Source organism: Streptomyces sp. NBC_00576 (genome assembly GCF_036345175.1).
GTDB lineage: Bacteria > Actinomycetota > Actinomycetes > Streptomycetales > Streptomycetaceae > Streptomyces.
In genome coordinates this window covers 10,621,611-10,736,953 of the sequence record NZ_CP107780.1, presented here as the reverse complement: position 1 = coordinate 10,736,953, position 115,343 = coordinate 10,621,611, and the positions used below count along the sequence as shown (strand labels likewise).

97 protein-coding genes and 17 pseudogenes (1 of these 114 only partly in view) are annotated in these 115,343 nt (G+C 68.3%); 53 read left to right on the top strand and 61 right to left on the bottom strand.

Annotation, left to right across the window (positions count from 1 at the left end; genetic code table 11):
* The first annotated feature begins 322 nt into the window (after positions 1-322).
* The 9 genes and pseudogenes from OG734_RS46850 to OG734_RS46810 all read left to right on the top strand — a co-directional run bounded on the left by OG734_RS46850 (position 323) and on the right by OG734_RS46810 (position 7,512).
* Positions 323-1,324: a polyprenyl synthetase family protein gene (locus OG734_RS46850; protein WP_330293476.1), complete on the top strand. Its 1,002-nt coding sequence runs from the start codon at positions 323-325 to the stop codon at positions 1,322-1,324.
* Between the two features lie 59 nt (positions 1,325-1,383).
* Positions 1,384-2,115, top strand: a complete 732-nt coding sequence (gene uppS, locus OG734_RS46845; RefSeq protein ID WP_330293475.1) for a polyprenyl diphosphate synthase — start codon at positions 1,384-1,386, stop codon at positions 2,113-2,115.
* The gene (locus tag OG734_RS46840; protein ID WP_330293474.1) at positions 2,108-2,848 is read left to right on the top strand and encodes an HAD family hydrolase; all 741 of its coding nucleotides are present in this window, start codon (positions 2,108-2,110) and stop codon (positions 2,846-2,848) included. The genes uppS and OG734_RS46840 overlap by 8 nt, the downstream gene beginning before the upstream one ends.
* Positions 2,849-3,124: 276 nt before the next feature.
* Entirely contained in the window at positions 3,125-3,766 is a 642-nt protein-coding gene (locus OG734_RS46835; RefSeq protein WP_330293473.1) for an ABC transporter ATP-binding protein, read from the top strand.
* Positions 3,763-4,581, top strand: coding sequence for an ABC transporter permease (locus tag OG734_RS46830; protein WP_330293472.1), 819 nt, complete (start codon positions 3,763-3,765; stop codon positions 4,579-4,581). The genes OG734_RS46835 and OG734_RS46830 overlap by 4 nt, the downstream gene beginning before the upstream one ends.
* Before the next feature lie 105 nt (positions 4,582-4,686).
* Positions 4,687-6,039, top strand: coding sequence for a hypothetical protein (locus OG734_RS46825; RefSeq protein WP_330293471.1), 1,353 nt, complete (start codon positions 4,687-4,689; stop codon positions 6,037-6,039).
* 12 nt (positions 6,040-6,051) lie between these two features.
* Positions 6,052-6,413: pseudogene (locus OG734_RS46820) on the top strand (MFS transporter); the annotation flags it as partial.
* Positions 6,414-6,511: 98 nt separating this feature from the next.
* Positions 6,512-7,168, top strand: a complete 657-nt coding sequence (locus OG734_RS46815) for a CehA/McbA family metallohydrolase (protein ID WP_330293470.1) — start codon at positions 6,512-6,514, stop codon at positions 7,166-7,168.
* Positions 7,169-7,176: 8 nt separating this feature from the next.
* Positions 7,177-7,512 (top strand): ankyrin repeat domain-containing protein, encoded by a 336-nt coding sequence (locus OG734_RS46810; protein ID WP_330285397.1) that lies wholly within the window; start codon positions 7,177-7,179, stop codon positions 7,510-7,512.
* Here the strand turns inward: OG734_RS46810 and OG734_RS46805 are convergent.
* A protein-coding gene (locus OG734_RS46805; RefSeq protein ID WP_199820873.1) for an IS5 family transposase occupies positions 7,484-8,283 on the bottom strand; the annotation gives its coding sequence in 2 pieces (ribosomal slippage) (positions 7,484-7,944 and positions 7,944-8,283; 801 coding nt in all). The two genes, OG734_RS46810 and OG734_RS46805, sit on opposite strands and share 29 nt — an antisense overlap.
* Before the next feature lie 40 nt (positions 8,284-8,323).
* Here OG734_RS46805 and OG734_RS46800 point away from each other — a divergent pair.
* On the top strand, positions 8,324-8,734 hold the full coding sequence (locus OG734_RS46800; RefSeq protein WP_330293469.1) for a hypothetical protein: 411 nt from the start codon (positions 8,324-8,326) through the stop codon (positions 8,732-8,734).
* A 537-nt stretch (positions 8,735-9,271) separates the two neighbouring features.
* On the opposite strand, the gene OG734_RS46795 is transcribed toward OG734_RS46800, so the two are convergent.
* Positions 9,272-12,049, bottom strand: coding sequence for a M48 family metallopeptidase (locus OG734_RS46795; RefSeq protein WP_330293468.1), 2,778 nt, complete (start codon positions 12,047-12,049; stop codon positions 9,272-9,274).
* A 131-nt stretch (positions 12,050-12,180) separates the two neighbouring features.
* Between OG734_RS46795 and OG734_RS46790 the strand changes: the two genes are divergently transcribed.
* Complete coding sequence (locus tag OG734_RS46790) at positions 12,181-12,384, top strand: hypothetical protein (protein WP_330293467.1); 204 nt, start codon at positions 12,181-12,183, stop codon at positions 12,382-12,384.
* Positions 12,385-12,555: 171 nt separating this feature from the next.
* Here the strand turns inward: OG734_RS46790 and OG734_RS46785 are convergent, their stop codons facing one another.
* The 5 genes from OG734_RS46785 to OG734_RS46765 all read right to left on the bottom strand — a co-directional run bounded on the left by OG734_RS46785 (position 12,556) and on the right by OG734_RS46765 (position 18,502).
* Positions 12,556-13,410 carry an alpha/beta hydrolase gene (locus OG734_RS46785; RefSeq protein ID WP_330293466.1) on the bottom strand — a complete coding sequence of 285 codons (855 nt, stop codon included), beginning with the start codon at positions 13,408-13,410 and terminating at the stop codon, positions 12,556-12,558.
* 134 nt (positions 13,411-13,544) lie between these two features.
* Positions 13,545-14,258 (bottom strand): ABC transporter ATP-binding protein, encoded by a 714-nt coding sequence (locus tag OG734_RS46780; protein WP_330293465.1) that lies wholly within the window; start codon positions 14,256-14,258, stop codon positions 13,545-13,547.
* Positions 14,255-15,070 carry an ABC transporter ATP-binding protein gene (locus tag OG734_RS46775; protein ID WP_330293464.1) on the bottom strand — a complete coding sequence of 272 codons (816 nt, stop codon included), beginning with the start codon at positions 15,068-15,070 and terminating at the stop codon, positions 14,255-14,257. The genes OG734_RS46780 and OG734_RS46775 overlap by 4 nt, the downstream gene beginning before the upstream one ends.
* The gene (locus tag OG734_RS46770; RefSeq protein WP_330293463.1) at positions 15,067-17,094 is read right to left on the bottom strand and encodes a branched-chain amino acid ABC transporter permease; all 2,028 of its coding nucleotides are present in this window, start codon (positions 17,092-17,094) and stop codon (positions 15,067-15,069) included. The genes OG734_RS46775 and OG734_RS46770 overlap by 4 nt, the downstream gene beginning before the upstream one ends.
* Positions 17,095-17,188: 94 nt before the next feature.
* Complete coding sequence (locus tag OG734_RS46765; RefSeq protein ID WP_330293462.1) at positions 17,189-18,502, bottom strand: ABC transporter substrate-binding protein; 1,314 nt, start codon at positions 18,500-18,502, stop codon at positions 17,189-17,191.
* Between the two features lie 289 nt (positions 18,503-18,791).
* On the opposite strand from OG734_RS46765, the gene OG734_RS46760 reads away from it, so the two are divergent.
* Positions 18,792-19,526: a hypothetical protein gene (locus OG734_RS46760; protein ID WP_330293461.1), complete on the top strand. Its 735-nt coding sequence runs from the start codon at positions 18,792-18,794 to the stop codon at positions 19,524-19,526.
* A 35-nt stretch (positions 19,527-19,561) separates the two neighbouring features.
* Here OG734_RS46760 and OG734_RS48265 read toward each other — a convergent pair.
* The 7 genes and pseudogenes from OG734_RS48265 to OG734_RS46725 all read right to left on the bottom strand — a co-directional run.
* Positions 19,562-19,804: pseudogene (locus OG734_RS48265) on the bottom strand (helix-turn-helix domain-containing protein); the annotation flags it as partial.
* 151 nt (positions 19,805-19,955) lie between these two features.
* The gene (locus OG734_RS46750; protein ID WP_330293459.1) at positions 19,956-20,165 is read right to left on the bottom strand and encodes a DUF6207 family protein; all 210 of its coding nucleotides are present in this window, start codon (positions 20,163-20,165) and stop codon (positions 19,956-19,958) included.
* A gap of 193 nt (positions 20,166-20,358) precedes the next feature.
* Positions 20,359-20,802: a hypothetical protein gene (locus tag OG734_RS46745; RefSeq protein ID WP_330293458.1), complete on the bottom strand. Its 444-nt coding sequence runs from the start codon at positions 20,800-20,802 to the stop codon at positions 20,359-20,361.
* A gap of 806 nt (positions 20,803-21,608) precedes the next feature.
* Positions 21,609-22,847, bottom strand: a complete 1,239-nt coding sequence (locus OG734_RS46740; RefSeq protein ID WP_443065048.1) for a PP2C family protein-serine/threonine phosphatase — start codon at positions 22,845-22,847, stop codon at positions 21,609-21,611.
* Between the two features lie 925 nt (positions 22,848-23,772).
* Entirely contained in the window at positions 23,773-26,886 is a 3,114-nt protein-coding gene (locus OG734_RS46735) for an RICIN domain-containing protein (RefSeq protein ID WP_330293456.1), read from the bottom strand.
* A gap of 228 nt (positions 26,887-27,114) precedes the next feature.
* On the bottom strand, positions 27,115-27,273 hold the full coding sequence (locus tag OG734_RS46730) for a hypothetical protein (RefSeq protein ID WP_330294051.1): 159 nt from the start codon (positions 27,271-27,273) through the stop codon (positions 27,115-27,117).
* A gap of 49 nt (positions 27,274-27,322) precedes the next feature.
* Positions 27,323-28,308 (bottom strand): annotated as a pseudogene (locus tag OG734_RS46725) (aldo/keto reductase); the annotation flags it as partial.
* Between the two features lie 546 nt (positions 28,309-28,854).
* Between OG734_RS46725 and OG734_RS46720 the strand changes: the two are divergent.
* From OG734_RS46720 to OG734_RS46690, 7 genes are all read left to right on the top strand, one after another.
* On the top strand, positions 28,855-29,652 hold the full coding sequence (locus OG734_RS46720; RefSeq protein WP_330293455.1) for a FadR/GntR family transcriptional regulator: 798 nt from the start codon (positions 28,855-28,857) through the stop codon (positions 29,650-29,652).
* Between the two features lie 237 nt (positions 29,653-29,889).
* Complete coding sequence (locus OG734_RS46715) at positions 29,890-31,992, top strand: ricin-type beta-trefoil lectin domain protein (RefSeq protein ID WP_330293454.1); 2,103 nt, start codon at positions 29,890-29,892, stop codon at positions 31,990-31,992.
* Between the two features lie 399 nt (positions 31,993-32,391).
* Positions 32,392-33,774, top strand: a complete 1,383-nt coding sequence (locus OG734_RS46710; protein WP_330293453.1) for a glycoside hydrolase family 43 protein — start codon at positions 32,392-32,394, stop codon at positions 33,772-33,774.
* Between the two features lie 191 nt (positions 33,775-33,965).
* Positions 33,966-35,468: an RICIN domain-containing protein gene (locus OG734_RS46705; RefSeq protein ID WP_330293452.1), complete on the top strand. Its 1,503-nt coding sequence runs from the start codon at positions 33,966-33,968 to the stop codon at positions 35,466-35,468.
* Between the two features lie 346 nt (positions 35,469-35,814).
* Positions 35,815-36,276, top strand: a complete 462-nt coding sequence (locus OG734_RS46700; RefSeq protein ID WP_330293451.1) for a LutC/YkgG family protein — start codon at positions 35,815-35,817, stop codon at positions 36,274-36,276.
* A 317-nt stretch (positions 36,277-36,593) separates the two neighbouring features.
* The gene (locus OG734_RS46695) at positions 36,594-38,654 is read left to right on the top strand and encodes an alpha-L-fucosidase (RefSeq protein WP_330293450.1); all 2,061 of its coding nucleotides are present in this window, start codon (positions 36,594-36,596) and stop codon (positions 38,652-38,654) included.
* Between the two features lie 175 nt (positions 38,655-38,829).
* Positions 38,830-40,467 (top strand): GDSL-type esterase/lipase family protein, encoded by a 1,638-nt coding sequence (locus tag OG734_RS46690; protein ID WP_330293449.1) that lies wholly within the window; start codon positions 38,830-38,832, stop codon positions 40,465-40,467.
* A gap of 1,341 nt (positions 40,468-41,808) precedes the next feature.
* Here the strand turns inward: OG734_RS46690 and OG734_RS46685 are convergent.
* Positions 41,809-42,807 carry an ArsR/SmtB family transcription factor gene (locus OG734_RS46685; protein ID WP_330293448.1) on the bottom strand — a complete coding sequence of 333 codons (999 nt, stop codon included), beginning with the start codon at positions 42,805-42,807 and terminating at the stop codon, positions 41,809-41,811.
* A 239-nt stretch (positions 42,808-43,046) separates the two neighbouring features.
* Between OG734_RS46685 and OG734_RS46680 the strand changes: the two genes are divergently transcribed.
* Positions 43,047-43,367: a transposase gene (locus OG734_RS46680; RefSeq protein ID WP_330293447.1), complete on the top strand. Its 321-nt coding sequence runs from the start codon at positions 43,047-43,049 to the stop codon at positions 43,365-43,367.
* Positions 43,368-43,378: 11 nt separating this feature from the next.
* On the opposite strand, the pseudogene OG734_RS46670 reads toward OG734_RS46680, so the two are convergent.
* Positions 43,379-45,072, bottom strand: a pseudogene (locus tag OG734_RS46670) (ISAzo13 family transposase).
* 63 nt (positions 45,073-45,135) lie between these two features.
* On the opposite strand from OG734_RS46670, the pseudogene OG734_RS46665 reads away from it, so the two are divergent.
* Both OG734_RS46665 and OG734_RS46660 read left to right on the top strand, forming a co-directional pair.
* Positions 45,136-46,063: pseudogene (locus OG734_RS46665) on the top strand (IS3 family transposase); the annotation flags it as partial.
* 33 nt (positions 46,064-46,096) lie between these two features.
* Positions 46,097-46,660 (top strand): dihydrofolate reductase family protein, encoded by a 564-nt coding sequence (locus tag OG734_RS46660; RefSeq protein ID WP_069757968.1) that lies wholly within the window; start codon positions 46,097-46,099, stop codon positions 46,658-46,660.
* Positions 46,661-46,690: 30 nt separating this feature from the next.
* On the opposite strand, the gene OG734_RS46655 is transcribed toward OG734_RS46660, so the two are convergent.
* From OG734_RS46655 to OG734_RS46650, 3 genes and pseudogenes are all read right to left on the bottom strand, one after another.
* A complete protein-coding gene (locus tag OG734_RS46655; protein WP_330293445.1) occupies positions 46,691-47,149 on the bottom strand; it encodes a transposase family protein in 459 nt (152 codons plus the stop codon).
* A gap of 192 nt (positions 47,150-47,341) precedes the next feature.
* Positions 47,342-47,551, bottom strand: coding sequence for an SsgA family sporulation/cell division regulator (locus OG734_RS48260; RefSeq protein WP_443065138.1), 210 nt, complete (start codon positions 47,549-47,551; stop codon positions 47,342-47,344).
* 53 nt (positions 47,552-47,604) lie between these two features.
* A pseudogene (locus OG734_RS46650) lies at positions 47,605-47,763 on the bottom strand (telomere-protecting terminal protein Tpg); the annotation flags it as partial.
* A 323-nt stretch (positions 47,764-48,086) separates the two neighbouring features.
* Between OG734_RS46650 and OG734_RS46645 the strand changes: the two are divergent.
* Positions 48,087-49,568 carry a DUF1996 domain-containing protein gene (locus tag OG734_RS46645; protein ID WP_330293444.1) on the top strand — a complete coding sequence of 494 codons (1,482 nt, stop codon included), beginning with the start codon at positions 48,087-48,089 and terminating at the stop codon, positions 49,566-49,568.
* A 57-nt stretch (positions 49,569-49,625) separates the two neighbouring features.
* Here the strand turns inward: OG734_RS46645 and OG734_RS46640 are convergent, their stop codons facing one another.
* From OG734_RS46640 to OG734_RS46625, 4 genes are all read right to left on the bottom strand, one after another.
* On the bottom strand, positions 49,626-49,931 hold the full coding sequence (locus OG734_RS46640; RefSeq protein ID WP_330293443.1) for a hypothetical protein: 306 nt from the start codon (positions 49,929-49,931) through the stop codon (positions 49,626-49,628).
* Between the two features lie 181 nt (positions 49,932-50,112).
* The gene (locus OG734_RS46635; RefSeq protein WP_330293442.1) at positions 50,113-50,370 is read right to left on the bottom strand and encodes a hypothetical protein; all 258 of its coding nucleotides are present in this window, start codon (positions 50,368-50,370) and stop codon (positions 50,113-50,115) included.
* A gap of 759 nt (positions 50,371-51,129) precedes the next feature.
* Entirely contained in the window at positions 51,130-52,029 is a 900-nt protein-coding gene (locus OG734_RS46630; RefSeq protein ID WP_330293441.1) for an alpha/beta hydrolase, read from the bottom strand.
* Between the two features lie 273 nt (positions 52,030-52,302).
* A complete protein-coding gene (locus OG734_RS46625; protein WP_330293440.1) occupies positions 52,303-53,286 on the bottom strand; it encodes an aldo/keto reductase in 984 nt (327 codons plus the stop codon).
* A gap of 238 nt (positions 53,287-53,524) precedes the next feature.
* Here OG734_RS46625 and OG734_RS46620 point away from each other — a divergent pair, with 238 nt between their 5' ends.
* The gene (locus OG734_RS46620; RefSeq protein ID WP_330293439.1) at positions 53,525-54,394 is read left to right on the top strand and encodes a helix-turn-helix transcriptional regulator; all 870 of its coding nucleotides are present in this window, start codon (positions 53,525-53,527) and stop codon (positions 54,392-54,394) included.
* A 399-nt stretch (positions 54,395-54,793) separates the two neighbouring features.
* On the opposite strand, the gene OG734_RS46615 is transcribed toward OG734_RS46620, so the two are convergent.
* Complete coding sequence (locus OG734_RS46615; RefSeq protein ID WP_443065137.1) at positions 54,794-55,060, bottom strand: isoprenylcysteine carboxylmethyltransferase family protein; 267 nt, start codon at positions 55,058-55,060, stop codon at positions 54,794-54,796.
* A 78-nt stretch (positions 55,061-55,138) separates the two neighbouring features.
* Between OG734_RS46615 and OG734_RS46610 the strand changes: the two are divergent.
* The 4 genes and pseudogenes from OG734_RS46610 to OG734_RS46595 form a co-directional block, all read left to right on the top strand.
* A pseudogene (locus OG734_RS46610) lies at positions 55,139-55,237 on the top strand (IS5/IS1182 family transposase); the annotation flags it as partial.
* A pseudogene (locus tag OG734_RS46605) lies at positions 55,223-55,528 on the top strand (NF041680 family putative transposase); the annotation flags it as partial. The pseudogenes OG734_RS46610 and OG734_RS46605, both read left to right, overlap by 15 nt.
* 76 nt (positions 55,529-55,604) lie before the next feature.
* Positions 55,605-56,036 carry an SRPBCC family protein gene (locus OG734_RS46600; RefSeq protein WP_330293438.1) on the top strand — a complete coding sequence of 144 codons (432 nt, stop codon included), beginning with the start codon at positions 55,605-55,607 and terminating at the stop codon, positions 56,034-56,036.
* Positions 56,037-56,236: 200 nt separating this feature from the next.
* Complete coding sequence (locus tag OG734_RS46595) at positions 56,237-56,359, top strand: hypothetical protein (RefSeq protein ID WP_330293437.1); 123 nt, start codon at positions 56,237-56,239, stop codon at positions 56,357-56,359.
* Positions 56,360-56,551: 192 nt separating this feature from the next.
* Here the strand turns inward: OG734_RS46595 and OG734_RS46590 are convergent, their stop codons facing one another.
* Entirely contained in the window at positions 56,552-57,034 is a 483-nt protein-coding gene (locus OG734_RS46590; RefSeq protein ID WP_330293436.1) for a hypothetical protein, read from the bottom strand.
* Between the two features lie 309 nt (positions 57,035-57,343).
* On the opposite strand from OG734_RS46590, the gene OG734_RS48255 reads away from it, so the two are divergent.
* A complete protein-coding gene (locus OG734_RS48255; protein ID WP_443065136.1) occupies positions 57,344-57,577 on the top strand; it encodes a DUF4158 domain-containing protein in 234 nt (77 codons plus the stop codon).
* A 23-nt stretch (positions 57,578-57,600) separates the two neighbouring features.
* Here OG734_RS48255 and OG734_RS46585 read toward each other — a convergent pair whose 3' ends face one another.
* The 7 genes from OG734_RS46585 to OG734_RS46555 form a co-directional block, all read right to left on the bottom strand.
* Complete coding sequence (locus OG734_RS46585; protein WP_330293435.1) at positions 57,601-57,861, bottom strand: hypothetical protein; 261 nt, start codon at positions 57,859-57,861, stop codon at positions 57,601-57,603.
* A gap of 155 nt (positions 57,862-58,016) precedes the next feature.
* Positions 58,017-62,159, bottom strand: coding sequence for an nSTAND1 domain-containing NTPase (locus tag OG734_RS46580; protein ID WP_330293434.1), 4,143 nt, complete (start codon positions 62,157-62,159; stop codon positions 58,017-58,019).
* On the bottom strand, positions 62,156-62,515 hold the full coding sequence (locus tag OG734_RS46575; protein ID WP_330293433.1) for a CU044_2847 family protein: 360 nt from the start codon (positions 62,513-62,515) through the stop codon (positions 62,156-62,158). Before OG734_RS46575 ends, OG734_RS46580 begins: the two co-directional genes overlap by 4 nt.
* A 386-nt stretch (positions 62,516-62,901) precedes the next feature.
* Complete coding sequence (locus OG734_RS46570; RefSeq protein WP_330293432.1) at positions 62,902-63,438, bottom strand: hypothetical protein; 537 nt, start codon at positions 63,436-63,438, stop codon at positions 62,902-62,904.
* 1,350 nt (positions 63,439-64,788) lie between these two features.
* Positions 64,789-64,983 (bottom strand): hypothetical protein, encoded by a 195-nt coding sequence (locus OG734_RS46565; RefSeq protein ID WP_330293431.1) that lies wholly within the window; start codon positions 64,981-64,983, stop codon positions 64,789-64,791.
* Positions 64,953-65,663: a replication-relaxation family protein gene (locus tag OG734_RS46560; RefSeq protein WP_330293430.1), complete on the bottom strand. Its 711-nt coding sequence runs from the start codon at positions 65,661-65,663 to the stop codon at positions 64,953-64,955. Before OG734_RS46560 ends, OG734_RS46565 begins: the two co-directional genes overlap by 31 nt.
* A gap of 715 nt (positions 65,664-66,378) precedes the next feature.
* Entirely contained in the window at positions 66,379-66,582 is a 204-nt protein-coding gene (locus OG734_RS46555) for a hypothetical protein (protein WP_330293429.1), read from the bottom strand.
* 461 nt (positions 66,583-67,043) lie between these two features.
* Here OG734_RS46555 and OG734_RS46550 point away from each other — a divergent pair.
* A pseudogene (locus OG734_RS46550) lies at positions 67,044-67,529 on the top strand (helix-turn-helix domain-containing protein); the annotation flags it as partial.
* A gap of 175 nt (positions 67,530-67,704) precedes the next feature.
* Here the strand turns inward: OG734_RS46550 and OG734_RS46545 are convergent.
* The 3 genes from OG734_RS46545 to OG734_RS46535 form a co-directional block, all read right to left on the bottom strand.
* The gene (locus OG734_RS46545; RefSeq protein WP_330293428.1) at positions 67,705-68,064 is read right to left on the bottom strand and encodes a hypothetical protein; all 360 of its coding nucleotides are present in this window, start codon (positions 68,062-68,064) and stop codon (positions 67,705-67,707) included.
* A 327-nt stretch (positions 68,065-68,391) separates the two neighbouring features.
* Positions 68,392-68,868 carry a hypothetical protein gene (locus tag OG734_RS46540; protein ID WP_330293427.1) on the bottom strand — a complete coding sequence of 159 codons (477 nt, stop codon included), beginning with the start codon at positions 68,866-68,868 and terminating at the stop codon, positions 68,392-68,394.
* A 48-nt stretch (positions 68,869-68,916) separates the two neighbouring features.
* Positions 68,917-69,456: a hypothetical protein gene (locus OG734_RS46535; RefSeq protein ID WP_330293426.1), complete on the bottom strand. Its 540-nt coding sequence runs from the start codon at positions 69,454-69,456 to the stop codon at positions 68,917-68,919.
* 132 nt (positions 69,457-69,588) lie between these two features.
* Between OG734_RS46535 and OG734_RS46530 the strand changes: the two genes are divergently transcribed.
* Positions 69,589-69,771, top strand: a complete 183-nt coding sequence (locus OG734_RS46530) for a hypothetical protein (RefSeq protein ID WP_330294050.1) — start codon at positions 69,589-69,591, stop codon at positions 69,769-69,771.
* A gap of 21 nt (positions 69,772-69,792) precedes the next feature.
* Positions 69,793-69,912, top strand: a pseudogene (locus OG734_RS48250) (MoxR family ATPase); the annotation flags it as partial.
* 296 nt (positions 69,913-70,208) lie between these two features.
* On the opposite strand, the gene OG734_RS46525 reads toward OG734_RS48250, so the two are convergent.
* The 4 genes from OG734_RS46525 to OG734_RS46510 all read right to left on the bottom strand — a co-directional run bounded on the left by OG734_RS46525 (position 70,209) and on the right by OG734_RS46510 (position 74,286).
* Positions 70,209-70,649: a hypothetical protein gene (locus OG734_RS46525; protein ID WP_330293425.1), complete on the bottom strand. Its 441-nt coding sequence runs from the start codon at positions 70,647-70,649 to the stop codon at positions 70,209-70,211.
* A 306-nt stretch (positions 70,650-70,955) separates the two neighbouring features.
* Positions 70,956-71,420, bottom strand: a complete 465-nt coding sequence (locus OG734_RS46520; protein ID WP_330293424.1) for a transposase — start codon at positions 71,418-71,420, stop codon at positions 70,956-70,958.
* A gap of 115 nt (positions 71,421-71,535) precedes the next feature.
* A complete protein-coding gene (locus OG734_RS46515) occupies positions 71,536-72,789 on the bottom strand; it encodes an IS110 family transposase (protein ID WP_330293423.1) in 1,254 nt (417 codons plus the stop codon).
* 414 nt (positions 72,790-73,203) lie between these two features.
* Positions 73,204-74,286 (bottom strand): ISL3 family transposase, encoded by a 1,083-nt coding sequence (locus tag OG734_RS46510; RefSeq protein ID WP_330293422.1) that lies wholly within the window; start codon positions 74,284-74,286, stop codon positions 73,204-73,206.
* Between the two features lie 226 nt (positions 74,287-74,512).
* On the opposite strand from OG734_RS46510, the pseudogene OG734_RS46505 reads away from it, so the two are divergent.
* The 4 genes and pseudogenes from OG734_RS46505 to OG734_RS46490 form a co-directional block, all read left to right on the top strand.
* Positions 74,513-74,764 (top strand): annotated as a pseudogene (locus OG734_RS46505) (transposase); the annotation flags it as partial.
* Positions 74,765-75,220: 456 nt separating this feature from the next.
* Positions 75,221-76,420, top strand: a complete 1,200-nt coding sequence (locus OG734_RS46500) for a polyprenyl synthetase family protein (protein WP_330293421.1) — start codon at positions 75,221-75,223, stop codon at positions 76,418-76,420.
* A gap of 248 nt (positions 76,421-76,668) precedes the next feature.
* Entirely contained in the window at positions 76,669-77,718 is a 1,050-nt protein-coding gene (locus OG734_RS46495; RefSeq protein ID WP_330293420.1) for a terpene synthase family protein, read from the top strand.
* Positions 77,719-77,816: 98 nt separating this feature from the next.
* On the top strand, positions 77,817-79,355 hold the full coding sequence (locus tag OG734_RS46490; RefSeq protein WP_330293419.1) for an MFS transporter: 1,539 nt from the start codon (positions 77,817-77,819) through the stop codon (positions 79,353-79,355).
* Between the two features lie 438 nt (positions 79,356-79,793).
* On the opposite strand, the pseudogene OG734_RS46485 reads toward OG734_RS46490, so the two are convergent.
* From OG734_RS46485 to OG734_RS46455, 7 genes and pseudogenes are all read right to left on the bottom strand, one after another.
* Positions 79,794-81,326: pseudogene (locus OG734_RS46485) on the bottom strand (ISL3 family transposase).
* Between the two features lie 34 nt (positions 81,327-81,360).
* The gene (locus OG734_RS46480; RefSeq protein WP_443065135.1) at positions 81,361-81,636 is read right to left on the bottom strand and encodes a zinc-binding dehydrogenase; all 276 of its coding nucleotides are present in this window, start codon (positions 81,634-81,636) and stop codon (positions 81,361-81,363) included.
* 565 nt (positions 81,637-82,201) lie between these two features.
* On the bottom strand, positions 82,202-83,953 hold the full coding sequence (locus tag OG734_RS46475; protein ID WP_330293418.1) for an aldehyde dehydrogenase family protein: 1,752 nt from the start codon (positions 83,951-83,953) through the stop codon (positions 82,202-82,204).
* A gap of 243 nt (positions 83,954-84,196) precedes the next feature.
* Positions 84,197-84,505 (bottom strand): annotated as a pseudogene (locus OG734_RS46470) (IS630 family transposase); the annotation flags it as partial.
* A gap of 156 nt (positions 84,506-84,661) precedes the next feature.
* Positions 84,662-85,834: an FAD-dependent oxidoreductase gene (locus tag OG734_RS46465; protein WP_330293417.1), complete on the bottom strand. Its 1,173-nt coding sequence runs from the start codon at positions 85,832-85,834 to the stop codon at positions 84,662-84,664.
* 196 nt (positions 85,835-86,030) lie between these two features.
* Positions 86,031-86,528 (bottom strand): hypothetical protein, encoded by a 498-nt coding sequence (locus OG734_RS46460; RefSeq protein WP_330293416.1) that lies wholly within the window; start codon positions 86,526-86,528, stop codon positions 86,031-86,033.
* An 87-nt stretch (positions 86,529-86,615) separates the two neighbouring features.
* A complete protein-coding gene (locus OG734_RS46455) occupies positions 86,616-86,906 on the bottom strand; it encodes a hypothetical protein (protein WP_330293415.1) in 291 nt (96 codons plus the stop codon).
* A gap of 337 nt (positions 86,907-87,243) precedes the next feature.
* On the opposite strand from OG734_RS46455, the gene OG734_RS46450 reads away from it, so the two are divergent.
* Positions 87,244-87,465, top strand: coding sequence for a hypothetical protein (locus tag OG734_RS46450; protein ID WP_330293414.1), 222 nt, complete (start codon positions 87,244-87,246; stop codon positions 87,463-87,465).
* On the opposite strand, the gene OG734_RS46445 is transcribed toward OG734_RS46450, so the two are convergent.
* Positions 87,462-89,222, bottom strand: coding sequence for a S8 family peptidase (locus tag OG734_RS46445; protein WP_330293413.1), 1,761 nt, complete (start codon positions 89,220-89,222; stop codon positions 87,462-87,464). The genes OG734_RS46450 and OG734_RS46445 overlap by 4 nt on opposite strands.
* A gap of 387 nt (positions 89,223-89,609) precedes the next feature.
* Between OG734_RS46445 and OG734_RS46440 the strand changes: the two are divergent.
* A pseudogene (locus OG734_RS46440) lies at positions 89,610-89,786 on the top strand (lipase); the annotation flags it as partial.
* 172 nt (positions 89,787-89,958) lie between these two features.
* On the opposite strand, the pseudogene OG734_RS46435 reads toward OG734_RS46440, so the two are convergent.
* The 5 genes and pseudogenes from OG734_RS46435 to OG734_RS46415 form a co-directional block, all read right to left on the bottom strand.
* Positions 89,959-90,221: pseudogene (locus tag OG734_RS46435) on the bottom strand (transposase); the annotation flags it as partial.
* Between the two features lie 14 nt (positions 90,222-90,235).
* Positions 90,236-90,847: an orotate phosphoribosyltransferase gene (locus tag OG734_RS46430; protein ID WP_330293412.1), complete on the bottom strand. Its 612-nt coding sequence runs from the start codon at positions 90,845-90,847 to the stop codon at positions 90,236-90,238.
* A 25-nt stretch (positions 90,848-90,872) separates the two neighbouring features.
* Entirely contained in the window at positions 90,873-91,169 is a 297-nt protein-coding gene (locus OG734_RS46425; protein ID WP_330293411.1) for a hypothetical protein, read from the bottom strand.
* A 148-nt stretch (positions 91,170-91,317) separates the two neighbouring features.
* Positions 91,318-91,524 carry a hypothetical protein gene (locus OG734_RS46420; RefSeq protein ID WP_330293410.1) on the bottom strand — a complete coding sequence of 69 codons (207 nt, stop codon included), beginning with the start codon at positions 91,522-91,524 and terminating at the stop codon, positions 91,318-91,320.
* A 61-nt stretch (positions 91,525-91,585) separates the two neighbouring features.
* Complete coding sequence (locus OG734_RS46415; protein WP_330293409.1) at positions 91,586-91,822, bottom strand: hypothetical protein; 237 nt, start codon at positions 91,820-91,822, stop codon at positions 91,586-91,588.
* 81 nt (positions 91,823-91,903) lie between these two features.
* Between OG734_RS46415 and OG734_RS46410 the strand changes: the two genes are divergently transcribed.
* From OG734_RS46410 to OG734_RS46375, 8 genes and pseudogenes are all read left to right on the top strand, one after another.
* Positions 91,904-93,067: a hypothetical protein gene (locus tag OG734_RS46410; RefSeq protein WP_330293408.1), complete on the top strand. Its 1,164-nt coding sequence runs from the start codon at positions 91,904-91,906 to the stop codon at positions 93,065-93,067.
* Between the two features lie 247 nt (positions 93,068-93,314).
* Positions 93,315-93,515 (top strand): hypothetical protein, encoded by a 201-nt coding sequence (locus OG734_RS46405; RefSeq protein WP_330293407.1) that lies wholly within the window; start codon positions 93,315-93,317, stop codon positions 93,513-93,515.
* 203 nt (positions 93,516-93,718) lie between these two features.
* The gene (locus OG734_RS46400) at positions 93,719-95,164 is read left to right on the top strand and encodes an NF041680 family putative transposase (protein ID WP_330293406.1); all 1,446 of its coding nucleotides are present in this window, start codon (positions 93,719-93,721) and stop codon (positions 95,162-95,164) included.
* Between the two features lie 198 nt (positions 95,165-95,362).
* Entirely contained in the window at positions 95,363-95,740 is a 378-nt protein-coding gene (locus tag OG734_RS46395) for a DUF4259 domain-containing protein (RefSeq protein WP_330293405.1), read from the top strand.
* Between the two features lie 779 nt (positions 95,741-96,519).
* Entirely contained in the window at positions 96,520-97,401 is an 882-nt protein-coding gene (locus OG734_RS46390; RefSeq protein WP_330293404.1) for a DUF6192 family protein, read from the top strand.
* 96 nt (positions 97,402-97,497) lie between these two features.
* Positions 97,498-97,815 carry a hypothetical protein gene (locus tag OG734_RS46385; protein WP_330293403.1) on the top strand — a complete coding sequence of 106 codons (318 nt, stop codon included), beginning with the start codon at positions 97,498-97,500 and terminating at the stop codon, positions 97,813-97,815.
* A gap of 74 nt (positions 97,816-97,889) precedes the next feature.
* The gene (locus tag OG734_RS46380) at positions 97,890-98,099 is read left to right on the top strand and encodes a transposase (RefSeq protein ID WP_330293402.1); all 210 of its coding nucleotides are present in this window, start codon (positions 97,890-97,892) and stop codon (positions 98,097-98,099) included.
* Between the two features lie 12 nt (positions 98,100-98,111).
* Positions 98,112-98,747 (top strand): annotated as a pseudogene (locus tag OG734_RS46375) (IS5 family transposase); the annotation flags it as partial.
* 67 nt (positions 98,748-98,814) lie between these two features.
* Here OG734_RS46375 and OG734_RS46370 read toward each other — a convergent pair.
* Both OG734_RS46370 and OG734_RS46365 read right to left on the bottom strand, forming a co-directional pair.
* Complete coding sequence (locus tag OG734_RS46370; RefSeq protein WP_330293401.1) at positions 98,815-99,039, bottom strand: hypothetical protein; 225 nt, start codon at positions 99,037-99,039, stop codon at positions 98,815-98,817.
* Between the two features lie 84 nt (positions 99,040-99,123).
* The gene (locus OG734_RS46365) at positions 99,124-99,723 is read right to left on the bottom strand and encodes a cadmium resistance transporter (protein ID WP_330293400.1); all 600 of its coding nucleotides are present in this window, start codon (positions 99,721-99,723) and stop codon (positions 99,124-99,126) included.
* A 284-nt stretch (positions 99,724-100,007) separates the two neighbouring features.
* On the opposite strand from OG734_RS46365, the gene OG734_RS46360 reads away from it, so the two are divergent.
* On the top strand, positions 100,008-100,232 hold the full coding sequence (locus OG734_RS46360) for a hypothetical protein (protein WP_330293399.1): 225 nt from the start codon (positions 100,008-100,010) through the stop codon (positions 100,230-100,232).
* A gap of 72 nt (positions 100,233-100,304) precedes the next feature.
* Here OG734_RS46360 and OG734_RS46355 read toward each other — a convergent pair whose 3' ends face one another.
* Complete coding sequence (locus OG734_RS46355) at positions 100,305-102,854, bottom strand: WD40/YVTN/BNR-like repeat-containing protein (protein ID WP_330293398.1); 2,550 nt, start codon at positions 102,852-102,854, stop codon at positions 100,305-100,307.
* A 525-nt stretch (positions 102,855-103,379) separates the two neighbouring features.
* Between OG734_RS46355 and OG734_RS46350 the strand changes: the two genes are divergently transcribed.
* The gene (locus OG734_RS46350) at positions 103,380-103,973 is read left to right on the top strand and encodes a hypothetical protein (protein WP_330293397.1); all 594 of its coding nucleotides are present in this window, start codon (positions 103,380-103,382) and stop codon (positions 103,971-103,973) included.
* A gap of 928 nt (positions 103,974-104,901) precedes the next feature.
* Here the strand turns inward: OG734_RS46350 and OG734_RS46345 are convergent.
* Positions 104,902-105,582, bottom strand: coding sequence for a hypothetical protein (locus OG734_RS46345; protein WP_330293396.1), 681 nt, complete (start codon positions 105,580-105,582; stop codon positions 104,902-104,904).
* A gap of 431 nt (positions 105,583-106,013) precedes the next feature.
* Positions 106,014-106,499: a hypothetical protein gene (locus OG734_RS46340; RefSeq protein ID WP_330293395.1), complete on the bottom strand. Its 486-nt coding sequence runs from the start codon at positions 106,497-106,499 to the stop codon at positions 106,014-106,016.
* Between OG734_RS46340 and OG734_RS46335 the strand changes: the two genes are divergently transcribed.
* A complete protein-coding gene (locus OG734_RS46335) occupies positions 106,498-106,938 on the top strand; it encodes a hypothetical protein (protein ID WP_330293394.1) in 441 nt (146 codons plus the stop codon). The two genes, OG734_RS46340 and OG734_RS46335, sit on opposite strands and share 2 nt — an antisense overlap.
* Here the strand turns inward: OG734_RS46335 and OG734_RS46330 are convergent.
* Entirely contained in the window at positions 106,913-108,913 is a 2,001-nt protein-coding gene (locus tag OG734_RS46330) for an SGNH/GDSL hydrolase family protein (RefSeq protein WP_330293393.1), read from the bottom strand. The two genes, OG734_RS46335 and OG734_RS46330, sit on opposite strands and share 26 nt — an antisense overlap.
* Positions 108,914-109,253: 340 nt before the next feature.
* Complete coding sequence (locus OG734_RS46325; RefSeq protein ID WP_443065134.1) at positions 109,254-109,628, bottom strand: hypothetical protein; 375 nt, start codon at positions 109,626-109,628, stop codon at positions 109,254-109,256.
* 82 nt (positions 109,629-109,710) lie between these two features.
* Between OG734_RS46325 and OG734_RS46320 the strand changes: the two are divergent.
* Together OG734_RS46320 and OG734_RS46315 are read left to right on the top strand one after the other, a co-directional pair.
* Positions 109,711-109,971: pseudogene (locus OG734_RS46320) on the top strand (helix-turn-helix domain-containing protein); the annotation flags it as partial.
* 128 nt (positions 109,972-110,099) lie between these two features.
* Positions 110,100-110,921, top strand: coding sequence for an SDR family oxidoreductase (locus tag OG734_RS46315; protein WP_330293391.1), 822 nt, complete (start codon positions 110,100-110,102; stop codon positions 110,919-110,921).
* A gap of 387 nt (positions 110,922-111,308) precedes the next feature.
* On the opposite strand, the gene OG734_RS46310 is transcribed toward OG734_RS46315, so the two are convergent.
* Both OG734_RS46310 and OG734_RS46305 read right to left on the bottom strand, forming a co-directional pair.
* Positions 111,309-111,647 carry a thioredoxin family protein gene (locus tag OG734_RS46310; RefSeq protein ID WP_330293390.1) on the bottom strand — a complete coding sequence of 113 codons (339 nt, stop codon included), beginning with the start codon at positions 111,645-111,647 and terminating at the stop codon, positions 111,309-111,311.
* Between the two features lie 562 nt (positions 111,648-112,209).
* Complete coding sequence (locus OG734_RS46305) at positions 112,210-113,349, bottom strand: PucR family transcriptional regulator (protein ID WP_330293389.1); 1,140 nt, start codon at positions 113,347-113,349, stop codon at positions 112,210-112,212.
* 87 nt (positions 113,350-113,436) lie between these two features.
* Here OG734_RS46305 and OG734_RS46300 point away from each other — a divergent pair, with 87 nt between their 5' ends.
* Both OG734_RS46300 and OG734_RS46295 read left to right on the top strand, forming a co-directional pair.
* Entirely contained in the window at positions 113,437-114,492 is a 1,056-nt protein-coding gene (locus OG734_RS46300) for a ferredoxin reductase (protein ID WP_330293388.1), read from the top strand.
* Positions 114,493-114,499: 7 nt separating this feature from the next.
* On the top strand, positions 114,500-115,343 hold the 5' portion of the coding sequence (locus OG734_RS46295; protein ID WP_330293387.1) for a fatty acid desaturase family protein. 275 nt of this gene lie beyond the right edge of the window; 844 of the gene's 1,119 nt are visible here — the first part of the coding sequence; its start codon is at positions 114,500-114,502; its stop codon lies beyond the right edge, outside the window.

Here is a 115,343-nt window from a genome sequence, read left to right as displayed (position 1 = left end):
GGTACTGGGATGGAACCCGTACGCGGATCGCTGCGCAGACAAGCATTCCGTGTCAGTTCATCGGTTGTCGGCACCGTTGGGCTGCATCCACGGCTGGAGACGTGACGTCGGGGTTGGGGCTGAGACTTCTGCCGAGGGCGCGAAACGTCGGTGTCCAGTGGTCGTTACAGGAGCGTGTACCGAAATGGCCGCAGGCTTGGAGCGATCCGCGCCGCCTACATTGCCGAGGATCTTCTTGCTTCGCCACGTTGTTCCCCGCCCCACGACGGCTGCCCCCGATGCTCGCGACCTGATGGGTGTTCGGCAAGCGGTCAATGACGCCTTGGACCGCTTCCTCGATGCGAAGGAACACGGTCCTCACGGTGCGTACCTAGCCGACCCGCTTCGTGTGCTGCGCGACTTCCTTGGCGCGGGAGGCAAGCGCGTACGTCCGCTCTATCTGTGCACCGGCTGGTACGCCGTGAGCGGCGCGCCGCTCACGGCCGCGGTGCTGCAGGCCGCTGCCGGTGTGGAGCTGTTCCACACCTTCGCGCTGCTCCACGATGACGTCATCGACCGCTCCGAAATCCGGCACGATCGTCCTACCGCACACCGGCAGTTCGCCGTAGGAGGCGCCCGGCCACACGAGCCGCAGTTCGGGGAGAGCGCCGCGATCCTGCTGGGTGACCTGTGCGAGGCGTGGTCGGCGGAGCTGCTGGGTGACGCTGCGGCGGTCAGGCCGGCCCGCACTGTGCTCGATGCGATGCGCGGCGAGTTGATCGTGGGACAGTACCTGGACCTTTGCGCGAGCGGCGAGGGTTTGGGCACGGTGACCGACGCGATGCGGGTGATCCACTTCAAGACGACCAAGTACACCGTGGAACGGCCGATGCAGCTCGGAGCCGCCCTGGCCGGTGGCGACGCGACGGTACTGGAGGCGTGCGCGGCATACGCGAAGCCGCTGGGTGAAGCGTTCCAGTTGCTCGACGACCTGGAGGACGTGCTGGCATGCGTGGACGGGGGCACCGAGAGCGGCACGGATCTGCGTGAGGGCAAGCACACCGCTGTGCTCGCGCTGGCCTTTGAGGGCTGCGCCCCGGCTCGCGCGGCACGCTTGCGGCAACTCGTAGGGACCCGGGACATGACCGCCGGTCAGTTGGCCGAGGCCCGCGCCATCATCCATGAGAGCGGGGCGCCTCAGATCGTCAAGGAGATGATCCTCGACAGGCGTAGAAGTGCCATGAGCGTCCTTGAGCGCGCACCCTTCCACCTTTCCGCGAAAGACATGCTGATCCGCCTGACCGATCTCGCCATTCCACAGGTCGCCAGCTGGGCCGGAGCCTGACCACTCCGCATTCGCGCCCTTTGACAGCACACCGCGCCAGCTTTTCGACAAGGACCCCGATGACTTCTCCCACCGCTCACGCCCCACTCACTGCACCACCGCAACAGCAGCCGGTGCTACGGCACCTCGCCCTCATCCCGGATGGCAACCGCCGCTGGGCCCGCGCCAAGAATCTGCCGACGACTGAAGGGCACCGACGTGGCGGCGAACGCTGCCTCGACGTCCTCCAGTGGTGCAGCGAGTACCCCGAGATCGAGACCGTCAGCCTCGCCGTGTGCAGTATCGAGAACCTCGCCCGCCGCCCCGAAGTGGAAACGCGAGCCTTCGCCCGCGTCATCACCGAGTTGATCCGTCAAACCGCAGCCACTCGGCGCTGGCGGATCAACCTGATGGGCAACCCAGACATGTTCGGTCCAGCTGTGAGCGAAGTCCTCCACGAGGCCGTCACCGCGACCGCCGATGTGTCGGGGCCAGTGGCCAACTTCGCTGTCGCATACAGCGGACGCGATGAACTCCTACAAGCTGTCAACCAGCTGATGCGCGCCTCGACCACAAAGCAGAGTGCCGTCAGTGCCCACGACATCGAGCGCCACCTGGATACGGCGGGGCAGCCCGACTGCGACCTGATGATCCGCACGGCCGGTGTAGCCGGCCTGTGCGGCTTCATGCCCTGGCAGGGCACCTACAGCCAGCAGTACGTCTCGGCCACCGACTGGCCTGAATTCGCCGAATCCGACCTCGCTCGCGCAGTGGCCTCATACCACAGCCAAGAGCGCCGCATGGGTGGCTGAGACCATGCCCCTCCCCCACCCCACCACTGTGGCACCGGCGCCGCATCCCGTGCGGGCCGTGGTCTGCGATCTCGACCACACCCTCACCCCCCGTAGCTCCATGGTGGAGCTGTGCCGAGCCCTGCACGCGCCTCCCGCCGAGGTAGCCACACTGTTTCGCCAGCACCAGGCCGGTGAACTCAGCCATGATCAAGGACGAAGAGACCTGCTGGAACTACTGTGCCGGGCAGGACGTGCCGACCGCCAGACCATCGAGGCGGCCTTCACCGCCATGACGGTCAAGGACGATGCGTCTCGCCTGATCGCCGCCTTGCACGCCCGTGCCCTGCCCCTGTGTCTGATCTCCAGCTCCGCCCAGCTTTACGTCGACATCATGTCCGAACGCCTGGGCGCCGCCGACGGATACGGCAACGGGCAGCTGGTCTTCGACGACGCCGGTCAGCTCACAGACCTCGACTTCACCGACGAGACCGACCAGCTCAAGGTCGACCAGCTCCGCAAGTTCACCACCCGCCACGCCCTCGACCCGCGTGACGTCATCGCCATCGGCAACGGCCGCAACGACCTGCTCATGTTCGACGCCACGCGCAGGGGCATCCTCGTCACCACCAGCACATCCGCCCAACACGTCCACCGAGCCTGGGCCACCGTCCACAGCCTCGACGAGGCCATCGATCTCATCGATACCCAGCCCGCCACCATCCCGCCCCAACTGCCTCAGCAAGGGGCATGACCCCGGCATTCGGCTGGCGGACAAGCAAGTTCCACCTGATCGGTCAACCGCAGGCGGGAGTGTCCCGGGCCTCGCTCGCGATCCGCCACCCAGGTCGAACAGCTAGTGCCATCCGGCCTCCTGGCCCGTCACTCGTGCCGCGCACGGTCGTTGGTGATCACGTTGGCTGTCATTCGGGTATGGGAGGCGATCATGACTCCGATTGAGCGGACTGCACCTTCGGCGGGCAAAAGGCTGACTGTCGGCCGTGAGTCCCGCCGCCCGGGCGGTGCAGTCGTGACAGCAGGCCGACCGGTTCTTCGTATCCGGGATGTACACAAGAGCTATCGGAGACGTCAGGTTCTGCGCGGCGTATCGCTGGACCTGTTCGCGGGACAGTTGGTGGGCGTTGTGGGGGAGAACGGCGCCGGTAAAAGCACGTTGCTGCGCATCCTGGTGGGCGACCTCGCACCGGACAGCGGTGCGCTGGAGCGGCACGGCGTGGTGGGCAGTTGCCCGCAGGACGCAGTGCTGCACGGCGCGTTCTCCGTCGAACAGCACCTGCGGTACTTCCAGGCGGCCTACGGCCTGAACAGTCTGGACCGGGCCTTTGAGCTGCTTGAGCAGTTGAACTGCACGAGCTATCGGAGCGAGCGTCTGGCGACACTCAGCGGCGGCACCCGCCAGAAACTCAACCTGGTCATCGCCCTGATGCACGATCCGCAGGTGCTGCTCCTGGACGAGCCCTATCAGGGCTTCGACTGGGAGACCTACCTGCGGTTCTGGGACCTGGCGGCAGCCCTGCGGGACCGGGGCTGCGCGGTGCTGGTGGTGTCCCATCTCGCCTATGACGCCTCCCGCCTTGACACCCTGTACCGGCTGGATGCAGGGGTTCTGCGTGAGGTGGAGCGGGACGGCGCGGCAGGGGTGGCCTCGTGAAACGCTGGTGGTCCCGCTTCCGTACCGCGATGCGGTTTGCGCTCATCGAGCAGGCGCGCAACCGGCTTGCGCTGCTCATCGTGGTCCTCTTCGTTCCGCTGTGGACCACCCTGGCCTTCGAGGTGGTGGCAGGAGCCCCGCTGCGGTTCTACGTCCGTCCGGTCGGCCGCTTCGTCGTCATGGACGGCAACATCCTGACCCAGGTCACCGGGGCGCTGCAGGCACTCACGCTGGTCGTCGGGTTCATGATGTTCGTCGCCACCGCCCGCTCCGAGCACTTCGACCGGCGCCTCGTGCAGGCCGGCTACCCGCGTTCATGCCTCGCGCTGGCGAAGTGCTCCTCGCTCGTCCTGGTGGCGGCCGCGGTCGCCGTCTACGCCACCGCGTGGATGCACCTGTTCTGGCGGCCGGTTCAGCCCGCCGTGTTCGCCGCTGGGATGTTCACCGGCGCCCTGATCTACGGCGGCATCGGCATCGCGCTCGCAGCCGTGGTGCGCAGCGAGCTGGCCGGAATGTTCCTGACCATCCTGATCAGCTCCATCGACCTGCTGCTGCAGAACCCGCTGATCAACGCGAACGCGGACAGCGACATCGTGCGCTACCTGCCGGCGCACGGGGCAGTGCAGACCGCGATGGCGGCCGCCGGGCTGCACGTCATGCCCTGGAGCTGTCTGCTGCTGGGCACAGGCTGGGCTCTGGCCACCACAGGGCTGGGCATGACCGCCTCCGCCGCACGCACCCGCACCTACCGCACCGTCTCGCGGACAGTCCAGGGACCGAGGCCCGGTGAGACGGAAACCGCCCTGGTGTCCTGAAAGCCCGGCTGCCCCGGCATCCGCGTGACCAGCCCTGTTCGGGCTCGTTGGGGGAAGGGGCGCTCGTCCACACACGCCGCAATTCGTCATGGCAGGAGCTTCGGGATGTCCAAGCGGGCTGCGGAAGCGGCAGAGCACGCAACGACACCATCGGCGACCACGGGGACAGGGAGCCGCGCCTTCCTCGCCCCCACCCCCGCCGATCTCATCCTGCGGGACGTCGAACGGCACGCAGAGCACCCGGACGCCCTGTCGAACACCGGAGTGATGCTGCACCTGACCGGTGCCGTGCCCGACCTGGCCGAGCTGCGCCGGCACGTCGCCGCGCGCCTGCCCGACTTTCCCTGTCTGACGCACGTCCTGGACAGGGACGGGCCGACGGCACGGTGGATGCCCGCCGTCCCGGACATGGACCACCACATCCAGGCACAGCACATCGACGCAGGACCGCAAGCTCTCGATGCTGCAGTCCGGGGCCTTCTTGGGGAGCCTTGGCCCGAGGAAGTCCCCGCCTGGCGCCTGATCCTGCTGCACGGCCATGTCCCCAACGGGTTCGTGCTGTTGTACCTCACCCATCACGCACTGCAGGACGCCGGCAGCATTCTCGCGGTGCTGGAGGCCCTCTTCGGGCCACCGATGGACGCCGAGCAGTCCACAGCGGTGGCCCGAGGAGTCCCCCACACACCCCGGCTACGGCCAGGCCAGGTCCTGCGAAGCACCATGGTGCTGCTGCGGCGGGCCGGCAAACACCACCGATGGACTTCACCGGCACACCCACTCTCCAGCCGCCGCCACCTCATGTTGACCCACGCGCCCGCGACGTGGCTGCGGACAACGGCACGCGCCGGCGACGCCAGCACCAACGACGTCAATCTCACGGCCCTCGCCGACGCGATCGCGGGATGGGCGAAAACCGCATGGCCCCGCGCTGCCGACCTCCCCATCCCCGTCATGATCCCCATCAACCTCCGCACAGCCGAAGAAGTGACAGCCCCCGGCAATCGCCTGTTCATGGCCCGCATCGACCTGCCAGGCGGCACCATGCCACCGCTCCAACGACTGGCACGCACACGCACGCTCACCCACCAGCTGAAGTCGACGGAGCACAAGGCAGTACTCCGCGCGGCTCTCACTCGGCTCCCGATGTGGCCGTTTCAGCGTCTCGTGGCATTGATGACCGCCCCTGGCCGACTCACGCTCGGCGCTTCCTATGTCGTCGTGCGTCACCGTCTTCGCTACGGCGACGCGGAGGTGGACCGCATCGATCCCCTCATGTTCTGCCCGCCAGGTGCGCCCATGGCGGTTGCCGTATTCGTCTACGGACACGAGGCGAGTGCGTGTTTCCGCATCGACGAAGCACTCCCAGGTGCAGGAAGCCTTCCCGCACGCTGGCGACAAGCCCTCGACGATATGGCGGCCCAGGCTGTTCCGACATCGTCTGCCGGTGATCTTCGCTGATACGGTCCGATCATGCCGCGCCTGGTGGAAGTCCCTGGGTACGTACGTTTCTTGACCGCCTCGGCTGTGTCTGCTTTCGGTTCACAGGTCACGGGGCTGGCGTTGCAGATCCTTACCGCCGTGGTGCTGAGCGCATCCGCCACGGAGGTCGGCATCGTCAACGCCGCGCGCTGGGTCCCGTATCTACTCTTCGGACTCATAGCCGGTGTCCTGGTGGACCGCTGGCGGCGCAAGCCGATGATGGTCGCCACGGACCTCGGAAGGGCAGTCCTGCTCGGTGCGATACCGGTGCTGTACGCGCTGGATCTGCTCAGCATTCCCGCGCTGTGCTGTTCGTCTTCGCGTTCGGGGTGCTGTCTTTGCTGTTCGAGGCGCGGCCGGGGCAGGTCCAAAGGGGCCCATGGGATGATCTCGAAACCAGGTGGTGGGCTCGCGAACTTCGAGATTCCCAATGAGGCAGCAGGGGGAACGGGTGTCCGAGTTGGAATTTTCACCGCCGCTGTCCAGCCGAGGGCGCGGTTGGTACCGGGGTGACTGTCATGTGCACTCGGTAGTTTCGAGCGGCGGCGAGTTGACGCCGGAGCAGCTTGTGGCTGATGCCCGTGCAGCGGGGCTTGATTTCCTCGCGGCCACCGAGCACAACACGTCCGAGACGCATGGCGTCTGGAGTCGGCAGGTCGGCGACGATCTGCTGGTGATCCTGGGCCAGGAGGTTGTCACCCGGACCGGGCACTGGCTCGCTCTGGGGATTCCTTCAGGGCAAGTGGTCGACTGGCGCTATGGCGTGCGGGACAACATGATCGACCGGCATCTAGAAAATGTCCACCGTGCGGGTGGGCTCTGCGTCGCCGCCCACCCGCACGCGCCATACCCTTCAGGCACTTTCATGTACCCGTACCAGGGGTTCGACGTGGTTGAGGTATGGAACGGGCAGTGGAGTTCGGACGTGCCATGGCAGGCAGACAACGAGGCGGCCCTGGCCGAATGGGGGCGGAGCCTGGCTGCGGACATCCACCAGGGACGGTGGCGTCCGGCGATAGGTAACAGCGACACCCACCTTAAGACGTCATCTCAATTGGTGGATGACTGTGTAGATAGTCGCTGGCAGACGTGCTGTGGTGGCGGTTGAATGCCTTGGTGAGCGACTACTGGACACCCGCGCATCACGCGGTCGAGCACGAGGATGCCGAGACCCTGGCCCGGTTGCTGGCCCACGGTACCGATCCTGATGAGGCCTTCAGCAACATGACGCTGCTGACGCACGCGATCGACGCCGAGGGCGACGGCTCCCTGCAGAGCGGCCAACCGTTGACCGTGCACACCACTGCCGTGCTGCTGGCCTTCGGGGCTGACCCGGAGCTCGCCGATCCAGACGGTCGCACCCCCATGGACATCGCCAAGCACTACGGCCACGACCTGGCGGTGAAACTGCTGCGGACCCACATCAGCGGCCGAGCCGCCGGTAACAGATGAGGGTGCAGGCGATGCTCGTGAAAGCGAGGAAATGCTCGGCCTTGCGCTCATAACGACGGTGGAGACGGCGGCAGCCGGCGAGCCAGGACATGGTGCGTTCGATCGTCCAACGGTGACGTCCCAACCGCTGGGAGCTCTCAACTCCCTTGCGGGCGATACGGTGCCGGATGCCTCGGCTGCTTAACCATCGCCGCAGGTGGGCATAGTCGTAGCCCTTGTCGGCATGAAGCTTGTCGGGCTTGCGACGTCGGGGTCCCCGGCGGGAGCGGACCGGCGGTATGCCCTTCACGAGCGGGATCAGGGCCTGGCTGTCATGGACGTTGGCACCCGATATTCCCACGGACAGGGGCAGACCGGTCCGCTCCGTGATCAAGTGGATCTTTGAGCCGTACTTGCCCCGGTCGACAGGATTCGGACCTGTCAGGTCCCCCTTTTCAGGGCGCGCATGTTCACTGAGTCGATCGCACACCGAGACCAGTCCAGGTCACCGCGGGAGCCGAGTTCGTCAAGGACAAGGCGGTGGAGCTTCGCCCAGACCCTGGCCTTCGTCCACTCGGTGAAGCGGCGGTGAGCCGTCGCGCCGGACGGCCCGAAGGACGCGGCCGGCAACTGCTGCCAGGTGCAACCGGACGTTGCCACGAACACGATGGCAGCCAGCACTTCACGGTCACCGTGCCGCCGCCGACCACCGCCCTGAGGCCGTGAGGGCGCCTCCGGAACCACCCGCTGAAACAGCGCCCACAACTCGTCCGGCACCAGCCGCTCAACGATCCCCACCACAGCCAAGAGCCTAACAAGCCAGCCAAATGAGATGGCTTCTAAGGACCAGATCGCCGTCCCGCACACCGTCGTACTGGCCGAGGAACTGCGTGCCGACGAGATCCTCGCCGGGATCCGTGCGGGTCGGAGCTGGATCACTGAATCGGTAGCAGTCGAGCTGTTCTTCACGGTCTCTGCGGGTAATCAGAGCGCCGGGATCGGTGAACGGTTGGAAGCCAGCGATGAGCCAGCCGTCGCAAGAGTGGACGTACGCGGTGTGTCGGCGGGCACTGTCAGCTTTCACACTGAGCAAGGGGTGGCGCACCGCGCGTCGCTTACCTGCTCGGGATCGGATGCCGTGGAGTGGCCCATCAGTGCGGCGGATTCGGCGTTCATCCGTATCGAGGTACGCCATCCCGAAGGGCACATGGCGGCGCTCAGCAATCCGATCCTCCTGACCTGAACTAACCGAGATCAGGAGGATTACAGTAAACGCAACTGCCGACCATCGCAGCCCCGTCCCCAGCTGGCTCCTGGCCGCGGCAAGGAACATCATCGACGCCGCCTGGCGGCGAACGATCCGCGCCTGGCCAGGCGAGCCCGTCGGCAATGCCTTCGAACGCTTGGCTCTGCTCGGTGGTTTCTGTTCACGAGTTTCTCGTGAACAGACGGGTTCCCAGACCCCATCAACGTGGCATAGGCGAACTGACCGCCTCCAACGCAGCGGTGCACACCGAGGAACGAGCCGACCTGGTTCAGAGAAGTTACCAGCCCAAATGACACGGCACCGGCCCCACAGGGTTCGCGGCATCCGTAGCTCCAGGCCCGTGACGGGTGCGGGCCGGATCTACCGGTGTGCACGGTGAACAGCCGAACGGCGCCGACCGGGCCCGCCGCCCGCACCTCGATCACGCCGACCCGGCGTGATCGCATGCCGAGCGGGCGCGGAGGTCCAGAGAGGCGGTCATGCGGGTGGCGGGCGTCCGGACGCGTCGTCCGATCAGGGCTGACCCGCAGGGGGGTGGTCGCAGACGGCCGTGCGGCCCGTAGCGGCCCGGCGGGAGGTGCCCGGATAGCCGCCCGCTCGCAGGGCCCTGTCGATCCCGGTATTGACGGTCTCCGCGCAGCGGGCGGCGGCTCGCAGATTTCGCAGGGCGTCCAACAGGGCGGTGTTGTCGTGCGCCTCCAGGGCTCGGTTACAGCCGCGGTTGCCGGTGTCCGCCCAGGTGACCATCCGGTGCCAGTCGGCTCGAAGGAGCGGGTCGGCGGGTACCCGGAACCAGACCATCTCGAACCAGGCGGCCCGCCCCCAGCTGGTGCAGACCGGCAGCACCGTCCGGTTCAGCGCGCCCCAGGGGTCCTTGGTGGCCTGCGCCGCCCGGAGGACGGCGGTCAGCTGGCTGTCGTACGACACCGCGAGGTTGATGAGATCGTCGCCGCTGAGCCGGTACCAGGCCCGGATCTGGCGCAGGCGGGCGGCGTCCGACAGGTGTGGTTCCGGCAGACCCCAGTACTGCACCAGGTTGCGCTGGGAAGTGATCTGGTTGGTCGTGAACCCGAGCCGGTACCTCCCCACGGCGCCCTGCGTCGCGGTGCCCGCGAGCGCCACCGCGCACAGCAGTGCCACCGCGGTCCGGACGCGGCGTCCCGGGGCTGGGGTGGGAGTGGGGGCCTCCGGCTGCCGTCGACGGCGCAGAAGCGTGGCGGCGAGCGCGATGACGAGGGCGGCGAGCGCGGACAGGACCAGGGCATTGTTCAGCACGAAGTCGAACGGGAACAGCGGCCTTCGCCAGGCCGGCCGCCAGGCGCAGCTGTCCGAGAGGACGTCGAGGGGGGCGATGCAGCCGTCCACCGACACGAGAAGGGTCATGGCGGCGAGACCCAGCAGGGCCGTCGTCTGAGCGGCGATCAGTGCGCCCAGCAGCCGGTAGCGGCGGTCCGCGGTGCTCGCCGCCGCCGCGGACGCGGCTGCGGGCAGGCAGAGCGCCGACAGTAGGAGGGCCACGTAGCGGAACGCGTAGAGCCCGCCCCGGGCGGCCGGCACCGGCTGCCCGGTGTGTACGTAGGTCTGGACGCCCGCCACGGCCAGGCAGGCCAGCGCACCGCCCAGCAGTCCGGGCCGCAAGACCTTGCGCAGCGGGGCCGCGGGAGCTTCCGGGTAAGCCGCCCGGTCCGGCACCCAGCGGGGGGTGCCGGACGCCGGACCGCTCGCCCAGGCGAACAGCGGAACGGCCCACAGGACGGTGATCGCGAGGGCGCCCATCGGTGTCTCGGCGATGCTGTCCAGCTGCGGCTGGAGCACGGCGAGGCCGGGAATCGCGCTCAGGTCCCCGGTCGGCGCCTGGGAGGGCAGCCACTGCAGGATCCCCCGGGCGATCATCTCGGCGCTCGGTCCGGCCCCGTTCAGGTTCGTGGCGCCGGCGAGCATCCACCACGTGAGCCACGACATCATGGCGAGGGAGGCGGCGGCCACGCAGGACGCGAGCGCGGGCCGCAGGGTCCGGCCCCTCGCGGCGCCGGCCCACAGACGCGCGCACTGGGTCACCCACCAGCCGAAGGCGGCCCCTGCCGCCACCGGAATGAGCAAGACCGGCGGCCGCTGCGGCAGCCAGGCCCAGCCCGCGCCGAAGCCGCTCAGGACCAGGCCCGCCGACATCCCGGCACCCAGCCACGCCCCGGCCCAGGCCCCGGAGGGCACGCGGGTGCCGGTCAGCACGGCGTACACCACCGCCCGCCACAGGGCGACTACGACCGCGCCGGTCACCAGCGCACCGGGAACGGTCACCAGGACCGTCATCAGGTTGTTGGTGAAATTGACGCGGTACTGGGCGATCTGCTGAAGCACCTGCGGCACGGCCAGGGCGGGCACGGTACCGATGAGGAAGATCGGCAGGACCGCGATACGGAACAGCGGTGCGGGATCGGCCAGCGCGCCCCGGCGCAGACCCCATTGCGGATGTGTACGCCACAGTTCGGCGAACGAGTCCAGGGCGCGGCGCACCGCGCTCCCGGGCGGCGGGGCGGTGACGGACCAGCCGTGCGGGTCCGCGCCCCAGCGCACCGCGGTCAGGTCGGCGTAGATCTCCCGGCTCCGCAGCGCGTCGGAGCGGGCCAGGTACAGCAGCACGACCATGACGACGGCCAGCACCGCTGGCCGGCCCAGCCGCGGCACGCCGCCGCCCGCCATGACGCCGTAGACCACGTAGCCCAGGCAGAGCAGGTACGGCAGCAGCACCAGCCCGAGGAAGACCCGCCACAGGGCGACCGTGAGGTACGTCAGGGTGACGTCACGGTTGGCGATGTGGGCGAGCTCGTGCAGCAGCACCGCCCGGAACCGTTCCGGATCGCTGCGCCGGATGACGAGCAGGCCGCCGTGCAGGCAGACGACCGGACGGCGAGTACGCCCGAAGACCACCGCGCCAACCGAGGTGGCCGCGGGATCGACCACGAACCGGGGCATCGGCGACACATCCGCAACGGTGCACAACTCACCTATCAGAGAGCGGAGTTCACCGTCCTTGTCGACCGTCTCCAGCGGGACGACACGGTTTTGCCGGGCCTTCCACATGGGCAGTACGGCGAAGAGCAGCCCGGCCGCGACCATCAGCACCAGGGGCCAGCCGGCGATCTGCCACCAGGGCGGCGCGGGCGCCCAGAGGGACAGGCAGAAGTGGGTGGCGGCCCCCTGGCCGGAGATGCTGAGTGACGTGTTCCAGTAGCTGCTGTCGGTGGGGTCCACACCCGCGGCGAGGCTGCACCCGGCCTGGTCCCTACCCACGGGGTACGCCGTCTTCCTACCGCTGGGCCTGCTGCTGAGCCGTGCGCTGGTTCAGAGAAGCCTGCGTCCGCTGCTCCCTCCTCCGCCCCGACCCAGCCCAACGGGCACGGCTTGCCGAGATCCGCGACAACTTGATCGCCCGAATCGCCGAAGCCGAGACGGAAGGCCGGCTCGGCGAGATCGAAGGTCTCCAGGTCAGCCTGGCTGGCGCCGAGGAGAAGCTCCGCCAGGTCGATGCCGAGCAGGTCAGCCGCCACACCGCCACGGACCTCGGTATCCCGGCGTTCCGCGGCATCGCCGGCAGGGGCGGCACGTCACCCCTGCTGCCCCGGTGAAGCATTCTCCTTGCCGGTCTTTGCGTCCACGGCCGTCAGGAGCGAGCCGAAGACGGGCCGCTCCAGGGCTTCGGCACGCTTCTGGTCGACGGGCTTGCCGGTGTAGTCGGGGCGCCGGTTGGCCCAACTAAGCCGTTTGCGGTCCTGGGGACGCTGTCTCCAGAGCCGGGGTCAGCGGGCGAGGACGCGGTTCAGCCAGGCCAGCAGGTCGCTGACGATCTCCTGTTTGTTGGTCTCGTGGAACAGCTCGTGGCGGGCTGCGGGATAAATGAGATAGGCCAGGTCGATGAGGCCGGCCTCGCTGTAGCGTTCGACAAGCAGGTTGCTGAGTGAGAGCTCGGCGTTCAGCGGGTCGTGATCCCCGACCAGGACGCAGATGGGCAGATCCTCCGGGATGCCCTTGGGCTGGGCAAGTGACGCCGAGGCGATGGTTATGTCGGCCATGCCCTGGGCGTCGAGGCTGAAGCCGCACATGGGGTCGGCGAGGTAGGTGTCGACGGCCGGTTCGTCCCGGCTGAGCCAGTCGAACGGTGTGCGGCTGGGCTGGAACGCCTGGTTGAGCGCGAGCATCGGGTCTCCTCCTTTCGCGGCCTCTTGGGCCTGTGCCGCGAGCATGACGTCTACCGCGGTGGTACCGGCGAGGGCGAGGGCGTCGATCAGGTGGGCGTGGTCCAGGGCGTACTGCTGTGAGGCGAAGGAGCCGAGGCTGTGTCCGAGCAGCACCAGGGGCAGGCCGGGGTGCCGCTCGCGGATGGTTTCCGACAGGGCGACCATGTCACCGACGAGTCGGTTCCAGCCGTCGTCCCCGAGATGACCGGGCTCGGCGTGCCTGCTCAGCCCGTGTCCGCGGTGATCGTTGGCATAGACGGCGTAGCCCTGACCGGTCAGTGCTGCCGCGAGTGGGGCGTAACGGCCGGCGTGCTCTCCCATGCCGTGGGCGATCTGGACGACGGCTCGCGGTGGAGTGTCCGTCTTCCATTCGTGCACGTGTATCTGGACGCCGTCTTCGCTGTCGAAGGTGAACATCGGACTCCTTGTCTTGTTGTCCTGGGTACGCGGGCAGGCCTGAGCGTCCGGCCGAGTTGGTAGGGGGTGGGCCGGCCCGAGCGGTTCAGGCTCACGGTGGTTGTGGTGTACGGCGGTTGGGGCCGCCGACCGGGTCAGGCGGGCTGCTCTCCGAGGTAGCCGGCGATGATCCGGGACTGGTCGGCCCGGAGTTCCCGGGCCGTGGCGTGCGTGGTGATCTCGCCGTGGGAGAGGACGTAGCCGCGGTCGGCGATGTCGAGGGCGAGACCGACGTGCTGTTCGACGAGCAGCACTCCGCAGCCGGTGTCGTCGGCATAGCGCCTGACGATGGGCAGCAACTCCTCGACGATGATGGGTGCCAGGCCGAGGCTGAGCTCGTCGAGCAGGAGCAGCTTGGGGCCGCGGGCCAGGGCTCGTCCCATGGCGAGCATCTGCTGCTCGCCGCCGGAGAGCAGTCCTGCCCTGCGGTCCTGGAGGCGGGACAGGGCGGGGAAGTAACGCTCGGCGGCCGTCTGGTCGAGGCGCTCGCCCCGGTGACAGAGGCGCAGGTGTTCCGCCACCGTGAGGCCGGAGAAGATGCCGCGTCCTTCCGGGACGTGGGCGATGCCGAGGCGGGCGCGCGTCGCTGCCGGAATCCTGCCGAGGTCCGTTCCGTTGAAGGTGATCGTGCCGGCGAGAGGGCGCAGCAGCGCGGAGACGGCCTTGAGTGTGGTGGTCTTCCCCGCTCCGTTGGCCCCGAGGAGGGCGACGACTTCTCCCGCGCCCACTTCGAGGTCGATCCCGCGGATGACAGCGGCTCCGTCGTATCCGGCGGTGAGGCCGGCCACCTCCAGGACTGGGGTACTCATGGTGTCTCCGGTGTGCTGGTGAGGGCCTTGGCGGAGCCATCGCTCGACGTGTTGGACGCGGTGGCGGGCTGGGCGGTGGAAGCCCCGAGGTAGGCGGCGATGACGGCGGGGTCGGTTCGGACCTGGGCCGGTGTCCCGGAGGCGATCACCTTGCCGAACTCCAGGACGACGATGTGGTCGCAGATGCCCATCACGAGGCTCATGTCGTGGTCGATGAGGAGCAGTGCGGTGCCGGCGTCAGCGAGCGCGCGCAGTCTGTGTCCGAGTTCGGCGCTCTCCGTCGTGTCCAGGCCGGCGGCGGGTTCGTCGAGACAGATGATGCGGGGCCGGGCTGCCAAGGCCCGTGCCACACCGACGAGTTTGCGTCTGCCCTGTGACAGCTCGCTGGCCGAGGCGTCGGCCAGGTCCTCCAGTCCCAGAGCCGCGAGGGCCTCCGGGACAGCGGGGTTCGGGGCCGGGCGGCGGCCGAAGGTCTCGCCGAGCGCGGTCCACCACGTCGAAGGGTCCGCCGTGACCTGGAGGTTCTCCGCGACCGTGAGGTCTTCGAAGAGTTCGCTGCTCTGGAAGGTGCGGGCGAGTCCTCGGCGGGCCCGTACATGGGGCGGCCGTCCGGTCAGGTCCTTGCCGTCCAGTTCCACCCTTCCTCGGGCGGCGACGAGGCCGGTGACCGCGTCCACGAAGGTGGTCTTGCCGGCCCCGTTGGGGCCGATGAGCCCCACGAGTTGGCCCTCGCCGACCTCCAGGGAGACATCACTGAGCGCGTGGACGCCGCCGTAGCTGACGCCCAACTGCTGGACAGAGAGCACGTTCACGATGCGACCTCCTTGGCGTCGGCAGTGGTACGGCCGAGGTGGATCTGTGGGGAGCCGACGGCGGCTGCGCTGTCGGCCGGTGGTCCTGTCGTGGCCGCCGTGCGTCTCGTCCTCTTCGCCGTTCTCCGGCGGTGGACGGCGCCCGCGATGCCGTCGGGGTTGGCGATCAGTGTCACGATCAGGGAGACGCCGCCGAAGAGCAGGGCCCATGTGCCCTTGATCCCGAACCACTTGTCCAGCGCGTGGGGCAGCAGCGCCTCGGTGGACATCAGCCCCGCGATCACGGCTCCGGACACCATGGTGATGCCGCCGATGTAGGCGAAACCGATCAGGCCGAGGGCGGCCAGCGCGGTGAAGCGGGCGGCGCTGACCGAGCCGAAGTTGTAGCCGTAGAGGGTGCCGGCGGCGCTGGCGATGAAGGAACTGATCGCGAACGCGGCGATCTTCACGGCCCGCACGTCGACACCGGCTGCCGCGGCGGCGCGCTCGTTGGAGCGGACGGCGAGCATCCGCCGGCCGAGTCCGGTGCGCCTGAGATGGGCGACGTACAGTCCGAGGGCGACGGTGACGGCCAGGACGAGGAAGCCGAACATGGGGCTGGGTTCGTTGCCGTCCAGGCCGCGGAAGTCCGCTTTCGGCCCGAGGTCGATCCCGAAAAGGCGCGGCGGGGGTACGGACACTCCGGCCGTTCCGCCGAACGAGGTGTTGTTGAACAGTGCCTGTTCCATGGCCAGGGCCGCGGCCAGGGTGACGACGGCCAGGCTCACACCCCGCACCCGCAGGGCGGCGACGCCCGCGGCCACTCCGAGCAGTGTGGCCGGCACCATCGCGCCGAGGGCGGAGATCGGGAACGGGATCCCCAACCGGACAGAGAGGTGGGAGAGGACGAATCCCGCGGTTCCGGAGAGCGCGAGCTGCATCACGGAGATCTGTCCCACGTAGCCGGTGATGACGACGTAGGACAGGACGATGACCATGCCGATCAACGAGTTCGTGAGTGCCTGGCGGAAGTCGAACGGGAGCACTATCAGCGCGGCGGCGGCGACCGCGGCGGATATCAGGGCGGGACGCAGCAGACGCTCGGGCAGGGGCACCGCGGGCAGCCGCTGTTCGACGAGTTCACCGCGGCGCGGCAGACCGGCGCCGCGTACGTACAGGGCGACGACCATCAGGGTGAAGACGAGGAGCTGCTGGAGGCCGGGCATGGCGTTGCCGTTGTCGGTCGGGAACCAGCTCTGCGTGGACAGGTAGTACACGATCGACTGGAGCACGCCGATGAGGATGCCCGTGGTGCAGGCGATCCACAGCGAGGTGAACCCGGCGAAGAGGGCGGCGGCCAGGGCCGGGACCACCTGCAGGGGGAGGGTCATGGAGTCGACCTGGACGATGGGCGCGGCCAGGACACCGAGCAGCCCGGCGACCAGGGCGGCCAGGAGCGTGTTGGCCATCGAGACGCTGTTGGGTGACAGGCCTGCCAGAAGAGCGGCCTGTTCGTTCTCCGAGGCCGCGCGGGTGGCCAGGCCGAAGCGGCTCCACCGGTACAGGGCCCCGAGGACCAGGGCGATCACGACGACCAGTCCGGCCAGGACGAAGCGGTCGGAGGGTGTGGTGACGCCCAGCATGGTGACGGTGTCGGCGGGAAGGATGCTCGGTGCCTGCTGCGGCTGAACCCCGAAAACCAGGAGCACGGTGGCCTGCAGGGTGAGCAGGATGCCGAGGGAGGCCGCGAGTTTGGCCAGGGGCGAGACGGTTCGCAGCGGCTTGAAGACCGCCACCTCGGTGAGTACTCCGACGGCGAGTGCGACCGCGAGGGCCCCGACGAGAGCGGGCCCGACGGGCAGCGTGAATCCGAAGAAGCCGGTGGTCAGGGCCCAGAAGGCATAGGCCGAGGCCATGGCGACCGCGCCGGTGGACAGGTTGATGATGCCCGAGCCCCGGTAGGTGATCACGACGCCGAGCGCGATGCCGGCGATCAGTGCTCCCTGGCCGAGGCCGAGCACGGCGAAGAGCAGTATCTGTTCCAATGCATGACTCCTGTCATGAGTCCGCGAGTCAGCGCTGCTGAGGCTGCTTCCTGCGAGGGCGTGCGGCCTCAGCAGCGGCGGGGGCGGGCGGGGCTCACTGGGGCGGGCGGATCCAGTCGGTCAGGGGCTTGAACTGGCCCTTGCCTTCGTACTGGTAGAACCTCGCCTGGTCGTTGCAGACAGCGGGGGCGTCCGGGTACTTGCCGCACTTGACCTCGGCGGCGCCCATGATGACCGGCCCGGGGAACTTCTTGAGCTGCTCGGTCACCGACGCGGGAGTGATCTTGTCCGGGCCGATGGCGTTGAGCACCTTCGCGTACGTCAGGACCGTGCTCCAGCCCAGCGGCGCGAACACCTTGGACTGGTCGTCCTTGCCCAGCCCCGCCTGCGCCGAGGCCTTCAGGAACGCCTTGGAGTCGGCGGCCGAGGAGTCCATCGGCAGCGTCTGGGCGACGCCGTACGTCCAGGTGGGCAGGTCCCCTCCGAGCCCCTGGGCGACATCGGGGGACATGCACAGCGGCGTGGAGACCACCGGCTTGGTGACATTGAGCTGCTTCAGTGCCTTGGCGATCCCGACGCATCCGCCACCGATGGAGATGGGCACCACGACATCCGAGGTGTTCGCCCCGGCTGCGGTGACCGGGCCGATCAGGTCGGTGGACTGCGCGTCGAATCCGACGGACTTCACCTTCAGGCCGGCCGCTTCCAGGCCCTTCACCGCTGCCCCGGAGGCGATCTTGTCGCCGGGCGTGTTCGTGTGGATCACCGCTGCGGTCTTCGCCTTCAGTACGTCACGGGCGTACGTGCCCCAGGTACCGAAGATGTGCGGCAGGTCGCCGAACGTGCTGAAGGTGTTCTTCGCGGTGGGCATGGTCGGGCCCGTCGCCACTCCGACCAGCACGGGCTTCTTCCCCGCGATCACGGAGTTGAAGGAGGCATCGCCGAGGTAGAGGTTGCCCGCACCGATGGCGGAGACTTCCTTGTCGCCGAGCAGTTGCTGGCCGCACTTTTGTCCCTCCTCCTCGGCGGACACCACCGTGCAGACGTTCAGCTTCAGCGGGTGCCCGCCGATACCGCCCAGCCTGTCGTTGACGTACTTCACGGCGGCACGGGCACCCTGGGTGGCTTCGGGGTTGCCACCGGGGCCGCCCTCGACGTTCACCCAGCCCAGGGTGACCGGTTCGAGGCCGGCGTCGGCCTTGCCCGCCTTTCCGCCGACGTAGGCGAGGTAGTCGGTCACGACGTCACTCGCCTGGCGGGACTCCGCCTTTGCGGAGGAGCCACCCCCGGAGGCGCCGGTCGATGCGGGGGCGTTGGTGCCCGATCCGCCGCATGCGGCGACGCCCAGCAGGGGCGCCATGGCAGCGGAGACGAGGCCGAGTCTCAGGGGGCGTGAGGTTACGGGCATGCGGGATCCTCCAGGATCGGAAACGGCAGGGCGGCGGTGCCCGGCACGGCATGCGGGGAGAGCACGGAAGGCAGAGGAAGGCAGCAGAAGGCAGGCGGGCGCACCGGGGTGACCGGTGCCTCGGACCAGCCCGAGGAACTTCGAAAGGCCAGGTGATTGGCGACTTCCGAGTTTCGTAACTTTCTTACGGATCGGGAATCTAGGTGTACGCTGGCGCCCTGTCAACGCCCCGGTTCACACCGAATTAACGATCACGCAATGGGAGGGGAAGGACATGACGGAGCACGCCGTGAGACGCAGGCTCCCTCGGCGCTCACCCGAAGAGACCCGTTCCCTCATGCTGGAAGCGGCCACCAAGCTCGTCTGCGCCGGCACCTCCGACACGAGCGAGGCGGCCGTCTCCGCAGCCCTTGCCCATATCCGCGTCAAGCTGGTCACCGAGGAAGCCACCCGCATCATGCGGGAGCGACTGGGCGACGACACGGCACCGGCGATCACGACCGGATCCATCTACCAGATCTGGCCCGCGCAGGCCGACTTCCAGGCAGATCTCCTCTTCCACCTCACCGGCCGACAGGCCGAACTGGTCCCGGGGCTGCCGGAGAGCATCCGCCGTTTCAAGGAGGCGGTCGACAGCGGTACGACCTGGCAGGAGGCTCTCAACGACGTCCTGACGGACAACCACGAGAACCACCGCGTGGATCCGATCTACCGCGTGCTGCTCGGCTTCTACGCCAGCGCCGCCAACCCACGCGTCCGCGACGCCCTGGGGCACTACGCCGAGTCGTTCACCGAGGTCGCCTGCGAGGCGTACCAGACGCTGCTGGATGCTTACGGGCTACGCATGCGCGCGCCCTACAAGGTCGAACACCTCGCCACCACCATCGCCGCCCTGCTCGACGGCTTCCACATGCGCTGGATCGCCGGACACCCCAACCTGGAGGACCCGGAAGGACAGGACGACTGGTCCCTCGCCACCCGGTCCGCCGTGATGGTGTTCGACCAGTTCACCGAGCCGGCGTAGGTGAGTGCGCACGGCCATGCGTCGATGAGCGCGGAGCCTCTGCGCATGGGAGGTGAAGCCTGCCTCGCCCTCGAAACAGATACAGCCCCCGCAGGCCGCCCGGGCTCTTCTACCTCGGTCCAGGTCGCCTCCATCCACACGGTGACGGCCTACTCGTCGCGCTCAGCGACTCGCCGCGCAGCGACCTGCGGGCTGAAGCCGAGCCGGTGCATCAGCCTCATCGCCCCTGAAACGCTGCAGGAGACGTGGAACTTCCTGCCGATCAGCATCGATGGTCTCTAGTTCAGAGAAGTGACCAGGCCGAAGGAGATGGCACCTGACCACACAGTTCGGGGCACAACACACCTCCGCGACAGCCCCGAGAACACCACCAGCGTACGAGCGGCAGCACCGTCCGGCACGAGGAAGGCACATTTGTAGGGGTGCGCTTTACGCGTCGGGGTGCTGGCGCAGGTCCAGGTAGCAGCGCAGCCGTACGCCGGGCTGCCCCGCGTCCCGGGTCGTGTGCTGTGCCATCGACGGCGCCCACAGTCCGGCGAGCACTTCCTGGAACTTGAGGACGGTCGCGTCGTCGGCTGCGGCTACGTCGACGACCAACTGGCCCGGTTCCACCACGTGTACACCCTGGATCGGCTCCATGCATGGCATGACGATCCGGAAGACGGCGGGGTTCGGGCAGCCGGGCGGATTCATCCCAACGAGTACGCCCCGGACCGTGGTTCCGGCTTGCGCGTGTATGACCGGCCGGGTCAGGGGCGGGCAGTGAGTGCAGTCGGCAGCAACTCGGCGGCCCCACAGACGGTGGCCTCTGAGCGGGTCGTGAGGAACGCGCTTATGTCGCGCTGGTGAGCGGGGCCGGCGCGGGCAGCCACCACGGGGGCGGAACAGGGCCGGAGGCGCGGGTGTTAGGCCAGTACTCCAGCAGGCGGTCGTCCTGGTGCTCATCCTCGTGACCGCGCGTGCTGTCGCAGTACCAGCGGCCGCGGCCAGAGGCGTGCATCACCGGGCAGATCAGCTTCCCGCCGAACCGCACCCGGATTTCGTCTGCGATCCCGGGTGTCGGCTCCACGTCGAAGGAGGCCGCCTCCAGAGCGGACACGATGGCTCGTACCGCCTTCAGCGTCGCCTCCGCGTCGACTTCGGGGCGTACGCGCAGGAAGCCCCCGCGGTACACGTCCCGGGAGAATGCCGAGCCGGTGACGACGAACGGGTGCCGATCCCTGAACAGGGCGTGCTCGATCACCTCGTTCACGAACTCGTGCGGATCAACGAGCACGTAGCCGCTCCGCCACACCGCACCGCCGCGGCCGCCCTCGTACGGGTGCAGGCGACGGTCTCGGTGTCCGCGGGCGGTGATACCCAGACCTGACGCTGGTCGTCCTGAACGGAATCGATCCTCACCAGCTGGTGGTCCTGGAGATCAAGGAGGTTGTCCCGGGTCAGCTTGTCGTGCTGGTTGTCCGGGCGGGTCAGCTTCCACAGTTGATCGGCAGTCGCCCTCTGGAAGATCCCCAGTGCTTGAAGGAGTTCCCTCCGCCTGGGCTCTGTCGAGTTCTTCCTGTGAGTGGGACACCTTTGGATAAGAGGGATGTCGGAGCGGCGGCGCCCCCTTGTCTGGCGGGGGTGGCCTGCGACAACGCTCGAATCTTGCGTCGGGGCGCGGAGAGGGTGATGGAGGGGGCTACGGAGGGGGTGTTCCGGCCCTGGCCGGAGGTCTGTTCGGGCTCGTCGGCGGTGCTCGCCACGGGCTGCTCCTGGGCGGTGGGGCGGGCCTCTCCCGCCGTTCACCTCCTACGGGTACGGCGGGAAGCGACGGTGTGACGTCGCGTTCCGAGGCTTTGCCGAGCCGTGATCACATCGTGCGGGTGCAGATGGGGGATGCGACTGTTCACGGTAAGTGGCGAGCGACCGAGTGCATCGTGGCTGGCCACCGGCGGTTCTGTTCAGCGCAGTGGCGAGGTCTGTTCGCGATAGATGGCGAATCCGTGGTCGCCACGTCCAGCACGGTAGACAAAGCCCAGGTGGGACTGGCCGTTTCAGTGGAGGGGTTCGCCACCTGGCGCGTTCAGCTGGCGGCGCGGGTCATAGGCGGAGGACGATCAGGGCGATGTCGTCGCGGGCTCCGCTGCTGACACCGAAGCGCGCGAGCAAGGCGTCGGCGAGACGTTCGGGGCTGTGGCGGGCATGGCGGGCGAGCGTGTCGGTGAGGCGTTGCAGGCCAGCATCGATGTCCTCGCCGCGGCGTTCGATGAGACCGTCGGTGTAGAGCACGAAGGTGTCGCCAGGGGTGTAGGGCAGGTCGGCCTGGACGCGGGGGACGGGTTCGGGGCGGGCCCCCAGCGGAGGGTCAGTGGCCTTGTCAAGAAGATCGCAGGTGCCGTCTGGGTGGAGCAGGACGGGGGGCGGATGGCCGGCGCTGCTGTACATGATGCGGCGAGCGCGGGTGTCGACGACGGCTTGGACGACGGTGGTGGCCAGCGCACCCTCCACGTAGCGTGCATACAGGCCCAGGACGTCCAGAGCCCTCGCGGGCCCTTCGACAGCCCGGACGACGGCGGACAATGCGCTGCGGAGCATGCCCATGACGGCGGCGGCCTCCAGGCCGTGGCCGACGACGTCGCCGACTGCGACGGCGAATCGGTTCTTGGGTAGGTCGACCACCTCGTACCAGTCGCCGCACACGTTCAGTGACCCGGCGGCGGGCAGGTAGCGCACCGCGGTGTCCCGGTGCCGGGCCAGGTGGGGCGAGTGGAGCATGGCCTCCTGCAGGGTGACGGCGACCTGGCGTTCCCGGGCGTGGGCTTGGCGCAGTTCCTCGTTCAGCCGATGGAGCTCGCGCGCCCGCGCATACAGTTCGACCTCCATAGCCTCCACGTCGCTGAGCGCCCCGCCTCCTCGCGGGCGAGGGTGGGAGAGGATGAACGAGGTCACGTCCTCCCCCCGGTGGATGATCCACTCCACCTGCCCATCCGGCCCGAGCACCGGTGTGTTGATCGCGGACCACCACCGCTCCTCGAACACCCCGAGCCGGTCGGCCACGGGAATGTCGTACTTCATCGGCGCCATCAGGTCCGGCTCCTTCGAGCGCAGGACCCAATGCAGGGAGGCATGCAGATTCCGCACCCCGTCAGCCTCCGGGTCCGCCGGATTCTCAGGGAAGGCATCGAAGAGGTACCGCCCGAGCAGATCCTCCCGAGCACGGCCGGTCACCCGGCAGGCCGCCTCATTGACGTCCGCGAGCACCAGGTCCGGGCCCAGCACCATGCAGGGGCTGGGGGTGACCGCGAACAGCGCCTGGTAGTCGATCCCCGGCCTCGCCACACGGTGTGGCCGGGCACCTTCAGCAGGGCTGCTCTCATCCCTCACCATTACGTTCTACCGTTCGTGGGCGTCCTCGGCACCTGGGCACATCGCCTGCCCTCGCCTCGTAGACATCTGCCACGTGCCCTCATGACGACAGCCTCCAGGAACCGCAAAGGCACTGGCGTAACCGGCCGGACGGTTGCCCGCCAGCTCTGCCGATCAGCTCGCCAACGCAGGCGCCACAGCAGGTCGTGTGATCACTCGGACCGGACTTGCCAACTTCGTGAATATCCGCCAACTAGCGCGAACAGTCACAGGAGGTTTCTCCTCTCCCATCTGCCGTTCGGCGCCCAGACTCTATCCACAGGATATCCACATGAGGCTGCACTCATGACGCCGTGACCGGCACGGCGATCGTCCCTGTGAGGAGCTGTCCATGTCCCAGACCGCCGCTACCGCGTTGTGAGGTAGCCGGTAGGCCCTTCCAGCCAGGCCCGAGCCCCGCCGGCGGACGCGACCAGAGCCCGGGACGGGCACCTCAGCGACGTCCTCGGTGGAAGCCGGAGCCAAGTCGGCCGGTGATCCGGCTAGACCGACTGTTTGTTGCAGTAGCGTCCGGAGAGCGTGACGGTGAGGACACCCTGCGAGCACGCTTTGTCGCCGAGGAGCTTGTCGCGCAATGCGGCGCAGATACAGCTCACGATGCTCGGGCCGCAGGCGGACGGTGTCGGCCCGCGTCTCGTCGACACCGTCCCTCAGGTCTTTCGCCTCCCTCGGTCCGCCCCCGCAGCAGCGCAAGCCGCCGCCCGCCCGCCGCCGCCCCGCTGCGGCCGCCGCCGCACGTCGCTGCCCGCCCTGCCAATGCCGCCGGCGCGCCTGCCGCCACCGCCGGCCCTCGGCCGAGGTGGCTGAGCAGGGTGTGCGGCCCGTGTGGCGGAGGGAATCAGTCCACGTTCACCGCCTGCCACAGCTGGCTGTCGGCGTTCGTGTCCGTCGTCTGCACGAGCTGAGCGCCTGCTGTCGTCGACGAGCCGGACACGGTGAGCAGCTTGCCGCTTTTCACGTTCTTGATCTTGTTGTAGCCGTTTCCGGCGGCGACTAGTGTCCAGTGCTGGTTCGCACCGTTTTTGTCGTTCCACTGGACGACGTTCGCGCCATCCGCGGTAGACGCTTGGTAGACGTCCAGCAGTTTACCGCTGCTCTGGTTGATGATCTTGAAGCTGCCGTCACCGACCGCAACGAACCGCCAGCGCTGATTCTGGGCGCCGCTGTCGTTCCACTGGATGGCGCTCGCTCCGTCGGAGCTGGATCCACCTTGGATGTCGATCGCCATGCCGCTGTTCTTGTCCAGGAGCTTGTAGAACGCGTTGGTGGCGGGGAAGGAGATGCCTGCGAAGGCGTCCAGTGCACAGATGGCGTTGGAAGAGGCCGCGTTCTTCGTTCCGGTGCACACGACCTTGATCGTGTGCGGGCCGGCGACGAGATCCGTCTTCTCGAACAGCACCACCTGCTTCGTCACCGTCGGGGCATAGGCGTCGATGCCCGACTGCGCGAGGCTGCCGTCGATGTAGACGTCCACCTTCCCCATGTTCGGTTGCTTCATGCTGACATACCGAATGCCTGATCCGGTGAACGAGTACTGGACGTAGCCGCCCGCCGTGCTCGTGAAACTCTCCGACCCGTTGAAGTCCTGCGAGTCGTTCCAGTTCGACCAAGGGGAGCTGTAGGTAATGCCGGAGCTCTTGTCGTCGACGTACGCCCATCGCTGCCGTACGAGCGACTTCGACGCGGCGGATGCACTCCCCTGGGCGTCCACGACGTAGAGGCGGTAGTCGCCGACCGTCGGCGGGACACTGATGGCCGCCGCGGTTCCGGCCGCCTTCGTCATGGTGGGGCCGACGGCAAACGTCGTCGTACCGGAGGGAGCCAGCCAGAGCGTCCTGGTCGCGTCACCGATGCTGCGGAGGGGGATGGACGACACGCCCTTGCCGGTGAACGTGCTCGCGGGCAGGGCGTAGTCCTGCAGGCCCAGGCTGCTCTGCAGGACGAGGTCCTTGTACGCGTCCTCCAGACCGGAGTTCACGGCGATGGCGTACGCCGGGGACGGCCACACTCTGTCCGCATACGCGCGCACGTCCTCGATGGTGCTGTTCGGGACGTTCTTGTCGTTGATCTTGTTGACGGTGCCGTAGGTGTTGGTGATGCTCAGGTCGTGCTGCTTGCCCCACGTGCCGGAGCAGATGGCGAAGGCGACATTCGGGTCAAGGTCGAGCACGTTGTCGTGCTCGTTGAGGTAGGCGGAGCCTTCATCGGGGTGCATTCCGTACTTGTGGCCGGCCGGAACGCCCTGGATGTAGTTGTTGCTGATCTCGGTTCCCGGCTGGCTGCCCAGCGTGTAGATGGGAGCGGAGTCGCCGAGCACCTGCATCGTGTCGACGATCTGGTTGTAGCTGATGGTGTTGTTCTTCGCCGTGGTGGTCGGCACATTCGGTCGGATCGAGTTCGACGAACCGTCGAAGTTCCACCATCCCCAGCCGAGGGTGATGCCCGCCCACGGGGACTTCTCGATCCGGTTGTGCTGCACGGACAGGGAATCGACGAAGTACGCCGACACGGCGCTGGACCCCTGGAACAGCACCGCGCTGTCGTAGAGGTAGTTGTTCTTGATCGAGATGTTCTTGCAGAGTCCCTCGACGTTCACCGGGTACTTCTCGTTGTTGGTCGAGGTGTAGTCCCCGATGTACACGTGCTGGGGGTGCCCCACGGTGATGGCGGATCCGGCTATGTCATTCGTGACGTTGCCGGTCAACAGCGAGTCCTTCACGTCGTTGACCATGTTGATTCCGTCGGCGCCGGTGTGCTGCACCGTGTTGCGCAGCAGGCTGATCCCGTCGGCGCTCTCGATCTGGATGATCCCCGGCGGCAGGTCGACGTTGCGGTAGGTGTACGCGTGGAAGTTCTTCTGCGCGTACACGGTCGAGCTGGCGTTGCCTTGCTGGCCCTGCCGGAAGACGGAGCCCGCGACATTGACCAGGTTCCAGTCGGAGTGCTCGACCGTGAGCCCGGAGAAGGTGATGTTCCGCGCGTGGTCGGTCGTGGACGTGCCGGCGATCTTGATGAGGGTGGACACGTTGTTCGGCGCGAAGACCTCCGCCGATGTCATGTCCTCGGAGCTGGACTTGTAGTAGTACAGCGTGTGGTTCGTCTTGTCGAAGTAGAACTCGCCGGGCTGGTCCAGGAACTCGTACGCGTTCATGAAAGTTGGGGTGCCGCCGGCGGCGGCGAAGTTGCCGTTCGGCGGTCCCTGGGCAATGGCCGCACCCGGCTGCTGGAACAGGGCCACGCGATTGGCGCCGTCCGAGCTCGTGGTGATCTGGCGGACTCCCACGATGGATGTGGTCCAGGTCGTCGGATACTTGATTTCGACGTCGTCCTGGTTGGCGGCGACGGCGGGCAGATCGGAGAGAGCGTACTTGGCTCCGTCGCACTCCGAACCCGACTCCCAGGCCCAGGGAGCCTGGCCGGCCGTGATGGTGTAGGTCCCGTAGCATCCGGCCGAGGGGATCGTCTTGGAGGCCATCTGGGCGCGCTTGTTGTTGACGTAGAGCGCGCGGAGCTTGTTGTCGCGGTTCAGCGGGGCCTTCCAGATGTTCCCGCTGTGCTGTGTCCAGCCGGTCACCTGAACGCCTCCGTTCAGCACCGGCTTCTCGTTCTGGTAGGCGGCGTACACGACATGGTGGCCGTTCGTTCCGGAGTCGGCCGACGTGAAGTTGATGGTGCTGCTCACCGGGTAGTTGCCGCCGCGGAGAAAGACGTTGATGTCTCCGGTCATGTTGCTGTTGACCGTGCGCACGACGTCCCGTGCGTGCTGCAGGGTCTTGAACGGCGCGGTGATCGTCCCGGCGTTGGCGTCGTTGCCACCGGGGGCGACGTAGTAGGTCGCCTGGGTCGCGGCCGAGGCCGGGGCCGACGTCGTGAGGGATGTCAGCAGCACCGCGGGGAGAGCCATCGCAAGCACTGCTGACAACTTGCGGATGGTGGAGGTGACGGGCTTCATCGTCTGCCCCTCCTGCTGGTTCGGACGGTCGGGAAAGCGTTCATGCGGCGGCTCCGGGGTGTTGTCAGTGCGGTTGAAGCGGATCTTCACCGGCCCCGGCCCTTGAGCGTCCCGAGGGTTCAGGAGCGTCGGTGAGCGGCACAATCTCGCGGATCGGGGGCGACTTCGCAGCCGCAGAAGCCGTGCTGGCTTCCCTCGCGACGGACACGGTGTGGTCTGGGTAATCGGTCAGGCCGGGCGACAGAAGGCGGTCGTGGCGCCGACGGGGAGCGCGTCGATCGTGTCCTCTATGAGGTCGTGGAGCGGTTCGTCCACGGTGGCTGCCCCGTGGTGGTGGCCCTTGCCGGTCAGCGTCATCGGGAACTCCCCCGCGGGTGCCGTCATCATGTGCCGCGGACCGTCCATCGGGCGCGGGGCGGTCGGCCGTGCCCTGGATACCGCTGGTGGTGAGAACGTCGGGCCTGATCAGCCCCTGGCACCGGAGGTCGTCCCAGAGCGCCCGGGGTACAGCGCTTCGCTGGAGTTCCACGTTCTGCGTCACTTGTGCGCGGTCGCGCATGCCGAGCGTGACATTGACGGTGCTGGGGTGGGTGGTCGGGAAGGCGATGGCGGCGGCGGGAAGGCTGGTGCCGTGCCCCTCGCAGACCTCCGCGATCGCCCGTGCGCGCGACCAGTTCCGGTGGGGCGTCCTGGTAGTCGTACTTCATGCCTTCGGCGGGCCACTCACGCAAGAGCAACCCAGAGTTGAAGACTCCGACCTCGACGACGCTCTTGCCCGATTCCCGCGCGGCGGGCAGGACGTCGTCCAGCGCGGACTGGTCGAGGAGCGTGTAGCGCCCGGCGAGCATCACGACGTCGGCGGCGGTCTCGCGCAGGAAGCGGGAGAGCACGGCCGACTGGTTCATTCCGGCGCCGATGGCCCCGACAACCCCTTGGTCACGCAGGTCCGCCAGGGCGGGCATGGCCTCATCGGCGGCCTGCCTCCAATTGTCGTCGGGGTCGTGCAGGTAGAGGATGTCGAGCCGGTCCAGGCCGGTGCGGGCGCAGGGAGTCCTCGATGGACCGGAGCACGCCGTCGCGGCTGAAGTCCCACTGTCGGCGCAGGTCGTCCCGTACGACGAAGCCCTCATTGTCGACGCCCTGTGGACGTTCGTTGGGGACAAGGAGTCGGCCGACCTTGGAGGAGACGACGTACTCGTCCCGAGGGCGCTGCCGCAGGGCCGCCCCTAGGCGCCGTTCGGAGAACCCGAGACCATAGTGCGGGGCGGTGTCGAAGTACCGTATGCCCGCGTCCCAGGCCGCGTCGACGGCGGCCGACGCGTCTGCCGCCGAGGTGGTCCGGTAGAGGTTGCCGATCACCGACGCGCCGAATCCGAGTTCGGTGAGTTCCACGGAGGTGTTGTGGATGTTCCGGCGTTGCATGACGTCCTCCTCGTGGATGTCGATCGGCGTGCGTCAGCGCCCCACGTGGGCTGATCCGCCCGCGATGAGCGCCTCGACGCAGCAACACCGTGGCCGCGCACCCGGCCAGCAACGCCGCACGCTTCTTGCCGCGCGATCTCTTCGGGCTGGACGAAGACTTGTTGACGGTCATGAGTGACTCCACTGGGTTGGCAGGCGCCCCGAGAAGGTCGGGGGGTGGCGCGAGGACGGGGTGACGCCGGACCGTCCCGGGCGGGCGTCGGACACTGAAGGCGGCTGTGCGGCTACCGACGTGGAAGAAATTAGCCGCCTTATCAAGGGGTTCGTCAAGAGGTCGTACGGCGTTCCTTTGGTGGACTTGAGGGCGATGACGTAGTGCTCGCGCACGGTTATGACCGATAAAAGGCATTTACCTGCCGGGGAAGCCAGAGTTCACGTCGTAGATCTTGATCAAAATGAGTACGACTTATCTTTCATTTGAGGTACGCTGCTGGCGGCCCCAAGCGATCAGTCGCCTTCGCCGCAGTCACCCGGGAGGCAGCACAGATGAACGACACGCCAGCGACCGAAGCGGCCCTGCCGGTGCAGGTCCTTCCCGCTGCGCCCACGGCGGTGAACGGCTCGGACGAGCGGCGTGACTACCGCCCGGGGTACGAAATCGTGGCGGAGCGGATCCTGGAGTACATCGCCGAGGAGCGTCTGGTGGCGGGGGACCGGCTGCCCACGGAGATCGATCTGGCCGAGACGCTGAACACCAGCCGGGCGGTGGTGCGGGAAGCCGTGAAGATCCTCTCGGCGCTCGGCCGCGTACGGGCCCACAAGGGGCGAGGCCTGTTCGTTGCGGACGACGAGGGCATGCTCATCACCAGCCGGTGGGGAGGTTTCTTCCGGCCCGTCGATCTCGACCACGTTCTGATGCTGTTCGAGTTCCGCCGGGTCCAGGAGATGGCCGCCAGCAGCCTGGCGGCGACCCGTGCCACTCCCTCCGAACTGCGCACCATCGAGCTCGCCATGCAGCAGTGCCGGCACGGGTTCGTCCACGGTCAGGTCGACGTCTTCAACCAGGCGGACGACGACTTCCACGCGGCCGTGACCGCGGCCTCGCACAACACCTTCCTCGCCAGCGCCGTGCGCGACGCACGACGTCTGCAGCGCCAGTCCAGCGCCATCGGTATCCATGACACGTTCAGTGAGCACACCGGGGCGGCGGTCGAGGAACACGAGGCGATCTACCGGGCCATCCGTGACGGCCACGCCGAGGAAGCGGCGCAGGCCACCGCGGTACACCTCGACAGAACCCTGGAGGACTACCGGCGCGAGATCCAGCGGCGCCTGTTCGGGTAACGCTGCGTCAGCGCGCGCGCCCGGGGCGCGTCTTGCTGGCGCATCGACGCGGACGCACCCTTCGGTGCGTTGCGGATGTCCCGTACCACCAAGACGCCTCAGAAAAGCCAGAACGATCCGTTGACTTCCGCGCAACCGGAACTCTAGCTTCAGCGAGACCTGTTCGGAAATCCGTGCATTGTTCGATATATCGAGCAATCGTCGGTGTTCGATTGGTATGCCCCCGGAAGGACCCGTATGCCTCTTCAACGTTTCGCCCCTCGAACAAGACGCCTGTGCAGAGCCGTCCTCGTCCGTGCCGCGGTGCTCGCGATGGCCGCCGGCGCCCTGGTCGGCCTCCAGCACCAGCAGGCCACCGAACTGGACCGGGCGGAACCGGTCGCGGTGACGTCCAACCAGATCCCGGTGGCCACCGCGCCGATGGGCTGGGCATCATGGAACACCTTCGCCGCGAAGATCGACTACAACGTGATCAAGGCGCAGGTCGACGCTTTCGTCGCGGCCGGACTGCCGCAGGCCGGGTACAAGTACATCAACCTCGACGAGGGCTGGTGGCAGGGCACCCGCGACAGCGCGGGCAACATCACCATCGACGAGTCCGAGTGGCCCGGCGGCATGAAGGCCATCGCCGACTACATCCACAGCAAGGGCCTCAAGGCGGGCATCTACACCGACGCGGGCAAGGACGGCTGCGGCTACTACTTCCCCACGGGCCGCCCGGCCGCGCCCGGCAGCGGCAGCGAGGGCCACTACGAGCAGGACATGCTCCAGTTCTCCAAGTGGGGCTTCGACTACGTCAAGGTCGACTGGTGCGGCGGCGACGTCGAGGGCCTCGACGCGAAGACGACGTACCAGGCCATCAGCGACGCCGCCACCAAGGCGACCGCCACCACCGGCCGCGAGCTGAAACTGTCCATCTGCAACTGGGGCAAGCAGAACCCCTGGAACTGGGGCGCCGGCATGGCCGCCCTGTGGCGTACCAACACCGACATCATCTTCCACGGCCAGACGCCGTCGTGGGACCACATGCTCGCCAACTTCGACACCAACGTGCACCCCTCGGGCCAGCACACCGGCTACTACAACGACCCGGACATGCTCATGGTCGGCCTGGATGGCTTCACCGCCGCACAGAACCGCAGCCACATGAACCTGTGGGCCGTCTCCGGCGCCCCGCTCCTCGCCGGCAACAACATAGCCACGATGAGCACGCAGACGCGTGACATCCTCACCAACCCCGAGGTCATCGCGGTCGACCAGGACCCGCGCGGCCTCCAGGGCGTCAAGGTCGCCGAGGACACCACCGGACTGCAGGTCTACAGCAAGGTCCTGTCCGGCACCGGCAAGCGGGCCGTCGTCCTGCTCAACCGCACGGGCAGCGCGCAGAACATGACCGTCCGCTGGTCCGACCTCGGCCTGACCGGCGCCTCCGCCACGGTCCGCAACCTCTGGACGCGCTCCAACGTGGGCAGCATCAGCACCAGCTACACCGTCTCCGTCCCCGCCAGGGACTCCGTGATACTCACCGTCACCGGCGGCACCGAGGCGGCGAGCTCCACGTACGAGGCCGAGGCCACCGCCAACACCAAGGGCGGCTCCGCGGCCAACGCCACCTGCGCCAACTGCTCCGGCGGCACCAAGGTGGGCAACGTCGGCAACGGCGCCGCCAACACCCTCCGCTTCAACAACGTCACGGCCGACGCCACGGGCACCAAGGTCGTCGACATCGCCTACACCAACGGCGCCAACGCCGCCCGTACGGCCGTCCTCCAGGTCAACGGGCAGCAGGCCACTACGGTGTCCTTCCCGCCGACCGGCTCCTGGACCACGCCCGGCACCGTCTCGGTCGAGGTTTCCCTGGCCAAGGGCTCGTCGAACACGCTGACGTTCTCCAACTCCTCCGCCTGGACACCGGACTTCGACGCCATCGAAATCCGCCCGCTGCCCGGCGCGAACGGCGCCCAGGTGGTCGGAGCGCAGTCGAACCGCTGCCTCGACATCAACAACAACACCATCATCAACGGCACCGACGCGCAGCTGTGGAACTGCAACGGCGGCGAGAACCAGTCGTGGAACAACACCTCCCGCAAGCAGCTCGTGGTCTACGGCAACAAGTGCCTGGACGCCTACAACCGTGGCACGACCAACGGCACCAGGGTCGTCATCTGGGACTGCAACGGCCAGACCAACCAGCAGTGGAACGTCAACGCGGACGGCACCATCACCAACGTGTACGCCGGCCTCTGCCTGGACGCCACCGGCGGGGGAACCGCCAACGGCACCAAGCTGGTCCTGTGGACCTGCAACGGCAGCAACACCCAGAAGTGGACCCTGTCGTAGCCCGCACCACAGTGCGAGGAACTGTACGACGATCGGTGTAACTCCCGATCATGGAAGATGCATCGACGACCAGCGAGAACGTGTCCGAGTCCGAGGCTGTCGAGCCCACGAAGGCCGTGGACGACCAGCTGATGTGACGAGTTGACGGGCCGGGCCCGGGCCGACATGGCGATCATGTCGGCCCAGGCCCCACCGGCAAGGTCAGCCCCCTGGACCATGCGCTGGAAGAACGCGCCGAACGCCTTCGACATCACCTTCGACGGCCGCCTGTCGGCGGTCCGTCACCAACCCCAACCACCCCAGTCCAGCGGCTAGAGACCCTTGAGGGGCCCTTGCAGGAAGAAGACTGGACTTTCGACGCGCCACTTCCCCACCCCTGTACACCCCCTGGAGACACAGATGAGCGCAAGCGCAACCCCTCTCCCGTCGCGCCGACTGTTCCTCGGCATGGCCGCGACCGTCCCGCTGTCCATGACCGGCGCGCTGACCATCGGTAGCCAGTCCGCGGCCGCCGCGACCGGCTCCCCGTTCGTCATGGGCTACTTCACTGCATCGCCGAACGGCCTTGGCGCGGACTACGGCCTGCACCTTGCGGTCAGCACCGACGCGCTGCAGTGGATGCCGCTGAACCAGAACAACCCCGTCGTGACCCCGACCCGGGGCACGGGTGGCCTGCGCGACCCCTTCATCCTGCCCAAGCAGGACGGCACCTTCGTCGTCATGGCGACTGACCTGAAGGGGACCAACTGGAATCTGCAGAGCCAGTACATCCACGTCTGGGACTCCGCCGACCTGCGCTCCTTCGACAACTACCGCCTGCTGAAGCTGCACTCGATGGCCACCCACACTTGGGCGCCCGAAGCCTTCTGGGACGCCTCCCGCGGCCAGTACGCCATCATCTACTCGTCCGTCAACAGCAGCGGACACAACGTGATCATGGTGAACTACACCACGGATTTCACGACGGTGACGTCGCCGCAGGTCTTCTTCGACCCGGGCTACGACATCATCGACGGCTCCCTGGCCATGAACGTGAACGGCGTCAACTACCTGTATTTCAAGGCGCGCAACAGCCTCGTGGGCGCGAGGTCCACCTCGCTCGATCCCGGCAGCTTCAGGGTCTTCACCTCGGGCTTGGCGCCGCAAGGAGGCATCGAGGCCCCGATCCTCGCCCAGGCTTCCGGCACCTGGTACCTGTGGGGCGACGCCAACGGGTTGTTCTACGCCTGGCAGACCATTGACCTGTCCACCGGCACCTGGACCGCCACCGACCGGCGCATCTACACCCAGCCGCTGAACTCCAAACACGCCACCATCCAGCCGATCCCCCAGACGGTGCACGACAACATGGTCGCCAAGTGGGGCAAGCCCGCCTGGAACCGGCTGAAGTCCTACAACTTCCCGGACAGATACTGGCGGCACGCCGACTACATCGGCCGCATCGACCCGTACCCGTTCGACCCGTACACCGACTCGCAATGGAAGCTGGTGCCGGGGCTGGCCGACTCCTCCGGCGTCTCCTTCCAGTCCGTCAACAACCCGACCCGCTACCTGCGGCACTCCTACTACCAGCTGCGACTGGACGTCAACGACGGCACCACGACGTTCGCCAAGGACGCCACCTTCTACAAGACCGCCGGGCTCGCCGACCCGTCCTGGTCGTCGTTCCGCTCGTACAACTACCCCGACCGCTACATCCGGCACTACGACTACGTGCTGCGCATCGACCCGATCTCCACCGCCGGCGGCCGGGCCGACGCCACATTCCCCGTCTGGTACTGAGCCACACCACCGAGGCCCGCACAGAGAAGGGCGCCGTTGGGCGGCTGAGCGCCCTGCTGCCGCCGATGTCCTGGAACACCATCACCATCCCGCTCGCCCCCTGAGCGGCCCCAGGATCCCACCGCTCGACCCGTACACCCGTACACCCGTACGCCCGCACCATCCCCGGACCTCAACGGAGAGGCGAGACCATGCCCGACACCACATCGCACCGCACACCGCCACCGCGTGCCCGATGGCGGACCACGCTCGTCACGCTCCTGACCCTGCTCGGCGGTCTCGCCGCCCTGCTCGTCCCCGCCACGCAGGCACAAGCGGCCTCGGTGACGTTCACGACGGGTGCCGACCGGACCGACCAGAACGGCAACACCCTGCAGTTGCACGGCCTGGGCATCATCAAGGTGGGCAGCACCTGGTACGGCTTCGGCGAGGACAAGACCGGCAAGGCGTCGGGGGACACGTCCTTCCAGGACATCCCGTGCTACACCTCGACCGACCTCGCCAACTGGACCTACCGGGGTCAGGCCCTGGGGCTGCAGGCCAGTGGTGACCTGGGCCCCAGCCGCATCGTGGAGCGGCCGAAGGTCATCTACAACGCGTCGACCAGCACGTACGTGATGTACATGCACATCGACAGCACCAACTACGCCGAGGCCAAGGTCGGTGTGGCCACCAGCAGCACCCCGTGCGGCCCGTACACCTACCGGGGCAGCTTCCGGCCGCAGGGCAACCTCAGCCGGGACCTCGGCCTGTTCCAGGACACCGACGGCACCGGCTACCTGCTCAGCGAGGACCGCAACAACGGCCTGCGCATCTACAAGCTGTCCGCCGACTACCTCTCCGTGGACAGCTCGGTGGCGGTGCTGGGCAGCAGCGGCAGTGCCAGCGTCGAGTCGCCCGCCATGGTGAAGATCGGCGGCATGTACTACGTCTTCGGCTCCCACCTGACGGGCTGGAGCCTGAACGACAACGTCTACGCCACCGCCACCTCACTGAGCGGCCCGTGGTCGGCGCTCCGGAACTTCGCCGCCCCCGGCACTAAGACCTACGGCAGCCAGACGGCGAACGTCATCACCGTCCAGGGCACCTCCGGCACCACGTACATCTACGCCGGTGACCGCTGGGACACCGCCAACCTGGGCGCGTCGAAGCTGATCTGGCTGCCGCTGACCATCCGGGGCACGACGGTGAACCTCGGCCAGTACCCGACCTGGTCCCTCGACGTGGACGCGGGCACGTGGACGGCCGGCAGCGGGATCCCCTCGGAAGGGGTCCACACGCTGAAGAACCTCGGCAGCTCGATGCTGATGGACGTCTCCAGCGGGTCCACGGCGACCGGCGCCAAGATCATCCAGTGGCCGTCCACCGGCGGTACCAACCAGCAGTGGACCCTCACCCGGGTCGCGGACAACATCTACACGCTCAAGAGCGTCAAGAGCGGCCTGTGCCTGGACGTCCCCGACAAGTCGGCCACCACCGGCGTCCAGTTGCACCAGTGGACCTGCAACGGCCAGACCAACCAGCAGTGGGCCCTCGACCTGACCGGCAGCTACACCGGCAGCAACTACATGCTGGTGGGCATCGGCAGCGGCCTGCACATCGGCGTCGCGGGCTCCACCACCCAGGGAGCGGCGGTGGACCAGGAACTCGGCGGCAGCGCCAGCACCAACAGCGAGACCTGGACCGTCTCCTGACTGCGTGCCCCGGCGGCCCCGCCACCGAGCGGGCTGTATGAGGGCTCGACGTTGGTGACGCTCTCGCGGAAGCGTGCTGCTGGCGGGCTGCCCGTCGCTGCCCTGGTGGCACCGTACGAGACCACGTGTGAGAGAAGACAGCCGTACGACGGCGGGAGGCAAGGAATGACGATGAACGGCCGCGAGACCGTCCTGAGCGCGGTTCGGGCAGTCCTGTCCGGTGTTCCCGGCTCCGAGCGCCCCGACGATCTGCCACGTCCGCGTGGTCGCCGCGCCGACCACGCGGGAGAGGACGTCGTGGGGCTGTTCGCCGAGCGTGCCGCCGAGTACCGCGCCACAGTGGTCCGTGTTCCGGCAGCCGGCTGCCGCGGCAGCCGTGGGCCGTGCTCTGAGCCGTATCGGAGCACGTTCCCTCGTGGTGCCGTCCGGGCTCCCCGAAGGCCTGGTCCCGGACGGACCCTGGTCGCTGCCGACGGACGTCCCACCGCTGACCGTCGGACAGCTCGACACGGCGGACGCCGTGGTCACCACGGTCGCCGTGGCCATCGCCGTCACCGGCACCGTGGTCCTCGACCACGGTCCGGGCCAGGGACGGCGCACCCTAACGCTGCTCCCGGACCAGCACATCTGCCTGGTCCGGGCCGATCAGATCACACCCGACGTGCCCGATGCGCTCCGCCGCCTCGACCCGTCGCGGCCGCTGACACTCATCTCAGGTCCCTCGGCGACCGGCGACATCGAGCTGGAGCGGGTGGAGGGCGTACACGGGCCCAGGACCCTCGACATCATCGTGCTGGGGGACGCGTAGCCGCCGGAGCGGACATCACGGTTTCGCAGTGCGGTCAGGTGGCCGCGCTGCGAAGCCGTGTGCATTTTCCACGCATCGACCGTGATAGATCCGATCTATTCCTGCGCGTTGACCTGATCGTGGGGCAGCGACGAGGAGATTTCTTATTTCTGTCCTTAGCTCTAGACAAGACGTGAGGGCGCACCGCTTAATACATCCGATGTCCGAGAAGATGTGGCCTGAGCGGACACGAGCCGCCGTTCCCCGCCGTCCGGGCTGCGTCACGGACAAACGACTGTCGACACGCCCCGTGCCCTTCACCCCTTCTGGAGCCGCAAATGACCTCCGCTCCCCTCAGCAGGCGCTCCCTCATCAAGGCCGCCGCCCTCGCCGGCGGCACCGTGGCCTTCGGACTGCCGCAGGCCCTGTGGCCCACCGCCGCCGAGGCGTACTCGGTCCCCTCGAAGATGGACTGGTGGTACCAGGCCCGGTTCGGGATGTTCATCCACTTCGGGTCCTACTCCTACCTCGGCCACGGTGAATGGGCCTTCAGCTCCGAGAGCTGGTCCAAGGCCAACTACCAGACCCAGGTGTCCGCGAACTTCAACCCCACCGCGTTCAACGCCGCGGCCATCGCCCAACTGGCGGCGGACGCCGGCATGAAGTACCTGGTCATCACTGCCAAACACCATGAAGGCTTCGCCATGTGGGACTCCAACGTCCCCAGCTTCACCGACACCACCGGCACCAAGCTGTACAACCTGCACGACTACGCCGGTGTCCAGGGTGATCTGCTGGCGGCGCTCAAGACCGAGTGCGAGGCACGAGGCGTCAAGTTCGGGCTCTACTACTCGATCCTGGACTGGAACCACCCCTCCCAGACCATCCGAAGCGGTCTCACCACGATGGCCTCGCAGGCCGCCCGCACGGGTTATATCGCGGACATGAAAGCCCAACTGCAGGAGCTGCTGGACCGCTACGACCCGGCGCTCCTGTGGTTCGACGGCGACTGGTTCGGCGAACCCTCCAGCCCCACCCTCGATGACTGGTGGCTCCGGTCGGACGGTGTCGACCTCTACAACTGGCTGATCGCCCGCAAGCCCGGACTCGTCGTCAACGAACGGGTCAAGCGGGACCTCGGTCTGGGCGACTACACGGTCACGGAGTTCGGTGTCCCCAACGCGCCGCTGGAGCGCCAGTGGGAGAGATGCGACACCATGAACGGTGCCTGGGGCTACCAGGCGGGCCGAGAGAACTCCTACCGCCCCGTCAAGGACTTCGTTCAGGAACTCGTCACCTGCGTCTCGCGGGACGGCAACTTCCTGCTGAACATCGGCCCCAAGGGCGACGGCTCGGTCACCGCCGGATCCGTGACCATCCTGCGCGGCCTGGCCTCCTGGATGGCGACGTACGGCGACAGCGTGCACGCAGCCACGGCAAGCCCCTACACCACCGACCCCACCTGGGGGCGGGCCACCAAGAAGGACGGCAAGCTGTTCGCCCACGTCTTCACCTGGCCCACGGGCGGCGTGCTGCAGATCCCCGCGATCACCAACACCATCAGCCGCGTCTACCTGATGAACAACCCCTCGGCCTCGCTCACCTACACCGTCAGCGGCGGCCAGATCAGCGTCACCGTGCCGGCTACCGCCCCGGACGCCAATGACTCCGTGGTCTGCTTCGAGGTCAGCGGCGTCCCCACGGCCGCCGGCGCAGCCCGGGTGACCGTGTTCCAGGACGTGAGTTACTCCTCAGCCAGCGCCGCCCTGACGCTGGGCAGCTACACCTCCTCCCAGCTGTCGGCCGCGGGAGTTGGCTCCGCGACCATCTCCTCGCTCAGGGTGCCCCAGGGCTACCGGGTGACGGGCTACTCCGGCGACAACTTCACCGGCACGGCCTGGACGTTCACCGCGGACAATCCCGACCTGCGGGTGACCGGCAACAACGACGCCATCGTCTCACTGAAGGTCACCTTCAATCCGGCCACGTACTTCCGTCTGATCAACGTCACGGACGGTCTGGCCCTGGACAGCGGCGGCAACGTCGCCAGCGGCTCGAACCTCAAGCAGTGGACGCCGGTCGACAACCCCAACCTCCAGTGGCAGGCCGTCGACCTCGGCGACGGCTACTACAGGCTGGTCAACCGCGCCAACGGCATGGTCGCCGACGGCTGGGGCTCGACCAGCAACGGCGCTCCAGCCCAGCAAGCGGCCTGGAACGGCGGCCCCCACCAGCAGTGGAAGATAACCGACCGCGGCAACGGCCAGTACTCGATCGCCAACCGCACCACCGGACTCGTCCTCGACGGCGGCGGACAGGTCCCCTCCGGGTCCGTGACCAAGCAGTGGACCTGGCTGACCAACAACAACCTGCTGTGGACGTTCCAGCCCACCTCCTGACCACCCGTCACGGCCGCGCCGTCCGAACCTCTTCTTCGGCCACAGCGCCACGACGTGCCTCCTGCGTGGCCGCTGTGGGCCGGGGTCCCTCCGACCCGCACGTCTCCACGAAGAAGACGCTCACGTCCCCACGCGGAAGAGCCGCACGTCCCCACCCAGCAAAGAAGGGCCGCACATGCACACCTCCCGAAGACTCTCCGCCAGACTAACGGCCACGGCATCCGCCACCTGTCTGGCCGCTGCCGGACTCGCCCTCGTCCCGGCGGCAGACGCCTCGGCCGCGGGCGCGCCGCAGGGCGGCCACGTCTACGCGCTGACAGCGGCGCACAGCGGCAAGAACGCCGCGGTGCTGTCGGACTCCCTGGCCAATGCAGCGGCGGTCGTGCAGAAGACCGCCTCCGGCGGCCCCGGCCAGCTGTGGGAGGCGGTCGACCACGGCGACGGCACCTTCTCGCTGGTCAACATCAACAGCGGCAAGTGCATGGACGTCCAGAACGGCTCCACGACTGCGGGGGCCGCGATCATCCAGTGGCCCTGCACCGGCTCCAGCAACCAGAACTGGACCTTCAGCGGTTCGGCGATCGTCTCCGCCCGCAGCGGCCTGTGCCTGGACGTCTCCGACGGCTCCACCGCGGAGGACCACGCGATCATCCAGTGGACCTGCAAGAACACGACCAACCAGCAGTGGAGCCTGACCGAGCGCCTGCGCTCGGCGACCTGGGGCCCGAGCATGGTCAGCGGCGGCCAGACCTTCACCTCGCAGACCATCCGGATGGTCGTCCACAACAACACCTCCGGCGCGGGGCTGCGCATCCGACTGTCCAACCTGCGCAGCACGACCGCCCTCTCGGTCGGTGCCGTCACGGTGGCGGTCCGGTCCAGCGGCGCCACCGCGGTCGCGGGCACCACGCGTACCGTCACCTTCGGCCGGTCAGCCACGCCGACCATCCCCGCCGGGCAGGAACTGACCAGCGACGTCATCCCGATGCCGGTCGTCGCGGAGCAGAACCTGCTGGTGAGCGTCTACCTCCCGGGCACCACCGGTGCCTCGACCTACCACTACGACGCCCACCAGACCTCGTACCTGTCCGCCGCGGGCACCGGCAACCACGCCGCCGAGGAGGCCGCGACGAACTTCGCCACCACCACGGCCCGCTGGTTCTACGTCGCCGGACTCGACGTCGTGTCACCCACGGCCAAGGGAACCGTCGTTGCCATCGGCGACTCCATCACCGACGGCTCCAGCGCCACCGACAACGCCAACCAGCGCTGGCCCGACTACCTCGCCCGGCGGCTCCAGGCCCAGTCCGGCGGCCAGCGCCTCGGCGTGGTCAACGCGGGCATCGGCGGCAACCGCGTGGTCCACGACAGCCCGTCCACGCAGCAGGGCATCGCGGCCGTCACCCGGTTCTCCCACGACGTCCTGACCCAGCCGGGCCTGAAGGACGTCATCCTGCTGGAGGGCATCAACGACATCAACTCCACCGCCATCCCCACCACCGCCGACGAGATCATCGCCGGCTACCAGACCATGATCGACCAGGCACACACGGCCGGTGTCCGAATCATCGGCGGGACGATCCTGCCGGCCTCGCAGACCGCCGCCAAGGCCGCCACCCGCGCCCAGGTCAACGACTGGATCCGCACCAGCGGCGCCTTCGACGCGGTGATCGACTTCGACGCGGCGCTCCGGGACCCGGCCAACCCGGCGCAGCTGCTCCCCGCCTACGACGGCGGCGACCATGTGCACCCCAACAGCGCGGGCATGCAGGCCATGGCCAACACGGTGAACCTCGCGCTGCTCACCTCCTGAGCGGTGCCCACCTCCCGGACGGCGTAGTTCTGTTCGGCGCCCCCTCTCCGCGTACGGGGCACCGGACGGAACGGCCCGTCATCCGTGCGCCTGCGGGCAGCTGCCGCCGACGATGACGGCCAAGGCATACCGGCTCTGCAAGGCCAACATGGAGACCGCCGTGGACGACGAGCCGATCACACGGAGGGGCGTTCCGAGCAGCAAGCGACGGCGCAGGGCCGTGGGGCCGCGTAGGCGGCATGCCAGGCTGCTGCAGCTGGACCAGGTCGTCGGGAAAGTCGGTGGACTCCATACCGGCATTAGATTACATGTTCGAATTGCGCGTCACGCGGGACGCGCTCCGGGCGGGGTGACCAGCTGTGGTCGGGGGTGTGCGCGGCACGGCCGGGCCAATGGTCGGGGTTGTGGTCACCCTCGCTCGCCGGCGCGTACGCGGCGCTCGTCGGAGTGTTCGTCGCCGCCACCGGCGTCGGCTGCACCGTCTACCACTTCATCCGGCGCAAGAACAACCAGGACACCTGACACACCAGTCTTCCTGGCCATAGAGCTTCGTGGGAAACCCGTGAAGGCCCGGTTCAAGACCGGGCCTTCAGTAGGTACCTGCCGAGGCTGGCGTGACACGAGCAAGAGAAGCAGCGAACGCCGTGGCAGTGGTGCCCGCAACTACCCGGAGCTCGCCAAGGAGCCCCGCAGTTTGATCGTTCTCAAGGTCACTGCGGTCAACAACGACACCCCGGCTCCTTCATCGGGACCAAGAGACCGCGGACGAAACCTTGGACGAGGCTGCTGCCCACGGCAGAAAGAGCCTCTGTCTCACCCCACCTGCGTCCGGTCTCCGATGATCTCGTCGCCGAGGTTGCACCATGCGGTGCTCTCCGCAGATGCCCATACCCAGGGACCGTAGTGCACGTACTGGTAGCCCCCCAGGGTCTCACACGTGATCACCTCGCGGTACCGCCCCGAGTCGCACCAGGTTTTGTTCCCATGGTGGCCCGCGCTGCCGAACACCCGTTGTCCCCAACATGACAGCAGTGCGGAGTTGCTGGACGCAGGAACAGCGGTCAGCGACGAGCCGCTATCCGCTACAGCGCTCGGCGCGAGGGACAGCGCTCCTCCCAAGACGAGCACCGTCGAAGCTACTGCCTTTGCGATATGACCTTTGATCATGCAGATCCCCAGTTGTTGACGAGATGTATATCCGTCGCCGGCTCACGCCGTGGCGGCGGTTAATCGCCTGTTGCCTCAACGTAGGCGTCACCGGAGGACAAACACCAACGTTTCGAAGACGATCGAAACGTGCGCAGCCGCGGGCTCCCTCCCGGTATCGGCCCGGTCCTCCCGTCAGACGAGGGGGTTCTGCCCCAGCAGGGCGATGCCCAGTGGCGTGACCGTATGAAGGGCCACCTTGCCCTCGCGTCGTGTGGTGACCAGGTGGGCCTTGCGCAGCGCCGTCGCGTGGTGGCTCGCGGTCGCCGGCGAGATGTTCAGGCGACGGGCCAACTCCGTGGTGCCACATCCGCCGACGGTCGTCCTCAGTACTGCGGCCCTGGTACGTCCCAGCAGGCCGTCGAGTGACGGGGCGGTGGACTCGCCGACGCCGTCCCACAGCGCGATGTCGAACGAGGTCCCGCTGAGGGTGGGGACGGCCAGAATGGGTGCCCGGGCCAGGTCCAGCGGCGGGAACAGAAGTTCCACCTGCTGTTTGGAGAACATCGTTGGCGCGATGACGAGACCTCGCCCGTTCAAGTGGATGTCTGCATTCCGCGTGTGCACAACTTCGAGCACGGGCGGCCGCCAGCGGACCAAGGGACCGCAGAGTGTGGTGAAGAGTCGCTCGACCCCGCCGTCGGCCATCGTGCCCACGTACCCGGCCCGGACCTCGCTCAAATGGGAGCGCACCCTGCTCCAGTAGGGGGCGACGGTGACGCTATGGCAGGCCCTGAGTGCCGTGGCCACCTGGAGGCGAGCCTCCCGGTCACCGTCCATCAGGGTTTGGGCCCAGGTTCGGTGTGCGGGGTGGAAGTCAATGTTCTGCAGTTCGAGGCGCATCAGGGCGCGGGGAGCCGCCATCAGGTTGTCCACCGCCTCGTCGACGGATGCGGTATCTCCCATGAGACTCATCGCGTCGATCAGCGGACCGCGTTTGGGTATCAACGCGGCGAGCGGGCCGACCTGTTCGCCCAGCCGTCCACGTACCGATACGTGCCAGCGGCGGAAGGCAAGACTGGCGTCGCGGTCCTTCAGTAGCTTCACACTGTCGAACGTCTCCGCCGCCACGCCGATCGTCGTGGCCACGCGCGTCCGCGCCACGTCCTCCGGAGTGAAGTGAATGCGTTTCACCGAGCGCCCCGTCCTACACGTCACTGTTTGGCCCACAACAGTGTCAGTTCCGGACGAAAGTCACGCAATGATCAATCAGGCCACGGCCGGTCGACCCGGGATATCAAACAGGTACTCACTCACGGGTTTCCGACGAACTGGTGACAACTAACGACGTGCACTGGGAGGGGCCCTCCCCCTTGATCGTGGACATCTCGGAGACTGGATCATGAGTGGTCCAGGGAGAAGAGAGATCCCGAGTGGGGACGTACAGATATCCGGCGGAGTTCCGGGCTGACGCGGTGGCGCTGGTGCGCTCGTCGGACCGGCCGGTCTCTCGCATCGCCGCAGAGCTCGGCGTGAACGGGGAGACGCTGCGCCAGTGGGTGAAAAGGGCTGACATCGCGGAGGCTGCTGGCCTGGCGGCCGGGCAGGCGTCGCCGGTTCGGACCGCGACGCCGGTGGAACCGGCGAAGGACGCGGAGATCAGCCGGCTGCGTCGGCAGGTCCGCGAGCTGGAGATGGAACGGGACATACTCCGGCGGGCTGCGAAGTATTTCGCGAAGGAGACGAACTGGTGAGGACCCGTAATTTAACTACTGCCGGAGTTGATCTCGCTGTCGTGGTGCTCGGTTAGGCGCTTCAGGGCTTCGAGTGTGCGGGGAGGGTGGGTCCGGCGGAAGACGAGGACTCTGGCGAGTTCGGGCCCGGCGAAGGCCAGCATTGGCTTGGACTTCCCGGCGTGGTAGCTCAGCATGTTGCGCGTGCGTCCCATCAGCTCGGCCGCGAGGGTCAAGGTGACGGTGTTGCGGCTGCGGAGCACGGCGGCCAGGACGCGGTGGCGGTGATCGAGAACGCCGAAGCCGGGGTTGCGACCACGACCGTCCCTGCCTTCACGCTGTCGTTCGGCTTCGGTGAGAATCTGTTGGCAGGGTTCGAGCTGGGCACGAGTTGTTCGAACTGTTCACGGGACATGCCGGTGAGTGCGGGGTGGGTGAGGAGGAAGGTGGCCTCGGCCGGGACCGGAGGTCCCGACTCGTCGAGTGGGTCTTCCGGAACCTGCTGGTCGGGGTCCTGCGGGGCGATGGTGTAGTTCCACTCGCCGTGGAACTCGTCGCGTTTGACCCGCCGGTCGACGTTCTTGCGCTCGGCCCGGGTGAGCACGTGGCCGGTGGGGTACGCGTTCTCGTCCAGTGCGGCATGGACCGTCAGTCCGGTGCTGGTGCGGGTGGCAGAGATGGTCTCCAGCAGCACTTCGTAGCTGGTCAGAGGCTGCCCACGCAGGCTGTGGGTGATTCGGGAGAACAGCCGGTGTTCCACTTTGTTCCATTTTGAAGTACCTGGCGGGAAATGCATGATGGTGATGCTCAGCCCACACTCGTCGGCGAAATCGGCCAGGCCCATCTTGAACAGACGGGAGTCGGCCGAGTTGGCTCCTCCGGAGTCTGCGGTGACCAGCAAGCGGTCCACACCGGGGTAGTCGAGGTGCCCTTGGATCTTCCACCAACGGCGCAGGGACTCCACCGCGAAGGCGGCGGTGTTCCGGTCGGTTCCCACGTTGACCCAGCCGCTGTCGCGTCCCAGATCGTAGATGCCATATGGGATGGCGAACGGGGTATCCGGGTCGATGAAGTCGTGGTCCGGGGCAGTGATCGGCTTGCCTTTGGGCCGGTAGGTACGGCCGGGCCGGGCGAAGTCACCGATCGGCTCCTTCGCCTTCGTGTCCACGCTCACCACGGGCAGGCCCCGCGCCAGGAAGTGTTCGGCGGCGGTGTTGATGTGCCGGAACTGGGCGTCCCGGTCGGGCACCTGGCTGCCGGCCCGGGTCTTGGCCATGCCCTGCAGACTGAAGCCCATGGCACGCAAGAGGCTGCCGACCACCGGGGCGCTGACCGGATGCCCGGCATCGGTCAGCTCCCGGGACAAGTCCCGCAGTGAGGCAGTGGTCCAGCGCAGCGGGGACACCGGATCACCCACTGCACGCGGCTCGATCAACAACTCGAGAGCCGCCACCAGACCAGGGTCGCGTTCGGCAGCGCACTTGCGCCCGCCGCCTGGTCTGCGCACCCGCCCCAACGCCTCTGCTCCGCCCGCGAGTTCCTCGCGCCCTCGTGCGACAGTCGACTCCGAAACCTCCGCCAGCCTGGCCACGGCCGTGATCCCGCCGTACCCCAGAGCCTCGGCCTCGGAAGCCAGATACAGACGGCGCTGCCGCTCGTCCAGATGCGGGAGCACCACCGCGAACTTCGCGTCCAGTACCGCCAGGACTTCATCCGGAATCGCCACAACAGCCCAACTGCATGGCAGCAGCGAGGTATCGGCCCGAATCCGGCAGTAGTTAAATTACGGGTCCTGAGTCCCTTCCAGTTCGTCGAGGACCACCGCGGCGCGTTCGGCGTCAAGCGACTGTGCCGGGTGCTGGAATGCTCCCGGTCCGGGTTCTATCGCTGGCTGGCCGGGACCACGGCCCGCGTCGCGCGCAGGCGAGCCTATGTGCGGCTGGCCGAGCGGATCAGGGCCATTCACGCCGCCTCGGGCGGCACCTACGGCTCCCCGCGGATCACGGCCGAGCTGGCCGACGACGGGCTGGCGGTCAATCACAAGCGGGTGGAGCGGGTGATGCGTGCCGCCGGGATCGTCGGGGTGCATCTGCGCAGGAAGGTCCGCACCACGATCCCGGAGCCGTCCGCGACGCCGGTGCCCGATCCTTTGCAGCGTGATTTCACCGCGGCCACGCCGAATACCCGCTACGTCGGCGACATCACCTACCTGCCCGTCGGTGATGGCCAATTCCTATACCTAGCGACGGTGTTGGACCTGTGCTCGAAGCGGCTGGTGGGCTGGTGGGCTGGTCCATCGCCACCCACATGCGCACGGAGCTGGTCACCGACGCGCTCAAGGCCGCCGCCGCGATTCGGGGCGGATGCCTGGACGGGGCGGTCTTTCATAGTGACAACGGAGCGCAATACGTCGCGAGGGACTTCGCGCAAGTCTGCAAGGAGCTGGGCGTGGTCCGCTCCCGCGGCGCGGTGGGGACCAGCGCGGACAATGCCGCCGCGGAATCGTTCAACGCGAGCCTGAAGAGAGAGACCCTTCAGGGCGAAAAAGCTGGTCAGGAGCGCGAGAGGCCCGCCATGCGGTCTTCCGGTGGGTCACCCGCTACAACACCAGAAGGAGACACTCCAGAATCGGTCAGATCAGCCCGATCGCCTACGAGCAAAGATCCAATACGTTGTGCCCGATGAGTAAGGCAGCCATGCCAGGTCTACAGCATTGAAACCAGTCTGGATCGATACAACAGGAGATTGAAGTGTCTACATCAGTGCTCGATATGTCGGTGTCTCTCGACGGGTACATCGCCGACCCTGACGACTTCCTCGGCGGTGAGGACGGCGAGCGGCTGCACAAGTGGGCCGACGCCAAAGGCGAGTCCGCTCGGACCGCCGCGCGGTTCCAGGAGGAATGGAACGCGGCCGGTGCGGTACTCGCGGGACGGCGGACCGCCGAACTCATGGATCACTGGGGCGGTGATCATGGAGGTCTCCCGATCTTCGTGCCCAGTCACCGCCCACCCGGCCCGGCCGCCCGCTGGGGCTATCCGTTGGTGACCTACGTGAACGACGGGATCGAAAGCGCGATGGCCCAGGCCAAGGCCGCCGCCGGCGACAAGGACGTGCAGGTGCGCGGTGCGTACACGGGGCAACGAGCGCTGGAAGCCGGAGTCCTGGACGAGGTGCAGATCCACCAGATCCCGGTGCTGCTCGGCCGCGGACGACGACTGTTCGACGTCCTGCCCTCGGAGATCGAGCTGGAGATCGCCCAGGTGATCGACACGCCGGAGGCCACCCACATCCGCTACCGCGTCCGTCGCTGATCCGGTCGCCCAGCAGAGCAGCCCGATCGCCTACGACCAGAGATCCATTACGCTGACCATGGCTGCATGACAATCGGTGTCCACGATCAAGGGGGAAGCCCCGAACTCGTCGACCCCCAGACACGGGACAGATTCCGGCGCCGGGACGGGCAGCGCGCGCAGCAGGCGGATCAGGGTGTCTTTGCCGGTGGTCACAGCCAGGCGCCCGCACAGATTGACTCCCGCACGTCCGCCCAGAAACAAGGCGATGTCCGTGAGGTGAGCAGTGAGGGCATTCGTGCGGCGGGAATGTCGACGCGTCAGGTCCGGTATCTGCTCGGCGAACGTCCGACGCTCGAAGCTGCCGTTACCGCACACGAAACGACGTGCCCGCAGATCGAGTCGCACCTGACGGCCAGCGACGGGACGATCCGCCAGACACCGCTGGTAGTAGCAGTGCACACGAGAGGATCTCCATCCACAGCCCGGACAGGCGACCGACCCCACCATGGACCGCACAGTAAGCCGGACCTCAGTGTCCCCAAGAACCACTGCTTCCACCGCCGCCCCAACCCCCGGAAGGAGAAGGTCGGCGAGGCGAGCCACATCCCCCACGCCTAGGTGATGCGCACCTGCTTTTGATCCTCACGCACCCCCAAATCAGCGATAGAGCCCAGAAGTTGGACCAGAGCCCGCTCTCGGTTACGAAGCCACAGTGACGTCGCCGAGCCCGTTTGCGCGTTCCAGGCCGTCTCTCAGGAGGTCCCTGGCAAAGATCCACACCGTTTCGCCCTGGTCCTCTGCCCGAAAGCGCGCTTCCACCGCGTAGGGATCAGATACGCGATATGTCAGCCGGGTGTGCAAGCTTGAGGTCAGCGCCAGTGACTCGCGTTCCTTGAGGTGGAACAACATAGGGAGTTCTGCAGACAGTTCACGCACCCCGTCAACCAGCGTGTCTGCCGCAGCTTGATCTGGTCCTTCACATACCGCTCCACGGTGCGCTGGAGACCCGCAGCATCTGCGACCGCCCTGGTGCCCTCGAGCTGCTTGACCAGGTACCGCATCTGCGCGCCGGCCGACTTCGGGACCGGGCGGATGAACGCCCGCTGCACCGCCTGGTCCAGGCCGTCCCCCGAACATGCTCATCGCCTGTTACTCCCCGCTGTCCTTGTCCGTGACCTGACCGTCCTTGATGTACCGCGACAACCGACGACAGGTGGCGACAGACCCGGAGTTGCCCGTGGGCGACAAGAGCTGAGTGATTCCGGTGCCACGTCATTCTCCCGTATGTCCCCCGTTCGATCAGGCCACCGAGTCCTTACGGAGGCATGACATGAGGTCAGAAACCCGCCTTCACACCGATCACATCCGTAACCCTGGTCACCGAGTCGCGATCGACCGAGACATCACCAAGCCCTACCTGACTCAAGAGCGCCAGAGGAGTCCCATGCGACGCAACACCCGCAAGCGGTCCAAGACAACACATCGGGCCATCGCCGCCGCGGCAGGTCTCGCTCTGGGAGCGGGAGGGCTGATAGCGGTGAATGTGTACGCCTCCGCCCACGAGAGCGGAAACAGCAACACCACGAAGCGCGCTTCCCAGGACCGGGCGAACGAGGTCCTCGCGGCCGGTAACGTCACGATCAGCTGCCCGGATATCGGGGCGAAGTTGACCTCGGTCCCCGACCAGGCCAGAGCACAGGTCGACAGGGAACTCGCGCTCCTGGACAAACAGGTGGCCGAGGCCTACCAGCGACTGCAGACTTCGGCCAGAGCCATCCAGCAGGACAGCAACTTCGCCAACAACGCGATCATGGGGCCGCTGAAGGACAAGCGGGTCGCGACCATCGACCGGATCGGGATCGCCATCGGCAGGTCCGCTCCCAGGCCCCAGGGTCTTGAATCCCTGGCCTCCTGCTCGCTGCGCTCGGCCGGCGGCCAGGAACAAGGCCAAGGCCAGGGACAGGGACAAGGCAACGGCGCCAGCCAGAACGGCAACGGCGGCCAAGGCGCAAACGGCCCGGTGGCGGCCGACTTCGTGGACATCACCAAGGTCCGGCCGAATGTGCAGAACCCCCCTGGGCAGCGCGGCGCTTCGCAGGGCGTGTTCACGACCCGGTGCGGCGTCAACGCGAACAAGGTGCACAACTCCGACAACATCATCGTCGCGCCCGGTGTCGACAACGGCGCCCACCACACGCACGACTACGTCGGCAACCAGGACAACGACGCGTTCACCTCCAACGAGGAGTTCGCCGCCGCCGCGACCAGCTGCCGCAATCAGCGCGACAAATCCACGTACTACTGGCCTGTGCTCCGACTGCAGGACGGCACCCAGGAATTCGACGCCAAGCAGCTCGGCGGCGGCGGCGAGGGCAACACCGGCCGGATCCTGACCGCGTCCAAAGTCACCTTGAACCTCGTTGGCAACCCGCGCGGCAAGGTCGTGGCGATGCCCAAGTTCCTGCGGATCATCACCGGTGACGCCAAGGCATTCACCAACGGCACCGCCAACGCCAACGCGGCATGGAGCTGCACCGGCTTCGAGAACCGGCAGCTGACGGACAGGTACCCGATCTGTCCCCAGGGCAGCCAGCTGGTCCGCACGTCGAAGTTCCAGAGCTGCTGGGACGGCCGCAGCATCGACAGTGCCAACCACCGCTCGCACGTCGCCTTCGCCGACCCGAAGACCGGTGCCTGCCCGAACGGCTTCAAGGCCATCCCGCAGCTGGTCCAGCGCCTGATCTACGACGTGAAGGCGCCGAGCCTGAACGACAACGGCAAGTCCAGCCCCTTCTACGCAGTGGACGGTTTCCCGGAGCAGATGCACAAGCCGATCACCGACCACGGCGACTTCATCAACGTTTTCGATGAAAACCTGATGAACCGGATGGTCCAGTGCATCAACACCGGCCGGAAGTGCCAGTGATCTTCCCTCCCGGAATCTGAGACTCGCCGAGCCAACCCGAGCCGGCCTGCGTGGCACTCACTTCGCAGGCCGGCCCACCGTGCCTTGTGCGGGCGGACGCCACGGCACCGTTGTGCCGGTGACCTTGACCGAGGCCTCCGGCGCCAGCGGTGGCGACACGATGCGCGCGCCGCCGGCCACGCGGTTCTGGCTATCCGACCTGCCATACCGGCGGCGCAGGGCCGCGCTGGAGTCCGTGTTCGCCGCCCGTCGGCTGTCGGTCCCGTGGGCGCTGTGTCCGTCGACCACCGAGGCCGACGTCGTGCGCGAGTGGCTGGCGTGGGCGTCGGTCGGGATGGAGGGGGTGTTATGGACAGGGTTCACTGCTGTCCGTTGTCCGCAGACAACCGGTCAGCTCAGTCCGTGCCCGGTTTCATAGGCCCGCATTGGGCTTGCGGCCCAAGGACTTCTTCAACGTCATACGCCATATACGTGTGTTCTGCCCGCGCAGCAGGAGCGCCTGATGTTCCCATGGCCGACGCGGCGTGGTGGGGTGCGCCGGTGCTCAGAAGTAGGTGGGCTGGCGCGGGGTGTAGGGGTCTTCGAGCCAGGCGGTCTCCTCGTCGGTGAGCCGGACGCCGAGGGCGGCGACGACGACCGGCTCCCCGCGTTCGGGGACAGCGCAGGTGACCGCCCGGGCCAGATGCCGGGAACTGGGCGCGATGGCACCGATACGCGAGGGGGAACGCAGCCACTGCCCCAGGAACAAACTCACGTCGCAGTGGCCTGCGAGGTCCGTGGTGCTTTGAGTGGTGTCAGTCATACGGTTCCTCTGCATACGGACGGATGCCGGCGTACGGGCTGTTCCTGGCGCTGTCAGTGGGCGAGCCAGGGCAGCGCAGCCGCGGCCTCGTCTTGGGTCTCGTTCTTCGCTCCGGAGCCCGGGCGCCCCGGCGTTCACAAAGACCAGAGCGATGACCGTGGCGGCGAGCAGCATGTCGGCGGCGGCCCGGGCACCGGTGGCACAGCTGGTGACCATGCCCTGTGCCTGGACCAGTTGGCTTTGGTGACGTGCAACGTCGCCTCGTCGAGCACCTTCGCCTCGTAGACGTCTCGGAGCCGGTGAAGCCACGGATCGTGAGGTTCTCGCCGATCACGGCTTCCTGAGCGAACCGGCCCGTTTGACTGGCGAAGATGCCAATCTGCGAGGAGCCCCGCATCCGCTTCCCGATGGCCTCGTTCCACGCGCCGGTAGTGCGTCTGCGGCGCCCACACCCGCATGGACCTGGCTGTGGCGGCCACCATCCGCTCGCGGTGGCAGCTGCCCGGCACCACCGGGCACCGGCCGCACTCGTCGCGTCGGCCTTGGCGAGCGCGGCGAGGCCGTGGCAGCGGTGGCATGGGCGACGGATCCGACCGGACCGCACCCCTGCCTGGCTTCCTCACGCACGTCGGCTGAGGGGTACCGTGCCGCGTTGGCGGAGGGCGGCTTCCTGAGCCACTGGGGCGAGCAACGAGATGGAATCGATCAGCCCGTTCTCGTAGTCCGGCCGGAGGTCTTGTGACCTCTTCGTTGGCCGGGTCAGTTCTTGAGGTGGGTGCTGTAGAAGTCGGCGAGTTTGTCCACGGCCTGGGAGACGTATTCGTCGCGGTGGTAGAGGTCGAAGTGGGTCGCCCCGGTGATGTCGAACAGTTCCGCGGTCCCGCCGGCTCGCGCCACGCCGTCTTCGCTGAAGACGCGGGTGCCGGCCTCGCTCCCGACGATCATCAGCAGCGGACGCGGCGCGAGCCAGCTGTTGTTGCGGTACGGCTCGAACTGGGCGATCAGGTCGAACCGGGCCACGCCCCAGCCGGAGGAACGGGGGTGCTGTCCGAGCGGCGTGCGGTAGTACCCGTAGCTCTCCCCGAACATGCTCCCGGCCGGGAGGGCGTCCGCTTCGGCCTGCGTGCCGGGGAGCAGGTTGGTGGCGTAGGCGCTGCCTTCGCGGGCTTCGAGCGTGCGGAACACCGCTGCCTGGTCGAGCAGGTGGTCGCGAACCGCGGGCTCGGCAAGGAGCTCGGCGCCCGGGTCGACGGCGCTGACGGTAGCGACGGCCTTCATCCGCCGGTCCGTCTGAGCGGCGTAGGGGACGTAGGCGCCGGAGGCGCAGATGCCCAGGCCGCCGATGCGCTGCGGGTCGACCTCACTGCGGGTGCTGACGAAGGACACCGCGGCGCGGACGCCCTCGGCGTGCTGAAAGGGATCTTCCAGACCGCGCGGCTCGCCTTCGCTCTCGCCCTGGAACGGTGCGTCGTAGGCAAGGGCCACGAATCCCTTGCGGGACAGCTCCTCGGCGTAGCGGCCGGCGGTCTGCTCCTTCACACCGCCGGCCGGATGCCCCACCACGACAGCGGAGCGCGGGCGCCCGTCATAGTCGTCGGGCAGGTACAACGTGCCGGCAAGGGTCAGATGGTTGCTCATGAACGTGACAGATGTGCGCATGGTCTCCTCCGGGGAGTTTCTACGAGTTGGTCAGGCGGAACGCGTGTTCCCGATCGGCATGGTCGAGTCGTGAGGCACGCGCTGGATCGTCTTGTAGGGGAATTGGCTTTGGCGGCCCTGGCTGCCGTGATCGGAGTGAGCGACGCAGGTCGCTCCAGGTAGTCGCCATGGCGAGCCGCGCAGGTCCCGGCGTACGCCACAAGGCTGGGCCTCCGACAGTCGGCAGGATCAAGGTGCGCGGGGCGCTTGGCGTGGTCCGGGGCGGCTGGGTGCTCAGCGTTCGATCATCTGGCTCTCCGCCTCGTTGTGGCCGTGGCCGGCGGCCGAGGGCAGGCTGTCGAGCTTGGCCAGCTGTTCGGCGGTCAGCTCGACGGTGTCGGCGGCGGTGTTCTCCTCCACACGGGTGACCCGCTTGGTGCCGGGGATCGGGACGATGTGCTCGCCCCTGGACAGCAGCCAGGCCAGCGCGACCTGGGCCGGTGTGGCGCCGGCCTCGTCGGCGATGGCCCGCACCTCGTCGGCGAGGGCCAGGTTGCGCTGGAAGTTCTCGCCCTGGAAGCGCGGGCTGGTCCGGCGCCAGTCACCCTCGTCGAACTGCTCGGGAGAGCGGACCGTGCCGGTGAGGAAACCGTGCCCGAGCGGCGAGTACGGCACGAAGCCGATACCGAGCTCGCGCAGCGCGGGCAGCACCCGCTCCTCGACCTCGCGGCTCCACAGCGAGTACGACGACTGCACGGCGGTCACCGGGTGCACGGCGTGGGCGCGGCGGATCGTGTCAGGGCCGGCTTCCGACAGTCCGAGATAGCGGACCTTGCCCTCCATCACGAGCTCCCCGACCGTGCCCGCCACGTCCTCGATGGGCGTGTTCGGATCGACGCGGTGCTGGTAGTACAGGTCAATGTGGTCGGTGCCGAGCCGCTTGAGGGAGCCTTCGACGGCGGCGCGGATGTTGGCCGGGCGGCTGTCGAGACCGCCTTTGCCGCCGTTCGGGTCCGCGTACGAGACCATGCCGAACTTGGTCGCCAGCACCACCTCGTCACGGCGGCCCTTCAGCGCGTCGCGGATGAGTTCCTCATTGGTGAAGGGCCCGTAGACCTCGGCGGTGTCGATGAGCGTGACACCCAGGTCGACCGCCCGCTGAATGGTGCGGATGGCCTCGGCATCGTCGCTGCCGGCGCCGGTGTAGAAGGCGGACATGCCCATGGCGCCCAGGCCGATGCGGGAGACGTCTAGATCTCCCAGGGTGGTGTGTTTCATGATCGCTTCCTCTGGTTCGGGCTTGGTCGTCGGGGCTAGCGGCTCGGAGTCCGGCAACGTCGCCGGTGGTCTCGGCGCCAGAACGTTGCCGGTAGATGTCGGCGTCGCCCAGCAAGTGCCCGGCCGTTCAGCGGCCGATCTCCAGGAAACGGTGCTTCGCCGGGCGATGGCAGTGCCTGGTCTTCCGGGTAACGCCAGTACCTGCTTCTTCCCGGCCACCTCGCCTACCGTTGAGGACATGGACGACCGCGCCGAGATCAGCCAGTTCCTCTCTTCCCGCCGCGCCGGCATCACCCCCGAGCAGGCCGGACTGCCCACCTACGGCGGCTACCGGCGAGTCAAAGGACTACGCCGCGAAGAGGTCGCGCTGCTGGCCGGCGTCTCGATCGACTACTACGTGCGAATGGAACGCGGCAACCTCTCAGGGGCCTCCGACCACGTCCTGGACGGCGTCGCCCGCGCCCTGCAGCTCGACGACGCCGAACGCGACCACCTGTACGACCTCGCCCGGCGCGCCCCCGCACCCGCCACGCCCCGCGCCCGCGGCCTGCGGCCCGCCCTGCAGCACATGCTCGACGCTGTCAGCGACGCCCCCGCCTGGATCCACAACGACCGCCAGGACCTGCTGGCCACCAACCACCTGGCCCGCGCCCTGTACGCGCCCCTCCTGGCCGACCCACGCCGCCCCGCCAACGCCGCCCGGTTCATCTACCTCGACCCCGCCGCCCACGACTTCTTCCCCGACTGGGACAGCACCGCCGACGGCATCACCGCCATGCTCCGCGCCGAAGCCGGCCGCAACCCCTACGACAAAGACCTCAGCGACCTCATCGGGGAACTGTCCACCCGCAGCGAGATCTTCCGCAGACGCTGGGCCGACCACAAAGTCCGCCACCACCGCACCGGCGCCAAGAAGCTCCACCACCCGGTCGTCGGAGACCTCGAACTTCACTTCGAAACCATGCCCCTAAGCGCCGACCCCGGCCTCACCCTCGTGATCTACACCGCCACCCCCAACACCCCCAGCGCCGACGCCCTCCGCCTACTCGCCACCTGGGCCGCCACCCAAGACCAGCCCACCCCCGACCTCCACGACCACCGCCCCTGACCAGCCGGCCCCCACCACCCGGCCTGGACCTGCCGAGCATGACGAGGCCGCCTCCCGTCCCGAGCCATGCCGCAACTTAGAGCGGTACCCGGGGATCGATCAGAGGTTCTTCCCGGACCTTCAGCCGACGGACAAGCGGATGCGGCTACGTCGAGAACTTCGTCGCCGTCGACTCCCCATCCGCTGAAACACTGTGGTGCCCGGTGGTGAGACGCGCTTCTGCGGCGTTCTCCGCCGTGCACGCCGGCACTCCGTTCGCTGACCCGTTTCACGCGGCAGCGCTGCGCGACCTGGTCGTGCTCCCCTACTCGCGGCAGAGGCGCCCGCGGTTGATGACGCCCCCTTCGTGTTCCGGTGAGGGCCCTGCAGAGCAGGCGGCTCTCACGGTCTGCCGAGACGTCAGGCCGCGAGGCGCAGGGCGGCGTTTTCGGTCCGGAGGCGCACGGTGAGAACAGCCGCGTTGGCGGCAGTAAAGCGCACTGCCGTCATCCATGCAGTGAAGACCAGTGGAAGGACGATGCCTTCGACGGCGACGAGAAGACAGTTGGGGTGACGGAGCCAGCGGTATGGTCCGCGGCGGATCAAGGGCATGCCGGGGATGACGATCACGCGGGTGTTCCAATGAGGCCCGAGGGAGCGCACGCACCACCGGCGGCCGACGTGCACCAGTACTTGCGCGCACAGGGCGGGACCGCCCACGCACGGCAGGAAATGCCGGTGCCCGGCCCCCGCTTCGGTCAGGATCTGATCCCCGTCCCGGCCGACCAGCAGGGTCACCGGCTTCGCCGGGGAAGCCGAGGCGGCAGGCCACCAGCCTTCGACCGTGAGGCCTACAAGCAGCGCATGCGGCTCGCCCGGCCGCCGGCGGCCGACCGGCGTCGCCCCTGGGAAAGACCAACTCCGCCGGACAGGCTCACCCCCGCCCGAGTCCGCCGCGACTTCCGGCACATCCGCCCCAAGGCCAGCTGCCCGGCCCAAGCACCGAAACCCACCCGCCCTGGCCCAGGACAACCACCAGGCCGAAAGAACACCCGACCCACCCCACGCCACGACGTGCACACACCCCACAAAACACCAGCGGCGAACCAGCGAACCAAGAAGTCGACCACCCCACGACCACGCCGCACAGGTTAAAGATCAAGCCAGGGCTTGCAGGCGCACACTGGAAAGAGCAAGGCCATACGCCGTGAACCGAACATGGAGGTGGGCCATGAGCACCCTCGAGAAACATGTCGACGTCGGAGTCCCGATCGACAAGGCCTGGGACAGCCTGCACCACGTGGAGAACTACTCACGCTTTGTGGACGGAGTACGCAACGCGCGTGCGGACGCGAAGGGCCACGCGCATCTTTCCATCGAGGCCAGCGACCACACTCGCGAACTCGATGCCGACTACCACGACCACGCGGAGAATCGCGTGCTGGAGTGGCACACCAGAGGCACCCCCGAGCTGACAGGCTCCTTCTCCCTGCTCCCGATCGACAAGAACCGCACCCGCGTCCAGGCACGGCTCGAGTACGACCCGGACGCCGTCAGGGACACCTTCGGCGGTCCGAGAGGCTTCGCCCAGGCGAACGCGGTCGAACGCGTGGTCGGCAACGATCTGGAGCACTTCAAGAAATATGTGGAACAAGGACGGTGAGTAACAAAACGTAACAGCCCCACCTGATCCCGTTGCCCGCCCCTGGCCGATCTCGAATCCGTCAACCTCCCAGCCGACATGGGCATATACACGCTTGGCTGGTGCCAGCGGTGCGGGAGCGAGCAGGGGGTGGGGATGACGGGGGGTACGACGCGGACTGCGGATCCTGGGCAGCGCGGGGCTATTGGTGCGCGGGCGGCGTGGCGACGAACCAGGTCCTGAACGACGGCAAACTCAGCTGGAGCTGGCTGTACGCCTCGCTCTGCGTAGCGGTCCTGAGCTTCCTGTGGTCGCTGCGTATGCGATGCAGGATGCAGATGTGACCGATCGGCTCAGGCCTCACCGTGGACGTGAGGTGGCCGAACTCGAGATCATGCTCGCCGGCGCCAAGCTTCCGGCGAAGCTCTACGACCTGCCCGGCTATGTCCCCGAATCCGGTCCACGACATGATCGTCCGGGCAGCGATGGCCGACGTGGACTGCTTCATGTACGTGTCGCACGCCAGCCGCATCCTCTCAGAACGTGACCTTGATCTGATCCGCTTCTTGTACGACCACTACCTGTTGTCGGGGAAACGGGTGGTGTGGGTGGTCACCGCCATCGACGCGGCAGCCAATCTCGACCTCCGGAACCTCCCGGAGTGGAAGGCAACGATCGCCCGCAACAACGCTTACTTGCGACACAATTTCACGCTGCCGACCGGCCAGCCGGATCCTGGCTTCATCGGCGAAGGCTTCCTGCCCGTCTCCCCCGCGTTGGAAGCACGTGCGGACAAACTCAGCGCAGAGGGAGCCGAGACCGCAGCGCAGCGGCAGCGTGCCGAAAGCCGTATGGAGACACTGCGCCAGGCGATCGAGGACCTGATCAGCACCGGGACCGGCGCCCGGCACATCGCCGCGGTGGCGACGGAGGCCCGGATCCTCGTGACCCCGCGATACCAAGCGCTTGCCGTGTGGCTGCGCGACGAACGCCTTGAGATCGACGAGCTCAAGGAGCACCGTTCGCCCCTTCACCCGCCTGTCCGCCCATCTCCACGCCCAGCTGGACCATGTCATCAGGGCCACAGACCTCAACAGGCCCACCAAGGCGAACCAGATTCAGGTGTCCAAGGCCCAGGCGCTCCGTACATGGATCGAAGGGCCTGCCGGTCCGGCGACCCTGTGGACCGAGGAGTTCGAGGGCTTCAAGAAGGACCTGGTCCAGGCGGTGGACCAGGTCTTCGGCGACAAGGATCTCGCGGGACGGCTTCCGGACTTCACTCTTGACGTGAACAGCCTCTCGGTTCCGCAGCAAAGCCAGCGTTCGCGCTGCGGCGTGCTGACGCGCACCGGCTGGGCGTGGCGGTGCAGATCTGCACCGTCCGCTACATCGGTCGGTTCCTGCAGACCGCGTCACAACCCCTCATGCAATCGGAAAGCGGTCCGGCCCAAAGCCGCCACCTACGGCTCCGGGGCGGACCGCTCGGCCAGGACTCCGGCGCACATCACCAGAGCCCTCCGCACGCCGTCTGCGGGCCAGGTCAGGCCAGCCGGTGGCCCTGACTCCGAGTGGATGCTGCGGACGACTAGGAAGTTTTCAGGGTGAGCGTGTGCCACCCTCCGTCGCCGCCGTTGAAGGTCCAGAAATTCTCCTCCACGTTCTGCAGCCAGATCAGGTAGTCGCGGGTGAAGCCGAGGGACCGCTCGTGCACCAGGTCGTCCGGGTTCCTGAAGAGACTGAGGAGGGCGCTGAGCAGGCCGGCGCCGGCGGCCAGCAGGGCGGCCCAGGCAGCGGCCTTCCTCGTCTCGCTGTCGTAGAACTTGGAGATCTCGCTGGACGCGTCCACGGCGTAGTCCGAGAAGTCGGCCAGGCCCTGGACCAGCTTGTCGTAGAAGCCGCCTTCGCTGTGATCGGCTTCCCAGCTCGGGAGCCTGCGCTTCGTCCCTAGCGTTCAGTCTCACTGACTGTTGCTGACGGCGGCTCGGGAGACCCGTCGTCGGTTCACCTCTTTGGGCACACGGGCTCGTCGGATTTGTCGGGGAGGTAGGCGGCGCGTTCCGCCGGGGTGAGGTCGCGGTCGACGGTGCGGCAGATCCGTTTGACCGCTTCTGCCGGTTTCAGGGAGGCGCCGATGTCCCACAGGCGCACGGTTTCACCGGTGGTCGCGAGGGTGTGGCCGTCAGGGCTGAGCGCCAGTGAGCTCACATATTCGCCGATGGCCAGGGTGTTGCGGGGCTTGCCGCTGGCCGCGTCCCACAGACGTACGTCCCCGTCGTCGCCACCGGTGGCGAGGGTGTGGCCGTCGCGGCTGTAGGCCACCGCGTTCACATTGCCGGTGTGCTTGGTCAGGGTCGTGCGGATCTCACCGGTGGCCACGTCCCACAGGCACACGGTGTCGTCGTCGCTGGCGGTGGCAAGGGTGTGGCCATCGGGACTGAACGCCACTCCCCGCACCGTCGCGGTATGTCCGTTGAGGCGGGCGCGGGTCTTGCCGGTGGCGACGTTCCAGAGCCGTACGGAGAAGTCCTCCCCACCCGAGGCGAGGGTGCGGCTGTCGGGGCTGAAGGCGAGCGACCACACCGCGGCGGTGTGGTCCTTGAGAGCCATTCGGGGTTTGCCGGTGGTCGGGTCCCACAGCCGCACGGTGGTGTCGTCGCCCGCGGTCGCCAGGGTGCGGCCGTCGGGACTGAAGGCTGCCGCGTTTACGCCTTGGGTATGGCGGGTGAGCTTGGCGCGGGTTTTTCTGGTGGCCACGTCCCACAGGCGGACCGTCTTGTCGTCGCTGGCGGTGGCGAGGGTGCGGCCGTCGGGGCTGAAGACCACCGAGTACACGGGCTTGGTGTGTCCGGTGAGTTTGGCGCGGTTTTTTCTGGTGGCCACGTCCCACAGGCGGACCGTCTTGTCGTCGCTGGCGGTGGCGAGGGTGCGGCCGTCGGGGCTGTAGGCCACCGAGTACACGGGCTTGGTGTGCCCACTGAAAGTAGTGCGGGTCTTGCCGGTGTTGGCGTCCCACAGGCGGACCGTCTTGTCGCGGCTGGCGGTGGCCAGGGTGCGGCCGTCGCGGCTGAACGCCGCGCCGAAGACCGTGTTGGAGTGTCCGGCAAGAGTGGCCCGCAGCGAACCGGTGGCCGCGTCCCGCAGTTCTACGCCGACGTCGCCGTCGCCGGTGGCGCAGGTGGTGCCGTCGGGACTGAAGACCAGCCAAGCGGCCCACCAGTAGTCGAAGGTCGTGCGGATCTTGCCCGTGACCGCATCCCTGAACTGAACCTTGACCTCGTAGTCCTCCTCGGTGGTGGTGGCGAGGGTTCGGCCGTCGGGGCTGAATGCCAGTGATGCCACGTGGCCCGACACTCCGGGGAGAGTGGTGCGGGGCTCGCCCGTGACGGGGTCCCAGAGGCGCGCTGTCCTGCCCTTGCCGCCGGTGGCGAGGGTGCGGCCGTCGGAGCTGAAGGCCACCGGGTGCATCGCACCGGTGAGGCTCCTCCTGGTCGCACCGGTGGCCGGATCCCACAGAAGTACGGTTCCGTCGTGGCCGGTGGCGAGGGTGCGGCCGTCCCGGCTGAAGGCGAGTGACTCTACTGCGCCGGCGTGCCCGGTGAGCTTGGCGCGGAGTTTGCCGGTGCGGGCGTCCCACAGGCGTACGGTCCCGTCGGCTCCTCCGGTCGCCAGGGCACGGCCGTCAGGGCTGAAGGCCACCGCGGTCACCGCGTCGGTGTGACCCTTGAGGGTCCTCCGTGTCCTGCCGGTGTCCGGATCCCACAGCCGTACCGTCCGGTCCGCGCCGACGGAGGCGAGGGTGCGGCCGTCAGGGCTGAAGGCCACCGCGTTCACCTCGCTCGTGTGCCCGCGCAAGCGGCGATGCTGCGGGAGGGCGGCAGCGGACCGCAGGATTTCGACGGCCTCGGAGGTGTGGTCGGTGCGGTACGCCTTGACCGCCAGCAGCGAGGCGAGGTCGGGGTTCTCGTAGAAGCGGTCGGTGGACTGAGCGGCGACCTGCCGGGACACTGCCGCCTGTCGCTCGGCGGTGACTGCCCGCCACTGCCAGATCGCACCCGCCCCGGCAAGCAATGCGAGCACCAGCAGCCCGGCCAGCACCGCGACAACCCTCCTGGCACGCCGTATCGAGGTGCGCTGCCGTTGTCTGCTCGCCTGCAGGTACGCCGCGATCTCTGTCGGCAGCCGGCGCCGCTGTGACCACTCCAGCCCCTCCGCCAGCGCCGTCCCGCCCAGCAGATCTCCAGCGTCCCTCTTGTCCGCCCAGTGAGCCTGCCGGTCTCGCGTACGGTCCAGCCACTCCTGGAAGCGGTGGTCCTGCTCGACCCACTCGCGCAGCGCGCCCCAGTCGCGGATCAGGGCCTCGTGGACTAGCTCGGCCACCGGCTCTCCGGGAGGAGCGCCGGGATTCTGCGGGGCCCGAAGTGTCTGGGTGGTGATGATGCGATGGCGTGCGAGGGTGGCGATGACGTCGTCGACGGCCGCTTTCTCACCGTTGGGGGTGTCGCTCGGGTCGGCTGCCAGGTCGCGGAGTTCGTCGAGGGAGACCTGCGTGCGGACAGCCGTGATGTTGTGGCTGGGGTCGGACGGGTGCACCAGGGAGGTCAGCGTCCGGCGGGCGATGAGCCGTTGCTCGGCGGACAGCTCCTCGAGCGCGCTGTCGCACCACGTGGTCACGCTTCCGCTGACCGCCCCGATACGCCGGTACGCCTCATGGGTGAGGTACCCGTCCTGCCGCCGGAGCCACAGCTGGCTGAGCATCATCTCCAGCAGGGGCAGCACGGTCACGGGTGCCTGGCGGGTTGCCGCCGCCCCGGGCGTGATGTCCAGGACGTCGCCGATGATCCGCTCGGGCAGCCCCGGCTGGAACCGGAGTCCCACGTCCCACGCCGGCAGCGTGATGATGTCCTGCAGGTCCTGCTGGCTCAGGGTGCCCGGCACGTTGAGGAGCCCCGGCATGGCGGCCTCCAGCAACTTGGGGGCCAGCGAGGCCAGTTGCGGATAGAAATCGTCACGCATGATCAGGATCACGGTGACCTTGGTGTACGCGTCGGCGGCCGCCGTGACCTCGTCAATGACGCCCAGCAGCTCCCGTAGCCGACCGTTGACGGTCTGCACCAGGAGCTCTTCGAACTGGTCGATGACCAGCAGGACGCGCTGGTAGGAGGGCTCGGTCGCCAGCCTGCGGTTGACCGCCGCCACGATCCCGTCCTCGCTCGCCCCGGGCAGCCCGGCACGCTCGATCTCGGCGAGCATGTCCTGCCTCGGCCGGGTGAGAACAGGCAGCCAACGGTCACTACGCGGCACCTCCCCCTCCGCCAGCGCCCGCAACACCCCCGCCTGGATCAACGACGACTTCCCCGACCCCGAAGGCCCGAGCAGCAGCGTCAGCCGCCGCTGTTGGGCCAGGTTCGTCACGACCTGCCGTACCGCGTCCGCCCGGCCCTCGAACCACCGTGCGTGCTCCGCGGTGAACGGCTCCAGCCCCCGGTACGGGCACACCTCCCGCTCCGCCAGCTCCGGCAGGATCTCCCGCAGTACCTGGGTCGGAGTGACATACGCGATGCCCTGCCCCCGCTCGTACTCGTCGGGGGCGGCGATCTCCGTGAGCATGCCGATGACCAGGCCGGTCATCTCGTCCAGTACGGGCCCGCCGCTGAACCCCGTGGTGAGGTCGTTGGCGGCGGTCAGCTGCAGATGCGTGCATCTGCCGTCCGCGCCCGGGAGCAGATCGCCGGCCACGCCGAAGCCGAAGTGTCCTTCCGGCGGCGCCTGGGCAGGGAAACCGAAGGAACGCACCTGGTGGCCCCGACACCCCTCGGCAGAGCCCAACGCCAGCGTCCGCGCGTCGGCCGACGTGGCACCCAGCCGGATGAAGGCCACATCCTCGCCCTCGACGGAACGCCACAGCTCGGCCGGGACACACCCCTCCACCCGGTCCGCTCCCTCCACATGGGGGAAAGCCAGAAGGACCTGCTCCCCAGGCCCGCTCCCGGCCGCTGCGACGACGTGTGCACACGTGACCACGACCCCCTCGGCCACCAGGAATCCCGTCCCGGCGACAGCCCCGTCCGGTCCGAGAACCTGGGCCACGGCGCCGAGCAGATCCGATGCGCTCCCTTCGCCCGACTCCCTGTCCGCGCTGATCATCGGGGAACAGCCGTTCCCTCGCCCGCCTGCGGGTGACCGGCGGGTGCGTCGCTCTTCCACGACACGGTCACCTGAAGGTGGCAGCTGGCCTGACTCTTGGTGATCACGGCACCTGCCTCGATCGCAAGGTCGACCCCGAATCCGACCGTGATCTCGTCGGGGTTCGCCTTGCGGAGCTGGTCGAGTGCCGCCCGAGCCGCCGCCGTGACCGGTTCCAGAGCCTCTTGAAGGGTCACCGGTACGTCACGGATGACCTCGCCCAAGCGACCGGCCTTCACCGGCCCGTCCCCCAAGACCGGCTGCTCGACCAGAACGCTGCCCCCGCCCTCCAACGGAATCCGCGTCAGAGGTGACACAGCGCCTCCTCAGCCGCTCGCATGCTTTCCAGGGTCTCTGCCAGCATTCCTGAACTCCGGCATATGCCGCACGCTGGAGTGAGCCGTACGCATGAGACGGCAAGAAGCCCCAGTGTTCGTGTTGTGCGATATCCCGCGAGTTCTCCTGAGCCCCGCTGAGGTGTTGGCTTCGTGGCCAGGGGCTTCTCGTCCTACGGAGTGTTCTGCACGTCCGTGACGCTACTTCGGGATTTTCGAAGCGTCCTCATCGTGTCCGACCGGTCTGCGGTGCGGGTGAAGACGAAGCGACGCAGGTTGTGTCGACGCCTGCAGTGGCGGGACAGGAAGGGTGCCCACGGATCAAGGACTCGCGGCCTGTCTCACCGACATGGCACCCGACCGCATGCCTACTTGATCAGGGCATTCGCGATAATGATCACCAGGCCGATCAGCATGTCCAGACCCCCTGCCCGGCATGAGGACGGCCATCCGTGCCCGGCAGTGTGGGCGGCCCAGGCGCCCCAGCCGAACAAGGCGACGGTGTTGAACAGCAGGGCCGCGTCCACAGCCGTGGCCTCTGCCCACCACCCGGCTACCGCGCCAAGCAGCATCCCCACCGTGGGCAGCACGGCGGCGACCAGTGGCCACTCGGCGAACACCAACCGCAGTCTGCCCGTAGTGGCCGCCCCGTCGACGGACGCACGCTGGGCGATGACGTGCGCGTACCCATGGGCAGCACCCGACGCCAGCGCGGTGAGCAGGACCCACAGCGCGTCCGGACCAGGATCGGCCCTCTCGCCCGTCGCGTCCAGCGCAGCCACCAGGGCGCTGGCCAGCACCAGTCCGTAGATGCCGCTGAACAGCGACTGCTCCGGCGGCCGGTGCCGCAAGATCCACCTTGGTGCGACGCTCTCGGGTTCGACATGGTCGGCGCGGTCGGGCATCGCATCGCCTCGGTGCGGGAAGAGGGCTGGATCCGCACATGCTCACAGGCGTGACGTCAGGGAACACGACGCCACGCGCTGCTCGCATGATTGTTGTGCCCCAAGAGGGGGTCAGGACGCAAGTGTCGGATGCCGTGCCGGTAACGGGCGGCACGGCAGCAGGTCAGCAGCCACGGCTGCCCCGATGGGCCTCCTGGTGCCGGGTGCACCGTTGTTCGTACCCCCCGGCAGGTCGGCAGGGGCGTGCGGGTGGTGACGACGGTGGCGTGCGCAGGAGCGGTCGTAGTCCGCCTCGCCGGTGAGCTTCTCCAGACCGGCCTCGACGCTGACCCAGCGTGTTCGCCGCGAACCCGCGGGCCCATCCCCGAACATGGTGGCACCGGACCCTCCAGTTCCCGCTGAAATACCTTCAGTTATCGCGAACCCGCGGGCTTCGAGGCTCCGGACTCCCAGCTCGGACACCAGGGGACAACTAACCAGCCAGTAGCTGGGGTCGAACCGAACGGACATGCGACCATCGTGCGCGCACCGTGCGGAAATGCGCCCAGGGCCGGGAGTACCCCGGACCCAGGCGAGCGTTCCCGTTCCGCCGAACGACGGCCACAGCGCTGCGTCAGAGCCAGAGCCAGAGCATGATCAAGCCGTGATAGCTATGCCGCGACGGGGACACAAGGACTCGGCCTCACGGGGCCGACACGCTCCCCGCTTGTGGCCCGTCTGGGTAGTGGGCCTGCTCGCCCTCCTGCTGGCCCTGGCCGTGGGCTACGGGATCTACGAATTCCTTCACTCTCTCGCGTCAAAGGAGGCCCCCCCGGAGAGCCCCGTGGCTGCCCACGAGGTGATCCGCACCGCGCTGGCGACCCTCACCTTTGCCGGCGCTGTTCTCGCAGGGGTCTATACCTACCGCAAACAGCGCCTTGCGGAGAGCGACGCTCATCGGGCCGACGACAAACAGCTCGCTGAGCGCTTCACCACCCGCTGCCGACCAACTCGGCCACGACCAGGCAGCGGTGCGCCTGGCTGGCGTATACGCCATGGCCCGGCTCGCCGACGACTGGATCGAGCAGCGACAGGTGTGCGTCGACGTTCTGTGCGCCTATCTGCGCATGCCGTACGAGCCCAATCCGGAGGCCGCCTCGACGACATCGGAGGGCGAATCACTGTGGTCGACGCCCACCGCATACAAGGAGGGCGAACGCGAGGTCCGCCTCACCATCATCCGGACCATCCGCAGCCACCTACAACCCCAAGCACCGACCTCCTGGTCGGCGTGCAACACGGGTACCTACAGGGAAGCCTTTTTCAAGGCACGGTCTCCTTCGGCGGCGCGGAATTCAACGGCCACAGCTTCTACTTCGGCGGCGCGGATTTCAGCGCCGGCAGCGTCGACTTCCGCGGCGCGAAGTTCAGCGCCGGCAGCGTCGACTTCACCAGCGCGAAGCTCAGCGCCAGCACGGTTACCTTCATCGACGCGGAGTTCAGCGGCGGCACGAATACCTTCACTGACGCGAAGTTCAGCCGGGTGCGGACCAGCGGGTGCGCCACATCGGCTTCTCGATGCCGTCGGTGTCCTTCTCCCTCCTCTTGAAGAACCGTATGTACTTGTCGAACTTCCTGGCGATGAGGACGGCTTCCTCGGTGCAGTTGTCGACCTCGATGAACAGCAGCGGCACCCCGGCTTCCGGCGCGGTCAGGACGACGTCGGCGCGGGCACTGCCGATCGCGGGGTTCCTCCAGGTGCCCTTCACCGGGAGCGCGACCTCGGTGGCGTAGGAGGTGAGGGTGCCGATCCCGTCGGGTGCGTCGACGGCGGCCCACGCGGCTGCCTGCGCTTCGGCCGGCTGCTCGGTGAGCCGGTCGAGGTCGGGCTTCGCTCGGATCAGCGCGATCACCGTCTCGTTCACCGTCATCGGGTGCGAGGCGCCGGAGCGGCCCGCGCTCTTGGGTATACCGCCCATCTCTTCCGGCTCGCGGTCCAGGTCGATCGCGGCGGCGGCCAGCCCGGCCGCCGTGAGCAGCCGGACCTCTTCACCGCCCCGGGTACGGCCGCCGTCGACGGCCAGGCCGTGACGGCGCAGGTCGTTCGCCGCGCCGCGATGGGAGGCGGTGCGTGCTTCCTTCCGGGCGGCCGGCGTCTTCTTCGTGTGTGCTGGTGGGTCAGGTGCGGCGAGGCCAGCCGCTGGATCTGGTCGGCGGTCGCGACCTTGAGCACCCCGAGCACGCACAGCACATCCGCGCGCAGCCCGTTCGACGATCCCGCCTCGTTCGCCTTGCGCTTGCCCGCCATCAGGCACGCCCTCCCGCCGTCCGCGTCCGGCCACCGGCCGGGCGCCGGCCCCCGGCCGCAGAGGGCACCGGGCCCCCGAACCCGATGATCTCCTCCCCCACCGACAATTCCTTCAATTCCTTCAATTCCTTCAGGGTCAGGAGTAGAGACGAGGGTTGTGACGATCCGGGGCAGTCCCGGGAAGCCGTGGTGACCTGCAAAAACGCAAGGTGCGCGGGAGGTTGGCACGGAAGTGGCATCGGCAGTGGGAGCGGAAGCGATGGCGGCAGGAGCACACCCGGGCTGTCCCAGCACCCGGGACGGCGTGCGAGGCCTGGCCGGACGGCGGGGTCATGGCGGCGGGTGAGGCCCCAGGATCCCGAACGGACGCGGCGGCGGGAAGGGGCGGCGTGGCCGGGCACGGGGGGCGTGGGCACGGTGTCCTCGCGTTTCTCCGGCACCAAGGCCGGGGTGGGCGGCTGTTCGTCCGTCCCGCGCGCATCCAGCGCGTGCGGGACAGATGCCACCCTGCGGGATCACCCCTAGTCCGTGACCTGGTCACCCCCGCTTGCGGTGTCCGTTATGACCCTTGACCACCCCTTGACCGGACAGTTCGTCCGTGGCCAATGCCACACCACCGCAGCCTCGGGGTAGCTGGTTGGGAAGGGCACCACTCAGGGACTGCCCGACTGGGTCACGCCCTGCGCGAGTTGACCGACGACGTCGAAGACGGTCTGGCCGAACGCGGTAGGGGCGATCAGGACGCCGAAGACCAACACGATGACGACGGTCAGCTTCTCGTCGTTCCGGCTCCGGGCCTGCGTACGCCGCCGCAGCCGCAAGACGATGATGACCGCCAGCAGTACCCCAACGTTCATCGTCAGAACCACCGACCAGCCTCCCGGCACACGAACGTCCCAGCACACCTGTATCCGGAACCACTCCACGCGGTGGGTTGATTACTGATCGTTGGCGGCAAAACGCTTCTGCCCGGCTGGATTTCCGGCCTTGACCGGCCCGCACAGCCGCGCACCGCCCACACGCTGCACGGTGCGCATCGGGCGCGCGGCGCAATATGTCGTGCACGATGCAGCGCACCCCCCGTCGGCGGTACGCACCCCGTGCGGTGAACTCCCGGGCCGGTGTCGTCTGACGGAGCGGCTGCCCGCAACGCAAGTGGCCCCCGGACGGAGAACTGGCGTTCGCGGCCCGAGCGGTCGGGGTGAACCGTGCGACGGCGTTCGGGTGGGCGCGGAAGGCCGGTGTCGGTGGTCGTGGGAAGCCGGGAACGGGCGGGCATCCGGGGCGGGCGGAGTATGACCGGCTTCGCGCGGCCGGGGTGCGGCGGCGGGACGCCGCGGCACAGGTCGGGGTCCACGAACGCACGGCCCGGGACTGGGACCGCGGGATCCGGAAGATCGGCGACGCGATCCTGCACCCCGATGGGCGCAGGATCGACTACACAACGGGCATGACCAGCACCGTTGCCGCCGCGTCAGCGCCCTCCGTCGCGGCGGTCGAGGCCGGGCTGCACCCACGGTTTTTGACGGTGACCGAGCGGGAGCTGATCGCCGACATGCGTCGTGAGGGCCGGTCGCTGCGGGCAATCGGACGGGCGCTGAACCGGCCGGCGTCCACCGTCAAGCGTGAGTTCGACACCCGTGCGGTCGGCGGCGCCTATCGGCCGCACCGGGCCCAGCGGGTGTGGGCGGGGAGCCGGTCGCGCCCCAAGGAGTCCAAGCTCGCCCGTGCGGGTTCGCTGCGTGAGTTCGTCGCGGGCGGCCTCCGCCTCGGGTTTGGTCTCCGGGGGCTGCTCCGTGTCATCGCCCTGGCTTGGCGTGCCAATTGACCCGCCGCCGTTCGATTCCTTTTCGAACATCGGCGTGCCAATTGGCTCGCTTTGCCAGTGTGCTCGCCGGGTGGACCGCTCGATCTCAGCGCGCTTCTGCTCAGGCACCACTGACAATGTCTCTGAGCTGCGGTTTTTTCGGGAGGCTCGGCTATCGAATGGTCACCGTGCGGAAGTTGTCTGCGTCCGGGGCGCTCCAGCTGACGCTCTTGGAGTTCTGTCCCCGCTTCGGACAATGGACGGTGGAGTACGTCAGCAGGAACGGTGCCCCCGTCGAGGCCACGGTCAGGTCGGCGAATTCCTGGTTGGACGGAATCAGGTGCCCCCCAATGTCCTTGCACGGGCCGACGTTGATGCTCTGGACGTCGCTCGCATAGTTGATGACCTTGACGCAGGAGCTGCCCGCCGAAGCGTTGCAGGTCGCCGCCTGGGCCGGGCCGGCCGTGAAGGCCAGTGCCGCCGTGGCGGCCAGCGTGCCGGCGGTGGTCATGCCGATGACGCGCTTGTTCATGCTGGTGTTCCGTTCTGTCAGGAGCTAGCTCGCCGACGGCGTCGGCGAGGATGTGGTGGGCGTCGGGACGACGTGGACCGGGATGTACTGGTCGTACTCCCACCAGGAGAAGAGATCATTGGGCGAGCCGGGCCTGACTGACCCGCGATCTCAACCTAGGAGCGGCACCGGGCGACCATCCCGTACCCCGGAACCGAATCCGGCGGCCCCCCTTAGTACCGCGGTACTACGCCCCGTCCTCCTCGCAGCCCGCCGGCCGGCGATGCCCCCATAGATCCGGGCCACCCGATCAGGACTCTTCCGTCAGGACCTGCGTCGCGCCGGTGGTCAGTCCGTTCGTGGACTGCTGGATCGTCTGGAGGCGGTAGAGGTGGCTTCGGCACTGGGTACCGGTGCCGGTTCCCCCTGCTGCGGTCTCCAGCCTCCCGCTTTCGCCAGCAGGAATCCGGCGATGATGCCCGCGAGTCGCAGCGGGTTCTCGGGGTCCGCCAGGAGAGTGCGCGTCTGCGGTTTGTCGATGAGGTACCACAGCAGGTATGTCCCGGTGAAGGCAGCCAGGGGGCGGAACACCGCTTCCAGGGAGATGTGCCACCTGCCGAGGGGAAACTCGGTGCCCGAATCGCGGACGAGGCGCAAGAACCCCCACATGAGAGCCAGGACCGCGACGTAGCCCAGGGTTTTGGCCCATGCCTCCGGCTGGGTGCGCTGCAGATGCTGGGCTTGGTGGCGGAGCCGTTCGTCCCAAAGCAGTGTGGCGGCGGATACCCAGGCCAGGAGCAGACCGAGAGTCCTGCTGCCGCTCATCCACAGTTTTCCCAGCATGCGAGGCAGCCAGGCCGCGTGCCGCGCCTGTCACCAGGCGATCCCGGCGATGGTGACGGTCACGCTCGCAAGGACTGCGTGGCCCTGCCAGATCTCAATCGCATCGTCGCGGATCGAGTCGGCCTGCGTGCGCGTGAAGTCAGCCACGGAGGTGGCGTACTGCGCGTACAGCGAGCGCACCGACGCAGACAGACCCAGCACCAGGAGGGCGGCGCAGGCACCGCGAAGGAACTCCACCGTCCCAGCCGTTTGGCCAAGGTCCTCACTTTCCGCAGTAGCTTGCGCGCCAGGGACAGCCGCGTCGGTCTCCTCCACCAGGGCCGCCCGCAGCTTCTTCTGAGGCTTCGTCTGCTGTCCGGCGCGATAGCGCTGCACGGTGCGAGGCGAGACGCCCAGCTGTTCGGCCAGGGCCTTCGTGGACTGCTTGGCGCGCGTGTAGAGGAATTCCATCTGAGCCTTCGCGGATTTCAGCGCCGGCCGGGTGAACACCTTCCGCTCCGCCCGCTTGAGAGCGTCCAGGACCCTGTTGCGGCGCAGGGCCGGCGGCTGCGTGTGGTCGCTGTCGATCATTCACCCGGCGCCGGGATCGGCACCCTGGAGCTACTCGCCCTGGTCGCGCCGGACCTGCAGTTCGTTGACGCGCGTGTGCCCTCCTCCCGACACCGGGGAGGAGGGCACACGCATTCCACCGGGCTCCTGCGCATGAGCGGCGGGCACGGCCTGAAGGCGCAGTGGGTTGGCGTCGTCCGCGCGGCCGCGACGTCGACGACGAGGGCTGGATGGGTACGGCACGACGCCGGCTCCGGCTCCGGCCGGGGCGTGCGGGCCGGGCCGCCGCTCGGCTGGGCGTTCCGGGTCTGGCGGCAGGCCGGTCGCTCGCCCTGAACCGGTCCGTCCGGGTCGCGGCTGCGCCGTCCCGTGCTGATCACCGGCCGCCCGGCGTCGGCACGTCCACCCTCGTCGCCTACCTGATAGCCCGCGAACTGGGCCTGGGGCAGGTCCTGGAGTGGAACATCGTCAGCCGGGCAGACACGGGGCGGGACAGTTGTGAACGTCTGGTCATTCCTGTGTTCCGCCGGCGTCGACGAGGAGCTGGGCGGCGATCTGGGGAAGCGACTCTCCGATGCGAAAGGTGCGGGCGTGGATGCGGGCGAGTGCTTCGCCAGCGCCGATGTGCAGGCGTGCTGAGAGGGATCCGATCGCGTGGCGTGCGGAGGTCTCAAGGTCGCCGCAAGTGACAAGGCGTTCCAGACCACCGACTGCAAGCCCTGGAAGAAGATCGGCTAGCCATCAGCCAGCGGAGCTGGGTCCCGCCGCCGCGGTCAGCGACGGCCGGTGGCCAGGATGACGAGGAACTGGCCGCCGCCCGCCTCGATGTCGGCGGTCACCGGCAGCCCCGGTACCAGTCGGGAGAACCGGTCCACCAGCCAATCCGCCGCCTCTTGAGCGTCCCGCCTGGTCGGACAACGGCCCACCATCTCGCGGCCCCCCTTGCGCTCCAGCCTCCCCGCAACGGTGATCAGCGGCGCGGGTTCGACCACGTACAGGCGGTCCGGCCAGGCGATGACCACCTTGACCGCACCCTTACGGGTGTTGCACCCACGGTGCGCAAGCCGCTCGGCGACCTTGGCCTTGCGGTCGGCGGTCCGGCTATCAACGCTGGGCCCCCGCGGGTCGTTCACCGACTCGTCGGGGTCGACCGGTTCGTCACACACCCAGCAGCGCCAACCGTCACGCTCGGCCACATCATCAAGGAGACTCACCCGAGCAAACTAGCCTGCCCGGCCACCACCCCGCACACCAGGTACTCGAGGAACGGGGCAGCCTGTCGGGGACTGGATCAAAGCGGCCCAGGACCGCGGTCACCTCTCCCCCGCTGTCCCTGGCCGCCGCGCGGCCGGACCCGGCCCCCTCCTCAGTCCCTTCGAGGACAACCCGCGTCCGTCGACCTGAGCTCGGTGAGTCCTACGGGCTGCCGGCGCCGCGCATTGATCCGCCGTCAGAGGGTCACGATTCAGGTTCTGGATCACTTTTGGTGCCAGGGCCACGGAGGGTCACCGAAACCGCGATCATGAACGGCCTCGCGCGCTGAGGAGGACTCGCTTGCGGAGCAGGTCGAAGTTGGCGCGGCCGAACATCTGCCGCTTCAGCATCTTGATCTTGTTGTTGTGGCCTTCGACCGCGCCGGAGCTGTAGCGGAGGCTGAGGCCGGCGACGACGGCGTCGAGGTCTTGACCCAGCCCGGTGACGAAGGTGTGCAGGACGGGGAGATCGTCGGCCGTCACGCTCGTGATCCACTGGTCCAGGTGCTTGCCCTGGCGGTTGTTCATGAGCTCGGCGAACGCGCGGACGTGGTGGGCGGTGCGGTCGAGTGCGGGGCAACGGGTCAAGATCGCTTTGAGCTGCTGGGCCTGGTCGTCGGTGAGGCGGTCGGGGTGGCGGGTGAGCCAGCTGGTCACGTTCCGCACGGATGGCGCCTTGCGGGGCGGGTCGTGCGGGAAGTTCTCGCGGAGGTTGGCCACGTACTTCTTCACGACGTTCTCGCCGCCGGGATAGCCGCGCTCGCGTACTTCCTCGAACAGACGGCGGGCGACGGTGCAGCCCTCGGCCCACCGCTGATAGAGGTAGACATCTCACGATGCCAAGTCGTCAAGCTGCCGTAGCCAGTTGAGAGGGGAACGCGACGTTCTCGTCGAACAGGTGGCTGGTCTGGAGGCAGTGGTAGAGCTGGCCGATCATGCGGTTGAACAGATGCCGCTGGGCGGCGGCGTGCCAGTCTCCCTGTTCGCGCCGACGGCGGTAGTGGGCTTCGGCGCCGGGCGAGGACCGTAGGGCGGAGAAGGCCCACAGGTAGCTAGCGTGGTTGAGTCGGTCATTCTTGATCACCCGGCGTCCGACGTGGTGTTTCTTGCCAGACGCGCGAGTGACGGGGGCGGCTCCGGCGTAGGCCTTGAGGCCGCGGGCGTCGGTGAACCGTTCACGGTCGTCGCCGATCTCGGCCAGCATCCGGGCGCCGAGTTGGACGCCGAGTCCGGGGAAGCTCAGGATCACCTCGGCGTCCGAGTGCTGGAGGAAGGACTCCTCGACCGCCTCGGCGAGCTCGTCGGCGGCGAGGCAAGCTGCCTCGAGTTGCCGCAGGAGGGCGAGGGCCTGCTTGCCCAGCGCGTCCTCGACGAGCCGGGACTGGGTCGCGTAGTCGCCGCGGAAGACCTTTTTAAGTCTGTCGGCTTCGGCCTCGATGCCGCGGCTGCGGCCGGCGCGCTTGAGGGCGGAACGCAGCTGTGTGCGTGTGAGGCGCGCGGCTTGAGCGGGGGTGGGAGCTACTTTGAGCAGTTCACGGGCTTCGGGACGGCACAGGCCGTTGGCCCAGCGAGTGAAGGCATCCAAGGCAGCGGGGTAGTACTCACGCAGCAGGGAGCGGAGCTGGTTGGCGATCTGCTGGCGGTTCCAGGTGGCGTCCTGCTGGGCGCGGGCCAGGACGGCGATGGCGCGGGCGAGGTCAGTGTCGGTCGGTAGCGGGCGGTGCATGGGCATGTCGGTCCGCAGGATGTTGGCCAACACGAACGCGTCGCCGGGGTCGGACTTCTTGCGGGAGACGCCGTGCCGGTCGCGATAGCGGGCGGCGGCCATCGGGTTGACCGCGAAGACGTGCCGCTTGCCCGACCGCAGCACGGCGACCAGGAGACCGCGGCTGGTCTCGATGGCGACAGGGATGGGGCTCCCCTCGGTGTCGCCGTACTCGGCGAGGAGCTCCAGCAGCAGCTGGTAGCCGGACACGTCGTCGCTGATGCGGCGTTTTGCGAGCAGCTGCCCTGTGTTGTCGACCAGGGCGACGTCGTGGTGCTTCTCGGCCCAGTCGATCCCGCAGTAGATCACGGTGTTCCCTCCCCTTGGCGTTGACATCTGCACTGGTCACGAGCGCATGCGGGCCGCGCGGCTCCCTAATTCCAGGACTCTTCGGTCCGACATCTCACAAGCCGTTCGCGGCACCAGCGCGCCTCACGGGCCTCGGTCTTGCCCAGAACTCGGTGGTTCAGGGCTGGCAAGAGGTCACCGTGAAACGGGCTCGCACCACCAACCCCAAAGAGTGGACGTTCAGTCCGGTGGTGGCGACCGTGACGACGCCGGGCGTCACCGCTCTACCTAGAAGGCCTCGCAGGCCGGGGCTTGTATAGGTTGTCCGCCCGACGCCCCCACGGCTGCCGCCACCCGAGTCATGGGACTGGCGCCCCTCTCAGTGGAGGCCTCGCAGGCCGGGGTCCAGGAAGGCGTCACAGTCCCGCGCTCGAACCGTCCGGCGGAGCTGTTACAGAGGAATCAGGGCTTGTAGGGGTCGAGGATGCTGGTGCGGCCGGTCCACCGGCCGACCAGGAGCTCGTCTGCGCTCGCCGCATTCGCGTAGCGGCGGACGGTGTTGCGGGCGAGCCCGAGCTGGCGGGCGATCGTCCGCAGGCCGATGCCTTGGTCGAAGAGGACGTGGACAGCCGTGTGCTTTTCCCGGACGCGGTCGGAGTGCCAGCCGGTTGTCCTCGGCCCGGTGGGAGAGGAGTGATCGAGGTTCGCCGCGTTCTCCAGGGCCGCGTTCTCCAGGGCCGCGGTGGCCTGGGACGTGGCGGAGTCGTGCGGTTCACGCAGCAGAGCGCGGTGCTGGACGACGGTCTTCTCGACGGCCTCGGCGAGGTTGGACCAGATGTGCCACCGGTCCGCGACGTGGATGGCGTTCGGGGCGCCGAGGCGTCCTGCCTCGGCATAGGCGGTGGAGCGGTCGCGGCAGATCACCTCGACGCCGGGATGGTCGGCGAGCCATCGGGCGACCGTCGACGTCGTCCGGTCCGGCAGCAGGTCGACGGGCTGGCGGGTCTCGATATCGATCAGGACCGTGCCGTAATTGTGCCCTTTGCACAGCGCGAAGTCATCCACTCCGAGCACCCGCGGTGTCGACGTCTCGGGCTCAGCCAGGCGACGGATCAACCGCAACAGCGTCGACCTGCTTACCCCGGCCGCCAGAGCATGGGACAGGCGAGCGCCGGCCCGGCCGGCCAGCATCACCGCCAGGCGTTCCAGCACCTTCTGCAGCCCGGTGCTGCGTCGGCCGTGCCGGACGGTCAGGCCGTCGACCTGCTCAGCGAACGTCGCCTGCCTGCAGGGATGTTGACCGCAGCGGAAGCGCCGCACCTTTAACTCGATCAGTACCGGGCGCCCGCCGACCGCGCCGTCGGCGAGCCGACGTACGTACCGGCTGTGCACCCAAGACGACCATGCCCCGCATGCCGGACAGACGGCTCGCTCAACAGCTGTCCGGGCCCGTACGGCCACCAACTCGCCGTCGGACACGACGTTTTCGATCACGACACCTTCGACCTGGTGGAACCACAGGTCCTGGAGGAGGACATCAGCCACGGCCGTTCATGATCGCGGTTTCGGTGACCCTCCGTGGCCCTGGCACCAAAAGTGATCCAGAACCACGATTCACCCGTCGCCGACGACCGACCGAATTCGAAGCGGCAGAGCCGCGCATACGTCCCTCTTGTCGAAGCGCTCCCAGGCGCCGCATACAGACCAGACCAGACGTCTCACCCGGCCCCTGCCAGGACTGGCCTAACGGCCAACCCACGGCGCCTATTAGGCCTACGACATCCCCCACCTGCGCAAGTGGTTACGCGGCAGGCGCATCGGCGTGCGCATCGCCCGCAAAGGCATCGAGTCCAGCGAACGGTTGGGCCGCCGCCGTTGGGTGATCGAACGAACCATCTCGTGGCTGTCCGGCTACCGCAGACTCAGCCCCCGCTACGAACGCAATCCCCGTAACTACCTGGCCTATCTCGGTCTCGCCGCAGCCATCTGCTGCTACAAGCGGTTCGTCCGCCTCACCACATAGGACACCGTCTAAGTGACCGAATCGGTGCAACGGGCGACGGCCACCGATGGACGTCCGGCGCTGGCCGCCCGCTCCACGGTGGCGGCGCCCATCTCGGAGTCGAGGAACACCCCTCTAAAGGGTGCGCCAAGCCGGCCACCTCTGGGCCGGGGCTCGGGGCGGAGGGAAATGACTACGAGCGCACTTCGTAGACGCGTGTTCGCGCTAAGTGCCGGTCGGGTGCGCCTCCCGCGGGTGTGACGGTCCGGGGATCGTTCGCAGTACGCGCTGCCCGGATCCATCAAAGGGAGGTTACTGACCTGGTCAAGGCTGGTGTCCCATGGCCGCTTTCGCCTCAGCTCCCGATACCGCACCGCTGTCAGTCCTGTTACAGGGCCCGGATGCGGTGCCTGCCGACCGGTCACCTGCCGTCGTTGGCTGTCGAAATCCGCGCCGCCTTCAGGAACGAGGCTGCCGATGACCCTGCTGAGCGCGCTCGCGCCGCTTCGCCTGGCTCACCGACCTACGGAGAAGCCCAAGCCAACAGCACGGCACAATGCTCGCCCCGTTCCAGGACAGCATCCGTCACAGCCCCAGTCGCATACTGCCCCGGAGGGAGGCGCCATGGCCGTGGCCGCTTCGACCCGATCAATACGGACCGCTCAGCAGATGCTGGCAGAGGCAGCCGGAGTGACGTTTCCCGCTCTGCGACAGGCAGTTGATCAACTACCGCAGGCAGTCGGGCTTCTGGTGGGCGTGCATTTCGGATGGCGAGACATATCCGGAGCACTCTTACCCGGCGGCAATGCGAGTGTGGGCAAGGCGGTGCGCCCTGCCCTGACCCTGCTCTCATGTGAGACGGCAGGCGGTACCCCGCAGGCGGGGGTGCCCGCGGCGGTGGCTGTGGAACTGGTTCACAATGCCTCGCTGCTGCACGACGACATCATCGATGGCGACCGGCTACGCCGAGGACGGCCGGCCCTCTGGGCCAAACTGGGATTACCCGCCGCGATCCTGGCCGGTGATGCCCTGTTCTTCCTGGCCACCCAGGTCCTCGCCCAGGCCCCGTCCCCGCTGGGCGGCAAGGAGGGCGTGGGCCTGTTGACGGCCGCGGTCCAGGAACTGATCGACGGCGAATACGCCGACACTCTCCTGGAGGAGCGCGAGAGGGTATCGGTGGCCGAGTGTGCGGCCATGGCGGCGGGCAAGACCGGCTCACTGATCGCCGCCTCCTGCGCCCTGGGGGCCCTGGCGGCGGGGGCGGACGCGGAACGCGTCGCGCACCTGCGGGCCTTCGGCGCCCATGTAGGCGCGGCCTTCCAGCTGATCGATGACCTGCTCGGGATCTGGGGTGACCCTGCGCGCACCGGCAAGCCGGTATATGCGGACCTGGCGGCCCGCAAGAAGTCCCTCCCCGTCGTGGCAGCCCTGGCCGCAGACGGGCTGGCAGCCCGGGAGCTGCGTGAGCTGTATGCCGGCCGACGGCCTTTGTCTCAGCAGGAGTTGCAGACAGCGGCCGAGCTGGTGGACAGGGCCGGAGGCCGCACCTGGGCCAGGGCGGAAGCCGATCGTCACATCCAGCAGGCCCTGGGCCGGCTGGACGCTGTAGGCACTGATGCCATCACGCGGGCGGAACTGACTGCCCTCACCCTCCTGGTCTCCGACCGGGACTACTGAAGCCGGACAGGGAGCACCATCGGCGCCATGAGCAGGCCGTCTACCGAAGCCCCAGTCACGGTCGGCCGCCAGATCGATCCGAGCGGAGGAGGAAAGGCTGCCAGCTGGAAGGCTCCCGACGGCTGACGCAAACGGCCCCCAGCTGCGCATGAGCCCGCGCGCCTCACGCCCAGGACCAGCAGCGCGGACCAAACCGTAAAGGTGGGTACGGCTTTGGCGGCGTCCCACCAAAGTCATTGGGAGGACAAGTGACGGATGCCAAGAATCTCGGCAGGCAACTGCTCACCTTCTACTGTCCGCTGACCCCCTATGTCAGCCCGGAATACGAGGAACTGCGAGAATTTTCCCGCGACTGGGCCAAGCAGTCCGACATCGGTGAAGGCGACCCACGGCGCACCGCCGTGTTCGCTGAACTCGGTGCGGCCTTCACCGCCCACCTGATCCCACACGCGACCGGCGAGACCGCGAAATCCTTCGTCCGCTACAACACGTGGGGCTGGCTGCCGAACGATCGCGTCGAATCGGACCGCCCGCTCGGCGACATCATCGTCGAGCTGGGCCGGTGGGAACACATCCTGAGGTCTCCCGACGCCTGGCACGACTCCACGGCCCCCGCCGACAGGGCACTTCGAGACGCCGTGCTGGCCCTCAGGAAAGCCTTGACGCCCGTGCAATACGAACGCTTCGTCGCCGGACAGAGCCAATGGCTCTACTCGATGACCACGGAAGCCGTTCTCGTGCAGCGGGGAACCCCGCTCAACGTCAACGACTACCTGGCTTTGCGATTCAGCTCGGTGGGCGGATATTCCGCCATCGGCTTCATGGACGGAGCGACGCATTCAGAGATCAGCGCGCAGGAATGGGCCCGCCCCGAAGTCCGGGCCATCACGGAGGCGGCCGGGCACATCACCGCACTGGACAACGACCGCTACTCCTACTTCAAAGAACGCCGCATGGCGTCGAGGAAGCACAACCTGTTCACCGCGCTCTGCCACGAACATCCCGACTACTCCCTCGATAGGGCCGTCACCGAGGCAGTCGCCATCCGAGACCGGATCATGACCCTCTACCTGCGCCTGCGCGAAAGGCTCCTGAGCGATGCCGACGAGGACATGCGCCGCTATCTCGCAGGATGGGACAACATGATCACCGGAAACATCACCCTGCCCACGCTGACAGCCCGCTACCGATCCGCCGAGACCGAGAACGGCGTCACCGTCGTGGACAAGCCCAGCGACCTCATCACGGAACCTCTGCCCATCCCGACCATCGCCTGGTGGTGGGACCAGCTCGGCTGACAGCACCGTCGCTGCGCCCTGCTCTGGAACGGCACGGTGACGCCCCTCAGCAACATGACAGACCGCAGTACCGCTGCGCACCGGGGGTTGCATCAGTCATGACCATGGAGACAGCGTCGGCACACCCGAAGTCTGCTGTGTCGGTCCTGTGCGCGGGCCTGTTCTTGATCGGCGTGGATGTGACGGTGCTGAACGTGGCCTTGCCCAGTCTGCAGGCGGAGCTGGAGCCGGGCATGAGCACACTGCAGTGGGTCGCAGATGGTTACACCCTGGCCCTGGCCTGCGGCGTCCTGGCCGGCGGGGCGTGGGGGGATGCGTACGGGCGGCGCCGCGCGTTCGTGCTGGGCCTGGTGCTGTGCGGTCTGGCGTCGGTGTACGGTGCCACCGCCCAGGACGCGGGTCAGGTGATCGCAGCCAGGGTGGTGATGGGTCTGGGGGCGGCGTTGCTGATGCCGTCGACGCTGTCACTGATCACGGTGGTGTTCCCGGAGCCGGCGGCGCGCCGGCGGGCCATCGCGGTATGGGCCCTGGTGGCCGGGTCGGGGGCGCTGGCCGGGCCGGTGGCCGGGGGCGCGTTGGTGGAGCAGTTCTCCTGGCGGGCCGGGTTCTGGCTCAACGTCCCCGTGGTGGTCGTGGCCGTGGCCGGGGCATGGTGCTGGGTGCCCGAGTCGCGGCACCCGCGCCCTGGCCGCGGTGACGGGGTGGGCATGACCCTGGTGACCGGCGGGCTGCTGGCCTTGGTGTGGGCGATCATCGAGGCACCGGTACGCGGCTGGGCTGATCCGCTTGTCATGACCGCCTTCGCCGCCGCTGCGGGCATACTGATGGCGCTGGCGTGGTGGGAGCGCAGACATCCATCGCCCCTCATCCCCGTCGCCCTGTGCCGTAACGGGCGTTTCTCGGCCGCGGCGCTCGCGCTCGCCTTCATGTTCTTCGCCCTGTTCGGCGCCCTGTTCATCATCAGCCTGTACCTGCAGACGGTGCTCGGCCACAGCCCAGCCCAGACCGGATGGCTCATGCTGCCGCTGGCCGGGGCGACGGGCTGCGGGGCCGGGCTGTCCCTCCTCATCGCGCCGCGCTGGGGCGACAAGATCCCGGTCACCGCCGGGATGGCACTCGTAGCCACAGGGTTTATCATCCTGGCCAACGCCCCTGCCGAGTCCGGATACGGGCCCGTCCTGCTCTTCCAGCTCACCGCCGGGTGCGGTGCCGGACTGGCCGCTGCCCCGGCCACCGAAGCCATCATGGGTGCCGTCCCCACCGAGCGGGCCGGCACCGGAGCCGCCCTCAACGACCTGGTCCGCGAAGTCGGCGGGGCTCTGGGCATCGCCGCCCTCGGAACCGCACTCACCACTGCCCACCACAAACGCCTCGAGCAGCACACCGGCCACGACGCCGCCAGCCTCCCGCTCACCCACCTCGTGAACGGCAGCCAGGCATCACGCCCGGCGGCTCAGCACGCAGAGGTGCTCCAACAGGCGTTCACCGCCGGAGTACAGGCCGCCAGCTGGACCGGAGCAGCAGCCTGCCTCATCGCCACCGCCATCACCTGGCTCTGGCTCCCCCACCGACAGACAACGGCCCAGCCAGGAGCTACTGCTGACATACCACCCCAACCACGTGAGGCCATCCCATGACCGACGTCGCCACCCGCGACAGCCAGGTCGAGCCGGGCCAGTAGTCACACGGAAGCCGGCCTCTACAGCAGCGCCCGCGACCGTCGTCCGAGCTCCCCGTGTAGGTGAATCCGAAGTAGGCGAAGATCTCCACCTGCATACCGGAGGTCGTCGCTGTGCGCTCCCGCGCCTGTGCCCTGAACTGCGGTTGCCAGAGCGGGATGGCGCCGCAGGACGACGGACACGGGCGGCCGATCCACCTGGAGCTGTGCCCGGTATACGACACCGGCGACAGCGCATGGCCGCCCAGGGCTGGTACTTGCAGGACTCCCCGCCCGACCAGCCCTGAAATGTCACCAGCAGAAGCTGCGGGCGCGTAGTGCCGCCGCGTCGTACGGGCAGCGCGGGTCTGTCAAACGAGCGGCCCTGTCTCACTTTCGGTGGTGACAGAGGGTGTTGCTATCCGAGGAGGATGCGGTGGCGGAGGAGGGTGAAGCCTGCTCGTCCGTGCATCTGGCGCGCGATCCGCTTGGTCTTGGTGTTGACGCCCTCGGTGGGGCCGTTGCTGTACGGAAGTGTGAGGGCGGAGTTCACGGCGTCGCGGTCTCGTTCCAGGCCGCGGGTGAAGGCGTGGAGATGAGGTAGGTCGACGGCGCGGGCCTGGGCGATCCAGTGCGTGAGTGCGTCGGCATTTCCGGCGTGAGGCGTCAGGAGTTGGGCGAAGTCCCGGATGAGGGTGGCCAGTTGGGTCATCTCGGGGCAGGCGGCGGTGAGCTTGGCCAGGAGCTCGTGATGCTCGGCCTTGAGGTTGTCGGGCCTGGTCAGCAGCATCCGGGCGAATCTGCGCGGGGAGATGTGGCTGCGGTCGGCGTCCGCGCGGCCTTGGTTGATGTACTTGTGCAGGAGGTTGAGGCAGCCGGTGAACCCGAAGGACTTGATCTCCTCGAAGAGATACTGGACGGGGACGGCGGGGTCCTCGGCCCGGCGTTTACGCAGGTGCTCGCGGTAGGGGTCGACGAGGCTGGCGCGATATTTGGGGACGCGGAGCATCCGCTCGGGCCGGTCGGCGCGGGCGTAGCGTTTGACGGTGTTCAGGGCCAGTTGCAGGCGGCGGGCGCACTCGAGCAGGCCCACACCTTTCTCGAGCAGGTCGTGGATCTGATGCCAGCGTTCCAGGGTCGTCTGCGTTCGTGGCCCGTCGTACAGGGGCGCGTCCAGCACGGCGGCCCAGCAGGTGCTGTGTGCCTTCACCTCGCTCAGGGCCGCTTCGCACAGGTTGTGCCACACGTGCCATCGATCGGCGACCTGCACCGCTTCGGGCAGGGCGCGGCGGATGGCCTCGGCTTACGTGGCCGAGCCGTCCCGGCACACGACCTCGACGCCCGCATGCTCGCGCAGCCACGCTTCCAGGGTGTCGGCCGTCCGGTCGGGCAGCACGTCGATCCGCTCGTGGGTCTCGGCATCGATCACGACGGTGGCATAGCGGTGCCGTCGGCGCAGAGCGAAATCATCGACGCCGATCACGCGCGGCGTCCGCCCGGTGGGCAACGGGATGCGCAACAGGGCGCGCAGGGCCGTGTGACGCGACATACTCACCGCGAGTATCGCCAGCAACCATGCTCCTGCCCGGCCCGCTAACTCCTTGACCACAGCCTTGACTTGGTTGGCCAGACGGGCTGTGCGGCGTTGGTATCGCTCCAGGACTCCGGGCACCTGCTCGCGGACGGTGTGGCGGCAGCCGCGTGTCGGACACACCAGGCGCCGCACCCGTACGCGGACCACCACCCGCCGGCCGTCGACCGGTACGTCGGCCACCGTCCGCCAGTGATAGCCGTGCACTCGCCCCGACGACGCCCCGCACACCGGACAGACCGCATAGTCCTGCGGAGTCCGTGCCCGCACCACGACCCGCTCGCCCTCGTCGACCACATCCTCGATGACCAGCGGGGAAAGACCCGAAAACACCGTCTGCACAAGCTCGTTGACATCCATCACACAGAGGCCAACGACCCCTCACGACTCTGCGTCACCACCGAATGTGAGACAGGGCCGAACGATTTACAGTCCCGGCCTTCGCCCGGCCCTTCTCGACGTACTCCATGGCCTGGAGGGTCTCGTCGAACGGGAAGACGCGGTCGACAATGGGGCGGATCTTCCCTGCGTCGACGAGGGAGGCGAGCTCACGGAACTGGTCGCCGCCGCTGGCCTTCATGAACAGGAAGGAGTACGTGACGCCGAGCTTCTTGGCGCTGCGCCGCGCCGAACTCGTGGAGGCCGCTCCGAGGGCCCGTTCGGCGAGGATCCGCTCGGCGCAGGCGGCAGCCTGGATGGCGCATGGCGGGACCGAGCACTACGAAGGGATCGGCGAGTCGCTCGTCGAACTCGGCGAGGCGCTCACGGCGGCCGCAAAGCAGCCCGACAACGACGGAAAAATCAACTGGAGGAGAAGAAGTTCCGCCACATCTGCGGCACGTTGGCCCGGCGGGCCGACGACGCCCTGGCCTACTTCCCCGTACCCGACCAGAACATCCGAAAAGTGTGGTCCACGTCGTTGGCCGCAGTTTCTCGCCAAAGCCGTACCTGCCGGGACGCGATGACCCCGGGCAACTAAAGGTTCAAGACCGAGGAGGAGCGGGCACGGGCCTTCAGCACATCGCTCGAGGATCTACTCAAGGCGAGCGGCAAGCTCAGACCGACCTTGTCCAGGATCAGGAAGGCGGCTGAGCCCGCGATCGAGCGGGGGACTTCCGGGGGGACAACTGACGTGACGCCCCCCGGCACCGAGGCTGGGCGTCGCGGCCCCAAGCCGCGCGTACACCGACACCGACGCCACCGACGGGCCGTACGACCAGGGACTGCTGTATGTGTCAGCTCAGAGCAGCCGGGGCGAGGCGGATGGTGTTCGACTGCTTCCGCAGGCGTATGGGCTTGGGCTTGCCGGCCGCTTCGCCCGCCGCAGCGGCGCCGCCCGATTCTGTTGCGACGACATGCCGCCAGGACAGCATCACCTGGAACCGTCCGGTGATGAAGTGGGCGCCTGTGACGGGGAGGCCCGCGATGCCTGAGGTCGGGTCGGCCGGAAGCTCGTCGCTGACGTTCTGCACCAGGTGCACGCCGACGTCCAGTGACGCGGCTTCAGCGGCTGCCAGCACCAGCGGATTGGTCGAGTGGACCGAGGCGTACAGTGCTCCGTGGGCGCGCGCGGTCCGGCGGAACAAGGTCAGACTGTGCGAGGTTGAGTCGGTGTCCACGAGGAACGCGACCGGCCCCGGCCACTCCCGGGCGTAGATCTGCTCGTCCCGCGCCGCCAACCGCACCAGCAGTGGGGTGCGCAGATCAGCGGCGGGACAGTCCGGATGGCGCACCCGCCGGGAAGCGTGCAACACCCTTCCGTACCGCGCGGCCTGTGCCAGGCTCGCCGGAACTTCGGCGCCGGCGATCGCGCTCAGCAGCCGCGCCCCGCGAGCTGGATGTCCAAGCAGTCGTTCCATGGCCTCACACAGGTCGGAACCGAGGTCCCGGAGGCTCTTCGACCCCTCATCGGTGGCGATGCCTGTGGCCGGCACCAGGATGTTCTGCGGCGTGGTGCGGACCGTGCCACTGCTCAGGCACAGGGAACGGGCAAGGCCGCGCACCAGGCCCTGGTAGTCCTCGGTGGAGTCCACCAGCACCGTGTTCGGTCCGGTCCGGCTGGCGAACACAGCGGCCTGGCGGGCGTGTTGCTCGAGCCAGTCGGCGAAGCGCGCGGAGCCGGTGAAGTCGACGATCCGCACCGCTGGGTCTGTCGCCAGTCTCCGGCAGAGGTGTTCTTCGGGTTGCGCCACCGCCAGGGTCACGATATTCGGATCGTGGCCGGCCTCCGTCAGCACCTCGCGTGCGATGCGCACGGTGATCGCCAGTGGCAGCACGGCTCGCGGATGGGGTGCCACGATGACCGGGTTACCGGTCACGAGGCTGGCGAACATACCCGGATACCCATTCCACAAGGGGTAGTCGGGACAGCCGATGAGCAGCGACACGCCGCGCGGCACCAGGGTGGAGGTACCCTGCATGGTCACCGGCTGCCTTCGGCGGCGCGGACTCTTTGTGTGAAGGTCTTCCGGTACGCGCGCGCACTCGGCGAAGGCGTAAGCCACCGTCTCCAGTGCGTGGTCCTGGGCGCGTGGCCCGGCGGCCCGGAACGCCGCCTCGAGGGGCTGGCCGGTGGTGTGGTGCACAGCGAGGGCAAGCTCATGGCTGCGGATGTTCAGCCGACGCAGTATCTCCGTGGCCAGTCCTGCGCGCTGGTGGAGTCCGGCGGAACGCCACCCCGCCATCGCCCGCGCGGCCGCCGCAACCTGGGCCGCCGGATCGCAGCGCGGGTAACTGATGCCCAGGTGAATGCCGTACGGGGAGGTCTCGGTGATCACCCGGCCCAGCTGACCGGGTTGGTCGAGTTCGAAGGGCCGTCCCAGCAATGAACTGAAAACCTTTGCCGCGGTCCGTACCGATCTCATGCCCGCGTCGGTGGCTTCCTGACCGGTTGACCGGGTGAAGGGTTTGAGGCAGTCGCCGACCGCCGCAGTCCGAGTGACCTCCTGGATCAGCTCCAGGTGACGCTCGTACGGACCAAGGTGCATGGTCTCAGCCTCTCCGAGCCTGTCGCCGACGCCTGAAGCCCTGACTGGCTGTCTGCCTGTCTGACAGGTTCAGGGCAGATACTCCGCGTGGGCGCAGGGTGATGTCAAGGCCGGCGTGAAAATAAAAATTCACGGGGCATGATGCCTGAAAACAACCTTCCGCGGTTCCTCCACCCTGACCGGCATCGGCATCGGCATCCCTGCCGTACCGCACCTAGAGTGCTGCGTCAGAAATCCTGATGGTTAGTTCTGCCCTGTTTTCTGGCTGTCGGTTCCGACCTTGGTGAGGTGGTCGGCGAGGGAGTTGAGGATCTCGTCGGCGGTCTTGGTCCAGGTGAAGGGCCGTGGGTTCTCGTTCCAGGTGTCGATCCAGGCGGTGATGTCGTCCTCCAGGGCCTTCACGGACGTATGGACGCCGCGGCGGATGGGTTTGTCGGTCAGCAGGCCGAACCACCGCTCCACCTGGTTCATCCAGGAGGAACCGGTCGGGGTGAAATGGACGTGGAAGCGGGGGTGCTTGCCGAGCCACGTCCTGATCTCGGCGGTGTTGTGGGCTTGCGATAGGGCGCGTGTTGTCCGGTGCGTGCATCGCAAGGCGGAGGTCCGCTCGAGTTCTGAACGCAGTCGGGCGGTCCGACAACGAAGCGAGCAGCGGTGCTGGGCCGCGCGGCCCGGCGGGACTTTGACGACAGAGGCTCGCGGTCCCTGCTACCCGGGGAGGCGGAATCCGTTGAAGAGATCGTCCATGCCGCGCAGGGCCAGGCGGGCAGGGGTGGCACGGACAGCGAGGTCGCGGGCCGCCACCGCGAGCGGGTTACGCAGGGCGCCCAGGCGGCCGACCCGGCGGGCGCGGACGCGCACGGCGTCGGTACGCCCGCGGCGGGCGGCGGTGTACGCGGCGAGGGCGGCCGGGACGGAGTCTGTGCCGTCTCCGGCGGGAAGCAGGTGCGCGAGGAGCACCGCGTCCTCGATGGCCTGGCAACCGCCCTGGCCGAGGTTGGGAGCCATGGCGTGGGCGGCGTCGCCCAGCCAGGCGATCCGGCCGTGGTGCAGGGTGGGGAGCGGGGCGGCCAGGTCGTAGAGGTCGTTCTGGAGGACGTCGGCAGGGTCGAGGCGGCGGACGCGGTCCAGCAGGGCCGGAATCGGGTCGTGCCACGAGCCGAAGCGGCGCCGGAGTTCGGCGCGGGGGTCGGCCGACCGGGTGCCGGCCGGGAGGACCGCGGTGGCGTAGAGGTAAAACCGGCCGTCGGAGAGCGGGGTGACGCCGAACCGCTCGCCCCGCCCCCAGGTCTCGCTCATGGCCGGTATCCGGAGGTCCGGGGCGTCCACGATGGTCCGCCAGGCGGTCTCGCCGATGTAGTGCAGGCCGGGGTGGGCGGGGAAGTACACGCGGCGCAGCGGGCTGTGGATGCCGTCGGCGGCTACGACCAGATCGGCGGGAAGGTTCGGGCCGACTGCCGTACGGATGGTCGGGCGGCCCGCGGCGTCGTCGACGGCGGTCACGGCGGTGCCGTAGCGGAGGGCCTCCGGCGGCAGAGAGGCGGCCAGGGCGGCGGTGAAGGCCGGGCGCGGGACGGCGATCGGGGGCATGCCGTAGCGGGCTGCCATGTCGGCGGTGTCGGTCCGGGTGAGCCACTGGCCGTCGGAGCGGCGTACGCCCATCGCCGTGGGTACGGCGCTGCCGGTGGCGAGGGCGGCGTCGACGCCGATGGTGTCGAGTGCGCGCAGGGCGTTGGGGGCGAGGCCGATGCCGGCGCCGGTGGCGGGGGGTTCGGGGGCGCGTTCGCAGACGGTGACGCGCCAGCCGCGGCGGTGCAGTGCGACGGCGGCGGTGAGGCCGCCGATTCCGGCCCCGGCCACCACCGCGTGACGTTTCGGCATGGAACACCACTTCCGTTCGGTTCGAGCACCCTCTACAGCCGCAGAGCCCTGCCTCTGCAATCGTAGAGTCAGGGCATGTCAGCACGGGCTGCGCGTTACACGCCGGGATCACGGTAGCCCCACCCGTAGGCGACCATGACGGAGCTGCACCGCTCGGCGCGAGGCCGATCGCGGCGTGGACAAAGGACAATCACTTTTACGTTGAACCGCTGGTTCGGGTCGAGCCCGGCGAAGGTGGTGAAACTGTCGAGCGGATCCGGTGATCAACTCGCAATTCGCTAGCCAGGGAGGAGAAGTGGCGTGCGCAGTCGGGATGATCGCGCAGTGCTCCTGCGACCGATCCGGCGGCATCTCCTGTCAGGGTGCGCAGCCAGGGCCTGATCTTGCCTTGCGGCGTCCACTGATCCCACAAAGCGTCCCAGGTGAACGCGCCGTTGCAGCTTTCCTCGAGCAGGTGCAGCTGGCCAGTATTGGCGGCGTGGCGTGCGACGGTGAACAGCCACAGGATGACGGCGTCGATTTCGCCGCGCGCCGTTGATCGGTGTGTGCCCAAAAGCTCGGGCATCGCCCGGACGATCTCGAGTGCTCGAGGGGGGTCGGCCATCAACGCTGGCACGAGCGCCTCGGGGTCGATGTTGAGGAGTACGTCGCAGTACAGTGCAGCGTCGTCGGGATGGGCAGCGGCCAGGGCCACCCACCCACCCACCCACCCACCCACCCACCCACCCACCAGCCGCGTGAACAACCCTGCGGGTCAATACACCTAGAAACTGGGTGATCTCTACCCACTGCTGGAGTCAAAGGCATCACCCAGCAGAGAACGGCCGCTGCGGCACTCAGATACCGCGAGCGACAGTTCCTTCACGGCAGCGCGGGCACGTTCGGCGTCCACTCCGTCATCAAGAGCCTCCAGCGCGGCAGCCGCCGACACGCGAACGGAACGGGGCAGGCCGTCGTAGGCGGCCAGCCGGTACGCGACGGTGCAACGGGCCTCCTGCTTCTCATCGCTCACCCCATCAGAGGTGAGTGGGAAGACCGCAGCCTCGTACATCGCGATGCTCAACAGGACCACGTCGGCGATCCCTTCGGCATAGCCGTCACCCGTGGCCGCCCGGACGGAAGGGGGCTTGGTCGAAACCGTGCGCGGAACTCGGTGCCCCGCCTTCCTCGCATTCGGCCTCCTTGCCGGTGTGCGTCCTGGGCGGTTTTTGCGTCGTACCCCTGAGGGCCGGCCAACCGTAAGGCGTAGGCCTCCCGCGGCGAGGCCGCCTCCGCGGTCCGGGCCGGACGGCGGCCCGCCGCTCGAGCCGGCTGGCGCTGCTCGGGGCCGCAGCGCGCGCAGCCGTGTCCGCGCTGCCCGTACGGGCGGCGCGGACACGGCCCTGCAGCTCCTCAGGGAGGCACGGTGAGTGGACACCGGCCCCAGGCCGTCCGCGGCCTTCCTGGACGCCTCCGGCATGGTGGCCCCGACCGCGGCGTACACCGCCGCCGAGGCCCATATGCCCTCTGCCGCCCAGCAGTTCGCAGCCCTGACCGATCAGACCGCAGCCCGCCTTGTCCGCGGCCGCGGGCGGGGAGCTGTCGCCGGCGCAGTGCGTGCTGTACGCGGGCGTTGCCGGGCCCTGCGCTAGAAGGTCAGGTTCCAGGCGTCGATCTTGCCTGTGTCGGAGGCGGCGTTGTCGTTGACGCGCAGCTTCCAGGTACCGTTCGCGACCTCCGAGGAGGCGTTCACGGTGTAGGTCTGGGCGATGTTGTCGGCGCTGCCGCCGGCGTGGTTGTGCAGCGTGTAGACGGTGCCGTCCGGCGCCACCAGGTCGACCTTCAGGTCACCGATGTAGGTGTGCTTGATGTCCACACCCACCTTGAGGGTGGCCGGGGCGTTGCCGGTCACGCCGGTGACGGCGATCGGGCTCTCCACGGTCGCGTTGTCGTTGATGGCGAAGTCCGCGAGGTTCTCGAAGTACTTGCCGGGCGGCGGGGTGGTCCCGACGGCCTTGAGGGCGTCGACCTGTCCCTCGCCGAAGAACGAGTTGTTGGCCGTCGTGCCCGTGCAGCGGCTGTCCGAGGGGCAGGCGATGTCGTTGGCCTGGGCGGCCAGCTTGGCGCGGAGCTGCGCCGGGGTGATGCCCGGGTCGGCGCTGGCGATGAGTGCCGCCACGCCGACCACGTGCGGGGTGGCCATCGAGGTGCCGCTCTTGCTGCCGTAGCCGCCACCGGGGACGGTGGAGTACACGTTGCTGCCCGGCGCCGCGACGTCGATGACGCCCTGCCCGTAGTTGGAGAACGAGGCCTTGGTGACGCCCGTGCCGTTGGCCGCGACCGTGACCACGCCCGGCAGCTCGGTCGGGATGTCGAGGCAGGCGTTGGTGATGGTGCGGGTGACCGGCGTCGAGTCGTTCGGGCTCGCGGAGTCGGTCGTCTTGTGGGCGAGGTCGTAGTTCTCGTTGCCCGCCGCGGCGATCTGGAGGGAGCCCTTGCCCTCGGCGTACTCCTGGGCGCGCTTGACGCCCTCGATGATGGCGGCCTGGTCGATGTTGTCCGGGCAGTTGAACTGCCACGGGTCCGTGTAATAGCTGTTGTTGGTGACCTGGAAGCCGTGGTCACCCGCCCAGACGAAGCCACAGATGGTGTTCTCGGCGAAGAAGAACGCGTTGCCCGGCTCGGCGACCCGGACCGCGGCGATCTTCACCCCGGGGGCCACCCCGACGACGCCCTTGCCGTTCTTCGCCGCGGCGATGGTGCCCGCCACGTGGGTGCCGTGTGTGTCGACGTCCCGCCAGGCGCCGGCACGGGTGTCGGGCTTGCCGTAGGCGCAGGAGACCGAGTCGGCCGCATCGAAGTTGGGCGCCAGGTCCTGGTGCTGGTCGTCCACACCGGTGTCCAGGACGCCGACCTTGACCGAGGCGGAGCCCGGGTTCACGGCCCAGGCCTGGTCGGCCTTGATCTGGCTCATGTCGGCCCGGACCGGTTCTCCGGCCGGGGTCGAGGCCTGAGCCGGATTGGCCGGGAGCGCCGGGTTGTAGGCGTCGGCCGGGACGTCAGAGGTGCGCGTGGCGCCGACCTGCTGCACGCCGGAGACGCCGCGCATGGTGGCGGCGAATCCGCTGGACGCCGAGTGGGCGACGATCACGCCGATGGCGTCGAAGTTCGAGAAGACGGTGCCGCCGCCTGCCACGATCGCGGACTGGACCGCCGAACTGTCACCGGGGGCGGTGATCACGAGGTAGGCACGCGTGCCGGCCACCCAGGTCGCACTCTGGGAAGCCGCCACGGCGGCCGGAGCGTGGGCCTTGGCGGCCGGCGTGGTGGAGGGGACGACCGGGAGCGTGCCCGCGAGGGCGCCCGGGGAGCCGAACGAGAGGGCGGCGCCGAGCGTGGCCGCCAGCACCAGCGTGCGTCTGGATCGGCTGGATATGTGGGGTATCAATGCGTCCTCCGAAGACGGCCCGGCCGTGCTGAGGGCACCGGCCGGGCCGTACGAAACGAGTGGTGGATGCAAGATGTCAGACAGGTCCTCCTGTACGGAAGTACCTTTCCGTACCGGGACGTTACAGGGGCATGGCTGAAAAGAGACGCACTCTGGGCATTGGGGGGTCGGGATCCACTGGGAACTCGGCGACGCCGACCGCGCCCTGACGTACGCCGCCGACCTGATGCCGGCCGCGCTGCCCGCACCAGAGCACCGGACCCGCGCGGCGACCGACACCGCCCGCGACCTGGTCGCCGTCGGCGACATGCCGGCCACGTCCGTCCAGTAGCAACTCGCGGAACGGACCGCGCCGCTGACGACCCGAACCTGCACTACCTCGACGGCCGCGACCTCTACGGCGAACGCGACCACGCCGAGCTGCCCCTGCCCGACGATCTCCACCCGGCCGCCGCCACCCACCGCCGCATCGGTGAACGCTTCGCCGAACTGGCCTTCACCAAGGGCCCCTTCGCCGAATCCTGACCCCGACTCCGACTGTCCGACTCCGACCCCGTCGACGCCCGCGTGGTGTCTGACGGAGTGCCAGGAACAGCGGATCCGCTGCCACTGTACGGTTCCGCCTTTCGCTGTTTTACTTGCGGAATTGCGCTGGCGAGGTCACGGCAGTTCATGGTGTGTCGCCGGCATCGTGTGCCCGCAGCGGGCCGAAGTGCGCCTCGATCGGGTTGGCCCAGGAGGCATAGGTCGGGTGAAGCACAGCTCGACCTTGTTCTCTTTCGCCCAGCGGCGGATGTCCGCACCGGAGTGGGCGGAGAGGTTGCCCAGAATGATGTAGATCGGGGCGCCATCGGGTGGGGTGGCTCGGATCGACTTCAGCGCGGCCAAACTGTTGGCGCTGCCTTTGCGGCGGCGGTTGACTCCCCACAGGGCGCCATCGCCAACGGAGTAACAGCCGTGTGACCGCCCGCCGGTCAGGTGGCAGCAGCCCGCAGATCTCCGGCCGTCAGCAGCGACAACAGCCCGATGCCCTCGGCCGCGAGGGCATCGGCGCCGCCTTGCTCACGGTCAATCACGCACAGAGCCTCAAAAACCTGGGCCCCCAGACCACGCAGGTCCGCGGTCGACAGCACGATCTGTCCGTCGCTGGTGACCACATCCTCTACAACCAGCACCCGACGGCCCTCGACCTCGGCGCCTTCGGCGAGACGGCAGGTGCCATACGGCTTGGCCTGCTTGCGCACGAACGCGCAGGGCAGACCCGTATGCCGGCCGAGCGCGGTCACCACCGGGATGCCGCCCATCTCCAGACCGGCCAGGACCTCGGTGCCAGAGGGCACCAGCGGAACCATCTGCCGGGCGATTTCATCCAGCAGGATCGGGTCGCCCTCGAACCGGTACTTGTCGAAGTACTCCGTGGCAGTGCGTCCGGACCGAAGCGTGAAACGCCCCGTCAGATGAGAGGCAGCATGGATACGGCGAGCAAGATCAGAATGTGTCACAGGCGTCCAGTCTTCCAGCCGCCCGTCCCCGCCAGGACACCGGCTCCCTCCACGAAACCCATGCCATGGACCGCCGCTCGCCATCCCGACACCATGAGCACGGAGCCGGTCAGGGCGTGTCACCGGAGTAGTAGAACCGGCACATCACTCCCGGGCCGGGCGTGCGGGGTTCGCCGGGGCGCGGGTCGTACAGTGCGCGGCCTCCGGGCCACCGCGACAGCTCGGTCAAAAGGGCGGCGCCGTCGTCGACTTCCTCGCTCCGCCAACCCGTGATGTCCAGCAGCAGTCCGTCCAACGGCCCGCCCAACAGAGCGGCGTACGTCTGCCACGGGAGCGGGCCAGGGTCGGGGTCGTCGTGGTCGCGGCCGTAGACCCGGCCGCGCAGCAGCTGCTCGTCTCCGTTCATCCGTCCAGCGTCGCAGCCGCCACCGACAACGCGGGCCTGTCCCGGACGCCGTGGGGCTGCTGTGACTGGTCGAGATTAGGTGTCACCTGGTCGCTTGATCAGTCGTGGGGGCCTCGCGTGAGGTGCTCGGACCGCCGCACGCCCGGGGCTACATCCTGTGCACCTCGACCGAGAAGCCGCGGGCGAGGACGTTGTTGAAGTGTTCGGCGTGCGCGCCAAGCCACTGCTCGGTAGGGATGCCGGGGGCGCTGATCCCGAGGAGTACGTAGTCGTCGGCGAGGGCGGTGCTCTGGCCGCAGATGCAGCACAAGAGGCGCTGGAACATGGTGCCGGCGGGGCCTGTGGCGCTGGGCATGAGCGGCAGAGTAACGAGCGTGGGCCGCTCGGCGTCGGGATTAAACCGGTGCCGCCGCCCGTCACGGCTCCTTCGGCGCTTCGCGTTTGACGCCCCCGCAGGCCAGTAGCTGTGTCGCGTCCGCGTTGAGGAACAGGGTGAAGGCGACGGACCGGCTTGTGATGCACCCGGTGCGTACCGGCTCGTCGCCGTGCTGCCTGAGGATCTGAAGGGATTCATCGAGGCCGAGCGCCGTGTCTCCGTGCCTTTCGATGCTCCTCAGCTTGTTCCTTAAGGTCGGACTGGCCAGTGGCAGCATGTTGGCTGAGTGTTCGGATCTGTAGACGCATCAGTGCGGCTGCGAGCGGCGTTGTCAGAGGCAGTTGGCAAGATCGCAGCTATGAACAGCACTCCGACCACGCCACCACGGCCGTTCGACGTCACCGGGCTCTTCCCCCAACTGGTGCCCCTGGCACGCACCGCGACCCGGCTACACCCCCGCCCCGGGGCCCCGTCACCGCAGGACAGTTCCATCGGCGGACCGCTGCTGTGGCCCGCCGCTGACCCGTGGCCGCACTGCGACGGACCTCATGTGGTGCGCGGATCCGGTACGGGCCTGTCCCCGGCAGACGTGCGGCTGGAACGGCAGATACGTGCCATCGCGCGCGGACGGAGCCTGACCGTGCAGGAAAGGGAGACCCTGGAACGAATCCGCCCCTCACAGGAGTATCCGCTGAAGCCCACGGTCACCGCCTATGAAAGTCCCGTGGCGATGCTGCCCGTCGCGCAGCTGTACGCACGAGACGTTCCCGATCTGCACACGCCAAGAGGAGCAGACCTGCTCCAAGTCCTGTGGTGTCCTTTTGACCACCAGGCCATGCCGCGCACCGCGCTGTTCTGGCGCTCAGCAGCAACCGTCACCGACGTCCTCACCACACCCCCTGAGCCGCCCGCGATGCAGTCTGCCGGCTACCTGCCCGAGCCGTGCTTGCTCTACCCGGAGCAGGTATCCGAGTATCCCGACCATCTGGAGCTGAGCAAGGAGCACCGGGAGCAGATCGGGACTTGGAGCACATGGCAGACAGTCGTGGCGGATGTGGACGACTACGCGTCGTCCGCGGGGGTTTACTACGACCAAGAGCTGGCAAGCGCACCCGGCTGGAAGGTCGGCGGCTGGCCTCGCTGGGGCGCCACCGACCCCACCCCCCGGCTCTGCCCTGCCTGCGGCAGCGACATGGACGCCCTGCTGACCATCGCCTCGTACGAGAGTATGGCCAACAGCAGCAGCTGGATCCCCAACGAAGTGCGCGAAGACCGCGAACACACGAGTCCGACCTCCAACGACATAGGGCCGGAGGGGCAGGCATTGATCGACTTCTTTCGCGCCCAAGGCAGGGAAGTCCAGCTCCGCGGTCGCATCCCCGCCAAGGTCCACGCCACACCCGTCAACACCCACCCTGCTCCCCGGCAACCAACCGCTATCGAGCTCGCCGACGGCTCCGACCAGCAGCTCTACGTCTGCCCGGCAGACCCCGAGCACCCCCATGCGGAGATGATGCACTAGCCGACCCCACAGCCCGCTCCTCCCTGCCTGCGGCTCCCTCAACCGGGCCCACAGATATGGGCATTGGTGGCTTCGCCGCCTCTAGAGGCACGCTGAAGTGGCACCACATTTCCCTGGATAGCGCCTGTTCAAGTTGTGGGGCCACTTCGGGACGTCGTAGTTGTGGGCCAGGGCCTGAGTCTGGCCTGCTCCAAAGGTTGGCCGTATCGGATCTCGTCTCCGAAGGTTCGTTCGGCACAATGGTCGTGTGACGAACAATGAGGACGCCGTAGCACCGTCCATCAGCACAGGCTTGGCTATAGGCATGCTGATCGGCATCGCAGTCGGGCTGGTGCTCGGGCTGGCTGTCTTCGACAGCGTGGCGGTCGGCCTGGCGGTCGGCGGTGGCGCAGGTGGGGTCCTTGGTGCCACTTTCCCAGCGGCGCGGCGCTCGCAGCGCCAGTCTTAATCTACGAGGCGGCCAAGCACAGCTGGGTATCTGGCTGAACGTCAGCACCGTCTGACGTTGTCGCAGATCGGCCCCTCCTTTCCTCGAACGGCGTCCTCGAACATGAGTGTCCGTCCGGGAGTTCTCCGGACGTGAACACGGCCTCCGTCTGATCCTGTGCTCCGACCAAAGAGGCACTTGACCAGCACGAAGGCCGTGGGGGAATGACTCTGCTACAACCTGGCGCCAGGCGGGAAGCGTTCGCGGTGGCGTCACACTTCCGGGACGATTTCTTCGACTGCCTGACCGTGCGTGGGGACGCACTGTTCGAGCTGACTGACGCGTTGCTGTGCGCGGACGGGCCGGTGACCACGCCGGTGGATCTCACGCTGACGGCTGAGCATCGGCGCGGGCACGGCGCGATGTACGACGCGCTGAACAGCGGGAATGTCGATGTGCCGCGGCTGCGGCAGGTGCTGGCCGGACTGCCGCAGCCCGAGGCCGCCGATGGGCGCCTGGTCCTGGCGGTGGACGTCACCCACTGGCTCCGGCCGGACGCGCCGACCAGCCCGGACCGCTTGTTCTGCCATGTCTACGGCCGCAGTGGTCGGTCCTCGGACCAGTTCGTGCCGGGCTGGCTCTACTCGTTCGTCGCTGCGCTGGAATCAGGCCGCACCTCCTGGTGCCAGATCCTGGACGCGCTGCGGCTTGGCCCAACCGACGACGTCGCCGAGGTCACCGCCGCCCAGGTCCGCCGTGTGGTCGAGGACCTCATCGACATGGGCCGCTGGAAGGCGGGCGACCGCGACATCCTGATCGTCTTCGATGCCGGCTACGACGCTCCGCGCATGGCCTATCTGTTGGAAGGACTGCCGGTGGAGGTCCTCGGGCGGATGCGCACGGACCGCGTGATGCGCAAGCCCGTCCCGGTGCCGTGGATCTCACCGCCACAGGGCGGGCGCCCGCCGAAGCACGGCAAGGAGCTCCGCTTCGCCCAGCCCGACACCTGGGGCGAGCCAGATGCCGCAACGACGCAGGTCACCGACCGCTATGGCACCGCTCGCGCGATGGCCTGGGACCGCATCCATCCTCGTCTGACCACTCGCTCCGCATGGATCGACCACACCAGTGAACTCCCCGTTATCGAGGGCACGTTGATCCGCCTGGAGGTCGACCGCCTGCCCGGCGGCCACGATCCGCTCCCTGTCTGGCTGTGGTCGTCGGCCACCGGCCTGTCGAGCGAGGACGTCGACCTGCGCTGGCAGGTGTTCCTGCGCAGATTCGATCTTGAACACACTTTTCGGATGATCAAGCAGACGCTCGGCTGGACCCGCCCGAGGCTCCGCACCCCCGAGGCAGCAGACCGGTGGACCTGGCTGGTCGTCGCCGCCCACGCCCAACTCCGCCTCGCCCGGCCGCTGGCCGCGGACCTCCGCCGCCCCTGGGAGAAGCCGGCCGAGCCCGGCCGGCTCACCCCCGCGCGGGTCCGCCGGGGGTTCAGGAACCTCCGCCCCAACTTGCCCTGCCCGGCCCGCGCACCGAAACCCAGCCGGCCCGGCCCCGGCAGGCCGCTCGGCTCGAAGAACCGGCATCCCGCCACCCGTTACGACGTGGGCAAAACGGTCAGGCGGCCCGAGACCATCGCCGAACGTGACCAGGCCAGACCTTAAAGAACAAGCTCAGTGCCTGTTCCTGATCCGGGCATGCCAAGCGGCGGGAAGATGGCCGACGGGCGACTACCGGCTCTGACACATGAGACCTGTCCACGTCGTTCCGGGCATCCCTGCCTGCCGCACCTCTGTGCGGTCCGGTTGTCAGTACGCGCTGATACAACTCGTGCGTACCGACCCAACCAACAGAGGAGACCCATGGGCGACTGGGGAACCGGCAACTTCGACAGCGACACGGCCGCAGACCACCTGTCGATCCTCACGGACCGGCTCATCACCGAGGTGGCGGACGCGATGGCCGGCGACCCGTTCGAGATCGAGCCCGACGAGTACTGGGGAATTGCGGTGCCGGCCAACCTGGAGCTGCTGAGCCTTCTGGCGCGGCAGGGGTACGTGGGGGCGTCGCTGCCCGAGGCCGAGGTGGTCGCGGGGTGGAAGAAGACGTTCATGGCGGTATGGGAGGGCCGCATCGACGCCTTGACGCCCTCATCGGGTTACAAGGACGAGCGACGCGCAGTCCTGATCCGTACTTTCGACGAGCTGGCCGAGCTCAGGAGGAAGGAGGACTCGGACTGAGGCCTGCCCCCCGAACGGATGCTCACACGGCGTGCAGGACGAGCGGCACCTCCGCTCCATCAGCCGGTACGGCGGCCTGGAGGACCCCGGTCCGCTCGCCAGGACGAGATGCGCATCCGGACCGCCGCTTACTGACCCCAGGCTCTTCGACCTCGCGGTGGGTGGCTGCGAATGACTTCTCGTTCTCCTGGGGCCAACCGACACGTTCGAAGCCACGGTGGGGGACTGCCGACGGCCAACTTCGTTTCGTACGGTGGCAGCATGCGCAGGGACGGCGTTCCTCGGCTGAGGCTGGTTGTGGTCACGGACGACCGCGATGATGGGCCTCGGTTGTGCCGTGGGTGCGGTGGTCCGCTGATGCCGTCGGCAAGGGCGACAGCGGTCTTCTGCTCGTCCGTCTGCCGATCGCGGCATTGGCGGCGGATGCGGCGAGCGAGGGCGAGAACCGAGGCGGTGAAGGTCGGTGTGACGTCCAGCTGCCCGGAGTGCGGGACGTCGTGGACGGTCGGGGTCGACCATCCCGCCTCGGCAATGTACTGCTCTACCGTCTGCCGCAAACGGGCCTGGCACAGACGGCGCGCGGCGGACACCGGGTTGTGAGACCGCGTATTAGGCGGCTGTCATCGTGCTTCACTACGGGGCCGTGCGCCCCTGGCAGGTGCCTGGAGTCGGCTGGATGGTGCGGAGTGACGGCCTGCCGGGGCGAGCTGACGGCATGGACAAGGTGCCGCACCCGGGTCCGCAGGGGGTGATGTCCGGATGCCCGCGATGATCGGAGTGTGACCCGGGAACGCTACGACGAGCTGGTCAAGCTGGGCCGGGACTGGGTCTCCACGATGAGCAGTGCCCAGTGGCGGCTCGGGGACGCGGCTGTGGAAATCGAGCCGATGCGTTCGTATGGGGGTGCGAATCCGTCCGGGAAGGACGACCTGTTCACGGTCAGCGAGGCTCTCCGCATGTTCGCCGAAGACGTGGGACTGGCCTACACGACGGTCCGCAGCTACCGGTGGGTGTCCTCGCGCTGGGCGAAGGAGCGCCGGCGGGCGGACGTCTCGCACACGATCCACAAGATCCTGGCCAGCATCCCCGATGAGCAGGAGCGTTTCGAGGCGGTCACCAACCCCCCTCCCAGCCCCCGCGGCGGACAGGCACGGTGGACGCACGACAGCGCGAAGCGGGTCGTGGGCTGGAAGGTCGACTCCCCGGAGAGCGTCCAGGAGAAGGTCGAAGCGATCCACGACCTGGCCACCGACGACGCGGTCGCGGCCGTGGTGACCACCGACTTCCTGCGCCGTCCCGCGGTCGCCGACAAGGCCATGGCCGACGACACCGCCCGGCACGCGGTCAACGAAGCCCAGTTCGACCGGTTCCGCCAGCAGGCCCAGTTCGCACACCAGGAGGCAGCCCCGCAACTGCAGCGCATGGAGCACAGCGCCCAGTTCATGGACCTGGTCGGGGCCTGCGCGCAGTTCGTGGCCACGGCCGGGAGGATCGTTCCCAGCCTGCGCGGCGAGCACTACGACGACGCCGAACGAGACACCATCGGCCGGGGCCTTGCCCGGGTGCGCGCCGCGGCCGACTGGATCGAGAACGCCGTCACCCGCGGAGAGGTCGACCTGGACGAGCAGCTTCAGAAGCTGCTGAAGGGCTCGGGTGAGTAGGCGATGGGGCGGGGAGTCCCCGCTCACGTCCACGCCGAAGCGATCCTGAGCGCCTTGCTGGAAGCCCGTCCAGCCGGCCTGGCCATCGTCCAGCTAATGTCCGCCACCGAGCGCACCCGCGCCCAGGTCCACACCGGGCTCGCGCATCTGCGCAAGGTCTCGGCCGCGAAGGGCCTTCCGCCTGTGACCTGGGACAAACGGTGGGGATACCGCATGCTGGACGACGCGCCGGAGGTGTGGATCGGCTACGAACGGGCGTTCTTCGAGAGCGTCCACCACCGGGTGGAGAACTTCATCGCCGGCACTCTTCTCCCGCACCAGAAGAAGACCCCTGAGGACCCCTACATCCGCACCGTCATGGCGCAGATGGGTGCGATCGAGTCCACCCTTCAGCTCCTGGCCAACCTGGAGTGAACACCACGGAAGGCAACGGGCCGCGACCGCCCCGCAGTTGGCCCCATCCATACCGGTCGCGGCCCGGCCCCGTCATGCTGCTGCCCCGCTACCGCTATCCCTCCGACACCAGCGATGTTGAATGGGCGCTGCTCAAGGCGCTCCTCCCGACTCCCGCCTGCCAGAGCCCGAAGGGCGGGGCCCCGGAGAAGTGGCCCCGGCGCCGCGTGGTCGACGCCATCCGCTACATCACCGACAACGGAGCGAAGTGGCGCGCGCTGCCCGCCGACTTCGGCATTCCATAGCGCACCGTTTTCGGGTACTTCGCCCGCTGGGCGAAGGCCGGCGTACTCAAGCGGATCCTCGACCAGCTCCGCCGACGGCTGCGGCTGCGCCGTCGGCGCTGTGCCTGGCCGGTCCGGGTGATCGTGGATTCCCAGTCCGTCAAGGGCGCGGAGACCGTGTCGAACGCAACGCGAGGATACGACGCGAACAAGCACATCAATGGGCGGAAGCGGCATCTCTTGGTTGACCAGGACGGCTTGCTCGTCGACCTGCTCGTCACGCCCGCCGACGTCCAGGACCGCGACGCGGCCCGCATCCTGCTCACCCGCCTTCACGCCGAACACCCCGAAATCGTCCTGGTCTGGGCCGACAACGGCTACGGAGGCGAGGAGTTCAGCACCTGGGCCCAGGACACCTTGGGCATCACGATCAAGGTCGTCCCCCGCCCCAAGGACGCCAAGGGCTTCGTCCTGCTACCGAAGAGGTGGGTGGTGGAGCGGTCGAATTCGTGGACGATGCGGGCCCGGCGCAACGCACGGGATTACGAGCGCCTGATGTCCCACGCGGAAGCCCACATCCAGTGGGCCTTCATCACCCTCATGTCGCGTCGCCTGGCCCGCCCCCGCCGCCAGACCGAGGTACTGCCGGCCACCCTCGCAACCGCCTGAAGACCAACGCGCCTCCGCCGTTCGAAACGGCGACCATCGACGCTCAACCGAACGGCAAACGGGATCACTACTGCCCTCCACACCACCGTGACCTGCGAAGAGAGGATGTGACACAGCTCCTCAGGCGTATCCGGAAGACGCCGACGTGCCGTGAAGCGGGCACCAGCCCGTCCCAGACGATGACTTCACCGCCAGCGGCGATGGCGTCGCGTGCCGCGCTGCAGGCGCTCGTCTGGTCGGTGGGCATCGCGGCGATGTCGGGCTGGGCCGGGTGGTCGTCCTCGGTAGCCATGCGGCGACTGTAGGGACCGGTCTCAGAATGTGCCACGGCGGCAGGAACGTCAGGCTGTGTCGACCGCTTACACGGGTCCCGGCCCTACAAGCCGAAGGCGCCTCCCTCGATGAGGATGAGCAGACCGATGGCGATCAGGACCAGTGGGAGCAGGAGGTGGCCCCACCGGCTGAGCGCCTTGGCGATCAGGGGACGAGTGGCGAAGTACCGGCCCGCGAAGCACCACACGGCCACCAGGACCAGGAAGACGATCAAGTACACGCTCATGCCGCCCACGCCGGCAGTGGCGAAGACCGGAACGTAGACGCCGATGTTGTCGCCGCCGTTGGCGAAGGTGACGGCGGCGACCTCGAGGGCCTTCGGGCCCCCGCCCTCGGTCGTCTGCTGCTCGTCGACTTCGTCGTCGCGGTGCTTCCACGCCTGCCAGGCCGCCTTCAGCCCAAGGGCGAGGGGCAGCAGCCCGAGGTAGGGGATGGCTGATTCCGGCAGGAAGGTGGCGCCGAAAGCGGCGGCGACAGCGACAGCGAGGATGGCGACGAAGCCGAGGTACTGGCCGAGGACGATCCGGCGGGCGGACCTGGGGTGCCGGGCGCCCTGGGCGAAGAACAGGGACAGGACCAGGATGTCGTCGATGTTGGTGACGGCGAACAGCCCGGCCGCCTGCCCGACGATGCCCAGGTTCACAGGTGGATTCCCCTCTGCCACGGTTGCCCGGCGACAGTACCCGGGTCCTGTCGGCCCGCTGCGCCTCGGGGAGCCCAGCACCATCCATTGCAGCTGGACCGCTCTGGACCCATGACGTCTGTAAAGACGCTGGGCGGCCAACTGCGATGCCCAAGGGCCAACTGGACTGCGGTCGACGTACGGGCGCCTGGACCATGCCCGATCCGGGTTATCCACAGGCCGCAACGGGACCGGCGGTTCCTCCGTACGCTGCTGCCCGAGTGGATCACACGGGGGTGTGCGCAATGCGGTACGGCGAAGTGGTGGAGGAGCTCGCGATGGAGGTCATGGCGCAGCTGCCGGACGACCGGGCCCGGCAGGAGGTGATGGCGCTCGTGAAGGTCGCGCGGCTGGATCCGCGGGCCTGGCCCGATGTCCGCGATCCGGGCTTGGCGGAGGAGATCCGGGAGGCGTTCGGCCGACAGTGCTGGATCCAGCGCGATACCCGCGGGGATGACATCGACCGATAGCCCTCAGTGCATCGTCCTTAGGACGGCGGTCGGGGGCGGGCATCCCGTAACCGGATGTCCGCCCCCGAACCGTTACAGCGGTGCCTGCGCGGACCAGAGTCCGCGTCCGTGTGTCGCCACCAGGAGGTGTCCGCCGTCGGGTGAGACGTCCAGGGAGACGATTCCGGCGTGGGGCAGTGCGCCGCCGAGGCGGTACCAGGTGTACGAGCCGGTCGCGGTGGGCGCGGCGGCGAAGACGCCGACGTCCGTGCCGACGACCACGTGGCCGTGCCACAGGGCGAGCGCCCCGGCCGGCGCGTCCGGCAGGTCGCCGGTGCGGTCGGTCCAGGTGGTGCCGCCGTCGGTGCTCTCGAAGACGTGGCCCTCGCCCGCGCCGGAGACGTAGGAGCGGGTGAAACCGCCGTAGGTGGCCCAGACATGGCGGGCGTCGTGCGGGTCGACGGTGAGCGAGGTGACGTACCGGTTCGGCAGCGGCGCGGTGAGCCGGTGCCAGGTGCCGCCCGCGTCGGTGTCGATGCCGCTGGCGTACTGCTCGCCGCTCCAGTCCTCCCAGCCCGCGTACGTCACGGGGCCATTCACGCCGAGGGCGGTGACGGAGTGGTTCTCGCCGGTGTCGTGCACGGCGGTCCAGTCACAGGAGTCGGCGGTGCAGCGGGTGTCCCAGCCCTTGCCGGCGTTGTCCCACACGTAACGGCCGCCCGCGACCCAGTGGTTCACGTCGGCAGTGTCGGAGGTGTAGGGGGCGATGAACTCGGGGCCCGGGTCGCAGCCCTTGAGGTCGGCGTTCCAGTCGCAGGCTGGGGAGATGCCGGTGAAGGAAGGCGTGGTGCCGTCGGAGCGGCCGCCGTTGGTGGTCAGCTCCATGTCCAGGTCGACGTACTCGTTGACGGCGCGGTCGGCGTCGGCCGGGTCGACGAGGACGAAACCGCCGTCGCCCCCCGAGGGCTGGTACAGCTCCCGGGCGCCGGGCAGGCTCAGCACGTTGCCGTTGTCCTGGGTGCCGCCCCAGGTGGACAGAGCGCCGGTCGCCGGGTCGGTCCCGTAGGCGGCGTCGTAGTACTGGAGGGTGCGCAGGTCCTGGTTGAGGTTGGTCCAGCCCTTCGAGGGCAGCTCGGGGTCCGGACGCAGGGTCGCCGAGCGCTCGTAGACGCCGCCGTCGTTGCCGAAGTAGACGCGGTGGCCGGGGCCGAAGGCGATGGCGTGCTGGTCGGCGTGGGTGGTCATCGGGCAACCGCCCGCTATCAGACCGTCGGTGTAGCACTTCAGGCCGTAGTTCCAGTACGGGCCTATGGTCGCCCAGGTCTTCCCGGCGTCCCAGCTCTCGAACACCTCGGAGAAGCCCGCGTATACGTGGTCGGGGTCGGCGGGGTCCACGGCGACGTACTGGTTGTACCAGGCGGCGCCGGCCGCGTCGCTGTTCTGCGCGCCCGATGCCTTGAGGACGTCCTCGTCGGCGACCGTCGTCCAGGGCCCGGCCGCGTCACCGGTGGCCGAACGGAAGACGTCGCCGTCGCTGCTGCCGTTCGTGGCGTCGCCTACGAGTGCGAAGAGTTCACGGCCGTCGGCCGAGTACGACAGGGTCGACCGTCCCGGGGTGACGTCTGCCAGGTCGCCGGTCACCGTGACCTTGCGCCAGGTGCCGGGTTTTCCGGAGTCGTCGGACTCGTAGACGCCGTTCGCGTCGCCCGCGGCGACGAACTGACGCGCGATCACGGCGGTCACCTGCCGTCCACCGGTCCCAGGGCGTACGGCGACGTCGGTGGCGGCCGAGGACCAGCTGGTGTCCGGGTCGCCGGGGGCGAGGGCGACCGTCCAGTCGGCGGTGATGTCGTCGGCGGCGCGGCGCAGGACGCCCTCGTTGGTGGCCGCGTAGACGTTCCCCCGGCCGTCGAAGGTGATGCGGGGGACGATGCTGCCGTCGATCCGCCTGCCCACCTGCTTCCAGGTGCTGCCCCGGTCGGTGGAGCGGTAGATGCCGAGACCGGTGTAGGAGTCGCCGGAGTTGCTGGGCTCGCCGGTGCCTATCCACAGGGAGTGGTCGGCGGGGTTCACGGCCAGGGCGCCCATGGCGAGGGTCTGCTGCTGGTCGGACAGGGGCTTCCAGTGTCGCCCCTCGTCGTCCGAGCGCCACAGGCCGCCGTCGGCGGCGCCCTCGTACACGGTGTGCCCGTCGACGGCGAGCGAGGAGACCCGACCACTGACGAGGCCGAAACCGGAACCGAAGTTCGAGGCGACGGGGTCGGCGTACTCCTTGTCCTCCTGCTGGAGGGGGACGTTCGTGACCTCCGACCACCGGGTCGGCACGGTCGGCAGTTTCCCTGCCTGCGCGTAGGCGTTGGTCAGCGCGCCGGGTCCGATCGAGGCGCCAGGGGCCGTCTTCATGCGGGCCTGCTGGGCGAACCCGGCCGTCGGGTCGTCGCGGTCGGTGCCGTCACCGTCGTCGTCGTCCTGGGCGGTCAGGGCGGTGACCGCGGTGGTCCTCGCAGGGTCGACCGGGCCCGATCTGAGGTGGTCGTGGGGGTGGGCGGGCGAGGCGGCATCGGCGCGGCCCGCGACCAGGAGCAGGGCGCAGGCGGCAAGGACGGCCGCCCGTACGCCCGTTGGGGGGTGGCTCAGGTTCATAGCAGTGATCACACAGCAGCTGTTTGAACTCTGGAGTACACAGGCGGCAATGATCCAGCAAAGCAATCCCCTCAACCGCCCAGGAGAACCAGGTGGTTGAGGGGATCGGATGCTTCGAGGAGGTCGAGGTCAGTCCTCCACCGGTGCACGGTCCGCCGGGCCCACCGGAGTCGGGATCGCCGCGGCAGCCGCCCCAAGTTCGTCGCGTTCGTCTTGACCATCCGCATCACCGCAGCCGTAGGGAAGGCGTGCGGGCTGGGCTGACCGGTCCGAGTCTCAGTGGGCGGCGGCGTCGTCGCCAAATCCACAGCAAGGTCGCCCACCCCGTGCCTCCGCCCAGCGAGACGAGATCGTCTACGCCGGTCAGGGAGGCGAGCCCTGGAATTCGCCCAGTGCGGTGGGGCTGGGCAAGGTCGTCGTGGAAGTCGGTGGAGTCCATACCCGGGCCAAGACTGGCTGACCGTCGCACAGGCACGGCCCGGCGTCCTGGACGAAGACCTCATCACGTGGGCCGACATCGCGTCTTTGCCCAATCCCCTGACCCAGTTCCACCACCGGACGAGCTTTCCCGCTCCGCACGGACGCCTGGCCTGCTGGGAGCGGGCCCGCTCCCAGCTGCGCCAGGCTCTGGCCGACCGGCTGCGGCAGCCCACCCTGCCCGTGGCACCCACGTCACCTCTCGCCACCGAACGCGCATGGTCCCTCGCCCGGCAGATCATGGCCAAGGGGTACTACTCGCGGGTCGGCCGGCACATCCGTCTCAGCGATCTGCAGGCCGAGCTCGACATCCTGAGGGACCAGTCCGCAACCTACGTGCGGGCATCGTGGCAGTGGGGCGGCCGCAAGGTCGACTCCAACGATGTCCGCTGGCTCAGCACGCATCTGCACCACGTTCAGGGGGACACCCTCGCCAGCCCCAGGCCGCCCGCCGACCGGATGAGTCCCCCTCCCCGCTTCTGCTGGCAGACCTACTCCCCCGCGCTCACCCGGTCCATCACCGCCGACGTGCTCCGCGACGCTCTCATCGGCTACCGCGATCTGGTCGAGCTCAACTTTCCGCGGTTCGGGGCCGCGCTCGGCTGTACAGCGTCTTCCCCATCCGCGTCGAAGGCTTGGTAGCCATGCCCCCCGACGAGTCGCAGTCCCAGCCCGCCACTGCTGACCGTTGAGAGGTCGGCCGTGAAGGGGTCGGTAGGCAGCACCAGCCGCGCCTCGGGTTTGAGCCCGGCCCGGTTGCCGAGACGAGCCTTGCTGATGTCGGGGCGGGCCGGTGTCGGCCGCCCGGTGGCGGTATCGGGCCGGATGCTGGGGCCAAGTCCAGCGGCCTGTGGGGCGGCGGCCTCGGGGTGTGCGCCGGCCAGGAGCTACGAGTCCAGCCGACGGGCCTTCCTGGAGTTCTGTGGAGGCACCGGGTGGCACAGAGGGGTGGAGCGATGGCGGAATACTGCTGTCGTCTCCCCCGGAGGGCGGCGTCGACCGGGCGCGCGTCCGGTCGGCGTGTACGGGGGCGGGTTGGGGCGGGACCGCCGACCACGTCTTCGTGTTCGCGGTGGGCTGCGGCCCGGTGGTGGCCCAATCGCGGGCTCGGCCTCGGTGAAGAACAGCACCTGCGTTTCGCTCGCAGTGCCGCCGCTGACGACCTGGGCGCGGTCCGGTTGCTTGGTGGACTTCGGCGCGGGGTGGACCTCGGGGCGAGCATGCGCCAGGCGTTCATGCTGTAGCGGGCGAGGATGCGGGTGGCGAACTGCTCGCGGACCTCCGGGCCGCCGAGGGCGCGGGCGGTGGCGGACTGGGCGACCAGGAGCACGTGCATGCGGACCTGGCGGCCCATGTGGAGGACCTCGTTGAGCGCGTCGATCGCCGGGGAGACCTTCGGGTCGCCGGACTCGCGGGTCCTCTCCCAGTAGCGGGCCAACTGCTTCATCGCATCAGAGGGCCCTCGTTTGCCGAGGTCACCAGTCTGCTGGCGCCCAGGGACGCCCGCCGCTGACGCGACGCCGGCGGTCCTGGTGGTGCTCACGACGCTCCTGACGACGTCCCGCTGTTGTCAAGTGTCCAGCAGCCATGAGGCCCGTCGTTCGTCGACACCTCCACGCCATCCTGCGAGTGGCACCGTGATGTCCGAGCGTGGTGCGCCGCGTAGCCTGCGGGACGCAATGTGCCTCTCGGTGGTGGGGATGAACCGGTCCCACATCGGCGGCAGGACCGGGCTGGGAAGCACCCCAATCTCGGCAAGTCCGATGAGGATGCCGTACCGCTGATACTTGTCAGTACCCGGCACGATCTTCGCCCGCGCGACCTCCTTCTCCAACTCGCTCGGTCTCATCCCCGCCGGCGCTGAGCGGATGAGACCGAGCAACGCGTGCATCCGCTCGCGGTCGTCCTCTTCCGGCCGAGGCAGCCCTTCTGTTACGGCGGCTTCCAGGTCCGGCAGATAGTGCTCCGGCATCTCGTTCCACGCCCAGCCGAGTGCGAGACGCAGCAGCACTTCTGTGACGTCGACCTCGGACACCGGCCTCAAACCGCAATCAGGGACACCGTCTTCGTCTCGCGGAGCCGTGTTGAGGAAGCGCGCCCATCCGTAGGAGATCACCGTCTGCCGCCCGCGCGGGGCGGAGCCCAACCCGGCGACGAACGCCGGGAGCACCATGTCCTCGTGCAGTGCCGCGGCCGCTGAGACAGCCCGCTCGACGATCTCAGGCGCAGCCCACTGCTCGCGTTCGTGCACCGGCCACCCCGCACGGTGAGCTGCGGCAACGTCTGCGGGATCGCCGGATGGCTCGGCTCCCTTAACCGTTCCGGCCCGAGTGAAGCGATATCCGTAGCAGCGCATCAACGGCCCCAGGGTCTTTTCCCCGGGGACTCGCCGTGAGGTGGCACTCATAAAGATCAAGTCTACGGCTCGGATCTTCTCCGCGGACGGCATGATGCAGCTGCCTGCCGGTCCCGAGGAAGCTGCCGTTGGACGAGCAGGGCCTCCAAGGCGGTGGTCACGATAGTGATCTCCACCAAGAGGATGTGTCGCTCGCGGTCGGCAGGTCGACCAGCATCAGGCTGACCTGCCGGTCTGCCCGCAGATGTCGCCCGGCGCCAAGGCATGCGCGCGGAGTAACTGGACTCCCTGCCCGAGGTTGCGCGGTGTAGCCGCTATGGATGGACCTACGGTCGGCCGGAGGCCTGGCCGGTCGTGACGTGCGCTATGAAGCGTCTCAGCGCGTGCGGATTCCGAATCACGTGCAGGTTCGCATCACCGGCGTGGGTCGTGATCGCCGCGAGAAGGAGCGGTCGGCTTCGGCGTCGGTAGGCCCATACCCACCGCCAGAAGTCGCCGCGTTCCCGAGAGCGTCGGATCGCTCGCCAGGCGCAGCGCCAGAACGAAAAGTCCAGCAGGATGACGGTGTCCGCCGCTTGGAGCCGGACGTCGGGGACGTCGTAGGGCCCGAGGTCGCCATCCATGATCCAAGCCTCGTCTCGGACGAGTTCACGTTGTACGGCGGCCCACTGATCGGGAGGTGTCACTTCAAGGCCGGATCGCCAGAAGTGCTTGTCCAGCTCGATGACGGGAAACCCGGTGATTGCGCCCAGGCGGGCCGCGAGGGTTGACTTCCCTGAACCGCCACGCCCCAGGATCACGACTCGCTTCATGACCGCCATGGTTACAGGCCGGTTCTGGGACGCCTACGCCGACCAGCCGCTGACCGACGTCCGCAACGCCTTGATCAGGGCACTGGTCTCCGTCAACGCGGAGCAGGTGGTGCTGCGCTCGAGGCGCGGCCCGAGATGGGGCCGGCCGCACTGTCCCGTTCGCGAGGGCCACGCCCGCATCCTGTGGACCCTGCCTGTAACGACAGCCGAGATCGAGTTCCGCAGGCGTCACGGACACGAGGCGTTGGAGCTGCTCTTCGACGAGGTAGAGATCATCCCCACCGATCCTTTCAGGGCGCCGGTTGCGTCCTTCGGCGGTCACCGATGGTGGTGTCGGGGCCGGGGCCGGGCGCCCGCGCAGGGCAGCGGAGGTGCCCGCCTGCGCGTCGCGGTCCGGCGGCCCCGGCCCTCCCTCACATACCGATCCGTGCCGCGATGACCGGTGCCAGCCGGTCCGCGATGACGCGATGCCCCTGGTCGTTGGGGTGGACCGAGTCCGTCAGGTCGCCCGAACCCAGCCAGCCGGTGGTGTCGACGAAGGAGACCCGGGAGTCGCCGCCGTCGACGGCCGCCTTGACCGCCGCCTGGGTCTGCGGGACGTACCGGCCGCGGAAGGTCTCCAATGCGAAGATCCACGCCTGTGGGTACGCGGCGCGGGCCTTGCGCAGCAGGCTGGTGTACGCCGCCTGGAACTGCGCGGAACTGACTCCGTGGCCCACGTCGTTGGTGCCGAGGTTGATGACGACCGCGTTCGCCTGGTAGCGGGAGAAGTCCCAGTCGGGGGTGGCCGCGTTCGGGTTGAGCTTGGTGAACTGCCGCTCCAGGCCGACGCATCCGTCCGCCGCGGCGACCAGACAGGCGCCGCCCTGGGCGATCTGGGTGTGCTCGGTGCCGAGCCGTTCCCCGATCAGCCAGCCGTACGCGGTGCGGGCGTTCTGCGACGACGTCGTCCCCACCGTGATCGAGTCGCCGACGAACTCGATCAGCTTGCCGGGCGCCTGCGGTGCGAACGTCGTGGCGCCACTGTCGAGGACCAGTCCCTGGAAGACGGCGTCACCCCGGTAGGAACCGGCGACCACCTGGTAGTTGACCTGGAGGGTGTGGTTGCCGGCGGACAGCGGGGAGGGGGTCAGGTTCACCGTTCCCTTGACGTCGTCGTAGAACTTCACCGGGCCGTTGTCGACCCTCGCCCAGAAGTCGATCGTCCCGCGCTGCTTGAGCTGGACGGTCCGGCCGGTGAAGCCGACCCTGTAGTAGGCGCCCGCCCAGTACGGGGTGTAGGCATTGGCGGAGGTCTTGGTGTCCCAGCGGCCCACGAACTTGATGTTCGGGTCGCCGGGTTGGCCGGGAGCGGCCGCCAGGGTGGACACGGGGTTGCCGAGTCGGGCGGCGATGACGGGGGCGAGGCGGTTCGCGAACTTGGTGTGGCCCGCCTCGTCGGGATGCCCGTTGCCGTCCTCGTAGTCGGTGCCGTCGGTCAGCCAGCCCGTGGTGTCGACGTAGTGCACCCTGCTGTCACCGGCGTTGGTGCGGGCGGTGACGGCCGCCCTGGTCTCGGTGACGTAGCGCTTCTTGAGCGTCTGCACAGCGAAGAGCTGCGCGTTCGGGTAGGTGGCGCGCAGGTCGGCGAGGAGCTTGGTGTAGGCCGACTGGAAGGAGGCGCCGGTCACTCCGTGGCCGATGTCATTGGTCCCCAGGTTGATGACGACGGCGTCCGCCCGGTAGCGGGAGAAGTCCCAGTTCTGGCTGCCCGTGCTCGCCGTCCTGAAGAACTGCGTGCTCAGGCCCGTGCATCCGGACTGGGCGACGAGGCAGTAGCCGGACCGGGCGATCTGGGTGTGGCGCGCCCCCAGTTGCTCGCCGGTCTTCCAGGCGTACGAGTCCAGTGCGAGCCGGTCCGTGAGCGCGCCGGCGGTGATGGAGTCGCCGACGAACTCGACGAGCCGGGACGGGGCGTTCGGCGCGACCGTGCGCGCACCGGGGTCCAGCACCAGGCCCTGGAAGACGGTGTCGCCGGAGCGGTACGAAATGCGCAGGGTGTGGGTGCCGGCGGACAACGGCTGGGGAGTGAGGTCCACCGTGCCGCGCACGCCGGGGTGGAAGACGTCGGGGCCGCCGTCGATGCTGGCGTACAGGTTGACGGCGTCTCTCGCCTTGACCTTTACCGTGGTGCCGGTGAAGGCGGTCTGCAGATAGGCGCCGGTCCAGGAGGGCACCGCCGCCGTGCCGGCGCTGGTGTCCCAGCGCCCGACGTAGACGATGTTGGGGTCGGAGACCGAGCCGTCACCTGGCGCGGCCTGGGCGGGAAAGCTCCCCGCCCAGGACAGCAGGCAGGCGACGAGAACGGCCGTGACGAGCGCAGGGAGGGTACGGGCGAGGCAGCGTAAGGAGGTGGCGTGGGGGGTGGTCTGCACAGGGGTCCCTTTCGGCGTGGGGTGGGAGCGCTCCCAGAAGCAGCCTTTCGAGAGAAGCAATGAAACGGTTCAGCGTCAAGGGTTCACGTGAGGCAGCGCCTTTCGACGGCGCCCGGCCCGTCCGCACGCGGCGCACGGGCCGCCCCTGGCCGCGCCACGCCGTTCCGCCCCGGTCCCAGGGCCTCTCGTTGGACACGCCGGGCTCGCGGGGGTTCGACGTACCGGGCTCGCCGGGTCTGGCACCGCACCCTGATCAGGCCTGTTCAAACGAAAAACCCTAAAAGCTGTCCCGTAACCGCGGGTCTTCTCCTCGACGACGGGTCGCTCCACGCTCTCCTGGTTAGCCGAAGATGAGCTCAACGTCCTTGTCCACACAGAACCTCAGGACAGTGATCAGCTGACTGACGTCTTCGATGCGCCGCCGGAGGACGGGATCGCTGTCGTCAGCCTGACGTTGGTCGAGAATTGCCTCCAGCCGGGGCAACATGGCCGCGCATTGAGTGGGCGTGAGGTCGGGGCCATCGTCGTCTGGATGGTTGAGCAGTGGCGCCAGCGCGGTGGAGACGCTGCACCACTGACGATCTCCACCGAAGCCGTCCATCTCAGCGAGCCTGAGTCCCTCGGCGTGGGCCAACCACTTCCTGAACATGCTGAAGCCGGTGTAGGACCAGGAGATGTCGGGGCTCGCCACGTCGTCGTCGCCTGGGAAGAGCATCAGTCCCACCTTGTCCCCCTTGCTCGCTCGGTGCCCAGGATCAATCGTGGGGAGGGGTGTCGGCAACTGAAATGATCTGCGGATGGCTGATGTGATCACGGCAGCGGAGCCGTCCTGGATAGCCCCGTTCACTGGGCTGAGCCCGCGCGCCTTGAACAAGCTGGTGACCCAGCTGCGTAGGGAGGGTGCCGACGCTCCGGGGCGCGGACGGCCGTGGAGGCTGTCGCTGGCGGACCGTGTGCTGCTGGTCGCCGCGTACTGACGGACCAACCTGACGTTGCGGCAATTGGCGCCACTGTTCGGTGTGTCGAAGTCCGCAGCCAGTCGCGTCATTGACCACCTCTGGCTGTGAACGACTTCTCCGGCCCCACCGGAACGAGTCCTGTGGCCCCTGCGACTTGATCGGGATATGAGTGTTCGTCAGTCGTCGCGTGTCCCTGCCCGATTGCGCGTTCGCTACCGTGTCGGTCCATGACGGTCCTGATCATCGGGGGCAGTGGCTTCCTGGGCGCCGAACTGGTCCGGCAGGCCGTCGCGGCCGGGCAGGAGACGTCCGCGACGTTCGCATCCCGGCCCGGCAGAGCCTCGGGTGTCACCTGGCATCCGCTCGACACCCGGGACCCTGAGCGCATCGCCAGCGTGATCGCCGACGTGGCCCCGTCGGTCGTGGTCAACGCGTCGAGCGGCGGTGCCGACTGGGCCGTCACCGCCGATGGCGCCATCCGCGTGGCGCTGGCCGCCGCCGAGCAGGGCTGCCGCCTGGTCCACGTCTCCAGCGACGCGGTGTTCTCTGGCGTGGCGCGCGTCCTGTACGACGAGAACTGCCTGCCCGACCCGGTCACCCCCTACGGCGCCGCGAAAGCCGCTGCCGAGACCGCGGTGCGTCTGCTGACGCCTTACGCCGCCGTCGCCCGGACTTCACTGATCATCGGACACGGCCGGTCCGAGCACGAGCGCATGGTGCACGCCTTGGCGGCCGGTACCCGCGACGGGGTCCTGTTCACCGACGACATCCGCTGCCCGGTACATGTCGACGACCTGGCCGCCGCCTTGTGGGAGATCGCACTGTCCGACGCGGCTGGGGTGTTCCACCTCGCGGGGCCGGACGCCCTCAGTCGCCACGACCTCGGTGCGCTGATCGCCCGGCGCGAAGGTATTGACGGCGCGCGGCTGCCCGCCGCGCGACGAGCCGACACCTCCCTGCCCGGGGCCCTCGATGTACGCCTCGACAGCAGCGCAACACAGGAGCGGCTGCAGACCAGGCTCCGCGGCGCCCGCGAGTTCCTTCACTGAGACCGCGATGGCCAACCATCGCTGAGCGAGGTGGCCAACCAACGTTGAGCGCCGACCGCTCACCAGCGGACTTCCCGGCGTCTCTGGCCATCTACCGCTGGAGGTCACAACCGGCCTCTCTGTTGTTGTGACGGAGCACGACAGCCTGCGAGCGAGTCGCCGGTGACTCTCTGTACGTAGCTCGGAGGAGCTGTCCTGTCCCCGCGATGTGTAGGCAGCTCCCGGCTTCCCGGAGATCACCGAGGCCGCCTCGGTGATCGGTGAGGACGTCGTACTCGACGGCGTTTTGTGACCTGTGGGGGTGTCTCAGCCCCAAGGTGTCTCAAGCGGCGCAGTTCCCATAGACGAGACGTGACGGGCGTCGCGGCCTCGTGCCGCAGCGGCCGCTCAGAGGTGGCCGTCCAGGAACTTCCGTACCTCGGCGATGGTCATAGGCCCCGTGGCGTGCGCCACCGCCTCTCCCTCCTTCAGCAGGACGTAGGACGGGGCTCCGGTGATCCCGTATCGCTCGGTTGCGGCCGGACAACGCGTGATGTCGGTGCGGACGGCCGTCAGGCGGCCCGTGTAGTCGTCGGCGATGCCACCCACGACGAGGTCCATCACCCGGCAGGGCTCGATTGCCTTGGGCCATGTCCCGGTGAAGTATGCGAGGACCGGAACTCCGCTCATCCCGACGATGAAATTGAACTCCGCGTCCTCACGGGGTCGGTGAACCCTCTTCGCCATGGAAGCTCCTGACCTCACGTTCCGTCATTCCATCGCCATCATCCCTCACGCGGTGTGCCAGGCCGGCCCGGTCGGTCCTCCGGCTGACCTGTCGGAAGGGAGGCACGGGGCCGTCGCAGAACCACGGTGGTCCCCGGCGCGAGCGGCCCGGCCCCCCGCCCCTGGTGACCCGGCCTGGCCGCCCCGCCGGTCACCCAGCTGCAGCCCGCCGCGCGCCTGTGGGGCAGCTCGTGCCGGGACAGCGCCCTCCACGACGACATAAAAGCTGTTTTCCTGGGCATAGCGACCCAGATCACCGACCAGATGCTCGATGAGCGCGTCGACGAGCGGGCCGGTGCGCATCGTCCACCGGATCCAGTCGAGCCATATCCGCCACCGCGCCTCTCAGAGACAGTGCCCCGACGGGCTTGACGAGGCCCTGTCCGGTCTTCACATCAACCCCCGGTCTCAGCTTGGCTCATACCGCTCTTCCCCGGGCCGCATGAGCCAGCTGATGGCACCGAGAACGAGGCACGATTCCTGGACCGCTCGCGGACGCGGTCGTGGACGGCCGACGTACGCGTCAGCTGACCCGAAGACCGACTGCCAGCGTCAGTTCAAGGACCCGGTCTGGCGATGCGAGATCCGGAAACAGCTCCCGCAGCTGCGACATCCGGTACCGGACTGTCTGGGGATGGACGAACAACGCCGCCGCCACCTCGTCCCGCCTGCCCTGGTGCAGCAGCCACGCCCGCAACGTCTCCTCCAGCCGCCGTGCGGTCGCGACAGGCAAGGTCCGCAACGGTGCGAGGGCTCGGGCACGCAGGTCTGCGAACGCGTCCGCGTCGGCGCTCAGCACCAGCTCGGGCAGGTGGTCCTCGGTGTCGCGAATATCAGAGGAGAGCAAGCGCGCGCGTACGGCTCGTGCGTACGAGGCGGACGCACGAGTCCATGGCCGGGCCGGGCCGACCACGGCGGTGCGGTCGGTCAGCTGCCGCAAGAGATGTGATCGGTCGGCATCGGGGACGAGCAGCACACCGGTGGCGTCCGGCAGATCGTCGAGGACGAGAGTGCTCGGGTCGAGCGCGCGGTAGGCAGGCCGGGCCTGGGCGGCGGGCAGCAGGACCGCGGTCAGCGAAACCGGAGGCTGCCACCCGGCCCGTTGAACAGAGGCCAGCAGCACGTCCGGGCTCGCGCCGGAGAGGAGGTCGCGGGCCAGGTGTTCCAGGTGGCGCTCCTGGTCCCTGCCCCGGGCGACCAGTTCGTCGGCGTGGCCTGCGGCGCTCGCGGCGGAGAGCTCGTCGATGTAGGCGAAGGTCAGCTCGGCGAACTTGGCGACCTCGGCGGCGGGCAGACCTGCGGGTACCGCACCTGCTGCCAGGCATCGCCAGGCCACGCGGGCGCCGACGCGGTAGGCGCTGAGCAGAGCGTCCATCGAACGGCCGTCGCGCACCTCGCCGCGGCCCAGCTCGTAGGCTGCGTCACCGGCGTCGCCTCCTGTGGCCTTCCCGCTCGCGAGGTCCAGGTAGTGCCCCAGGGCGGTGCGGACGGCTCGGCGGATGGTGGCGCCCATGCGACCCGAAAGGGCGTTGGCGTAGGGAGGGACCTCGTCGATGATCGCCTCGACGACCTCGTCGGCCGTGGCCCTCAGCGCGGCCCGCAGTACGGTGACCGTCGTCTCATCCAGGGCCAGTTCACCGGCCCTCCGGATTGCATAGCTCATGTTTTTGTTCCCTGCGAACAATTCAGCCGGCCAAATTTACGTCCTGCGGTCAGGACTTTACCCCCTGAGGCGCAGCAAGCTGGAGCCATGACGAGTACAGCCCTCCGCAGCAGGGCGTGGAAACTGCTGGAGATGGTCACGACGCCGCTGCTGCCGTCGGACTACCTCGACCTGGTCAGCCCGCTGCGTGCGGGCGCTGACCTGCGTGGACGCATCGAGGCCGTGCACCCCGAGACGGGTGACGCCGCGACGATCGTGATCAGGCCGGGACGGGGCTGGCGCGGCCACACCGCCGGTCAGTACGTGCGGATCGGGGTCGACATCGACGGGGTGCGCCTGTGGCGCGCCTACTCCATCACCTCGCCGACAAACCGCCAGGACGGCCGCGTCACGATCACCGTGAAGGCGATCCCGGACGGCAAGGTCAGCAATCACCTGGTCCGCAGGGCGAAACCGGGCACGCTGATCCAGCTCGACCAGCCGACCGGTGACTTCGTGCTGCCGCAGGCCAAGCCCGCCAAGGTGCTCTACCTGACGGCCGGCAGCGGCATCACTCCCGTGATGGGCATGCTGCGCGACACCGAGTTCGACGACGTCGTCATGGTCCACTGCGCGCCACAGCCGCAGGACGTGATCTTCCGCAACGAACTGCACGACCTGGTCTCGGACAAGAAGCTGCGGCTCACCGAGGTGCACACCGACACAGACGGCCAGCTCGACATCGCCCGCCTCGACGAACTCGTGCCCGACTGGGCCGAGCGCGAGACCTGGGCCTGCGGGCCCGCGGGCCTGCTCGACGCCGCCGAAGAGCACTGGACCGAGCACGGCATCCAAGAGCGCCTGCACACCGAACGCTTCCGCCCCAGCATCGTCGTCGCCGGCGACGGCGGCGAGGTCACGTTCAGCGCCACCGGCAAGACCGTCGACGCGGACGGCGCCACGCCGTTGCTGGACATCGGCGAGGAGGCCGGCGTGCTCATGCCCTCCGGGTGCCGCATGGGCATCTGCTTCGGCTGCGTCACGCCGCTCAAGGCGGGCGCCGTCCGCGACCTGCGCACCGGCGAGATCACCGAGGCCGAGCCGGGCGTCCTCATCCAGACCTGCGTGTCCGCCGCGGCGGGCCCCTGCGACATCGAACGGTAGGAGCACCTTGACCGCCATCGACCCCACCGCCCACCTGACCGCGGAGCAGATCGAGGAGCTGGGCCGCGAGCTGGACGCGATCCGCGACGAGGTGATCGCCGGCCGCGGCGAGAAAGACGCCGCCTACATCCGTAAGGTCATCTCGGCGCAGCGCAAGCTCGAGCTGGTCAGCAGGGGCGTGCTGCTGTTCTCGATCTTCCCGCCCGCGTGGCTGCTCGGCACCGCCGGACTGTCCGTGGCGAAGATCATGGACAACATGGAGATCGGCCACAACATCCTGCACGGCCAGTGGGACTGGATGCGGGACCCTAAGATCCACTCCACCACCTGGGAGTGGGATCACGCCTCGCCGTCCGAGCAGTGGAAGCACTCGCACAACGAGCTGCACCACACGTACACCAACGTGATCGGCAAGGACAACGACCTCGGCTACGGCATCATGCGCGTCGACGAGGACCAGAAGTGGCACCCGTTCCACCTCGGCCAGCCGCTGTGGAACTTCCTCAACGCCTGCTTCTTCGAGTACGGCATCGCAGCGTACGACCTGGAGCTCGCCAAGAACCTGCACAAACGCCGCCGCAACAACCCGGAGTTCCGCGCACGGGCCAAGGCCGTGGGCCGCAAGATCCGCAAGCAGGTGCTCAAGGACTACGTGATCCACCCGCTGCTGTCGGGCCCGTCGTTCCTCACCACGCTCGCCGCCACGTTCACCGCGAACCTGGTCCGCAACATCTGGACCCACTCGGTGATCATGTGCGGGCACTTCCCCGAGGGCGTACAGGTCTTCGAGCGCCACTCGATCAAGGGCGAGACGCGCGGCCAGTGGTACCTGCGCCAGATGATGGGCTCGG

Coding starts and splice junctions, on each gene's coding strand:
- uppS (WP_330293475.1), top strand. CDS start 1,384: ATGACTTCTCCCACCGCTCACGCCCCACTCACTGCACCACCGCAACAG.
- OG734_RS46825 (WP_330293471.1), top strand. CDS start 4,687: ATGTCCAAGCGGGCTGCGGAAGCGGCAGAGCACGCAACGACACCATCG.
- OG734_RS46800 (WP_330293469.1), top strand. CDS start 8,324: ATGGCTTCTAAGGACCAGATCGCCGTCCCGCACACCGTCGTACTGGCC.
- OG734_RS46785 (WP_330293466.1), bottom strand. CDS start 13,410: ATGTTCACCTTCGACAGCGAAGACGGCGTCCAGATACACGTGCACGAA.
- OG734_RS46780 (WP_330293465.1), bottom strand. CDS start 14,258: ATGAGTACCCCAGTCCTGGAGGTGGCCGGCCTCACCGCCGGATACGAC.
- OG734_RS46765 (WP_330293462.1), bottom strand. CDS start 18,502: ATGCCCGTAACCTCACGCCCCCTGAGACTCGGCCTCGTCTCCGCTGCC.
- OG734_RS46750 (WP_330293459.1), bottom strand. CDS start 20,165: ATGGAGCCGATCCAGGGTGTACACGTGGTGGAACCGGGCCAGTTGGTC.
- OG734_RS46735 (WP_330293456.1), bottom strand. CDS start 26,886: ATGAAGCCCGTCACCTCCACCATCCGCAAGTTGTCAGCAGTGCTTGCG.
- OG734_RS46730 (WP_330294051.1), bottom strand. CDS start 27,273: ATGATGACGGCACCCGCGGGGGAGTTCCCGATGACGCTGACCGGCAAG.
- OG734_RS46720 (WP_330293455.1), top strand. CDS start 28,855: ATGAACGACACGCCAGCGACCGAAGCGGCCCTGCCGGTGCAGGTCCTT.
- OG734_RS46715 (WP_330293454.1), top strand. CDS start 29,890: ATGCCTCTTCAACGTTTCGCCCCTCGAACAAGACGCCTGTGCAGAGCC.
- OG734_RS46710 (WP_330293453.1), top strand. CDS start 32,392: ATGAGCGCAAGCGCAACCCCTCTCCCGTCGCGCCGACTGTTCCTCGGC.
- OG734_RS46705 (WP_330293452.1), top strand. CDS start 33,966: ATGCCCGACACCACATCGCACCGCACACCGCCACCGCGTGCCCGATGG.
- OG734_RS46695 (WP_330293450.1), top strand. CDS start 36,594: ATGACCTCCGCTCCCCTCAGCAGGCGCTCCCTCATCAAGGCCGCCGCC.
- OG734_RS46690 (WP_330293449.1), top strand. CDS start 38,830: ATGCACACCTCCCGAAGACTCTCCGCCAGACTAACGGCCACGGCATCC.
- OG734_RS46655 (WP_330293445.1), bottom strand. CDS start 47,149: ATGGTGGGGTCGGTCGCCTGTCCGGGCTGTGGATGGAGATCCTCTCGT.
- OG734_RS48260 (WP_443065138.1), bottom strand. CDS start 47,551: ATGTTGTTCCACCTCAAGGAACGCGAGTCACTGGCGCTGACCTCAAGC.
- OG734_RS46645 (WP_330293444.1), top strand. CDS start 48,087: ATGCGACGCAACACCCGCAAGCGGTCCAAGACAACACATCGGGCCATC.
- OG734_RS46635 (WP_330293442.1), bottom strand. CDS start 50,370: ATGACTGACACCACTCAAAGCACCACGGACCTCGCAGGCCACTGCGAC.
- OG734_RS46630 (WP_330293441.1), bottom strand. CDS start 52,029: ATGCGCACATCTGTCACGTTCATGAGCAACCATCTGACCCTTGCCGGC.
- OG734_RS46625 (WP_330293440.1), bottom strand. CDS start 53,286: ATGAAACACACCACCCTGGGAGATCTAGACGTCTCCCGCATCGGCCTG.
- OG734_RS46620 (WP_330293439.1), top strand. CDS start 53,525: ATGGACGACCGCGCCGAGATCAGCCAGTTCCTCTCTTCCCGCCGCGCC.
- OG734_RS46600 (WP_330293438.1), top strand. CDS start 55,605: ATGAGCACCCTCGAGAAACATGTCGACGTCGGAGTCCCGATCGACAAG.
- OG734_RS46580 (WP_330293434.1), bottom strand. CDS start 62,159: ATGATCAGCGCGGACAGGGAGTCGGGCGAAGGGAGCGCATCGGATCTG.
- OG734_RS46570 (WP_330293432.1), bottom strand. CDS start 63,438: ATGCCCGACCGCGCCGACCATGTCGAACCCGAGAGCGTCGCACCAAGG.
- OG734_RS46555 (WP_330293429.1), bottom strand. CDS start 66,582: ATGAACGTTGGGGTACTGCTGGCGGTCATCATCGTCTTGCGGCTGCGG.
- OG734_RS46545 (WP_330293428.1), bottom strand. CDS start 68,064: ATGAACAAGCGCGTCATCGGCATGACCACCGCCGGCACGCTGGCCGCC.
- OG734_RS46540 (WP_330293427.1), bottom strand. CDS start 68,868: ATGAGCGGCAGCAGGACTCTCGGTCTGCTCCTGGCCTGGGTATCCGCC.
- OG734_RS46535 (WP_330293426.1), bottom strand. CDS start 69,456: ATGATCGACAGCGACCACACGCAGCCGCCGGCCCTGCGCCGCAACAGG.
- OG734_RS46530 (WP_330294050.1), top strand. CDS start 69,589: ATGAGCGGCGGGCACGGCCTGAAGGCGCAGTGGGTTGGCGTCGTCCGC.
- OG734_RS46515 (WP_330293423.1), bottom strand. CDS start 72,789: ATGTCAACGCCAAGGGGAGGGAACACCGTGATCTACTGCGGGATCGAC.
- OG734_RS46500 (WP_330293421.1), top strand. CDS start 75,221: ATGACCCTGCTGAGCGCGCTCGCGCCGCTTCGCCTGGCTCACCGACCT.
- OG734_RS46490 (WP_330293419.1), top strand. CDS start 77,817: ATGACCATGGAGACAGCGTCGGCACACCCGAAGTCTGCTGTGTCGGTC.
- OG734_RS46475 (WP_330293418.1), bottom strand. CDS start 83,953: ATGCACCTTGGTCCGTACGAGCGTCACCTGGAGCTGATCCAGGAGGTC.
- OG734_RS46465 (WP_330293417.1), bottom strand. CDS start 85,834: ATGCCGAAACGTCACGCGGTGGTGGCCGGGGCCGGAATCGGCGGCCTC.
- OG734_RS46430 (WP_330293412.1), bottom strand. CDS start 90,847: ATGGCGAGCGGCGGTCCATGGCATGGGTTTCGTGGAGGGAGCCGGTGT.
- OG734_RS46425 (WP_330293411.1), bottom strand. CDS start 91,169: ATGAACGGAGACGAGCAGCTGCTGCGCGGCCGGGTCTACGGCCGCGAC.
- OG734_RS46420 (WP_330293410.1), bottom strand. CDS start 91,524: ATGCCCAGCGCCACAGGCCCCGCCGGCACCATGTTCCAGCGCCTCTTG.
- OG734_RS46415 (WP_330293409.1), bottom strand. CDS start 91,822: ATGCTGCCACTGGCCAGTCCGACCTTAAGGAACAAGCTGAGGAGCATC.
- OG734_RS46410 (WP_330293408.1), top strand. CDS start 91,904: ATGAACAGCACTCCGACCACGCCACCACGGCCGTTCGACGTCACCGGG.
- OG734_RS46400 (WP_330293406.1), top strand. CDS start 93,719: ATGACTCTGCTACAACCTGGCGCCAGGCGGGAAGCGTTCGCGGTGGCG.
- OG734_RS46395 (WP_330293405.1), top strand. CDS start 95,363: ATGGGCGACTGGGGAACCGGCAACTTCGACAGCGACACGGCCGCAGAC.
- OG734_RS46385 (WP_330293403.1), top strand. CDS start 97,498: ATGTCCGCCACCGAGCGCACCCGCGCCCAGGTCCACACCGGGCTCGCG.
- OG734_RS46380 (WP_330293402.1), top strand. CDS start 97,890: ATGCTGCTGCCCCGCTACCGCTATCCCTCCGACACCAGCGATGTTGAA.
- OG734_RS46370 (WP_330293401.1), bottom strand. CDS start 99,039: ATGGCTACCGAGGACGACCACCCGGCCCAGCCCGACATCGCCGCGATG.
- OG734_RS46360 (WP_330293399.1), top strand. CDS start 100,008: ATGCGGTACGGCGAAGTGGTGGAGGAGCTCGCGATGGAGGTCATGGCG.
- OG734_RS46355 (WP_330293398.1), bottom strand. CDS start 102,854: ATGAACCTGAGCCACCCCCCAACGGGCGTACGGGCGGCCGTCCTTGCC.
- OG734_RS46335 (WP_330293394.1), top strand. CDS start 106,498: ATGACCGCCATGGTTACAGGCCGGTTCTGGGACGCCTACGCCGACCAG.
- OG734_RS46340 (WP_330293395.1), bottom strand. CDS start 106,499: ATGAAGCGAGTCGTGATCCTGGGGCGTGGCGGTTCAGGGAAGTCAACC.
- OG734_RS46325 (WP_443065134.1), bottom strand. CDS start 109,628: ATGCTCTTCCCAGGCGACGACGACGTGGCGAGCCCCGACATCTCCTGG.
- OG734_RS46315 (WP_330293391.1), top strand. CDS start 110,100: ATGACGGTCCTGATCATCGGGGGCAGTGGCTTCCTGGGCGCCGAACTG.
- OG734_RS46310 (WP_330293390.1), bottom strand. CDS start 111,647: ATGGCGAAGAGGGTTCACCGACCCCGTGAGGACGCGGAGTTCAATTTC.
- OG734_RS46305 (WP_330293389.1), bottom strand. CDS start 113,349: ATGAGCTATGCAATCCGGAGGGCCGGTGAACTGGCCCTGGATGAGACG.
- OG734_RS46300 (WP_330293388.1), top strand. CDS start 113,437: ATGACGAGTACAGCCCTCCGCAGCAGGGCGTGGAAACTGCTGGAGATG.